This window comes from Pantoea sp. AN62, assembly GCF_050432985.1.
In the GTDB taxonomy this organism is placed as follows: domain Bacteria; phylum Pseudomonadota; class Gammaproteobacteria; order Enterobacterales; family Enterobacteriaceae; genus Pantoea; species Pantoea brenneri.
This window is the reverse complement of record NZ_JBNPYB010000006.1, coordinates 1-108,742: the sequence shown is the minus strand read 5'-3', so window position 1 is coordinate 108,742 and position 108,742 is coordinate 1. Positions and strand designations below refer to the sequence as shown.

The 108,742-nt window shown below is 55.7% G+C and carries 127 protein-coding genes and 1 pseudogene (1 of these 128 cut by a window edge); 88 read left to right on the top strand and 40 right to left on the bottom strand.

Going from position 1 to position 108,742, the window contains the following annotated elements:
• The 9 genes from mdcH to glpD all read right to left on the bottom strand — a co-directional run.
• Positions 1-152 carry the 5' portion of a malonate decarboxylase subunit epsilon gene (gene mdcH, locus FHW04_RS09020; RefSeq protein ID WP_046289365.1) on the bottom strand. The gene continues 751 nt to the left of window position 1, outside the view, so the window shows 152 of its 903 coding nt (coding positions 1-152); its start codon is at positions 150-152; the stop codon falls past the left edge of the window.
• The gene (locus tag FHW04_RS09015) at positions 149-769 is read right to left on the bottom strand and encodes a malonate decarboxylase holo-ACP synthase (protein ID WP_089561843.1); all 621 of its coding nucleotides are present in this window, start codon (positions 767-769) and stop codon (positions 149-151) included. The genes mdcH and FHW04_RS09015 overlap by 4 nt, the downstream gene beginning before the upstream one ends.
• 1 nt (position 770) lies before the next feature.
• The gene (locus FHW04_RS09010) at positions 771-1,730 is read right to left on the bottom strand and encodes an AEC family transporter (protein WP_089561842.1); all 960 of its coding nucleotides are present in this window, start codon (positions 1,728-1,730) and stop codon (positions 771-773) included.
• A gap of 132 nt (positions 1,731-1,862) precedes the next feature.
• Positions 1,863-2,663 (bottom strand): biotin-independent malonate decarboxylase subunit gamma, encoded by an 801-nt coding sequence (gene mdcE, locus FHW04_RS09005; RefSeq protein WP_031375638.1) that lies wholly within the window; start codon positions 2,661-2,663, stop codon positions 1,863-1,865.
• Positions 2,663-3,496, bottom strand: coding sequence for a biotin-independent malonate decarboxylase subunit beta (locus FHW04_RS09000; RefSeq protein ID WP_089561841.1), 834 nt, complete (start codon positions 3,494-3,496; stop codon positions 2,663-2,665). The genes mdcE and FHW04_RS09000 overlap by 1 nt, the downstream gene beginning before the upstream one ends.
• Positions 3,489-3,788 carry a malonate decarboxylase acyl carrier protein gene (mdcC, locus tag FHW04_RS08995; protein ID WP_031375640.1) on the bottom strand — a complete coding sequence of 100 codons (300 nt, stop codon included), beginning with the start codon at positions 3,786-3,788 and terminating at the stop codon, positions 3,489-3,491. The genes FHW04_RS09000 and mdcC overlap by 8 nt, the downstream gene beginning before the upstream one ends.
• An 8-nt stretch (positions 3,789-3,796) precedes the next feature.
• Entirely contained in the window at positions 3,797-4,660 is an 864-nt protein-coding gene (locus FHW04_RS08990; protein ID WP_046289364.1) for a triphosphoribosyl-dephospho-CoA synthase, read from the bottom strand.
• On the bottom strand, positions 4,660-6,315 hold the full coding sequence (gene mdcA / locus FHW04_RS08985) for a malonate decarboxylase subunit alpha (RefSeq protein WP_031375641.1): 1,656 nt from the start codon (positions 6,313-6,315) through the stop codon (positions 4,660-4,662). The genes FHW04_RS08990 and mdcA overlap by 1 nt, the downstream gene beginning before the upstream one ends.
• Positions 6,316-6,746: 431 nt before the next feature.
• The gene (gene glpD / locus FHW04_RS08980) at positions 6,747-8,252 is read right to left on the bottom strand and encodes a glycerol-3-phosphate dehydrogenase (protein WP_031375642.1); all 1,506 of its coding nucleotides are present in this window, start codon (positions 8,250-8,252) and stop codon (positions 6,747-6,749) included.
• Between the two features lie 227 nt (positions 8,253-8,479).
• On the opposite strand from glpD, the gene glpE reads away from it, so the two are divergent.
• The 5 genes from glpE to malQ all read left to right on the top strand — a co-directional run bounded on the left by glpE (position 8,480) and on the right by malQ (position 15,098).
• Positions 8,480-8,806, top strand: coding sequence for a thiosulfate sulfurtransferase GlpE (glpE, locus tag FHW04_RS08975; protein ID WP_069729423.1), 327 nt, complete (start codon positions 8,480-8,482; stop codon positions 8,804-8,806).
• Positions 8,807-8,835: 29 nt separating this feature from the next.
• On the top strand, positions 8,836-9,657 hold the full coding sequence (gene glpG, locus FHW04_RS08970) for a rhomboid family intramembrane serine protease GlpG (protein WP_031375644.1): 822 nt from the start codon (positions 8,836-8,838) through the stop codon (positions 9,655-9,657).
• A gap of 41 nt (positions 9,658-9,698) precedes the next feature.
• Positions 9,699-10,457: a DeoR/GlpR family transcriptional regulator gene (locus FHW04_RS08965; RefSeq protein WP_031375645.1), complete on the top strand. Its 759-nt coding sequence runs from the start codon at positions 9,699-9,701 to the stop codon at positions 10,455-10,457.
• Positions 10,458-10,614: 157 nt separating this feature from the next.
• Positions 10,615-13,020: a maltodextrin phosphorylase gene (gene malP, locus FHW04_RS08960; RefSeq protein WP_089562400.1), complete on the top strand. Its 2,406-nt coding sequence runs from the start codon at positions 10,615-10,617 to the stop codon at positions 13,018-13,020.
• A gap of 8 nt (positions 13,021-13,028) precedes the next feature.
• Positions 13,029-15,098, top strand: coding sequence for a 4-alpha-glucanotransferase (malQ, locus tag FHW04_RS08955; RefSeq protein WP_089562399.1), 2,070 nt, complete (start codon positions 13,029-13,031; stop codon positions 15,096-15,098).
• Positions 15,099-15,136: 38 nt separating this feature from the next.
• Here the strand turns inward: malQ and nfuA are convergent, their stop codons facing one another.
• Together nfuA and gntX are read right to left on the bottom strand one after the other, a co-directional pair.
• A complete protein-coding gene (nfuA, locus tag FHW04_RS08950) occupies positions 15,137-15,712 on the bottom strand; it encodes a Fe-S biogenesis protein NfuA (RefSeq protein ID WP_031375648.1) in 576 nt (191 codons plus the stop codon).
• Positions 15,713-15,770: 58 nt separating this feature from the next.
• On the bottom strand, positions 15,771-16,451 hold the full coding sequence (gntX, locus tag FHW04_RS08945; RefSeq protein WP_031375649.1) for a DNA utilization protein GntX: 681 nt from the start codon (positions 16,449-16,451) through the stop codon (positions 15,771-15,773).
• Between the two features lie 34 nt (positions 16,452-16,485).
• Here gntX and bioH point away from each other — a divergent pair, with 34 nt between their 5' ends.
• Together bioH and FHW04_RS08935 are read left to right on the top strand one after the other, a co-directional pair.
• Positions 16,486-17,262: a pimeloyl-ACP methyl ester esterase BioH gene (gene bioH, locus FHW04_RS08940; protein WP_089562398.1), complete on the top strand. Its 777-nt coding sequence runs from the start codon at positions 16,486-16,488 to the stop codon at positions 17,260-17,262.
• 168 nt (positions 17,263-17,430) lie between these two features.
• Positions 17,431-17,700 (top strand): YdgH/BhsA/McbA-like domain containing protein, encoded by a 270-nt coding sequence (locus FHW04_RS08935; protein ID WP_031375651.1) that lies wholly within the window; start codon positions 17,431-17,433, stop codon positions 17,698-17,700.
• Here FHW04_RS08935 and FHW04_RS08930 read toward each other — a convergent pair whose 3' ends face one another.
• The 4 genes from FHW04_RS08930 to yjbE all read right to left on the bottom strand — a co-directional run bounded on the left by FHW04_RS08930 (position 17,701) and on the right by yjbE (position 22,848).
• The gene (locus FHW04_RS08930) at positions 17,701-19,386 is read right to left on the bottom strand and encodes a sugar phosphorylase (protein WP_069729419.1); all 1,686 of its coding nucleotides are present in this window, start codon (positions 19,384-19,386) and stop codon (positions 17,701-17,703) included.
• A gap of 127 nt (positions 19,387-19,513) precedes the next feature.
• On the bottom strand, positions 19,514-21,841 hold the full coding sequence (locus FHW04_RS08925) for a Tex family protein (RefSeq protein WP_069729418.1): 2,328 nt from the start codon (positions 21,839-21,841) through the stop codon (positions 19,514-19,516).
• A gap of 100 nt (positions 21,842-21,941) precedes the next feature.
• Entirely contained in the window at positions 21,942-22,418 is a 477-nt protein-coding gene (gene greB / locus FHW04_RS08920) for a transcription elongation factor GreB (RefSeq protein WP_031375653.1), read from the bottom strand.
• A gap of 187 nt (positions 22,419-22,605) precedes the next feature.
• Positions 22,606-22,848, bottom strand: a complete 243-nt coding sequence (yjbE, locus tag FHW04_RS08915) for an exopolysaccharide production protein YjbE (RefSeq protein ID WP_031375654.1) — start codon at positions 22,846-22,848, stop codon at positions 22,606-22,608.
• Between the two features lie 535 nt (positions 22,849-23,383).
• On the opposite strand from yjbE, the gene ompR reads away from it, so the two are divergent.
• Both ompR and envZ read left to right on the top strand, forming a co-directional pair.
• Positions 23,384-24,103, top strand: coding sequence for a two-component system response regulator OmpR (gene ompR / locus FHW04_RS08910; RefSeq protein ID WP_001157751.1), 720 nt, complete (start codon positions 23,384-23,386; stop codon positions 24,101-24,103).
• Positions 24,100-25,467: a two-component system sensor histidine kinase EnvZ gene (gene envZ, locus FHW04_RS08905; protein ID WP_031375655.1), complete on the top strand. Its 1,368-nt coding sequence runs from the start codon at positions 24,100-24,102 to the stop codon at positions 25,465-25,467. Before ompR ends, envZ begins: the two co-directional genes overlap by 4 nt.
• 37 nt (positions 25,468-25,504) lie before the next feature.
• Here envZ and pckA read toward each other — a convergent pair whose 3' ends face one another.
• The 5 genes from pckA to FHW04_RS08880 all read right to left on the bottom strand — a co-directional run bounded on the left by pckA (position 25,505) and on the right by FHW04_RS08880 (position 31,648).
• Entirely contained in the window at positions 25,505-27,124 is a 1,620-nt protein-coding gene (gene pckA, locus FHW04_RS08900; protein WP_069729417.1) for a phosphoenolpyruvate carboxykinase (ATP), read from the bottom strand.
• A 352-nt stretch (positions 27,125-27,476) separates the two neighbouring features.
• Positions 27,477-28,343: an Hsp33 family molecular chaperone HslO gene (gene hslO / locus FHW04_RS08895; RefSeq protein ID WP_031375657.1), complete on the bottom strand. Its 867-nt coding sequence runs from the start codon at positions 28,341-28,343 to the stop codon at positions 27,477-27,479.
• Between the two features lie 50 nt (positions 28,344-28,393).
• Positions 28,394-28,795 (bottom strand): ribosome-associated heat shock protein Hsp15, encoded by a 402-nt coding sequence (hslR, locus tag FHW04_RS08890; RefSeq protein WP_031375658.1) that lies wholly within the window; start codon positions 28,793-28,795, stop codon positions 28,394-28,396.
• A gap of 13 nt (positions 28,796-28,808) precedes the next feature.
• Positions 28,809-29,459: a GMP/IMP nucleotidase gene (gene yrfG / locus FHW04_RS08885; protein WP_089562397.1), complete on the bottom strand. Its 651-nt coding sequence runs from the start codon at positions 29,457-29,459 to the stop codon at positions 28,809-28,811.
• A gap of 53 nt (positions 29,460-29,512) precedes the next feature.
• Positions 29,513-31,648, bottom strand: coding sequence for an intracellular growth attenuator family protein (locus tag FHW04_RS08880; RefSeq protein ID WP_089562396.1), 2,136 nt, complete (start codon positions 31,646-31,648; stop codon positions 29,513-29,515).
• A gap of 390 nt (positions 31,649-32,038) precedes the next feature.
• On the opposite strand from FHW04_RS08880, the gene nudE reads away from it, so the two are divergent.
• Positions 32,039-32,605 (top strand): ADP compounds hydrolase NudE, encoded by a 567-nt coding sequence (nudE, locus tag FHW04_RS08875; RefSeq protein WP_031375661.1) that lies wholly within the window; start codon positions 32,039-32,041, stop codon positions 32,603-32,605.
• A 77-nt stretch (positions 32,606-32,682) separates the two neighbouring features.
• Here nudE and mrcA read toward each other — a convergent pair whose 3' ends face one another.
• Positions 32,683-35,226, bottom strand: coding sequence for a peptidoglycan glycosyltransferase/peptidoglycan DD-transpeptidase MrcA (gene mrcA, locus FHW04_RS08870; protein ID WP_031375662.1), 2,544 nt, complete (start codon positions 35,224-35,226; stop codon positions 32,683-32,685).
• Between the two features lie 117 nt (positions 35,227-35,343).
• Between mrcA and pilM the strand changes: the two genes are divergently transcribed.
• The 12 genes from pilM (at position 35,344) to trpS (ending at position 45,231) form a co-directional block, all read left to right on the top strand.
• Positions 35,344-36,150: a type IV pilus biogenesis protein PilM gene (pilM, locus tag FHW04_RS08865; protein ID WP_089562395.1), complete on the top strand. Its 807-nt coding sequence runs from the start codon at positions 35,344-35,346 to the stop codon at positions 36,148-36,150.
• On the top strand, positions 36,150-36,692 hold the full coding sequence (locus FHW04_RS08860; protein ID WP_089562394.1) for a PilN domain-containing protein: 543 nt from the start codon (positions 36,150-36,152) through the stop codon (positions 36,690-36,692). Before pilM ends, FHW04_RS08860 begins: the two co-directional genes overlap by 1 nt.
• Positions 36,685-37,179: a hypothetical protein gene (locus FHW04_RS08855; RefSeq protein WP_089562393.1), complete on the top strand. Its 495-nt coding sequence runs from the start codon at positions 36,685-36,687 to the stop codon at positions 37,177-37,179. Before FHW04_RS08860 ends, FHW04_RS08855 begins: the two co-directional genes overlap by 8 nt.
• Positions 37,169-37,552 (top strand): HofP DNA utilization family protein, encoded by a 384-nt coding sequence (locus FHW04_RS08850; protein ID WP_089562392.1) that lies wholly within the window; start codon positions 37,169-37,171, stop codon positions 37,550-37,552. Before FHW04_RS08855 ends, FHW04_RS08850 begins: the two co-directional genes overlap by 11 nt.
• Positions 37,491-38,762: a DNA uptake porin HofQ gene (gene hofQ / locus FHW04_RS08845; RefSeq protein WP_072051026.1), complete on the top strand. Its 1,272-nt coding sequence runs from the start codon at positions 37,491-37,493 to the stop codon at positions 38,760-38,762. Before FHW04_RS08850 ends, hofQ begins: the two co-directional genes overlap by 62 nt.
• Positions 38,763-39,125: 363 nt before the next feature.
• A complete protein-coding gene (aroK, locus tag FHW04_RS08840; protein WP_003852989.1) occupies positions 39,126-39,647 on the top strand; it encodes a shikimate kinase AroK in 522 nt (173 codons plus the stop codon).
• Between the two features lie 38 nt (positions 39,648-39,685).
• Complete coding sequence (gene aroB, locus FHW04_RS08835) at positions 39,686-40,774, top strand: 3-dehydroquinate synthase (RefSeq protein WP_089562391.1); 1,089 nt, start codon at positions 39,686-39,688, stop codon at positions 40,772-40,774.
• A gap of 72 nt (positions 40,775-40,846) precedes the next feature.
• Positions 40,847-41,887, top strand: coding sequence for an SPOR domain-containing protein (locus tag FHW04_RS08830; RefSeq protein ID WP_089562390.1), 1,041 nt, complete (start codon positions 40,847-40,849; stop codon positions 41,885-41,887).
• 95 nt (positions 41,888-41,982) lie between these two features.
• Positions 41,983-42,798 carry an adenine-specific DNA-methyltransferase gene (gene dam, locus FHW04_RS08825; protein ID WP_031376790.1) on the top strand — a complete coding sequence of 272 codons (816 nt, stop codon included), beginning with the start codon at positions 41,983-41,985 and terminating at the stop codon, positions 42,796-42,798.
• Positions 42,799-42,865: 67 nt separating this feature from the next.
• Positions 42,866-43,549, top strand: coding sequence for a ribulose-phosphate 3-epimerase (gene rpe / locus FHW04_RS08820; protein ID WP_031376791.1), 684 nt, complete (start codon positions 42,866-42,868; stop codon positions 43,547-43,549).
• Entirely contained in the window at positions 43,533-44,210 is a 678-nt protein-coding gene (locus tag FHW04_RS08815; protein ID WP_031376792.1) for a phosphoglycolate phosphatase, read from the top strand. Before rpe ends, FHW04_RS08815 begins: the two co-directional genes overlap by 17 nt.
• Before the next feature lie 16 nt (positions 44,211-44,226).
• Positions 44,227-45,231, top strand: coding sequence for a tryptophan--tRNA ligase (trpS, locus tag FHW04_RS08810; protein WP_031376793.1), 1,005 nt, complete (start codon positions 44,227-44,229; stop codon positions 45,229-45,231).
• Between the two features lie 65 nt (positions 45,232-45,296).
• Here trpS and cysG read toward each other — a convergent pair whose 3' ends face one another.
• Genes cysG through nirB form a run of 3 tightly spaced genes read right to left on the bottom strand, consistent with a single transcriptional unit; the run spans position 45,297 to position 49,573 of the window.
• Entirely contained in the window at positions 45,297-46,661 is a 1,365-nt protein-coding gene (gene cysG, locus FHW04_RS08805) for a siroheme synthase CysG (RefSeq protein WP_089562389.1), read from the bottom strand.
• A 48-nt stretch (positions 46,662-46,709) separates the two neighbouring features.
• A complete protein-coding gene (nirD, locus tag FHW04_RS08800; protein WP_031376795.1) occupies positions 46,710-47,036 on the bottom strand; it encodes a nitrite reductase small subunit NirD in 327 nt (108 codons plus the stop codon).
• On the bottom strand, positions 47,036-49,573 hold the full coding sequence (nirB, locus tag FHW04_RS08795; protein ID WP_089562401.1) for a nitrite reductase large subunit NirB: 2,538 nt from the start codon (positions 49,571-49,573) through the stop codon (positions 47,036-47,038). Before nirB ends, nirD begins: the two co-directional genes overlap by 1 nt.
• 220 nt (positions 49,574-49,793) lie before the next feature.
• Between nirB and FHW04_RS08790 the strand changes: the two genes are divergently transcribed.
• Positions 49,794-51,071, top strand: coding sequence for a cytosine deaminase (locus FHW04_RS08790; RefSeq protein WP_089562388.1), 1,278 nt, complete (start codon positions 49,794-49,796; stop codon positions 51,069-51,071).
• A 35-nt stretch (positions 51,072-51,106) separates the two neighbouring features.
• Here the strand turns inward: FHW04_RS08790 and tsgA are convergent, their stop codons facing one another.
• Positions 51,107-52,285 carry an MFS transporter TsgA gene (tsgA, locus tag FHW04_RS08785; protein WP_031376798.1) on the bottom strand — a complete coding sequence of 393 codons (1,179 nt, stop codon included), beginning with the start codon at positions 52,283-52,285 and terminating at the stop codon, positions 51,107-51,109.
• 260 nt (positions 52,286-52,545) lie between these two features.
• Here tsgA and ppiA point away from each other — a divergent pair, with 260 nt between their 5' ends.
• From ppiA to argD, 5 genes are all read left to right on the top strand, one after another.
• Positions 52,546-53,118 (top strand): peptidylprolyl isomerase A, encoded by a 573-nt coding sequence (ppiA, locus tag FHW04_RS08780; RefSeq protein WP_031376799.1) that lies wholly within the window; start codon positions 52,546-52,548, stop codon positions 53,116-53,118.
• Between the two features lie 98 nt (positions 53,119-53,216).
• Positions 53,217-53,387 carry a YhfG family protein gene (locus tag FHW04_RS08775; RefSeq protein WP_089562387.1) on the top strand — a complete coding sequence of 57 codons (171 nt, stop codon included), beginning with the start codon at positions 53,217-53,219 and terminating at the stop codon, positions 53,385-53,387.
• Positions 53,377-53,970, top strand: a complete 594-nt coding sequence (locus FHW04_RS08770; protein WP_031376800.1) for a putative adenosine monophosphate-protein transferase Fic — start codon at positions 53,377-53,379, stop codon at positions 53,968-53,970. Before FHW04_RS08775 ends, FHW04_RS08770 begins: the two co-directional genes overlap by 11 nt.
• A 41-nt stretch (positions 53,971-54,011) precedes the next feature.
• Complete coding sequence (locus tag FHW04_RS08765) at positions 54,012-54,587, top strand: aminodeoxychorismate/anthranilate synthase component II (protein ID WP_031376801.1); 576 nt, start codon at positions 54,012-54,014, stop codon at positions 54,585-54,587.
• Positions 54,588-54,668: 81 nt separating this feature from the next.
• Positions 54,669-55,889 carry a bifunctional acetylornithine/succinyldiaminopimelate transaminase gene (argD, locus tag FHW04_RS08760; protein ID WP_069729408.1) on the top strand — a complete coding sequence of 407 codons (1,221 nt, stop codon included), beginning with the start codon at positions 54,669-54,671 and terminating at the stop codon, positions 55,887-55,889.
• Between the two features lies 1 nt (position 55,890).
• Here the strand turns inward: argD and FHW04_RS08755 are convergent, their stop codons facing one another.
• The gene (locus FHW04_RS08755; protein ID WP_069729407.1) at positions 55,891-57,966 is read right to left on the bottom strand and encodes a YccS/YhfK family putative transporter; all 2,076 of its coding nucleotides are present in this window, start codon (positions 57,964-57,966) and stop codon (positions 55,891-55,893) included.
• A 57-nt stretch (positions 57,967-58,023) separates the two neighbouring features.
• The gene (gene crp / locus FHW04_RS08750; protein ID WP_000242758.1) at positions 58,024-58,656 is read right to left on the bottom strand and encodes a cAMP-activated global transcriptional regulator CRP; all 633 of its coding nucleotides are present in this window, start codon (positions 58,654-58,656) and stop codon (positions 58,024-58,026) included.
• A 302-nt stretch (positions 58,657-58,958) separates the two neighbouring features.
• On the opposite strand from crp, the gene FHW04_RS08745 reads away from it, so the two are divergent.
• The gene (locus FHW04_RS08745) at positions 58,959-59,363 is read left to right on the top strand and encodes an OsmC family protein (RefSeq protein ID WP_031376804.1); all 405 of its coding nucleotides are present in this window, start codon (positions 58,959-58,961) and stop codon (positions 59,361-59,363) included.
• 584 nt (positions 59,364-59,947) lie between these two features.
• Here FHW04_RS08745 and FHW04_RS08740 read toward each other — a convergent pair.
• The 3 genes from FHW04_RS08740 to FHW04_RS08730 all read right to left on the bottom strand — a co-directional run bounded on the left by FHW04_RS08740 (position 59,948) and on the right by FHW04_RS08730 (position 62,094).
• Positions 59,948-60,817 carry a phosphoribulokinase gene (locus FHW04_RS08740; protein ID WP_031376805.1) on the bottom strand — a complete coding sequence of 290 codons (870 nt, stop codon included), beginning with the start codon at positions 60,815-60,817 and terminating at the stop codon, positions 59,948-59,950.
• Between the two features lie 61 nt (positions 60,818-60,878).
• Positions 60,879-61,097, bottom strand: coding sequence for a YheU family protein (locus FHW04_RS08735; RefSeq protein WP_031376806.1), 219 nt, complete (start codon positions 61,095-61,097; stop codon positions 60,879-60,881).
• 4 nt (positions 61,098-61,101) lie between these two features.
• Entirely contained in the window at positions 61,102-62,094 is a 993-nt protein-coding gene (locus FHW04_RS08730) for a hydrolase (RefSeq protein WP_089562386.1), read from the bottom strand.
• Between the two features lie 84 nt (positions 62,095-62,178).
• Between FHW04_RS08730 and FHW04_RS08725 the strand changes: the two genes are divergently transcribed.
• Positions 62,179-62,781: a LysE family translocator gene (locus FHW04_RS08725; protein ID WP_031376808.1), complete on the top strand. Its 603-nt coding sequence runs from the start codon at positions 62,179-62,181 to the stop codon at positions 62,779-62,781.
• A gap of 1 nt (position 62,782) precedes the next feature.
• Here the strand turns inward: FHW04_RS08725 and FHW04_RS08720 are convergent.
• A pseudogene (locus tag FHW04_RS08720) lies at positions 62,783-63,762 on the bottom strand (LacI family DNA-binding transcriptional regulator).
• A 237-nt stretch (positions 63,763-63,999) separates the two neighbouring features.
• On the opposite strand from FHW04_RS08720, the gene tauA reads away from it, so the two are divergent.
• The 4 genes from tauA to tauD are packed head-to-tail and all read left to right on the top strand — an operon-like array spanning position 64,000 to position 67,417.
• Positions 64,000-64,980, top strand: a complete 981-nt coding sequence (gene tauA, locus FHW04_RS08715) for a taurine ABC transporter substrate-binding protein (RefSeq protein ID WP_089562385.1) — start codon at positions 64,000-64,002, stop codon at positions 64,978-64,980.
• Between the two features lie 9 nt (positions 64,981-64,989).
• Positions 64,990-65,757, top strand: coding sequence for a taurine ABC transporter ATP-binding subunit (gene tauB / locus FHW04_RS08710; RefSeq protein WP_031376811.1), 768 nt, complete (start codon positions 64,990-64,992; stop codon positions 65,755-65,757).
• Positions 65,754-66,581: a taurine ABC transporter permease TauC gene (gene tauC, locus FHW04_RS08705; RefSeq protein ID WP_089562384.1), complete on the top strand. Its 828-nt coding sequence runs from the start codon at positions 65,754-65,756 to the stop codon at positions 66,579-66,581. The genes tauB and tauC overlap by 4 nt, the downstream gene beginning before the upstream one ends.
• On the top strand, positions 66,578-67,417 hold the full coding sequence (gene tauD / locus FHW04_RS08700; protein ID WP_031376813.1) for a taurine dioxygenase: 840 nt from the start codon (positions 66,578-66,580) through the stop codon (positions 67,415-67,417). Before tauC ends, tauD begins: the two co-directional genes overlap by 4 nt.
• Positions 67,418-67,468: 51 nt before the next feature.
• Here tauD and FHW04_RS08695 read toward each other — a convergent pair whose 3' ends face one another.
• Positions 67,469-69,373: an ABC transporter ATP-binding protein gene (locus FHW04_RS08695; RefSeq protein WP_089562383.1), complete on the bottom strand. Its 1,905-nt coding sequence runs from the start codon at positions 69,371-69,373 to the stop codon at positions 67,469-67,471.
• A gap of 112 nt (positions 69,374-69,485) precedes the next feature.
• On the opposite strand from FHW04_RS08695, the gene kefG reads away from it, so the two are divergent.
• From kefG to slyD, 4 genes are all read left to right on the top strand, one after another.
• Positions 69,486-70,037 (top strand): glutathione-regulated potassium-efflux system ancillary protein KefG, encoded by a 552-nt coding sequence (gene kefG, locus FHW04_RS08690; RefSeq protein ID WP_031376815.1) that lies wholly within the window; start codon positions 69,486-69,488, stop codon positions 70,035-70,037.
• A complete protein-coding gene (gene kefB, locus FHW04_RS08685) occupies positions 70,038-71,843 on the top strand; it encodes a glutathione-regulated potassium-efflux system protein KefB (RefSeq protein WP_031376816.1) in 1,806 nt (601 codons plus the stop codon). It abuts the gene before it with no gap.
• A 23-nt stretch (positions 71,844-71,866) separates the two neighbouring features.
• The gene (locus tag FHW04_RS08680) at positions 71,867-72,061 is read left to right on the top strand and encodes a YheV family putative zinc ribbon protein (protein ID WP_010253033.1); all 195 of its coding nucleotides are present in this window, start codon (positions 71,867-71,869) and stop codon (positions 72,059-72,061) included.
• Between the two features lie 197 nt (positions 72,062-72,258).
• The gene (gene slyD / locus FHW04_RS08675; protein WP_031376817.1) at positions 72,259-72,819 is read left to right on the top strand and encodes a peptidylprolyl isomerase; all 561 of its coding nucleotides are present in this window, start codon (positions 72,259-72,261) and stop codon (positions 72,817-72,819) included.
• Between the two features lie 102 nt (positions 72,820-72,921).
• Here the strand turns inward: slyD and FHW04_RS08670 are convergent, their stop codons facing one another.
• Positions 72,922-73,140: a SlyX family protein gene (locus FHW04_RS08670; RefSeq protein WP_013359251.1), complete on the bottom strand. Its 219-nt coding sequence runs from the start codon at positions 73,138-73,140 to the stop codon at positions 72,922-72,924.
• Between the two features lie 268 nt (positions 73,141-73,408).
• On the opposite strand from FHW04_RS08670, the gene fkpA reads away from it, so the two are divergent.
• The 11 genes from fkpA (at position 73,409) to bfr (ending at position 81,670) form a co-directional block, all read left to right on the top strand.
• The gene (gene fkpA / locus FHW04_RS08665) at positions 73,409-74,245 is read left to right on the top strand and encodes an FKBP-type peptidyl-prolyl cis-trans isomerase (RefSeq protein ID WP_031376818.1); all 837 of its coding nucleotides are present in this window, start codon (positions 73,409-73,411) and stop codon (positions 74,243-74,245) included.
• Between the two features lie 165 nt (positions 74,246-74,410).
• Entirely contained in the window at positions 74,411-75,133 is a 723-nt protein-coding gene (locus tag FHW04_RS08660; RefSeq protein ID WP_031376819.1) for a helix-turn-helix transcriptional regulator, read from the top strand.
• The gene (gene tusD / locus FHW04_RS08655) at positions 75,133-75,519 is read left to right on the top strand and encodes a sulfurtransferase complex subunit TusD (RefSeq protein ID WP_031376820.1); all 387 of its coding nucleotides are present in this window, start codon (positions 75,133-75,135) and stop codon (positions 75,517-75,519) included. Before FHW04_RS08660 ends, tusD begins: the two co-directional genes overlap by 1 nt.
• A complete protein-coding gene (gene tusC / locus FHW04_RS08650; protein WP_089562382.1) occupies positions 75,519-75,878 on the top strand; it encodes a sulfurtransferase complex subunit TusC in 360 nt (119 codons plus the stop codon). Before tusD ends, tusC begins: the two co-directional genes overlap by 1 nt.
• Positions 75,879-75,887: 9 nt before the next feature.
• On the top strand, positions 75,888-76,175 hold the full coding sequence (tusB, locus tag FHW04_RS08645; protein ID WP_031376822.1) for a sulfurtransferase complex subunit TusB: 288 nt from the start codon (positions 75,888-75,890) through the stop codon (positions 76,173-76,175).
• Between the two features lie 124 nt (positions 76,176-76,299).
• Positions 76,300-76,674, top strand: coding sequence for a 30S ribosomal protein S12 (rpsL, locus tag FHW04_RS08640; protein WP_003852912.1), 375 nt, complete (start codon positions 76,300-76,302; stop codon positions 76,672-76,674).
• Positions 76,675-76,770: 96 nt separating this feature from the next.
• Positions 76,771-77,241, top strand: coding sequence for a 30S ribosomal protein S7 (rpsG, locus tag FHW04_RS08635; RefSeq protein WP_013510774.1), 471 nt, complete (start codon positions 76,771-76,773; stop codon positions 77,239-77,241).
• 90 nt (positions 77,242-77,331) lie between these two features.
• Positions 77,332-79,446 carry an elongation factor G gene (gene fusA / locus FHW04_RS08630; RefSeq protein ID WP_031376823.1) on the top strand — a complete coding sequence of 705 codons (2,115 nt, stop codon included), beginning with the start codon at positions 77,332-77,334 and terminating at the stop codon, positions 79,444-79,446.
• A gap of 68 nt (positions 79,447-79,514) precedes the next feature.
• Positions 79,515-80,699: an elongation factor Tu gene (gene tuf / locus FHW04_RS08625; protein ID WP_105099977.1), complete on the top strand. Its 1,185-nt coding sequence runs from the start codon at positions 79,515-79,517 to the stop codon at positions 80,697-80,699.
• A 174-nt stretch (positions 80,700-80,873) separates the two neighbouring features.
• Positions 80,874-81,068 (top strand): bacterioferritin-associated ferredoxin, encoded by a 195-nt coding sequence (bfd, locus tag FHW04_RS08620; protein ID WP_072051058.1) that lies wholly within the window; start codon positions 80,874-80,876, stop codon positions 81,066-81,068.
• A 128-nt stretch (positions 81,069-81,196) separates the two neighbouring features.
• Complete coding sequence (bfr, locus tag FHW04_RS08615) at positions 81,197-81,670, top strand: bacterioferritin (protein WP_031377826.1); 474 nt, start codon at positions 81,197-81,199, stop codon at positions 81,668-81,670.
• Here the strand turns inward: bfr and FHW04_RS08610 are convergent.
• On the bottom strand, positions 81,657-82,433 hold the full coding sequence (locus FHW04_RS08610; RefSeq protein ID WP_371601281.1) for a prepilin peptidase: 777 nt from the start codon (positions 82,431-82,433) through the stop codon (positions 81,657-81,659). The two genes, bfr and FHW04_RS08610, sit on opposite strands and share 14 nt — an antisense overlap.
• Before the next feature lie 401 nt (positions 82,434-82,834).
• Here FHW04_RS08610 and rpsJ point away from each other — a divergent pair, with 401 nt between their 5' ends.
• From rpsJ to FHW04_RS08445, 33 genes are all read left to right on the top strand, one after another.
• Entirely contained in the window at positions 82,835-83,146 is a 312-nt protein-coding gene (gene rpsJ, locus FHW04_RS08605; RefSeq protein ID WP_001181005.1) for a 30S ribosomal protein S10, read from the top strand.
• 32 nt (positions 83,147-83,178) lie between these two features.
• Entirely contained in the window at positions 83,179-83,808 is a 630-nt protein-coding gene (rplC, locus tag FHW04_RS08600) for a 50S ribosomal protein L3 (protein ID WP_003850712.1), read from the top strand.
• Positions 83,809-83,818: 10 nt separating this feature from the next.
• On the top strand, positions 83,819-84,424 hold the full coding sequence (gene rplD / locus FHW04_RS08595; RefSeq protein WP_003850711.1) for a 50S ribosomal protein L4: 606 nt from the start codon (positions 83,819-83,821) through the stop codon (positions 84,422-84,424).
• Entirely contained in the window at positions 84,421-84,723 is a 303-nt protein-coding gene (rplW, locus tag FHW04_RS08590) for a 50S ribosomal protein L23 (RefSeq protein ID WP_031377828.1), read from the top strand. Before rplD ends, rplW begins: the two co-directional genes overlap by 4 nt.
• 17 nt (positions 84,724-84,740) lie before the next feature.
• A complete protein-coding gene (gene rplB / locus FHW04_RS08585; RefSeq protein ID WP_031377829.1) occupies positions 84,741-85,562 on the top strand; it encodes a 50S ribosomal protein L2 in 822 nt (273 codons plus the stop codon).
• Between the two features lie 16 nt (positions 85,563-85,578).
• Complete coding sequence (gene rpsS, locus FHW04_RS08580) at positions 85,579-85,857, top strand: 30S ribosomal protein S19 (protein WP_001138115.1); 279 nt, start codon at positions 85,579-85,581, stop codon at positions 85,855-85,857.
• Between the two features lie 13 nt (positions 85,858-85,870).
• Complete coding sequence (rplV, locus tag FHW04_RS08575; RefSeq protein WP_046289651.1) at positions 85,871-86,203, top strand: 50S ribosomal protein L22; 333 nt, start codon at positions 85,871-85,873, stop codon at positions 86,201-86,203.
• 17 nt (positions 86,204-86,220) lie between these two features.
• Positions 86,221-86,919: a 30S ribosomal protein S3 gene (gene rpsC / locus FHW04_RS08570; protein ID WP_009087585.1), complete on the top strand. Its 699-nt coding sequence runs from the start codon at positions 86,221-86,223 to the stop codon at positions 86,917-86,919.
• 12 nt (positions 86,920-86,931) lie between these two features.
• Positions 86,932-87,342, top strand: coding sequence for a 50S ribosomal protein L16 (gene rplP, locus FHW04_RS08565; protein ID WP_008927134.1), 411 nt, complete (start codon positions 86,932-86,934; stop codon positions 87,340-87,342).
• A complete protein-coding gene (gene rpmC / locus FHW04_RS08560; protein WP_003850146.1) occupies positions 87,342-87,533 on the top strand; it encodes a 50S ribosomal protein L29 in 192 nt (63 codons plus the stop codon). The genes rplP and rpmC overlap by 1 nt, the downstream gene beginning before the upstream one ends.
• Complete coding sequence (gene rpsQ, locus FHW04_RS08555; RefSeq protein WP_003850147.1) at positions 87,533-87,787, top strand: 30S ribosomal protein S17; 255 nt, start codon at positions 87,533-87,535, stop codon at positions 87,785-87,787. The genes rpmC and rpsQ overlap by 1 nt, the downstream gene beginning before the upstream one ends.
• Before the next feature lie 403 nt (positions 87,788-88,190).
• Positions 88,191-88,364, top strand: a complete 174-nt coding sequence (locus FHW04_RS08550; protein WP_227021932.1) for a hypothetical protein — start codon at positions 88,191-88,193, stop codon at positions 88,362-88,364.
• A 405-nt stretch (positions 88,365-88,769) separates the two neighbouring features.
• Positions 88,770-89,153: an amidohydrolase family protein gene (locus tag FHW04_RS08545; protein ID WP_252867575.1), complete on the top strand. Its 384-nt coding sequence runs from the start codon at positions 88,770-88,772 to the stop codon at positions 89,151-89,153.
• Positions 89,154-89,477: 324 nt separating this feature from the next.
• Positions 89,478-89,849 carry a 50S ribosomal protein L14 gene (gene rplN, locus FHW04_RS08540; RefSeq protein ID WP_006120590.1) on the top strand — a complete coding sequence of 124 codons (372 nt, stop codon included), beginning with the start codon at positions 89,478-89,480 and terminating at the stop codon, positions 89,847-89,849.
• 10 nt (positions 89,850-89,859) lie between these two features.
• Positions 89,860-90,174, top strand: a complete 315-nt coding sequence (rplX, locus tag FHW04_RS08535; protein WP_003850150.1) for a 50S ribosomal protein L24 — start codon at positions 89,860-89,862, stop codon at positions 90,172-90,174.
• A 14-nt stretch (positions 90,175-90,188) separates the two neighbouring features.
• The gene (gene rplE / locus FHW04_RS08530; protein WP_031376676.1) at positions 90,189-90,728 is read left to right on the top strand and encodes a 50S ribosomal protein L5; all 540 of its coding nucleotides are present in this window, start codon (positions 90,189-90,191) and stop codon (positions 90,726-90,728) included.
• A gap of 14 nt (positions 90,729-90,742) precedes the next feature.
• Complete coding sequence (gene rpsN, locus FHW04_RS08525; protein ID WP_010618564.1) at positions 90,743-91,048, top strand: 30S ribosomal protein S14; 306 nt, start codon at positions 90,743-90,745, stop codon at positions 91,046-91,048.
• Positions 91,049-91,080: 32 nt separating this feature from the next.
• Positions 91,081-91,473 (top strand): 30S ribosomal protein S8, encoded by a 393-nt coding sequence (gene rpsH, locus FHW04_RS08520; protein ID WP_031376675.1) that lies wholly within the window; start codon positions 91,081-91,083, stop codon positions 91,471-91,473.
• Positions 91,474-91,485: 12 nt separating this feature from the next.
• The gene (gene rplF, locus FHW04_RS08515) at positions 91,486-92,019 is read left to right on the top strand and encodes a 50S ribosomal protein L6 (protein ID WP_003850161.1); all 534 of its coding nucleotides are present in this window, start codon (positions 91,486-91,488) and stop codon (positions 92,017-92,019) included.
• A gap of 9 nt (positions 92,020-92,028) precedes the next feature.
• Positions 92,029-92,382: a 50S ribosomal protein L18 gene (gene rplR, locus FHW04_RS08510; protein WP_031376674.1), complete on the top strand. Its 354-nt coding sequence runs from the start codon at positions 92,029-92,031 to the stop codon at positions 92,380-92,382.
• A gap of 14 nt (positions 92,383-92,396) precedes the next feature.
• On the top strand, positions 92,397-92,897 hold the full coding sequence (rpsE, locus tag FHW04_RS08505) for a 30S ribosomal protein S5 (protein WP_003850164.1): 501 nt from the start codon (positions 92,397-92,399) through the stop codon (positions 92,895-92,897).
• A 5-nt stretch (positions 92,898-92,902) separates the two neighbouring features.
• Positions 92,903-93,082, top strand: a complete 180-nt coding sequence (gene rpmD / locus FHW04_RS08500) for a 50S ribosomal protein L30 (RefSeq protein ID WP_031376672.1) — start codon at positions 92,903-92,905, stop codon at positions 93,080-93,082.
• Positions 93,083-93,085: 3 nt separating this feature from the next.
• On the top strand, positions 93,086-93,520 hold the full coding sequence (gene rplO, locus FHW04_RS08495) for a 50S ribosomal protein L15 (RefSeq protein ID WP_031376671.1): 435 nt from the start codon (positions 93,086-93,088) through the stop codon (positions 93,518-93,520).
• Between the two features lie 7 nt (positions 93,521-93,527).
• Positions 93,528-94,859, top strand: coding sequence for a preprotein translocase subunit SecY (secY, locus tag FHW04_RS08490; RefSeq protein WP_003850175.1), 1,332 nt, complete (start codon positions 93,528-93,530; stop codon positions 94,857-94,859).
• Positions 94,860-94,891: 32 nt separating this feature from the next.
• A complete protein-coding gene (gene rpmJ / locus FHW04_RS08485) occupies positions 94,892-95,008 on the top strand; it encodes a 50S ribosomal protein L36 (RefSeq protein WP_004160566.1) in 117 nt (38 codons plus the stop codon).
• A gap of 146 nt (positions 95,009-95,154) precedes the next feature.
• Complete coding sequence (rpsM, locus tag FHW04_RS08480) at positions 95,155-95,511, top strand: 30S ribosomal protein S13 (protein WP_003850176.1); 357 nt, start codon at positions 95,155-95,157, stop codon at positions 95,509-95,511.
• Between the two features lie 16 nt (positions 95,512-95,527).
• On the top strand, positions 95,528-95,917 hold the full coding sequence (gene rpsK / locus FHW04_RS08475; protein WP_004160563.1) for a 30S ribosomal protein S11: 390 nt from the start codon (positions 95,528-95,530) through the stop codon (positions 95,915-95,917).
• Between the two features lie 32 nt (positions 95,918-95,949).
• Positions 95,950-96,570 (top strand): 30S ribosomal protein S4, encoded by a 621-nt coding sequence (gene rpsD / locus FHW04_RS08470; protein ID WP_008927131.1) that lies wholly within the window; start codon positions 95,950-95,952, stop codon positions 96,568-96,570.
• Between the two features lie 25 nt (positions 96,571-96,595).
• Positions 96,596-97,585 (top strand): DNA-directed RNA polymerase subunit alpha, encoded by a 990-nt coding sequence (locus FHW04_RS08465; RefSeq protein WP_003850179.1) that lies wholly within the window; start codon positions 96,596-96,598, stop codon positions 97,583-97,585.
• Between the two features lie 40 nt (positions 97,586-97,625).
• A complete protein-coding gene (gene rplQ / locus FHW04_RS08460) occupies positions 97,626-98,012 on the top strand; it encodes a 50S ribosomal protein L17 (protein ID WP_009087575.1) in 387 nt (128 codons plus the stop codon).
• 97 nt (positions 98,013-98,109) lie between these two features.
• Entirely contained in the window at positions 98,110-98,481 is a 372-nt protein-coding gene (locus FHW04_RS08455) for a DUF1992 domain-containing protein (RefSeq protein ID WP_069729817.1), read from the top strand.
• The gene (zntR, locus tag FHW04_RS08450; protein ID WP_031376668.1) at positions 98,482-98,898 is read left to right on the top strand and encodes a Zn(2+)-responsive transcriptional regulator; all 417 of its coding nucleotides are present in this window, start codon (positions 98,482-98,484) and stop codon (positions 98,896-98,898) included.
• Positions 98,899-98,957: 59 nt separating this feature from the next.
• The gene (locus FHW04_RS08445) at positions 98,958-99,257 is read left to right on the top strand and encodes an alternative ribosome-rescue factor A (RefSeq protein ID WP_094106347.1); all 300 of its coding nucleotides are present in this window, start codon (positions 98,958-98,960) and stop codon (positions 99,255-99,257) included.
• Here the strand turns inward: FHW04_RS08445 and mscL are convergent.
• From mscL to def, 5 genes are all read right to left on the bottom strand, one after another.
• On the bottom strand, positions 99,193-99,603 hold the full coding sequence (gene mscL, locus FHW04_RS08440) for a large-conductance mechanosensitive channel protein MscL (protein ID WP_031376667.1): 411 nt from the start codon (positions 99,601-99,603) through the stop codon (positions 99,193-99,195). The two genes, FHW04_RS08445 and mscL, sit on opposite strands and share 65 nt — an antisense overlap.
• 121 nt (positions 99,604-99,724) lie before the next feature.
• Entirely contained in the window at positions 99,725-101,101 is a 1,377-nt protein-coding gene (gene trkA / locus FHW04_RS08435; RefSeq protein ID WP_031376666.1) for a Trk system potassium transporter TrkA, read from the bottom strand.
• Positions 101,102-101,119: 18 nt separating this feature from the next.
• Positions 101,120-102,421, bottom strand: coding sequence for a 16S rRNA (cytosine(967)-C(5))-methyltransferase RsmB (gene rsmB / locus FHW04_RS08430; protein ID WP_094106348.1), 1,302 nt, complete (start codon positions 102,419-102,421; stop codon positions 101,120-101,122).
• Positions 102,422-102,470: 49 nt separating this feature from the next.
• Complete coding sequence (gene fmt, locus FHW04_RS08425) at positions 102,471-103,415, bottom strand: methionyl-tRNA formyltransferase (RefSeq protein ID WP_089562547.1); 945 nt, start codon at positions 103,413-103,415, stop codon at positions 102,471-102,473.
• Between the two features lie 20 nt (positions 103,416-103,435).
• Complete coding sequence (gene def, locus FHW04_RS08420) at positions 103,436-103,948, bottom strand: peptide deformylase (RefSeq protein WP_031376664.1); 513 nt, start codon at positions 103,946-103,948, stop codon at positions 103,436-103,438.
• A gap of 115 nt (positions 103,949-104,063) precedes the next feature.
• Here def and dprA point away from each other — a divergent pair, with 115 nt between their 5' ends.
• From dprA to FHW04_RS08390, 6 genes are read left to right on the top strand one after another with little or no spacing between them, the layout of a single operon-like run.
• Positions 104,064-105,179, top strand: coding sequence for a DNA-protecting protein DprA (dprA, locus tag FHW04_RS08415; RefSeq protein ID WP_031376663.1), 1,116 nt, complete (start codon positions 104,064-104,066; stop codon positions 105,177-105,179).
• The gene (smg, locus tag FHW04_RS08410) at positions 105,151-105,624 is read left to right on the top strand and encodes a DUF494 family protein Smg (protein WP_089562546.1); all 474 of its coding nucleotides are present in this window, start codon (positions 105,151-105,153) and stop codon (positions 105,622-105,624) included. The genes dprA and smg overlap by 29 nt, the downstream gene beginning before the upstream one ends.
• A gap of 24 nt (positions 105,625-105,648) precedes the next feature.
• Entirely contained in the window at positions 105,649-106,194 is a 546-nt protein-coding gene (locus FHW04_RS08405) for a DNA topoisomerase family protein (RefSeq protein WP_089562545.1), read from the top strand.
• 6 nt (positions 106,195-106,200) lie between these two features.
• On the top strand, positions 106,201-106,773 hold the full coding sequence (gene tsaC, locus FHW04_RS08400) for an L-threonylcarbamoyladenylate synthase type 1 TsaC (RefSeq protein WP_046289655.1): 573 nt from the start codon (positions 106,201-106,203) through the stop codon (positions 106,771-106,773).
• Positions 106,774-106,776: 3 nt separating this feature from the next.
• Positions 106,777-107,595: a shikimate dehydrogenase gene (aroE, locus tag FHW04_RS08395; protein WP_089562544.1), complete on the top strand. Its 819-nt coding sequence runs from the start codon at positions 106,777-106,779 to the stop codon at positions 107,593-107,595.
• The gene (locus FHW04_RS08390; protein WP_089562543.1) at positions 107,592-107,849 is read left to right on the top strand and encodes a DUF1488 domain-containing protein; all 258 of its coding nucleotides are present in this window, start codon (positions 107,592-107,594) and stop codon (positions 107,847-107,849) included. Before aroE ends, FHW04_RS08390 begins: the two co-directional genes overlap by 4 nt.
• Here the strand turns inward: FHW04_RS08390 and FHW04_RS08385 are convergent.
• Complete coding sequence (locus FHW04_RS08385) at positions 107,816-108,370, bottom strand: gamma carbonic anhydrase family protein (protein ID WP_031377658.1); 555 nt, start codon at positions 108,368-108,370, stop codon at positions 107,816-107,818. The two genes, FHW04_RS08390 and FHW04_RS08385, sit on opposite strands and share 34 nt — an antisense overlap.
• Positions 108,371-108,742: the final 372 nt, after the last annotated feature.

Below are 108,742 nucleotides of genomic sequence, written 5' to 3'. Positions count from 1 at the left end.
GTATGACGCAGTGCGTCAGCGCTGTCGAGCAGGTCGGTCTCTTCACCAAGCACGGCGCGCGCGCTGTTTAACACCGCCTCACCGTCGGGAAGATGTTGCAACATACCGACCCGCTGGGTGCCCTGGCCGGGAAAAGTAAAAAGGATTTTCATGCGGGATCTCTGCTCCAGGGTGACGCGGTCAGTCTCGGACCGGTGGCGGTTTTCAACAGTACGCGGCCTTCACGCAGCCATTCGTTGAGGGCAAAAGCGCCGAGCGGCGTTTCCACCTGCGTATCGACGCGGCAGGGCAGCGTTTCAGTCTGGCTCTGCCACTGCTGCAGCTCGTCGCGTGCCAGCGGCTGCGGCGCACGAATCAGTAAGTCCAGATCGCTGGCGGCGTGCAGCGTCGGCCGCTGTGTCGCCAGAGCATAACCGGTGCTGCCGGTGACGCCCCAGTACCATGGCCAGACGCTGTCGCTGAGCGCGATCGCCGCCCTGACCGGCGGATAATCAACAAATGGCGACGCGAGCAGTTGGCTGCGATCAGCCAGCATTTCCGGTGTGACGACGCGTTCAATATCGGCCGAGTCTGTCCATCCGGCGGCGCGCTGTTCACGTTTTTCACCGCGCACGCCGACCGGAATCAGCCCCGATTGATTCACATCGCGCCGCACCACCACTGGAAAAGCGTGCTGCCAGTGCTGGCTGACCCAGGCGTCGCTGATGGCTAACAGCGCGCTGTCTGAGCGCAGCCAGAGGAGATCGTGGGGGCGCGGTGTGAACGTCATATTACATTCCGGAAGTCAGAGTAATGAACAGGGGTAACGATAAAATACACAGAATCGAACTTAACAGCAGCACGGCTTCAGCATCCGGCGACTGCACACCGAAGCGGTTACCAAACACCACGCCAAAGAAGCCGGCTGACAGCGCAATCATCAGAATCGCAGTAATCGCCACCGGACCACTCAGACCCAGCGCCAGCACCAGACCCCAGGCAATAAAGGGCTGAATCAGCAGTTTGGTAATCGTGCCGACACCAACCACGGCGTTGAGTTTCAGTTTACGCGCAGAGAGGATCACCCCGGTCAGGAACAGCGCGGCTGCGGTCGCCGCCAGGCCCAGCGGTTTAATCGCCGCCAGCACCAGATCCGGCATTTTAACGCCCAGCGCTGACAGCATCACACCAATCAACGGACCCATCACGATCGGTTTCTTTACTGAACGCCACATCAGGATCGGCAGCATGGTCAGCGTTGAACCGTGTGCGGTTCCCGCCGCAAAGGCTTTTTCGCGTTCCAGAATCAGCAGGCACAGCGGCGTCAGCAGGACTGAACCACAGGCAATGGATACCGCTACAGAGAGCGAAGTTGTTGGGTTTTCACCCAGAACGCTGGCAAGAATCGGCAGGCCGAGTGCAGCGTAGTTTGGCAGCGCAACGGTCAGCGTCAGCACTGCGGCATCCTGCGGCGACTTTTTGAAAATTTTAGTCGCGGCAAAATAGATACCCGCGTAGGTGATCCACATGGCACCGGTAAGCACCACGATTAACGGCCATTGCGCCACGATGCCTGGCCAGGGGGTTTGTACTGTCGCGCTGAACAGGGCAGCGGGCAGGGCAAAATCCATTACAAAAATATTAAGCAGTGAAACGTCTTTGTTGTTGACCATTCCAGCCTTACCGGCCCAGAAACCCAGCAGCATGATCACAAAGATTGGAGCAAGGGCATGAACAATTATATAAATCATAAATCACCTGTATTTTAAGAAGAATTCTTGGCTAACACGATGTTTATAATTCTAAAAGCGGCCCTTATTGCGGGGCGGTCATCCGCCCCGTCCAGGCCGTTTCCGGCAGGTTTTTTTGTTTTGTAGTCGGGTTTACCAGCTGGCGCGCATCCGCTCACGGACCAGCGAGGAGCTGCGGCGATTTTCAGCGCCCAGCCGGTTTTTCAGGCTCGGATCCTGACGGGCATCAGCGATAGCTTTCTGCAGGGCAATCTCAACCATCGCCAGATCGGCATCTGACGGTGCATCAGGATCGGCCACGGTCAGCAGGTCAGACAGCAGGCCCAGGGTGTGGAAGTTACTGACGTCATAGGCCATCGGTGGAATGGTGGCCGCCAGTTTTTCCAGCGCGTCGACGGTACGCAGCGTGATGCGCGCAGCGGACTCTTTGCCCATTGCATGCACCAGCACGCCCTGGTCGTTGAGCGCGATCAGCCGGTTCGCCTGATAGCCGTGCGCCAGAAATGCGCCGGACATCGCTTTACCGACAATCAGGCCAATCACCGGATGACCGGCCAGACGGGCTTTCGCGTAGGCACCGGCGGCACCGGCCAGCGCCTGGTGAATACCAAACGCCTCTTCACGGCGGCCATAAGCCTGACTCGGCACATCGATCACTGCCACAATCGGACGTTTCACCGCGCTGTTGCTGTCAGCGTCGATGGTTTCATTTACCACTTTCGCCAGCGTCCAGCCTTCCAGCAGGCCGACTTCACCTCTGGCGGCACGGGGATAGTGATTGTCTGCGTCAGGGACTACGGCGATAAAGCGGACGCTTTCGCCATTAAGTTCGCCGTCAGCGACCTGAACAGAGGGGCACAGCCCACTCAGGCGTTGCGCATCGGGTGCGAGTTTTGCCAGCCATGTTGCACCGCGGCTGTTGGTCTGGGTCATTATTTATCCTCCCGGGCGAAAAGCTGTTTAATCGTAGCGGTATCGGCCTGCTGACGGGTGTCGAAGTTGCTCAGACGTGGCAGGAAATCCGCATATTTATCACTGCGATGCTGCGCCGGTACGCCTTTGGCAATGAAGTCATTCATGGCAGTTTTAACCGCATTGACGCCATCGCTGACCAGCGCATCCACCAGGCCGCTGGCGTAGCGGATTTCGCCGCCGGTCATGCTCCAGATAAACGGACGGTCGCGAGAGCCATACTCTTCAATGCCCGCTTCCTGCTCGATAACCTGTGGTCCGTTAAGGCCGAGGCGTGCTTCGCGTGTCACGATCAGGTAGCTGCAGAGCGCGGCAGCGATAGACATGCCGCCAAAACAGCCGACGGTGCCGGCAATGATGCCGATAACCGGGGTATAACGACGCAGGTCGACAATCGCCGCATGGATGTCGGCAATCGCCGCCAGTCCCAGATTAGCCTCCTGCAAACGGACGCCGCCGGTTTCGAGGCACAGCACCGCCTGAGTCGGTATTCCGTTGCGATTGTCTTCAGCGGCCAGTTCGAGCGCCGCGGCCATTTTCGCGCCGGATACTTCGCCCATGCTGCCGCCCTGGAAGGTGCCTTCGATGGCAATCACCACCGCCGGCTGACCGTTCAGCGTACCGCGTGCCACCACCATGCCGTCATCGGACTGTGGCACCACACCCTGCGGTGCCAGCCACGGCGACATAATGCCTTCGAAGGGATCCAGCAGTTCGCGATAGCTGCCGTCGTCCAGCAGCGCACGCGCACGCTCACGGGCACGTAATTCAATAAAACTGGCATCGTTACGCATGGCTCACCTCTTCAAATACCTGTTCAATACGGATACGCGCGACGCCGGGCGTTGCGCCAAAGTCGTGAATAACCAGCTGTCCGGCAGGCAGGCCGCTGATTAAATTCAGGCGGTCAAACAGCGCCTTCCAGCGGGCGTCGCTGTTATCCAGTGAAGTGGTGATATCAATATTCAGCGTTTGCCCTTCGGTTGCGGTGTACAGGACTTCCATATCACCGGAACCAACGACCCCTGCCAGGGCTTTACCGCTGAGTGCGCGGTTAGCAGGGAAAGATAATGTGATGTGTTCCATAACGACCTCTAATTAAAAGAGTGGTTGGTGGCCGGACATACCCTGTCGACAAACAGCGTAGCGGCCAGCAAATCGGCGGCACCGCCTGGGGATGCGTTCAGTGCCAGCATGCGACGATCCAGACGGGCGAGGGCGGCCTGACCTTCAGCGGTACCGCAGCCACCGGCCAGCAGCACCGCGCGGGCACCGCGCTGCATGGTTTCCAGTCCGGTCATGCCGGCGCGTGACAGCACGCAGGTATCGCTGAGTGAGGTCATGATCGCCATCAGCGCATCCAGACGGGCTTCGCTTTCGCTGGCACCGGCTGCCCGGCTGCGCAATAACTGCGGCAGCGCCAGCTGCATCACGTGAGGAAAAGCCTGTTGCGCCTCCTCACGTGCGCCGGGTACCTGATAGCGGTGACTCGCTTTCAGCCCCTTGCTGAACACTTTCGGTGCCGCCCGATCGGGCAGGCTTGCCAGCATTGCGGCTGTCTGCGTCAGGCTGTCAGCCGTGGCGTGTCCGCCGTGCATTGCGGCCGCGCTGACCAGCAGACCCAGCGCCCAGATAGCACCACGATGGGTATTCACGCCGCCGGTGGCCGCCATCATCTGCCGCTCGCCCTCACGTCCCAGACGACCCACCGTTTCGCGCAGGGCGATGTCGGCTGGCCGCATCCAGCTCTGACGGGCCAGCGCCAGGAAGGTTGGCACCAGGCTTTCGGCGGAACGCTCCATCAGGGCCAGCGTCAGGTCCTGATGCGCCCCGTTTCCCCGACTGTCGACCAGACCTGGCTTGGGACTCAGCCGCGCTTCATCGGTCAGACAATCGCGCGCTGTGATCGCCAGCAGGCTGGCCTGCGCCTCGGGTTGAGTCTGCGACAGGAGTTTCATTACCAGCTCCGGAATTTTGCCGGTGGGTTATAAAGACCGCCCGACCATTCAACCAGGTCTGAGACACTGCTGGCGGCGAGCAGCGAGCGGGTCGCATCTGAACGACGGATGCCCATGTCTTCCGGATAGACGACTTTGCCGCTTTTACGCAGGGCTGCTACGCGTGCCGCATCAACGCCAAGACCGATATCGGTAATCCCGGCCACCGCAGCGACCATGGCGCGGCGCTCTTCAAGACTTTCTGCCCGATAGAGATAGGCAATACCTTCTTCGGTCAGCACGTGGGTAACGTCATCGCCATAAATCATCACCGGTGCCAGCGGCATGCCGGTCGATTTTGCGACCTCTACCGCATCCAGCGTTTCAACGAAGGTAGGTTTTGCACCGGCCTGGAAGGTTTCAACCATCTGAACCACCAGTTTTTTACCGCGCTGCATCGGATCTGGCTCGGTGATCATATTGAGCCAGGCGGGCGAAGCATGGCGGCGGCCGTGCGGATCGTGGCCCATGTTAGGCGCCCCGCCGAAGCCGGAAAGGCGACCGCGGGTCACGGTAGAGGAGTTCGCCAGCCCATCAACCTGTAAGGTTGCGCCGATAAACATATCAACCGCGTACTGGCCTGCCAGCTGACAGAAGGCGCGGTTAGAGCGCATAGAGCCGTCGCTGCCGGTGAAGAAGATATCGGGGCGGGCGCGAATGTACTCTTCCATGCCCAGCTCTCCGCCGAAGCAGTGCACGCTCTCAACCCAGCCGCTCTCAATCGCCGGGATCAGCGTCGGATGCGGGTTCAGCGTCCAGTGCTTACAGATTTTGCCTTTCAGGCCGAGTTGTTCACCGTAGGTTGGCAGCAGCAGTTCAATCGCGGCGGTGTTAAAACCAATGCCGTGGTTAAGCGACTGCACCTGGTGTTCAGCGTAGATCCCTTTGATCGCCATCATCGCCATCAGGATATGTTCCTGCTTGATCAGGCGTGGGTCGCGGGTAAACAGCGGTTCGATAAAGAAAGGTTTGTCCGCCACCACGATATAGTCGATCCAGGAACCGGGGATGTCGACGCGTGGCAGGTCGGTTTCGTCATCGACCAGTTCATTCACCTGAGCAATCACGATACCGTCACGAAACGCGGCAGCTTCTACCAGCGCCGGCGTATCTTCGGTGCTTGGGCCGGTATACAGATTGCCTTTACGGTCAGCTTTATAACCGGCAATCAGCGCGACGTTCGGGCTCAGATCAACGTAGAGGCGGGAATAGAGTTCGATATAGGTGTGAATCGCGCCTATTTCCAGTTGTCCATCTTCTAACAGCTGGGAAATACGCAGGCTTTGCGGGCCGGAAAAAGAAAAATCGAGTTTGCGGGCGATACCTTTCTCGAAAATATCAAGATGTTCGCTGCGGCCGACGCTCGGCATAATCATATGCAGGTCGTGGACTTTGGCTGGATTAACTTCCGCCAGGGTACGCGATAAAAAATCTGCCTGTTTCTGGTTATTACCTTCCAGCACGACCCGGTCACCGGGCGCAATCAATTTTTCAAATGCTTCAACAGCTCTTTCAGTAGGAATGACTTTGCCATCAACAGGGAAGGATGCCAGACGCCGCGCTTTCTCACTGCGGCGTGTGTTCCATTCCCGGGCAGGCGTTTGGCCTGTGTTCATTTCAACCTCCTGATTAAAATAACGGATATGTCGTTTTTGCTGAGAGAAGTCTGAACTTTCTGGTTGCATGGTTCAATTAAGCAAAACACGCGAACGTTAGATTTAAAGTAACGATGAGCACGGCGTGGCCGGGATAACCGAAACATGAAAGATTGAGTTTAGGCGGTAATTCAGAAATTAAATGAATAAATATTGATCGGGGTTAATATTGGCGTGAATCTGACAGGATTAATAAAAATTTAATAAAAAGGAGATCTTCTGCTAATGCGGCTTAATAGCGGTGACCGCATGACAGTTATATTACCGTTAAATGACCTCAGCACTGACATGACAATTCGCGACTGACGCTTACCGCGAAAGCCTGTTGCCGTAACCCGGTTGCGGCAGTTAAAAAAAGCAGGCCGGAGCCTGCTTTTTTCCGTGTTGCCTGATTATGACGCCAGTGACAGCGTGGGTTTGGCTTTCTGCGCCAGCCATTCTGCCACACGGGCCTGCTGCTCTTTGCTCAGCCACATGCCCTGCTTGGTACGGCGCCAGATGGCATCGTCAACTTCACGCACCCATTCATGCTGTACCAGGTAACGTAATTCGGCCTCGTAAAACTCATGACCAAAATTCTCACCCAGATCGTCCAGACTCTTCGCGCCGGCTAACAGCGTTTCGGTGTTGCTGCCGTAGGTACGGGCGAAGTGGCGCGCCATATTTTCGCTAATGAACGGATAACGGCGACGCAGGCTGGCGGCGTAATCTTCACGGGTACCGGAGATATTACCGCCCGGCAGCACGCAGTTCTTCGTCCAGGCCGGACCGGCATTCGGGTAGTACTTCGCCAGTTTCTCCAGCGCATGTTCCGCCAGCTTACGGTAGGTGGTCAGCTTGCCGCCGAACACCGACAGCAGCGGTGCCTGGCCGTTATCGTCACGCACATCCAGCGTGTAATCACGGGTAATCGCCTGCGGTGAATCGGATTCGTCATCACACAGCGGACGCACACCTGAGTATGACCAGACAATATCGTCCGTGGTCAGCTGCTTTTTAAAGTGGCCATTGAACACTTTCAGCAGGTAGTCGGTCTCGCTGTCGTCGATGTGAACGTTTTTCGGATCGCCTTTGTACTCCACGTCAGTGGTGCCGATGATGGAGAATTCATCCATCCACGGGATAACAAACACGATACGGTTATCTTCGTTCTGCAGAATGTAAGCCTGCTTCTCGGTATGCACGCGCGGCACCACGATGTGGCTGCCTTTGATCAGGCGAATGCCATACGGCGATTTTAACTTCAGGCTGTCGTCGAACAGCTGTTTAACCCACGGGCCTGCCGCGTTGACCAGGCCTTTAGCGCGCCAGGTGTAGGTTTTGCCGCTGTCGACATCTTCCGCTTCGACCATCCACAGGCCGCCTTCACGCCAGGCGCGGGTGACGCGGGTACGGGTACGCACTTCACCGCCACGCTTCACCACTTCCTGCGCATTCAGCACCACCATGCGGGCATCATCTACCCAGCAGTCGGAGTATTCGAATCCGCGCGTGATTTCTGGCTTCAGGGCCGAATCCGCGCCAAAACGCAAGCTCTTACTGCCTGGCAGACTGGTTCGTTTACCCAGATGGTCATACATAAACAGGCCGGTACGGATCATCCACGCCGGACGCAGATGCGGGCGGTGCGGCAGGCGGAAGCGCATCGGGAAAGCGATATGCGGGGCCATTTTCAGCAGCACTTCACGTTCGGCCAGCGCTTCACTCACCAGACGAAACTCGTAGTGCTCCAGGTAACGCAGGCCACCATGAATCAGTTTTGAACTGGCGGAGGAGGTCGCGCAAGCCAGGTCCCGCGCCTCCAGCATCAGCACCGACAGTCCGCGTCCTGCAGCATCTGCTGCAATGCCGGCACCGTTGATGCCGCCGCCGATCACGATCAGGTCTTTGGTTTCCACGTCATCTCCTCCGATGTTCGGAATAGTTCATTAATGTTCGTTTTCGAGCATAATCATAATCGCAAACCAACATTGATGCCAGCTTTTAACCAGGTAAAAACAATTTTGCGTGATATAGCTAACATTCTGCCGGGGAAAAAATTACAAAGCCGCAATGATTGTCAGGTTATAGGCGCTGATTCTCGGGTTACACTAGGCGCCATTGTGACGATGTTATGAGAGACACCATGGAAACGTTTGAATGTATTAATGTGCAGCAGGCGCAGGACCGTCTGGCGCAGGGTGCCCTGCTGGTCGATATCCGTGACCCACAAAGCTTTGCCCTCGGTCACGCCGCCGGCGCACTGCATCTGACCAACAGCAATCTCAGCGACTTTGTTGCCGGCGCGGACCATAGCCTGCCGGTGCTGGTGATGTGTTATCACGGCAACAGCAGTAAAGGCGCCGCACAATTTCTGCTGGGCCAGGGATTCAGCGCCGCCTATAGCATTGACGGCGGGTTTGACGCCTGGCGTGCCGCTTTTCCCCAGCAGGTTGCTCACGGCAGCGAATAAATTGCCGCTCGTCACATGGAGAGTTACTGATGCGCATTACCCAATTTAACCAACCGCGCATGGCGCAGGCGTTTGTTGACTACATGGCAACGCGCGGCGTCACGCTGCGTATTGAACGTGAAAGCCACTACGTCATCATGCTGGATGATGAAAGTCAGCTGGAGATGGTCGAAAACGAACTTCAGCAGTTCGTGCAGGATCCTAACCATCCGCGCTATCAGGCGGCGAGCTGGCACAGCGGCAAAACGGACAGCGGCTTACGCTATGAGCGCAGCAACATCTGGGCCAACATCCGCGAGCGTGCCGGTCCGCTGACCATGACGGTGATGCTGCTCTGCATTGCGGTGTTTATCCTGATGCAGATCGTCGGCGATCGCACCGTGATGTCCTGGCTGGCGTGGCCGGACACCGATCAGCATCTTGAGGTCTGGCGCTGGTTCAGCCATGCGCTGCTGCACTTTTCACTGCTGCACATCCTGTTCAACCTGATGTGGTGGTGGTATCTGGGCGGCGCGGTAGAGAAGCGGCTCGGCAGCGGCAAGCTGTTCGTGATTATGCTGATCTCCGCGCTGCTGAGCGGCTGGATGCAGGCCAAATTCAGCGGCATCTGGTTTGGCGGTCTGTCGGGCGTGGTGTATGCGCTGATGGGCTATTGCTGGCTGCGCGGTGAACGCGATCCCGACAGCGGCATTTATCTGGAACGTGGGTTGATCGGCTTCGCGCTGGTCTGGCTGGTGATTGGCTGGTTTGGCGCGTTTGGTCTGGCGATCGCCAACGCGGCGCACGTCGCCGGTCTGGTGGTCGGCTTAGCCATGGCGCTGGTCGATACGCGAAAAATCGCGCGCCGTTAGTCGCGGCATTTCAGGAATAAGCGAGAAAACAGGAGAGGAACGTGAAGCAGACGCAACGTCATGACGCGATTATCGATTTAGTCCGACGTCAGGGATATGTCAGTACTGAGGAGCTGGTGGATCATTTCGAGGTGAGCCCGCAGACCATTCGTCGCGACCTGAACGATCTGGCCGATCAAAATAAGATTCAGCGCCATCACGGCGGCGCGGCGCTTCCCTCCAGTTCTGAAAACACCGCCTGGCACGATCGTAAGATGATGTTGTCGGCGGAGAAAGCGCGGATTGCGCAGCGGGTGGCCAGCCAGATCCCGGATGGTGCCACGCTGTTTATTGATATCGGCACCACGCCAGAAGCGGTGGCGCATGCGCTGCTGAACCATAACGATCTGCGGGTGGTGACCAACAACCTGAACGTGGCGATGCTGCTGATGGGGAAACCCGATTTTCGGGTCATCATCGCCGGTGGCGAAGTGCGTACCCGTGACGGGGCGGTAATGGGAGAAGCCACGCTCGACTTCATCTCTCAGTTCCGCCTTGATTATGGCATTCTCGGCATCAGCGGAATCGATATGGATGGCTCACTGCTGGAGTTCGACTATCACGAAGTGCGTACCAAGCGCGCCATCATTGAAAACTCACGCTGCGTGATGCTGGTTGCGGACCACTCTAAATTTGGCCGTAACGCGATGGTTAACCTCGGCAACATGAACCTGCTGGATCATCTCTACACCGATAAAATGCCGCCAGCCAGCGTGATGAAGGTGATTGAGCAGCATGAGGTCCACCTCGAACTCTGCTGATTTCCGCCCTCGCCAGCTGCCCGGCTGGCGTTTTTGTTTGATTGCTGTCGCTTTTTTCCCCACTCCCGTCTTTACTTAACACGTCGCTGGCACCCTGTTGCCAGCCCGTGCGCTTGCTCGTTTTGCTTCACCTCATTGCGTAACAGAAGGGAGTGATATGCCGCAGCAAAAATTCAATAAAGCCCGTTTCAACGCCGCACTAACCCGTCAATGGCAACACTTAGGTCTCACCTCCGCACAACAGATGACCACGCACCAGTGGTGGCAGGCGATTAGCGCTGCGCTGGCGGAATTACTGGCTGCGCAACCGGCTCCCCGCGTCTCTGAGCGGCAGCGCCACGTCAATTATCTGTCGATGGAGTTTCTGATCGGTCGCCTGACCGGCAATAACCTGCTCAATCTTGGCTGGTATGACGACGTAAAAGCGCTGCTGGCTGAGCAGCAAATCGATCTAACTGAACTGCTGGAGCAGGAGGTTGATCCGGCGCTCGGCAACGGCGGGCTGGGTCGACTGGCGGCCTGCTACATGGACTCCATGGCCACCGTCGGTCAGTCGGCCACCGGCCACGGGCTCAACTATCAGTACGGCCTGTTTCGCCAGTCGTTCGATCAGGGACAGCAGATTGAAGCGCCGGATGACTGGCAGCGCGAACGCTATCCGTGGTTCCGCCACAATGCGGCACTGGATGTTGAGGTGGCGATGGGCGGCAGCGTGGAGAAACTGGAGCAGGGCGGCGTACGCTGGCAGCCCGATTTTTATCTGCGCGGCGAGGCGTGGGATCTGCCGGTTACCGGCTACCGCAATGGCACCACGCTGCCGCTGCGTTTGTGGCAGGCGACCAGCGCCCATCCTTTCGATCTGACCCGCTTTAACGACGGTCAGTTTTTGCAGGCGGAGCAGCCCGGCATTGATGCGGCAAAACTGACGAAGGTGCTGTATCCCAACGACAACCATCAGGCGGGCAAACGCCTGCGCCTGATGCAGCAATATTTCCAGTGCGCCTGTGCGGTGGCCAATATTCTGCGCCGTCACCATCTGGCGGGGCGCAGCATTCATAGTCTGCCCGATTTCGAAGTGATTCAGCTTAATGATACCCATCCGACCATCGCCATCCCGGAAATGCTGCGGCGGTTGCTGGACGAGCATCAACTGAGCTGGGATCAGGCCTGGCATATCACCAGCCGGTTATTCGCCTACACCAACCACACGCTGATGCCCGAAGCCCTGGAGCGCTGGGATGAAAAACTGATGCGCAGCCTGCTACCGCGTCACATGCTGATCATCAAAGAGATCAATCAGCGCCTGAAAAAGCAGGTGAAGCAGCGCTGGCCGGATGATAAAGCGCTATGGCACAAGCTGGCGGTGGTGGCGGACGGTGAGGTGCGCATGGCGAACCTTTGCGTGGTCAGCGGTTTCGCGGTAAACGGCGTGGCGGCGTTGCATTCCAGCCTGGTGGTGACCGATCTGTTTCCGGAGTATTACCAGCTGTGGCCGCAGAAATTCCATAACGTCACCAACGGCATTACGCCGCGCCGCTGGTTAAAACAGTGTAACCCGGCGCTGGCGTCCCTGATTGATGACACGCTGAAGGTGGAGTGGGTCAATAACCTTGATGCGCTCAAAGGGCTGGAAGCCTATGTCGACGATCCTGCGTTTTGTCAGCGTTACCGCAGCATCAAGCAGCAGAATAAAGCGCGGCTGACCGACTACATCGCACGGCACACCGGCATTATCGTCAACCCGGATGCGATGTTCGACGTGCAGATCAAGCGGTTACATGAGTACAAACGCCAGCATCTCAGCCTGCTACATATCCTGCACTGCTATCAGACCCTGCTTGATAACCCGGACGATGCCCGCTTTATTCCGCGCGTCTTCCTGTTTGGCGCCAAGGCGGCTCCCGGCTATCACCTCGCGAAAAATATTATTTACGCTATCAATAAAGTGGCGGAAGTGGTCAACAACGACCCGCGGGTCGGCGACAAGCTCAAAGTGGTGTTCATTCCCGACTACCGGATCACCGTGGCGGAGATGATGATCCCGGCCGCGGACTTATCTGAGCAGATTTCCACCGCCGGTTATGAAGCGTCCGGCACCGGCAATATGAAGCTGGCGCTGAACGGCGCGCTGACCATCGGCACGCTGGACGGGGCTAATGTCGAAATCGCTGAACAGGTCGGCGAGGAGAATATCTTTATCTTCGGTCATCGCGTTGATGAGGTGAAAGCGCTGAAAGCCGCCGGGTATAACCCGAAAAAAGTGCGCAAGCAGAACAAGGGGCTCGACGCGCTACTCAAATCACTGGAGAAGGGCAAATTCAGCGGCGGGGACAAACAGGCGTTTGACCTGATGCTGGCGAGCCTGACCAAAAACGGCGACCCGTGGCTGGTACTGGCAGATTTTCAGGCCTACATCGAGGCACAGCAACGCGTGGAAGCGCTGTGGCGCGATCCGCTAAGCTGGACCCGCGCCGCCATCCTCAACACCGCGCGAACCGGCATATTCAGCTCGGATCGCGCGATTGGTGATTATCAGCAACGTATCTGGCAGGCAGCACGCTAAGGAGCAGCATGAAACAGAACTCACTTGATCAGGCCGCCCGTGCGGCCGGTATTTCACTGGATTACATTAACGTTAACGGCGAGAAAGAGGCGATCAGCGACGACACCAAACGCGCGTTGCTGGCGGTGATGGGCGATCCTCATGATGCAAAGAAGTCACCCTTACCGCCGGTCGCGGTCTTCAGCGGCAGCGGTAAACGTCAGCTCACGCCGCAGGGCAGCGGTGTTTATCACTGGCAGCTCCAGACCGAGAAGGGCAAGCAGCTCAGCGGTGAACTGACGGCCGGCGAATCCTTTACGTTGCCAGGTCCGCTGGCGCAGGGCTATCACCAGCTGACGCTGAGTAAGGGAAAAAAGCAGTGGCAGACCCGCATCATTGTCACGCCGCGCCGCTGCTATCTGCCGCCGGCGCTGGAAGCGGGCGAGAAGCGCTGGGGCGCACTGGTACAGCTCTATACGGTTCGTTCGGCGCAGAACTGGGGCATCGGTGACTTCGGCGATCTGCAGACGCTGCTGGAGCAGCTGGCGGCCCGCGGCGGCGATTTCGTCGGGCTTAATCCGCTGCATGCGCTCTATCCGGCCAGCGCCGATTTTGCCAGCCCCTACAGTCCGTCGTCGCGTCGCTGGCTGAATATTATCTATATCGACGTGGGTCAGGTGGTCGACTTCCAGCAGAGCCCGGCGGCGCAGAAGTGGTGGAAAAGCGCTAAAACGCAGCGGGCGCTGAGCAAAGCGCGTGAGGCGGAGCTGGTCGATTATGAAGCGGTGATGGCGCTTAAGCTGGCCGCGCTGCGCCTCGCCTGGGCACACTTCCAGGCGCGGGATGCAGAGAGCGAAGATAAACAGTCGTGGGCTGCCTTTGTCCGTGAGGGCGGAGACAGCCTGCGCTATCAGGCGGCCTATGATGGCATACAGCTTGAGCGGCGGGCGGGCAATGCGCAGCACTGGGGCTGGCCCGCGTGGCCGCAAGGCTGGCGTAACAGCCAGTTGCCGGAGGTGCAGCACTGGTGCGAGCAGCACCAAGAGGAAATTGCCTTCTGGCAGTGGTTGCAGTGGCTGGCACAGCAGCAGTTCTCCCGCTGCTGGTCGCGCAGCCAGGCGCTGGGGATGAGCGTGGGTCTTTATCGCGATCTGGCGGTCGGCGTGGCGGAAGGCAGTGCTGAAACCTGGCACGATCCGGAGCTGTATCGTCTGCAGGCGTCGATTGGCGCGCCGCCCGATCGCCTCGGTCCGCTGGGTCAGTACTGGGGCCTGCCGCCGATGGATCCGCACGTGATGCAGGCGCGAGGTTATCAGCCGTTTATCGACATGCTGCGCGCCAATATGCGCGATTGCGGCGCGTTACGAATCGACCATGTGATGTCGCTGCTGCGCCTCTGGTGGGTGCCGGCCGGGGAAACGGCCGATAAAGGTGCCTACGTGGCCTATCCGGTTGATGATCTGCTCGGCATTCTGGCGCTGGAGAGCCACCGGCTGCGCTGCATGGTGATCGGGGAGGATCTTGGCACCGTACCGAAAGAGATCGTCAGCCTGCTGCGTAAAAGCGGGGTGTTTTCATGGAAGGTGCTGTGGTTCGAGCAGGAGAAAAACGGCAGCTATCGCGCTCCCGCAGCCTACCCGCGCCAGTCAATAGCCAGCGCCAGTACCCATGATTTGCCAACGCTGACCGGGTTCTGGGAGCAGGGCGATCTGTCTCTGGGCGAGAAGATTGGCCTCTATCCGGGTGATGCGGTTAAGGCGCTGCATCAGCAGCGGGCAGAACAGAAGCAGGCGCTGCTTGATGCGCTGCATCAGGCGGGAGCGCTACCGGCCCGCAGTCCGAAAAAAGCCGATAAGCTGGCGATGACGCCGACGCTGAACCGGGCGATACATCGCTTCCTGGCCGATACCGACAGCGCCCTGCTGGGCCTGCAGCCGGAGGACTGGCTCGGGATGACTACGCCGGTAAATGTGCCGGGCACGGTTGAGCAATACCCCAACTGGCGGCGGAAACTGAGTAAAACTCTGGAAGAGATGTTTGCTGACGAGGAAGTGAATAAGCTGCTTAACTCGGTCAGCCAGCAGCGTAAGCCTGGCTGAACAGATCAGCGCGACAGCCGGGCTGTCGCGCGTGATCATCAATAGAACGAGTGCTCACCGCGCTGGTGCTCGGTGATATCGCGTACGCCTTTCAGTTCCGGGAAGGCGGCCAGCAGCTCTTTCTCGATGCCATCTTTCAGGGTGACGTCGATCATTGAACAGCCATTACAGCCGCCGCCGAACTGCAGAATGGCGTAACCGTCATCGGTGATCTCCATCAGCGACACGCGACCGCCGTGGCCAGCCAGCTGTGGGTTGATCTGCGCCTGCAGCAGATACTCAACGCGCTCTACCATCGGCGCATCGTCAGAGACCTTACGCATTTTGGCGTTAGGCGCTTTCAGCGTCAGCTGCGAACCGAGGTTATCGGTGACGAAATCGATTTCAGCGTCTTCCAGATAGGGCGCGCTCAGTTCGTCAACGTAGGCGGAGAGCTTTTCGAACTTCAGCTCGGTATCCGTCGCTTCAACCGCATCGGGTGGGCAGTAAGAGACACCGCATTCGGCAGTTGGCGTACCCGGGTTAATCACGAATACGCGAATCTGGGTGCCATCTTCTTGTTTGGATAGCAGTTTGGAAAAATGCTCTTGGGCAGAATCAGTAATTCGGATCATGTCGATTGCTCAATAGTTGACTAATTTAGTTGGTTATAATACGCCCATCAATGACGCTCTACAAGGTACGGCACAGGCACCAGATCTGCACGCTGGCCGCTCCCTGCGCCAGTAACAGGCGACTGATTTCTTCTACCGTGCTGCCGGTGGTGACCACGTCATCCAGCAGGGCGATATGGCGTCCGTGCACCGCCATTTCAAGGCGGAAGGCACCGCGAAGGTTTCTGCGGCGCTGGCGGGCGTTCAACTGATGCTGTAACGCCCCCTGTCGCTGACGATGTAATCCCATCCCCCGCTCGCAACCCAGCCAGTGCGCCAGCGGCGCGGCCAGCAGATCGGTTTGATTGTAGCCGCGCTGCCAGCATCGTCGCGGGTGCAGCGGGACCGACAGTAGCAGGTCAGGGCGTGGCAGGTTGCCACGTCGGTAGCTATCCTGCCAGCTTAGCAAAAGCAGCCGCGCCAGCATCACCCTGAGTGCGGTAACGCGAGAAAATTTGAGCTGATTAACCCAGCGACTGAACGGCGGACGGTAGCTGTTTACGCAGATCAGCGCCTGCCACGGCGGCGGCTTCAGCAGACAGCGTCCGCAGGGCAGCCGCAGGTTACCGGCTGGCAATCCGCAGCGCGGGCAGAGCCGCGGCAGGGCGGGCAGCTGACGTAAACAGAGGCTGCACAGGCCGTGTTGCGCGATTCGCAACGGCAACCGGCATAGCCAACACAGGGCAGGCATTGATAGCATAGCGACCTCCTTATCACTTTCGGGATAGTAACTGATGACGTCGCTTTACTGGCACTCCTGTGGAACAGGGAATGTGGATCTTGTGCTACTGCACGGATGGGGACTGAATGCGGAAGTCTGGCAAAGCATTATTCCGCGGCTCAGCCCGCACTATCGCCTGCATCTGATCGATCTGCCTGGCTATGGCCGCAGCCAGGCGTTTGGCGCGCTGACGCTGGACGAAATGGCGCAGCAGTTACTGCCGATGCTGCCTCCGCAGGCGATCGTCGCAGGCTGGTCGCTGGGCGGTCTGGTGGCAACCCAGCTGGCGCTGACCGCGCCGCAACGGCTGCGTGCGCTGATTACCGTGGCATCCTCTCCCTGTTTTACCGCCAATGCAGAGTGGCCAGGTATTAAACCCGACACGCTGCAAAATTTTCAGCAGCTGCTCAGCAATGATTTTCAGCGCACGGTCGAGCGCTTTCTGGCGCTGCAAACCCTGGGAACAGAGACCGCCCGGGCCGATGCGCGCCGCCTGAAAGAGGTGGTGCTGTCGCAGCCAATGCCGTCGGTGGCGGTGCTGGATAGCGGACTGGATATTTTGCGGCAGGTCGATCTGCGCAGCGCGTTGCCGCAGATATCGCTGCCGTTCCTGCGGCTGTACGGCGCACTGGATGGTTTAGTGCCGCGCAGCATTGCTGCCCGCCTTGATCAGACGCTGCCCGCTTCGCCTTCGCGGGTGATAGACAAAGCCGCCCACGCGCCTTTTATTTCCCATCCGGAGGCGTTTTGTCAGCAGATTATGAATTTCATCAACGATTTGCCGACATAATTGCGCCGGTGACTGGCAAATTTTCCGGTAGCGGCAATACTTCTCTTCGTGAGCAAGGCCGCTGCATTTTTATGTGATTAGTCACGGAGGACTATGCCGTTCCATATAGCCTTACGCGTTTCGCGGCTGCTTACATCTCACAATGGACCATGAATGAGGGTAAACATAATGAAGGTTTTTAAATGGGTTGTGGCTTCAATGATGATGGGCGCGATTTCATTTTCTGCGATGGCGGCGAAAGAGGTCACCAAAGAAGAAGTTAAGAAGATGAACCTGCAGAAGATTGGTACGGTCAATACCACGGCGGAAACCACCTCGCCAATGGATGCGAAAAAAGTGCTGTCGCAGCTTGCTGATGAGAAAGGGGGCAAATATTACCTGGTCATCGCGGGCCGTGAGCACGGTAAATTCAGCGCCACGGCTGACGTCTATAAATAATTAGCGTAACCACATAAACTGCCAGGCATCCAGCCTCACCGGCTGGGTGCCATCAACCTTCCTGCCACTCACCACATCCTGCAAGGTATGCGCCACCGGCAACCGGGTCTCAACCGGACGCCCGCCGAGATTAAACACGCACAGCAGTCCGTCACCGCTTTCTGGCTGATGCCGCCGCATCACCAGCAGCGCATTTTCGCTGTCGTAGAGCGTCATCGGGTTATCGGGATGAAACGCCGGCTGACGACGACGCAGCTGAATCAGCTTACCCAGATGGGTATAGATTTGCTGGCGCAGCCAGTCACCTCCTGCCAGCGCTGCCTCAATCTCTTTTAAAGGGTACTTCTGACGATTAATTGCCCGGTTATGTCCTGCCGCCCGCACGCCATCATAGTGGTTGCGTGAGCCGAGAATGCTCTGGATGTAGATAGCCGGCACGCCGGGGAAGGCCAGCAAAATGGCATGCGCCAGTAAAAATCGCTGCAGGCGGGTCGCGTCATCATCGGTTTCGCGGTTTAACGCATCCAGGTAGGTGACGTTGATTTCATACGGGCTGGTGCTGCCGTCCGGGTTGTTTTTATAGGAGACCAGCGCGCCCTCCAGCGCCAGATCGCGCACCAGCGCCACAATCTCCACCTCGCTCAGAATGCCGCGCGCCGGATTCAGCCCGATACCGTCGTGCGACGCCAGGAAGTTGAAGAAGGTGGTGTCATTACTGCTGAGATCGAGGCTGCTGGCCCACTGCCGCAGTGCGCGCGCCGAGCCGGTGTGGATGCCGTGCAGCACCAGCGGTGGCAGTGAAAACTGGTAGACCATCTGCGCCTCATCATGGCCGTTGCCCAGATAGCTGATGTTGTCCTGATGCGGCACATTGGTCTCGGTGATAATCACCGTGCCCGGCGCGACAATATCGGCGATGGCGCGGAACAGTTTCACCAGCTGATGGGTCTTTTCCAGATGAATGCAGCGGGTGCCGGGCGTTTTCCACATGTAGCCCACCGCATCCAGCCGCACATAATCCGCCCCGCGCTTCAGGTAGTCGAGCAGTACGTTGACCATGCGCAGCAGCACCATCGGATTGGCGAAGTTGAGGTCAATCTGATCGGCGCTAAAAGTGGTCCAGATAAAGCGGGTCTCGCCATCGGCCATCTGAAACGGCGTCAGCAGCGGTGAAGTGCGCGGGCGGGTTACCGCGCTGAGATCGGTGGCGGGCGGCATGCTGATAAAGAAGTCATCCCAGCCCGGGTCCTGCGCCAGAAAGTGTCTGAACCACGCGCTGTGCGACGACATATGGTTACAGACAAAATCAAACATCAGCCGGGTTTCCTGATGCAGCCGCGCCACATCCTGCCAGTCGCCACACAGCGGATCGACCTGATGATAATCAATCACCGAGAAGCCATCGTCAGACGACCAGGGGAAGAACGGCAGCAGGTGCACCAGCGGGAAAATAGATTGCAGGTGCTGCTGATAGAAACGGGAAAAGGTGCTGAGCGTCGGCTTATCGGCTTCGCGAAACTGATCGGCGTAGCTGATCAGCACCACGTCCTGCTCATCCCAGTGCGCTTTACGCGGCAGCTTGATGACATCGCGCGCTTGCGCAATATCCGCCAGCAGCTGAGTACGCATTGCCGCGGGAAAAGTGCCAGCATAAATCTTATCGATTAGATCGGTGATCGTTTCCATCGTGAGTTGGGTGCCACAGCAGGTGTTGTTTTTATGACAGGCGTCTTTCTAGCGTAGCGCTATGGCAGGGATTTTCCACTGAGGGAGTGAGATTGAAAGGGGGGCAAGCTGCGCCCCCCTGAAAAAGCTAGCGTTTCTTACCGAATGCGGCGGCCAGCGCATCGCCCATCGCGCTGTTACCGGCTGGCTGGCTGGCCGGACGAGGACGTCCTTTGCCACCGGCGGGCCGTTTGTCGTCGCGCGGCGCGGCGTTTTTCGCTCCACCACGGGCGTTGCCTTCACCGGGCTGCTCATCCAGACGCATCGTCAGGGCAATTCGCTTGCGCGGCAGGTCGACTTCCATCACCTTCACTTTGACGATATCGCCCGCCTTCACCACCTGGTGAGGATCGTCGACGAAGCGGTCGGAGAGTGACGAGATGTGTACCAGACCATCCTGATGCACTCCGATATCGACGAATGCGCCGAAGTTGGTGACGTTGGTTACCGCACCTTCCAGAATCATGCCCGGCGTCAGGTCATTCAGCGTTTCGACGCCTTCAGCAAACTGCGCGGTTTTGAATTCAGGACGCGGGTCGCGGCCCGGCTTCTCCAGCTCTTTCATGATGTCAGTTACGGTCGGTAAACCGAAACGCTCATCGGTGAAATCGTGGGCGCGCAGATTACGCAGGCTACCAGGGTTGCCCATCAGGTCGCTCAGCGCCTGTTCGGTGGCGGCCAGAATCCGCTCCACCACCGGATAGGCTTCCGGGTGGACGGTCGAGGCATCAAGCGGGTTGTCGCCATGATTGATGCGCAGGAAGCCGGCACACTGTTCAAAGGCTTTCGGGCCCAGACGGCTGACTTTCAGCAGCTGCTGGCGATTCTGGAACCGGCCGTTCTCATCACGCCAGCCGACAATATTCTGCGCCATCATTCGCGTCAGACCGGCAACGCGGGTCAGCAGGGGCACCGACGCGGTATTCAGATCCACACCGACGGCGTTCACACAGTCTTCCACCACCGCATCCAGTTTCTTCGCCAGCTGACTCTGACTGACGTCATGCTGGTACTGGCCGACACCGATCGATTTCGGGTCGATCTTCACCAGCTCCGCCAGCGGATCCTGCAGACGCCGCGCAATGGAGACTGCGCCGCGCAGCGAAACATCAAGATCCGGGAACTCCAGCGCCGCCAGTTCAGACGCCGAGTACACCGAGGCGCCGGCTTCGCTGACAATCACTTTCTGCGCCGTGACCTGCGGGAACTGCTGTTGCAGATCGAGGAAGAAACGCTCGGTTTCGCGCGACGCGGTACCGTTGCCAATCGCCACCAGCTCAACCTGATGTTTGATGCAGAGCGCGGCCACGGCAGCGGCCGCTTTCGCCGTCTGGCCGGTGTGTGGATAAACGGTATCGGTCGCCACCAGTTTGCCGGTCGCATCCACTACCGCCACTTTGACACCGGTACGCAGACCCGGATCGAGGCCCATGGTGGCGCGCATGCCAGCCGGTGCCGCCATCAGCAGATCGTGCAGGTTGCGGGCGAAAACGTTGATCGCTTCATCTTCAGCACGCTCGCGTACCGTGCCCATCAGCTCGGTTTCCAGATGCAGCATCACCTTGATGCGCCAGGTCCAGCTCACCACCGCTTTACGCCAGCTGTCCGCCGGGGCGTTATTCAGACGCAGGTTAAGGTGCTCGGCAATCAGCGTTTCGCCATGGCTTTCACGTGGTGCTTCATCGAACTGCGGATCGGCGTTGAGCGACAGCTGCAGTACGCCTTCATTACGGCCACGCAGCATCGCCAGCGCACGGTGTGACGGCACGCTGCTCAGCGCTTCATGGTGATCAAAATAGTCGCGGAACTTGGCACCCGCTTCTTCTTTACCTTCCACCACGCGCGAAACCAGATGGGCATTCTTCCACAGGTAGTTACGCACTTTCGCCAGCAGGGCGGCGTCTTCGGCGAAACGCTCCATCAGGATATAGCGGGCGCCATCCAGCGCGGCGCGCACGTCAGCCACGCCTTTATCGGCGTCGACGTAGCGTTCAGCCAGCTGTTCAGGCGAGTGGGACGGATCCTGCCATAAGGTGTCGGCCAGCGGTTCCAGACCGGCTTCAATCGCGATCTGACCACGGGTGCGGCGTTTCGGTTTATAGGGCAGGTAGAGATCTTCAAGCTCGGTCTTGCTGAGGGTGGTATTGATGGCGCGAGCAAGGTCGTCGGTGAGTTTACCTTGCTCGTCAATCGACTTCAGAATCGACTGACGGCGCTCTTCAAGTTCACGCAGATAGCTGAGGCGGGTTTCCAGCTGGCGCAGTTGGGTATCATCCAGCCCACCGGTGACCTCTTTACGATAACGTGCGATAAACGGCACGGTATTCCCTTCATCTAACAGGCGAACGGCGGCATCAACTTGCTCTGCCCGCGCCTGTAGCTCACTGGCAATTATCTGGCTCAGAACTTTCATCATCAGGACTGTCTTGCTTTCCGGGTTGAGAAATAGCGGACAGTTATACGGATTGATGGTTGAAATTGCCAGAGATGCGGCCGGCTTTCAGCGATATTCTGAATCACCCTTCCTGATAGCGGATTTCATTGACATACCACAGCGCCGGACCGGCTGGCGTCTCGACGGTAGCGGCATCACCAACCTCTTTTTTCAGCAACGCGCGTGCCATCGGCGAGTCAATGGAGATGTAATCTTTGCGGCCGAAAATCTCATCATAACCCACAATGCGAAAGCGCTTAACGTCACCGTCATCGTTTTCAATTTCGACCCAGGCACCAAAGAACACTTTGCCATCCTGCTGCGGCGAATAGTCTACGATGCGCAACTGTTCCAGACTTTTGGTCAGGTAACGTACGCGACGATCAATTTCACGCAGGCGCTTTTTGTTGTACTGATAATCGGCGTTTTCACTGCGATCGCCGAGGCTGGCAGCCCAGGTGACTTTTTTGGTCACTTCCGGTCGCTCTTCACGCCACAGGTAGTCGAGTTCTGCTTTCAGCTTATCGAAGCCTTCGCGGGTAATCAGTCGGGTTTTCATGCTGCATTGGCCAGAAAGAATCAAAGAGCGTCAGTGTAAGGCAAAGGGGGCGTGGCAAAAAAGAGTCGGGGAACGGGTTTTTAAAGTCTAAAAACCCACGTTGACTTCCCCGGCGGCGAAAAGGGTGGCTGCAAAAACGTGTTCTGAAGCCGATAGTGACTGAAGCCAATAAAGCAGAGGGTAAAAATTATTTTCCGGCGTGGGTCGCCGTGGTCGTCGAGGTGCTGCCGTGTCCGTCACCGCCGCCACCGGCGGTAGCCAGTGCGACACCGAGCAGGGCGGCAACCGCGCCGACGCCGATGGCATTAGAGTTCCCTTGTGCAGTGGTGGTCGCCTGAGCGCCCGCCGCTTCACCTGTAGCGATAGCTGCGTAAGTTGGGCTGACGCTGCCAAATGCCAGCGCGCTCAGCAGTAAAATTGTTTTTTTCATTGTGTTATCCCCGTTGAGACGTCAATTGATGCCAGAGCAGTCTGGTTGAAATTTTCCGGGGCGAAAAGTTGGCTTTACTGATTGATTTAATGAACTTTATTTTTAACTGGCCTTGCTAAAGGCGTCGGTCAAAATAATCCGAGAGAAGTCTGGCGGGAATAAACGGTTTGCTGGAATTTTATGCTGCGAAAGCGGCAATGCTGTAGATTATCTAGAGCTAATCAACAATGATGGCTGATGTTTAAGTCAAATTCTCTGTTAACCTGCTGAATTTGCTGGCTGAATAAAAACTGGCGCGTTTCTGACGCCAGCGATGAAGAGAAATCAGAGCGATATTTCGGAATTGCCGTAATTCTGTTATTCAGGCTGAAAAGCGGTTATATCCCGGTGCTGATGCGGTTAAATTAAATATAAGCTGCTGTTTAATATGCTTTGTAACAATTTCGGCTAGAATATAAACCATTAATGACTGTCACTATAAGGCATCTTTTTTTAACAATGTTGGCTCAGGCAATAGCGCCTTTGGGAGTTGAAAATGCAAGAGAACTACAAAATTCTGGTCGTCGATGATGATATGCGTCTGCGTGCACTGCTTGAACGCTATCTCACCGAGCAGGGCTTTCAGGTGCGCAGTGTTGCTAACGCCGAGCAGATGGACCGTTTGTTAACCCGTGAATCTTTTCATCTGATGGTGCTCGACCTGATGTTACCTGGCGAAGATGGCCTGTCGATCTGTCGCCGTCTGCGCAGCCAGAGCAACCCGATGCCAATCATTATGGTGACCGCCAAGGGCGAAGAAGTGGATCGCATCGTCGGGCTGGAAATCGGCGCGGATGACTACATCCCGAAACCGTTTAACCCGCGTGAACTGCTGGCCCGTATCCGGGCGGTGCTGCGTCGTCAGGCCAATGAACTGCCGGGCGCGCCTTCACAGGAAGAGGCGGTCATCGCCTTTGGTAAGTTCAAGCTCAACCTCGGTACCCGTGAGATGTTCCGCGAAGATGAGCCAATGCCACTCACCAGCGGCGAGTTCGCGGTGCTGAAAGCGCTGGTCAGCCATCCACGTGAGCCGCTGTCGCGCGATAAGCTGATGAACCTGGCACGTGGCCGCGAATACAGCGCCATGGAACGCTCGATCGACGTACAGATCTCCCGCCTGCGTCGTATGGTGGAAGAGGACCCGGCGCATCCGCGTTATATCCAGACCGTCTGGGGCCTGGGCTACGTCTTTGTACCGGACGGCAGTAAAGCATGAGGCGACTGCGCTTCTCGCCACGCAGTTCGTTTGCCCGCACCTTGCTGTTGATCGTTACCCTGCTGTTTGTCAGCCTGGTAACGACCTACCTGGTGGTGCTGAACTTCGCCATTCTTCCCAGTCTGCAACAGTTCAATAAGGTGCTGGCCTACGAAGTGCGTATGCTGATGACCGACCGGTTGCAGCTGGAAGATGGCACGCAGCTGGAAGTGCCACCGGCGTTTCGCCGGGAAATCTACCGCGAACTGGGGATCTCGCTCTATACCAATGCAGCAGCAGAAGAGAGCGGATTGCGATGGGCGCAGCACTATGAATTCCTGAGCGAGCAGATGGGCCAGCAGCTTGGCGGTCCTACCGACGTGCGGGTTGAGGTTAATAAGAACTCCCCGGTAGTGTGGCTGAAAACCTGGTTGTCACCTGACATCTGGGTGCGGGTGCCGCTGACCGAAATCCATCAGGGCGATTTTTCGCCGCTGTTCCGCTACACCCTGGCGATTATGCTGCTGGCGATCGGCGGCGCCTGGCTGTTTATTCGCATTCAGAACCGACCGCTGGTCGATCTGGAGCATGCCGCCTTGCAGGTCGGACGCGGCATTATTCCGCCGCCGCTGCGCGAATATGGTGCCTCGGAGGTGCGTTCGGTCACCCGTGCCTTTAACCAGATGGCGGCAGGCGTGAAGCAACTGGCCGACGATCGCACCCTGCTGATGGCGGGCGTCAGCCATGATTTGCGTACTCCGCTGACCCGCATCCGTCTCGCCACCGAGATGATGAGCGAGCAGGATGGCTATCTGGCAGAGTCGATTAATAAAGATATCGAAGAGTGCAACGCCATCATCGAGCAGTTCATCGACTATCTGCGTACCGGTCAGGAGATGCAGACCGAGCGCGCCGATCTCAACAGCGTGCTGGGCGAGGTGGTGGCCGCTGAGAGCGGATATGAACGTGAGATTGAAAATGCGGTGATGCCGGAAGAGCTGATGCTGGATATCAATCCGCTGTCGATCAAACGCGCGCTGGCGAATCTGGTGGTTAACGCGGCGCGGTACGGTAATGGCTGGATCAAGGTCAGTAGCGGACGGGAACTGCATCGCGCCTGGTTTCAGGTGGAAGATGATGGTCCGGGCATCAAGCCGGATCAGCTGGCGCATCTGTTCCAGCCGTTTGTGCGCGGTGATAGCGCCCGCAGCACCAGCGGTACCGGGCTGGGGCTGGCGATTGTGCAGCGTATTATCGATGCGCATCAGGGATCGCTGGAGATTGGTGAGAGTGAACGCGGCGGGTTACGGATCCGTGCCTGGCTGCCGTTAGTTGAAACTCTGGCGCTGAGCCACAACAACAGCAGCAACAGCGTTTCAGGCTAAAAAAACCGGCGCGGGCAGGGTGCCGCGCCGGTTTTTTTTAGCGTTGCGGACCGGCTTTGACCAGCGCCGCACCGGCTTCGTTATCGGTATATTTGGCGAAGTTATCAATAAACCGCTGCGCCAGACCCTCGGCTGCTGCGGTCCACTGCTCCTCGCTTTCCCAGCTGCGACGCGGATCGAGCGTATCGGCATTCAGCTCACCCAGACTCACCGGCATCTGCAGATTAAAAATCGGCAGCGTTTCTGTCGGTGCATCATCCAGTTCACCGGCCAGAATCGCGTTGATGATGGCGCGGGTGTTCTTCAGAGAGATACGTTTGCCGCTGCCGTTCCAGCCGGTGTTAACCAGATAAGCCTGCGCCCCGGCCGCTTCCATCCGCTTCACCAGCACTTCGGCGTACTGCGTCGGATGCAGCGTCAGGAACGCCGCGCCGAAGCAGGCAGAGAAGGTCGGCGTCGGCTCAGTCACACCGCGCTCGGTACCGGCCAGCTTGGCGGTAAAGCCCGACAGGAAATGATACTGAGTCTGCTCAGGGGTCAGGCGGGAGACCGGTGGCAGCACGCCAAAGGCATCGGCGGTCAGGAAGATCACCTTCTTCGCGTGGCCCGCTTTGGAGACCGGCCGCACGATGTTGTCGATATGGTCGATCGGGTAAGAGACGCGGGTATTTTCGGTTTTACTGCCGTCGGCGTAATCGACGCTGCCATCTTCGCGCACCACCACATTCTCCAGCAGCGCATTGCGGCGAATCGCATGGTAGATCTCCGGCTCGGCCTGCTCAGAGAGGTTGATGGTTTTGGCGTAGCAGCCACCCTCGAAGTTAAACACCCCGTCGTCATCCCAGCCGTGCTCATCATCGCCAATCAGCTGACGCTGTGGATCGGTGGAGAGCGTGGTTTTGCCGGTGCCGGACAGGCCAAAGAACACCGCAACGTCGCCCGCTTTGCCGACGTTGGCGGAACAGTGCATAGAAGCAATGCCTTTCAGCGGCAGCAGGTAGTTCATCACCGCGAACAGCCCTTTTTTCATCTCGCCGCCGTACCAGGTTCCGCCGATCAACTGCATCCGCTCGGTCAGGTTGAAGGCAACGAAATTCTCTGAATGCAGCCCCTGCGCCTGCCAGTCCGGGTTGGTGCATTTCGCGCCGTTCATCACCACGAAGTCGGGGGTAAAGCTGGCCAGCTCCGCCTCATCCGGCTGGATAAACATGTTTTTCACGAAGTGCGCCTGCCAGGCCACCTCGGTGACGAAGCGTACGCTCAGGCGGGAGTCGGCATTGGCCCCGCAGAAGGCATCCACCACAAACAGGCGCTTGCCGGAAAGCTGCCGGGTAACGCACGCTTTCAGCGCGTTCCAGGTCTCCTGCGACAGCGGCTGATTATCGTTTTTGCCGGTGCCCTGATCGTTCCACCACAGGGTATCGCGCGTGGTGTCGTCACGCACAATGTACTTATCCTTTGGCGATCGCCCGGTAAAAATCCCGGTATCCACGGCAATCGCGCCGCTCTGCGTCAGGGTGCCACGTGCAAAACCATCGAGGTCCGGGCGTGTCTCTTCCTGAAACAGCGTGTCGTAATCAGGGTTGTAGACCACTTCCGTGGTATCCACGATGCCCAAAGCGGCAAGGTCTTGCGAGGTCAGGCCGTTAACGCGCATTTTACTGCTCCTTAAATCGGTGTCTGTTCTGCAAAGCAGAGATAGGTTGGGATCGTGCCGCCCGGCACCCTTCATTGAGGGTTAACAGCCCGTCGCCAGCTTGCCGCATCCGAAAAGCAGGCCGGTTCAGGCATCTGCCTCTGGATTATGGGCGGCTGCACGATCGCGCGCAGTTTACTCCTCTGCGTTTCGGGAAAAAGTCTGGTGATCTAAAAATGCGACTCAGGGCGCGTTAAGACTATGTTTCGAACGTTTTGAAGATGTTATGAAAGTAAAAAAAGATAATTTCTCAAGAAAATTATGGGGATAGGCGGAGCGGGGCGGGAAAGGGCGGCTAAAGCCGCCCGATAAATCAGTGCAGACGGTCGTTGTTTTCCAGCGAATGGCTACGGATGCCGGCAATATCGACAGCATCAAACACGTAGTTTGAGCCGCAGTAATCACAGTGCATGTCGATTTTGCCATCTTCCGCGATGATCTCATCGACCTCTTCCTGCGGCAGCGTTTTCAGGACTTCGCCACAGCGCTCACGCGAGCAGGTGCATTTGTAGATCACCGGCTGCGGATCGTAGAGGGTCGCTTCTTCCTGATGGTAGAGACGCCACAGTACCTCATTGGCCGGCAGATCGATCAGCTCGTCGGTTTTGATGGTTTCGGTCAGCGTTGCCAGATGGTCGAACGCTTCTTTCTCCGTCTCCTGCGCTGGCATAACCTGCAGCAGGATACCGGCTGCGCCTTTCTCGCTGGTGCGGATAAACAGCCGCGTCGGCAGCTGCTCTGAGCGCATGAAGTAATCTTCCAGGCATTCGGCCAGCGTCTCGCCTTCCAGCCCGACCACGCCCTGATAGCGTTCACCTTTCTCCGGAGAGATGGTGATCACCAGATAGCCGTTGCCGACCATGCTTTTCAGCGTGCTGTCGGCCGGAATGTCGCCTTTAATCCGCGCCACGCCGCGCAGCTCCTGATTGTTGTTGCCGTTAATTACCGCCAGCGACAACGGACCGTCACCCTGCAGCTGCACGGTGATTTCGCCGTCAAACTTCAGCGTGGCGGTCAGCAGGCTGGTTGCCACCAGCATCTCACCCAGCAGGGTATTCACCGCGGCCGGATAGTCGTGGTTCTTCACGGTTTCGCGCCAGGTGTTAGAGACGTTCACCAGCTCGCCACGTACCGCGGCATTTTCAAACAGATAACGGTGCAGTTGATCCTGGACTGACATATTTTTTTCTCTCGTTGGGGCGGGGCGGTGACGCGTCAGTTAAGACGGCGCTACTCATCGCCCGATAATTTAAACTTCATCAAATCGCGACGCTCTTTCTTATCAGGTCGCCGATCGGGATGTGGCATCGTCAGGGCATTCATCTTGCGCGCCTGCGCCACTTTCTCGCGTTTTTCGATGCTGGCATCCGTTTCCCGATAGAGCTGCTGGGCTTCACTGGCCGGGCGGCGTTGATTACTGATTTCCACCACCACCACCGTCCGTTCATCGTTGCCCTGGCGGAGTGTCAGCTCTGCATTCAGCTCCACCAGCTTGCCGGGTTTGCTGCGCTGACCGTTGTAATGCACCTTGCCGCCTTCAATCATCTCGCGCGCCAGCGCACGGGTTTTATAAAAGCGGGCTGCCCACAGCCACTTATCGAGGCGCACGCCTTCGCTGCTTTTCTCTTTCATTGCTGCTCCTGACTCAGATCAGCGTCTGGTAATCGCTCACCGCGACGTGACGCTCGAAGATTTGCTCAGGACGGCCCGAATCGGGATTACTTACGCCTAAGCACCAGCCGATGCCGGCTAACTTCGCCGCATCCAGAATCACTTCGCTGTCATCGATAAACAGCGTACGCCGTGCGCAATAGCCGGTGTGCTGTTGTACCGCCTGCCATAAACGTTGGTCTTCTTTCGGATACCCAAAGGTATGGGTAGAAAGTAATAAATCAAGGTGTGGCGCTAAACCTGTCTGCGCCAGTTTGACGTCCAGATTGTAAGGATGCGCATTGGTGAGCAGAATGGTGCGCTTGCCTGCGCGTCGCAGTGCCTGCAGAAACGGCAGCGTATCGGCACGAAGCGCCACGCGGCTGCGCAGTTCCCAGGTCATGGTGCGGATATCCAGCGCCAGTGCCTGCGCCCAGTAATCCAGACAATACCAGTTTAGCGTATGAGCTACGGCCTGATACTTTTCCGCGATGATCTGTTCCGCCTCATCCGGCGTGATGCCGCGTTGCTGGCTGAGGATGGCAGGCACATGCTCCAGCCAGAAGTGACGGTCAAACGACAAATCCAGCAGCGTGCCGTCCATATCCAGCAGTACGGTATCAATCTCAGACCAGTCGACGATCATGGTGTCTCACCCTGTAAAAAACCGGGCGACAGGGTAGCACAGAAGGGCAGGGCTCAGAATAACGAGCGCACACCCTGCAAAGTGCCGAGGTTATGGTTGAAGCACTTGTCGTAATAGTGCTGGATATCGGTCATCCGCTGACGATTACGGTGCATGCGGCGCAGCGCCAGCAGACCGTTGATCACTGCGCAGGTAACCAGCACCAGCAGCAGCAGGGCGGTGCCGAGATAACGCCACTGCGCCATCGCATCCGGCTCATTATGCAGCGCGATGTGGCGGGTGCCGTTGGCATCGGTCGACAGGCTGGTGATAATGCCGCTGGCGCTGAACGGCGTGTGCAGCAGCATAGTGGACATACGCTGCAGCTCGCGCCACTGAGACGGCGGATCGAGGTCAAACAGGGAAACGCTCGGCTGAGGCTGATTCACCAGCTGGCGACCCTCATCGCTGACAATCAGGAAACCGCCTGGCGGTGGGCTGTTAAGGTTTTCCGCCGCGCGCCGGGTTTCACGAAAGAAGAAGGTCGAGGTGGCGGTATTCACCAGGTTTTCCAGCGCCTCGGCACTGACCGGACGCAGCAGCACATTCATACCGTTCAGCTGACCCGAGTCGGCCCGGCGCACCAGCGCTTCCCAGTCTTTCGCGTTGCCTAAATTGACCAGTGCGTTCTTTAACCGCACGCAATCCTGCGGCTGATTACACAAATCCTGCGTCTTCATCACCAGATCGGAGAAGTCATCCAGCAGGATCATGCCGGATTTCTGAATCGCGGAGGCCAGCTGCGGGTTCAGTTTCGGATCGGTGTTGGTTTCCGGGTGCAGCTGCCGTGTCGTGGTCTCCAGCAGGGCGGCGGCCTTGTCGATGATGTCCGACTGCGGCTGCGGCAGAGGCGTCGCGTTATTCCAGTAGACCGCCGAGCAGTCGAACGGCATAAAGGCGTAATTACGGTTGCTCTGATAATTGTCAGGCACCGAACACATGCCGGTGCCGGTGACCTTGAGGCTATCACCGATATTCAGCGGCACGCTGCTGAGCTTATCAACGCTGCTCACTTCCAGACTGTCGGTGCCTTTAGCCCAGGCCAGGCTGAGTTTGATCGGCATGCTGAGCGGGATCCAGGTCACCAGCAGGGCCAGCACCGCCAGCGAACCACAGGCCAGCACCACGTTTTTACGCCAGCGCTGGATGGGAAAGTTTTTCACTTCATCCTGCAGCGAAAGGAACCGGCCCTGACGCACCACCTGACGGTTCAGGTAGATTTCCACATCGGTAACCTGACCGAGATCGTGCGCCACATAAGGTTGCCAGTGCGGCGGATAGGCGAGGTCGATAATCCCCAGCGTGATGTTGCTCTGTTCCTGATTAGACTCGCTGAACAGGCCCCAGCGCTTCGGCGCGCCGCGCAGACAGTGAATATCACGCAGGCCGCGTTCACCAGGAACCCGATAGAGCAGCCACAGGCTGGCGGCGATCATCGCTGCGCCAGCCAGCACCAGCCAGATCATCAGGGTGGCCGGCACCAGCAGGCTGAAGAAGAATAACAACAGGGCGAGCGAGATAATGACCGCTTCACGGGTGCCATCCGGACGCGACAGACGATACTCTTCCGGCGTCTCTTTACGCACCTTAAGCAGCTCAACGCTCTCGGTTTCCGCTTTGCGGATCGACGCATTGGTTGAGACCGGACGCATCAGCGTCGGCAGGGTTTGTTGATCAACAGCGTAATCGACCAGCGAATGACCGTTTAGGGAGATTACCAGCGGGATCGATTGGGTTCGGATCAGTTCAACGTAGTTTTCATCGGTGATGTACTGCTCCCACAGCGGCGGCAGATGAACTTCGACTTCATCGAGGTAGTAGCGCCATTTATGGGGATCGTCGGTCGACAGGCCGTAGCGGGTAATCGCACGGGTGACCGGATAGACGTTATTACTTTGTGCGGTCAGGGTCAGACGTTCAGGCGCGGCGCGTTTGCCCGTTGTAACGGTAGTGCGCGGCTGCTTTTCCAGCGCAGCGACATACTTATCGACCGCCTTACGCTCCTGATCAGACAGTTTGCGGCAGGGCGGACTGATAAATGGCAGTGGTTTCGCCAACGGCGGACGATGCCGCATAGCGTACCAAAACCCAATGCCTGCCAGAATTGAACAGGTTAGCACTATGGCCAATATCGTAAAGATTGTGCTCATACTCTGCTCAACTCAGCCAAAATGCTGTCTTCACTTTAAACTTACGCTCCCGGATACGCCCATTATTTAAGACAAATTATGGGGGGTTAAACAACTCTGACGAGTCAAGCATACAAAAAAATAGTACTGAAAATCATTAAATTAGCATTTGTTAAACCCTGCCTTGCCCGAATGGTAACCGTCTCAGACTGAATTAAATATCGGTATTATCTGAAACTGATCGGGGTGTATTGACTAATGCAAATTTTTTCATACTGATAACCACAAGGGGGTAGTGGCTAACCGTAAACGGCGTAACGACAACCTCATGGTCTGACTGTCGCACAATTGTCTGCGGTTAGGTATGCTAATTCGTTCCTGAGAGCCGGCGCAGTAAAGTTTGAGGCTGATATGAAAAACCCGTTAAAAAAACCTGACATCCTCAATGTAACAGCCGTGGCGCGTTCACGATTGTTTACCATCGAAGCGGTCGATCTGGCCTTTAGCAATGGTGCGCGGCGCGTTTATGAGCGGATGAAACCCTCAGAACGTGAGGCGGTCATGATTGTGCCGATCATTGATGACCATCTTATTCTGATTCAGGAATATGCCGTGGGGCTGGAAAGCTATGAACTGGGCTTTCCCAAAGGGCTGATCGATGCCGGTGAGTCAGTTAATCAGGCTGCCGACCGCGAACTTAAAGAAGAAGTGGGCTTTGGCGCAGGTCAGCTGACCCCGCTGGGCAAGCTGACGATGGCACCCTCCTACTTTTCCAGCAAAATGAACATCGTGATTGCTGAAGGGCTGTATGCCGAAAAGCTGGAAGGGGATGAACCAGAACCGCTGATCGTGCATCGCTGGCCGCTGAGCGACATGTTGTCACTGTTACAGGAGCCTGATTTCCGTGAGGCGCGTAACGTCAGTGCACTGTTTATGGCGCGCGAATGGCTGGTGAAGCAGGGGCGTCTGGGTTACTGAGTCAGACCTACTGAGTAAAAACGTTCTGCATAAAAAAAGGCCGACATCTGTCGGCCTTTTGTGATCTGCGTTGCACATCAGAACAGTTCGTGGCTCTGGCCATTATCCATAATGGTGGTGCCGACATCATGTACCGAATATTCGGTTGGCTGAGTCCCTTCGATGAAGTATTCCTGACGGGTGTTGCCACCGCCGTTCGCCAGCTTGCCGGTACTGCGATCGATGGTCACCGTGACAATGCCTTCTGGCGGCGTTAACGGCTGCACCGGCACGCCATCCAGCGCACTCTTCATAAATTCATCCCATGCTGGCTGCGCGCTCTTCGCACCGCCTTCATAGCCTGAAATCTGATCGGGGATCGCGCCTGACAGCGTGCTGCGGCCCAGATTGCGGCGGGCATCGTCAAAGCCAATCCACACTGAGGTCACCACGCCCGGACCGTAACCGGAGAACCAGGCATCTTTCGAGCTGTTGGTGGTACCGGTTTTACCGCCGATGTCATTACGCTTGAGATCACGACCGGCGCGCCAGCCGGTACCCATCCAGCCTGGCTCGCCGAAGATATTCGAGTTCAGCGCGCTCTTGATCAGGAAGGTCAGCGGCGTGTTGATCACGTGCGGCGCATAGTTGCCCTGCTCAGGCGGGGTGGGCACCTGCTCCAGTTCGGGCTGTGGCACCGCCTGATTCTGGTTTTTATCGGATGCCGCCACGTTTTCAACGCTCTCTTCGTTCAGTGCCAGCGCTTTTTTGGTATCGCCGTAGATCACCGGCAGATTGCACTGCGGACAGGCAATTTTCGGTTTCTCTTCAAACACTACGCCGCCCTGTTCATTCTCGATGCGGGTGATGAAGTAAGGGTCGACCAGGAATCCGCCGTTAGCCATCACTGAGTAGCCGCGAACCACCTGTAACGGCGTAAACGAGGCCGCACCCAGCGCCAGCGACTCGGTATGCACGATGTTTTGCGCCGGGAAGCCGAAACGCTGCAGATACTCTGCGGCATAATCGACGCCCATTGCCCGCATCGCACGTACCATCACCACGTTCTTCGACTGGCCTAAGCCCTGACGCAGACGAATCGGGCCATCATAGGTTGGCGGGGAGTTTTTCGGCCGCCAGTCAGCACCGGCACCGGCATCCCAGCGTGAAATCGGCACGTCATTAAGAATCGAAGCCAGCGTCAGGCCACGATCCATCGCGGCGGTATACAGGAAAGGTTTGATGTTCGAACCCACCTGACGCAGCGCCTGAGTCGCACGGTTAAACATGCTCTGGTTGAAATCGAACCCGCCGACCAGCGCACGCACTGCGCCGTCGTTCGGATCGAGTGAGACCAGTGCGGAGTTCACATCCGGAACCTGACCCAGCCACCATGCATCGTCGACCTTGCGCACCCAGATCTGCTGGCCGGGCTGTAATACCTGGCTGACGCTTTTCGGCGTTGGGCCCTGCACGGTGTCAGACTTATAAGGACGGGCCCAGCGAACGCCCGCTAAGGTCAGCGAGACATTGCTGCCATCTTTCATCATCACGGTCGCCTCATCGCTCCGTGCTTCGGTGACGACCGCCGGCTGAAGCGGGCCGTAGACCGGCAGCGTCTTCAGAGCTTTCTCGATCCGCGCCTGATCCCACGCCGGTTCGCCAACTTTCCATAGCACGCTGGTCGGGCCGCGATAGCCATGACGCATGTCGTAAGCCATCACGTTATTGCGCACCGAGGTCTGCGCCGCCTGCTGCAGGCGACGGGTCACCGTGGTGTAAACCTTGTAACCGTCGGTATAGGCATTTTCACCGTACCGTTTCACCATCTCCTGACGCACCATCTCGCTGAGATAAGGGGCGGAGAAGGCGATTTCCGGACCATGATACTTCGCCACCAGTGGCGTATTACGCGCCTCGTCGTACTGCTGCTGGGTGATGTAATGCTGATCCAGCATGCGCGCCAGCACCACGTTGCGACGTGATAAGGCGCGGCTGTGCGAGTAAAGCGGGTTGAACGTCGAAGGCGCTTTCGGCAGACCGGCAATCATCGCCATTTCACTCAGCGACAGCTGATCGACCGGCTTACCAAAATAGACCTGCGAGGCAGCACCGACGCCGTAGGCGCGATAGCCGAGGTAAATTTTATTGAGGTAGAGCTCAAGAATTTCATCTTTATTCAGCAGCTGCTCAATACGAATCGCCAGAAACGCTTCCTTTATTTTACGCATCAGCGTGCGTTCCGGACTCAGGAAGAAGTTACGCGCTAACTGTTGAGTAATGGTACTGGCGCCCTGTGAGGCGTGGCCCGACACCAGCGCAATGCTGGCGGCACGGAAGATGCCGACCGGATCGACGCCATGATGCTCATAAAAACGGCTATCTTCAGTCGCAATAAACGCTTTCACCATCTCAGGCGGGACTTGCTGCAGCTTTAAAGGAATACGGCGCATTTCACCGTACTGCGCGATCAAATCGCCCTCAGCGCTGTAAACCTGCATCGGCGTTTGCAGACGCACATCTTTCAGCGTGTTCACATCGGGCAACTGTGGCTCTATGTATTTGTACAAACCATAAATCGAGCCTGCTCCCAACAACATGCAACACACTGCAAGGATCAATAAATACTTTACGAACTTCACCTGGAATTTCCCATCTGTTGTCGTTTGAGCAGTTTATAAACAACCGCGCGGTAGTATAAAGGCAAGCCAGACGCTTTGATATGTCCATTTTCCCCGGACGATAAGGAGATCGCGCGCATGGCTTTTCATACCTGGCAAATTGGGCTGGATATTCAGAATAGGCAGATTTGTGCCCTGGCCCTCCAGCCTCAACGTGATGGCTGGCAGCTACGCCACTGGTGGCAGCAGCGGCTGCCGCAAGATACGTTAAGAAACGGCGTGCTGCAATCTTCGCCTGAATTACTGGCGGCCTTAACCGCCTGGCGACAGCGCCTGCCACGGCGCTATTCGCTGCGCGTCGGTTTGCCGGTTCAGCTGGTATTACAGCGCCAGCTACCGCTCCCGGCACAGCCGCTGCACGAGCCGGCTCTGGGGCACTATGTGCAGGCGGCGGCACGGCGTCTTTTCCCGCTGGAGCCCACTGCGCTGGCGCTGGATTACCGACAGGATGCTGCGGGCGGACAGCTCTGTGTTACCGCCGCCCGGCTGGAGGTGATCGACCAGTGGGCAGCACCGCTGCTGCAGGCTGGATTAACGCCACAGGTGTTTGAACTGACCACTGAGGCGCTGAAACGGCTGGCTCAACAGGCCCGCTTACGCGCCGGCAGCGTGCTGGTGTTGCAGCAGGATGAGCGCTGGTTGTGGAGCGATGGGCAAACCGCTGCGGATGCGGGCGACGCGGCTTCGGTTGAGGCGTTGCAACAGCAGGCATTTCCGCAGGCCTCGCAGATACTGGCCTGTGCCTCGCAGTCCGTCACCTGGCCTGCAGTCGTGACACCGTTCTCACCCTTCGATCTGTTCCAGTATAAGCAGCCGCCGTTGCCCGCCAATCCGGGTGCATTCGCGCTGGCGGCCGGTCTGGCGCTGCGGATTAAGGATTGCTGATGGTGGCGGTCAATCTGCTGCCCTGGCGGCAGCGACGCGATTTGCAGCAGCAACGGCAAAGCCTGACGGTGCTGCTGCTGGTCGCCGTCAGTCTGATGCTGGTGGTGATTCTGCCGTTGTGGCGGATAAAGGCACTGCAGCAGCGGGCTGCAGTGGAAACCGCCACGGTGCAGCTGGCGCTGGACGATTTACTTGCGCGTTTAGCCCGGCAACAAGCGCTGATGGAACAGCTCGCGTTACAGCAAGCGCTGCGCCATAAACAGCAACAACAGGCGATGCAGCGGGCAGCCTGGCAGCAGTTCTGGCTGGATTTACCCGTGTTGCTGCCCGGGACCGCCTGGCTGAAGCGGCTGGAGAAACGCGACAGCCAGTTCACGCTGGAAGGCCAGGCGCAGGATATGCAGGCGATACGGCAATTTCGTCAACGGCTGGCGGCGCTGCCGCTGTTCAACCGGATAGCGCAGGGCCGCGTTCAGCGTCAGCCTGGCGGGGGATATCATTTTACTCTGCGGGCACAGCTTCAGGCGGTTGGCGATGAGTGAGTGGTGGACGGGCTGGTGGCAGCTAAAGGCAATGGCACGCTACGGCGCGCTGGCAGCTGCGGCCGCCGGTTTACTGATGCTGAGCTGGCTGGTGTGGCTGCGGCCGGAACTCAGGGCGCTGACAGCTGAACAGCAGCGCCTGAAGCCGCTGACCACGACGCTGCAGCTGCGCCAGCAGCAATGGCGTCAGAATCCGCCGAATGCGCTGCTGCAGGCTCAGTTGATATCACCCGCAGTGCGTTCTGCATCAGGAGCCTCAGGACAGGCGATAGAAATCCTCCTCACTTCACGACGCGACCAGCTGGAGCAGTGGCAGCCCGATACCCAGCCACGCACTCTGACGCTGCATCTGCAATGGCAGGAATTCCAGCCGCTGTTTACTGAACTTTTTCAGGCAGCGGCCCCGTTTCCGGCGCATTTCCTGCTGCTGGCACAGCCAGAGCATCTGGTGGCACAACTCTGGCTGGAGCCTGACGATGCGCCGTAGCCTGCTGATTCTGGTGCTGTGCTGCAGCAGCGCGCTGGCCCGCGATCCGTTTCAGCCGCTTGCCGGGGCCGCCTGCCTGCCAGCGGCAGAACCGCTGACCGGCTGGCGTCTGCAGGGGATCGTTGGTCGCGGATCACGTTTTCACGGCTGGCTGCTGACGCCGCAGGGGCAGGTGAGGACGATACGGGCCGGGCAACCTTTTGCACTGACGCCGTGGCAGCTCATTGCCATTGACCGGCGCAGCCTGACCTTAGCCATCAAAAACAGCTGCAGTGCACAACGTCATTCATTTTATTTAAAAGGAAGCCCGCATGAGAACTCTTCTGACGTTATTGCTGGCAGTCAGTTGCCTGTCGCCGGCCCGCGCCGCTGACGATCAGCGTCTCAGCCTGGCATTTGATAATGCGCCGGTTGAGCGCATTTTGCAGGCCCTGGCAGACTACCAGCAGATCAACCTGATTATTGCACCCGAGGTTGAGGGATCGTTGTCGCTGCGGCTGGATGATCTGCCGTGGCAGCAGGCACTGGATCTGGTGGCCCGGATGGCAAAGCTGACGCTGGTTGAGCACGAAAATGTACTGCTGGTCTATCCGGAAAGCTGGCAGCAGGCGCAACGGCAAGCTCGGGATGAACAGCAGAAAGAGCGGTTGCAACAGATGCCGCTGCAACAGCGCGCGGTGCTGCTGCATTATGCCAGCGCCAGCGAGGTACACCGCAGCCTGCTGAGTGAGCGCCAGTCACTGATGACCGCGCGCGGCAGCGTCACGGTCGATAAACGCACCAACACGCTGTTACTGCGTGATACGGCGGCGGCGTTGCAGCAAACGGAGCGCTGGCTAAAGGCGCTGGATCTGCCGCTGGAGCAGATTGAACTGGCGGCGCATATCGTGACCATCAGTGAAGAGCATTTACAGGAACTCGGCGTGAACTGGGGATTACAGGCTGGCGACGCGGCGGTCACGAATGTGCTTCATCATCCGCGGCTGGCGATTCCACTGGCGCTAAGTTCGCCCGGCGTGAGTGTCGGGATGGCGCTGGCGCGTATCGGCGGCCAGCTGCTGGATCTGGAGTTAAGCGCGCTGGAACAGGAGAACCAGATCGAAATTATCGCCAGTCCGCGTCTATTTACCTCGCATCAGCAAACGGCCTCGATTAAGCAGGGCACGGAAATTCCGTATGAAGTGTCGGCGGGCAACAGCGGCGCCACCAGTATTGAATTTAAAGAAGCAGTACTGGGCATGGAAGTCACGCCCAGCATTTCCGGCAATGGCCGTATCCAGCTCAACATTCACATCAGCCAGAACATGCCTGGCCGCAGCATCCGGACCGGCGATAGCGAGGTGCTCTCGATTGATAAACAGGAGATTGAAACTCAGGTCACGGTCAGGGATGGGCAGACGCTGGCGCTGGGCGGTATATTTCAGCAGCAGCGAACCCGGGGCGAAAATCGGGTGCCGTTACTGGGCAACCTGCCGCTGATCGGCGGGCTGTTTCGTCAGCAATCTGAGCAGCGTAAAAAACGGGAGCTGGTGATCTTCATCACGCCGCGATTGGTCAGGGAAGCAGCGCTTACGGCTGGATAAAACGGAAAATGCGTCCCAGAGGGCCATCCGAATTGACGCAGGGCAGGAATTAGCTTACAAGGTTTAGCGATTTTCAATACGGTGTAACCGTCTATGTTGGGTAAATCCCAGCAAACAGATCAGAAAATTCCTCTGTGAGCAGCGTTGTAAAGACGCAGCGCTGGCGCGTTACAGTTTCGCGAACCACAGGCCAATTCAGAAATGGATCAGCTGCAGGCAATATAATCGGTTGCCAAACAGCCTTGAGTGTTGAGATAATTTTTCGTCTGACTCTTGCTAACGCTCATGAGGTCTCAGTTCCTGTCCCGCCAGCAAATGCTGAACGCGGGGTATCATTAACGAATTCTTAGTAATACCGACAAAATGGCAGAGAAACGCAATATCTTTCTGGTTGGGCCGATGGGTGCCGGCAAAAGCACTATTGGTCGTCAGTTGGCTCAGCAACTCAACATGGAGTTCTTCGATTCCGATCAGGAAATTGAGCGACGCACCGGAGCGGATGTGGGCTGGGTTTTTGACGTCGAAGGCGAAGCTGGCTTTCGCGATCGCGAAGAAAAAATCATTAACGAACTGACTGAAAAGCAAGGCATCGTCCTGGCAACAGGCGGTGGCTCCGTCAAATCCCGGGAAACGCGTAATCGTCTCTCCGCCCGCGGCGTCGTGGTTTATCTTGAGACCACCATCGAAAAGCAACTGGCGCGCACTCAACGTGACAAAAAACGTCCGTTGCTGCAGGTGGATTCACCGCCGCGTGAAGTGCTTGAAGCGCTGGCTGGCGAACGTAACCCGCTTTACGAAGAGATCGCCGATGTGACTATTCGCACAGATGATCAAAGTGCGAAAGTGGTGGCGAACCAGATTATCCACATGTTGGAAAAAAGTTGATCCAACGTTCGAAGGCTCTTTAACAGGTATCGAGCATCATGGAGAAGATCACCGTCTCACTGGGGGAACGCAGTTACCCCATCACTATCGCCGCCGGACTGTTTAACGATCCGGCTTCTTTTTGGCCGCTGACCGCGGGCGAAAACGCCATGGTGGTGACTAACCAGACGCTGGCTCCGCTTTATCTCGACAAACTGTCAGCGCTACTGACGGCGGCGGGTGTGAAAGTGGATCAGGTGATTTTACCCGACGGCGAGCAGTACAAAACGCTGGCCGTGATGGATCAGGTCTTTACCGCTTTACTGAAAAAACCGCACGGTCGTGATACGACGCTGATCGCCCTGGGCGGTGGCGTTATTGGCGATCTTACCGGTTTTGCTGCGGCCAGTTATCAGCGTGGCGTGCGCTTTATTCAGGTGCCGACCACCTTACTGTCGCAGGTTGACTCTTCGGTTGGCGGCAAAACAGCCGTAAACCATCCGCTCGGCAAAAATATGATTGGCGCGTTTTATCAGCCCGCCTCGGTGGTGATTGATACCGCGTGTCTGCACTCGCTGCCGGCACGTGAACTGGCGTCCGGTCTGGCCGAAGTAATTAAGTACGGCATCATTCTTGATGGTGCGTTTTTCCAGTGGCTGGAGCAGAATCTTGACGCCTTGCTGGCGCTGGATGAACAGGCGCTGGCTTATTGCATTCGTCGCTGTTGTGAACTGAAAGCGGACGTGGTGGCTGCCGATGAACGGGAAACCGGACAGCGCGCACTGCTCAATCTGGGCCATACCTTTGGTCATGCCATTGAAGCGCAGATGGGCTACGGCAACTGGCTGCACGGTGAAGCAATTGCTGCAGGCATGGTGATGGCCGCGCGTACCGCTGAACGTCTGGGCCAGTTCAGCCCGCAACAGACTGAACGTATCATCACGCTGCTGCAGCGTGCCGGTTTACCGGTGCACGGTCCGCAGGAGATGAGCGCAGAGATGTACTTGCCTCATATGATGCGCGACAAGAAAGTACTGGCGGGTGAATTACGGCTGGTGCTTCCGTTGTCAATTGGCCGCTCTGAAGTGCGTGGCGGCGTGGCGCATGATATGGTGCTGGCTGCAATTAACGATTGCCAGAAATCTTGATATTAAGCAGTTAAGTGGTGACGCGGCGCGCCGGGTGCGCAGTGCGGAATGCCGCTTTACGGAGGAGGCATAATGGATGAGTTCAAACCGGAAGACGAGTTAAAACCTGACGCCAGTGACCGTCGTCCCTCGCGCCCACGTAAGGCGTCTACCGCAGCAAAAATACCGGTTTCACGCCAGCGCATCATGATGGGTGTGGGGATTCTGGTGCTGTTGTTACTGGTGCTGGGCATTGGTTCGGCGCTGAATGGCCCGGATGATAAGAAGCCCGCGACCGGCAGCAATGCGCCCGCCACTGGCGGTGGATCGAACAGCGAGAAAAATATTGATCTGACCGGCTCCTCTTCAATGTCGGGTGGGCAGACCTCTCCGACGGCGACCGAAAATAGCGCGCCGGCCAGTGGTGATGCGGCCAGCAACCCGCAGCGCGATGTCTCGATGCCGCCGGTGGCCTCAACGCCAACCCAGGCAGCCCCGGTTGATACGCCAGCCAATCAGCAGCGCGTCACTTTACCTGGCGATCTCAACAGCGCACTGACGAATCAGCAGCAGCAGGTCGACAGTGCCGCGACCGGCGCGCAAAATGGTAGCTCGCTGCCAACTGCGCCGGCCACCGTCAGTGGCAATGCCGGAACCGCAGCCAACCCGGTCACCGCCCCGGTCAGCCGTCAGACGCCGAACAAAGCGACGTCGCCGACGCGCCCTGCGCACGACGCCGGCCGCAAGACTGCCTCGAAGCCTGCGACTACCAGTGACAGCCGGACGCATACGACGCCAGCCCGCACGCCTACCGGCAATACCGCGGCCAGCAGTTCGGCCGCAGCCAGCAGCAGTTCAGCCAGCAAATCACTGCCAGGCGGCAGCTATACGCTGCAACTGAGCGGCGCGTCCAAAGCGGAAAGTCTGAATGCCTGGGCGAAAAAACAGAATCTGAGTGCGTATCACGTCTACAAAACCACCCGCAACGGTCAGTCGTGGTACGTGCTGGTGAGTGGATCATACGCAACACCGGCAGATGCCAAACGCGCTGTGGCATCGCTGCCAGCGGAAGTCCGGGCACAGAATCCGTGGGTTAAACCGGTTAGCCAGGTTAAGAAAGAAGCCAGTCAATAATTGATGTGGGGCCAGCGTTACTGGCCCCGTTTTAAGCGCAGATCTGCTGTCGGTCCAGCCACAGCCTCACAATAAGATGTAATAACCACGACAGCATGAAAAAAAATCGCGCTTTCCTGAAATGGGCAGGGGGAAAATTTCCCTTAGTAGAAGAGATCCATCGCTACCTGCCGCAAGGCGACTGTTTGATCGAGCCGTTTGTTGGTGCGGGATCGGTGTTTCTCAATACCGATTTTGATCGCTACCATCTTGCCGATATCAACAGCGATCTGATCAATCTCTACAACATTGTCAAAACGCGCACGGCGGATTTTATTCGTGACGCGCAGCTGCTGTTTACCCCGGAAGGTAACAACGAAGCCTGCTATTACCTGCGTCGTACCGAATTTAATCTCAGCACCGACGCCTACCAGCGCGCGCTGCTTTTCCTCTATCTGAATCGTCACTGTTACAACGGTTTATGCCGCTATAACCTGCGTGGCGAATTCAACGTGCCGTTTGGCCGCTATCGCAAACCCTACTTTCCGGAAGCAGAACTGTTATGGTTTGCCGAGCGCGCGCAAAAAGCGACGTTTGTCTGTGAATCGTACGATGTTACCCTGAACAATGCCGGTAAAGGCTCCGTGGTATATTGTGATCCGCCCTATGCGCCGCTGTCGGCGACGGCGAACTTCACGGCTTATCACACCAACAGTTTTAGCCTGCGCGAGCAGCAGCATCTGGCGACGTTAGCGGCACAGCTGGCCTCGTCAGAACACCGGATTCCGGTACTGATTTCTAACCACGACACTGCACTGACGCGTTTGTGGTATCAGGATGCAGTGTTACATGTGGTCAAAGCCCGGCGTTCCATTAGCCGAAGCATAGCCGGTCGCACTAAGGTCGACGAACTGCTGGCGCTCTATAGCTAGTCTGTTTCGTCCGCGACCAACGCATTACGCCAGCCTCAGGGCTGGCGCACAACAGTGGGAGAATCGGATGAAACAATATTTGCTGGCCCCTTCAATCCTTTCGGCGGACTTTGCTCGCCTGGGCGAAGATACCGCGAAAGCGCTGGAGGCCGGAGGCGACGTAGTTCACTTCGACGTGATGGATAACCACTATGTTCCCAACCTGACCATGGGACCGATGGTACTGAAAGCGTTGCGCGACTATGGCATCACCGCGCCGATCGATGTCCATCTGATGGTCAAACCGGTGGATGCGTTGATCCCCGAGTTCGCCCGTGCAGGCGCGACCTACATCACCTTTCATCCCGAAGCCAGCGAGCACGTTGATCGCACCCTGCAGCTGATTAAAGAACATGGCTGCAAAGCTGGGCTGGTATTCAATCCGGCAACCCCGCTGAGCTACCTCGATTACGTCATGGATAAGCTGGATATTATTCTGCTGATGTCGGTTAATCCGGGCTTTGGCGGCCAGTCGTTTATCCCTGGTACGCTGGATAAGCTGCGTGAAGCGCGCAAGCGTATCGATCAGAGCGGTTACAATATTCGTCTCGAAGTGGATGGTGGCGTGAAGATTGATAACATCGGTCAGATCGCGGCTGCTGGCGCCGACATGTTTGTCGCCGGTTCTGCCATCTTCGGTCACCCGGATTACAAAAAAGTGATCGACGAGATGCGTAACGAACTGGAGAAAGCCAATGGCTCATTTCACTGATATCCGGGCGCTGGCGTTTGACCTCGACGGCACGCTAGTCGATAGCGCGCCGGGTCTCGCTGAGGCGATCGATCGGACGCTGAAAGATCTCAGCCTGCCGGTCGCCGGCCTTGAGCGCGTCTCAACCTGGATTGGTAACGGAGCGGACATCATGATGTCGCGCGCCCTGACTTTTGCGCTGGGCCGTGAGCCGCAGCCGGACGAGCAGCACGATGCGCGTGCGCTGTTCGACAAACACTATGCTGACACGGTTGATGCGGGCAGCACGCTGTTCCCGCAGGTGAAGCAGACGCTGGCTGCGCTGCAGGCCACCGGTTTACCGCTGGCGATTGTCACCAATAAGCCGACGCCCTTTGTCGCGCCACTGCTTCAATCGCTTGGCATTGCAGAGGCTTTTTCGTTGATTATCGGCGGTGACGATGTGCCGGTGAAGAAACCGCATCCTGCCGCGATCTTTCTGGTGCTGGGGACCTTTGGTGTCCTGCCCGATCAGCTGCTGTTTGTCGGCGATTCGCGTAACGATATTCAGGCTGCCCAGGCGGCTGGCGTGCCCAATGTTGGCATGACCTATGGCTACAACTATGGCGAATCGATTGCCAGTAGCCAGCCCAACGTCACACTCGACTCTTTTGACCAACTTTTGCCCGCTCTCGGGCTGTAATTATCAGGACTTAAGCATGAGCAAACCCATTGTTTTCAGCGGCGCACAGCCGTCCGGCGAACTGACCATTGGCAACTATATGGGTGCGCTGCGTCAGTGGGTGCAGATGCAGGATGATTTCCACTGCATTTACTGCATCGTCGATCTGCACGCCATTACCGTTCGACAGGATCCCGTCGCGTTGCGTAAAGCCACGCTGGATACGCTGGCACTCTATCTCGCCTGCGGTATCGATCCGCAAAAGAGCACCATCTTTGTTCAGTCGCATGTGCCAGAGCACACCCAACTGAGCTGGATCCTTAACTGCTACGCCTATTTCGGTGAACTCAGCCGTATGACGCAGTTCAAGGATAAGTCGGCGCGTTACGAAGAGAACATCAATGCCGGCCTGTTCGATTATCCGGTGCTGATGGCGGCTGATATTCTGCTCTATCAGACCCATCAGGTCCCGGTTGGTGAAGATCAGAAACAGCATCTGGAGCTGAGCCGCGATATCGCCCATCGCTTCAATGCGCTGTATGGCGACGTTTTCAAAGTGCCAGAGCCGTTTATTCCGAAGTCAGGCGCGCGCGTCATGTCGCTGCTGGAACCGACGAAGAAAATGTCCAAGTCGGATGAAAACCGTAATAACGTGATCGGCCTGCTGGAAGATCCGAAATCGGTCGTGAAGAAAATCAAGCGCGCGGTAACCGACTCCGAAGAGCCGCCAGTGGTGCGCTACGACGTGAAAGAGAAAGCGGGCGTCTCTAACCTGCTGGATATTTTGTCGGGTGTGACCGGAAAAAGCATCGTTGAGCTGGAGCAGGAGTTCGAAGGCAAGATGTATGGCCACCTGAAAGGGGCGGTAGCGGATTCGGTCTCAGGCATGCTGTCCGAGCTGCAGGAACGCTACCATCGTTTCCGTAACGACGACGCGTTGCTGGAGCAGGTGATGCGTGACGGTGCGGCGAAAGCCCGTGCCCAGGCGCAGGAAACCCTGAAGAAAGTCTACGAAGCAGTCGGCTTTGTCGCCATGCCGTAACGGCATTGCCAACAGCACAGACGGCGGACTTATAGCCCGCCGTTTTCTTATGCGTTGCTCAACCGTTAAAACCAGCGCAGCTTATCGCGCAGGCTGACCACGCTGCCGATGATCATCAGGCTCGGGCTGCTGACCTGTTGCGCCAGCGCTGCCAGTTCGGTCAGGGTGCCGGTGACCACGCGCTGACGGGGGCTGGTACCGTTTTCTACCAGCGCGACCGGCATATCGCTGCGCATACCGTGCTGCAGCAGCTGATGCTGAATCTCTGCGGCCTGCGTCAGCCCCATATAAAACACCAGCGTTTGCTGCTCCGCCGCCAGCGTCTGCCAGCAGAGCGTTCCCTCTTTCTGCAGATGCCCGGTGACCAGCCTGACGCTTTGTGCATGATCGCGGTGGGTCAGGGGAATGCCGCTGTACGCCGCACAGCCTGAGGCCGCCGTGATGCCGGGCACCACGCTGAACGGGATCTGGTGCTGCGCCAGCATCTCCAGCTCTTCGCCACCGCGGCCAAAGATAAACGGATCGCCGCCTTTCAGCCGCACCACCCGTTTACCGCGCTGCGCCTGCTCCAGCAACAGCTGGTTGATCGCCTCCTGCGGGACGCAGTGGTGACCGGCGCGCTTGCCGACAAAGATACGCTCGGCATCGCGTCGCACCAGGTTAAGCACCTGTTCAGAGACCAGCCGGTCATACACCACGATATCTGCCTGCTGGATCTGTTGCAGCCCTTTCAGCGTCAGCAAACCGGCATCACCGGGACCGGCACCCACCAGCGTCACTTCACCCTGCGTCGGCAAATCCGCCGCAAACAGCGCCTCAGTTAACTGCTGAGCACGTTCGCCATCGCCGTTTGCCAGGGTTTGCGCCAGCCGCTCACTGCTAAAAAAACGCTCCCAGAAGTGTCGGCGTACGGCAATCGATGCAAACTGCTGCTTTACCCGCGCCCGTAAGCTGCCTGCCCGCTGCGCCAGTTGGCCCAGATGTTGCGGCAACATTGCTTCCAGTTTCTCCCGCAGTAAGCGGGCCAGCACCGGCGCACGGCCACCCGATGAGACCGCCACCATCAGCGGCGAACGGTCAATGATGGAGGGCATGATGGCGCTGGCCTGTTGCGGCGCATCGACCAGGTTGCAGAAAATTCGCTGACGTTCGGCCACCGCTGCCACCTGCTGATTGACCGCATCATCGTTGGTAGCGGCTACTACCAGCCAGCAATCGGTCAGCCAGTGCGGATCAAACTCGCCGGGCAACAGGGTCACGGCTTGCTGCTGCGCCCATTGCCGGAAGGCGGGCGAGAAGTCGCGTGCGCCAACCCACAGATCGGCCCCGGCCTCCAGCAGCAGGCGGGCTTTGCGCTCAGCCACTTCGCCCGCGCCAACCAGCAGGCAACGTTTGCCCTGCAGCCGACAAAACAGCGGGAAATAGTCCATAAGCGGTCCTCAAAAAAAAGCCCGCCAGCGGCGGGCAGTAGACGGGAATCAGAGACAGACTTCGACCTGGCCCGCATTCACCCGCACCGGATACGCTGCCACTGAGCGCGTTTCATCTTCCATGCAATAGCCATCGCAAAGACGAAAGTGCTGTTTTTTCAGCGGGCTGGCGACCCATAACGTTGACTGATGCTCGGCGATAATGCCGCGCGATAACACGCTGGCCTCGGCAAACGGGTCGATATTGCTGATGGCATACAGTTGCTCATCGTTCCGTGGACGAAAGATAGCAATCTGCTGACCTTTCACCAGTGCGCAAACACCGGTGGCGGGCAGGATTTGTGTCAGCTGACACACTGCATTCCACTGGCTCATTATTCAGTCTCCTCAATCAGGGTGACGGCGATGCGTTCTTCAGGGCGCGCCGGACGATGCTGATCGCGTTCGGCCACCACCTGTATCGCCGGATCGCGCTGCGATGAGTTAATAAAGTGAGCGAAGTGCGTCAGGTTGCTGTTCTCTTCGAGCGTAGCTTTCCACTCGCAGTGGACGCTGGCACGCAGCCGCTTCATTTCCTGCTCGAGATGGCTGTTGAGGCCCAGCTTATCGTCAACGATCACTTTACGCAGATAGTCGATACCGCCTTCCAGACTCTCCAGCCACGTTGAGGTACGCTGCAGGCGATCGGCGGTGCGGATATAGAACATCATGAAGCGGTCGAGATAGGTCATCAGCGTCTGCTGATCGAGATCCGCTGCCAGCAGATCACCATGGCGCGGTTTCATGCCGCCGTTGCCGCAGACGTAGAGATTCCAGCCTTTTTCGGTGGCGATGATGCCGACATCTTTAGCCTGGGCTTCCGAACACTCACGGGTACAGCCGGAGACGCCAAACTTCATTTTATGCGGGGTGCGAATGCCTTTGTAGCGATTCTCCAGCATCACGCCAAAGCCGAGGCTGTCGCCCACGCCATAGCGGCACCAGGTGCTGCCAATACAGGTTTTTGCCATGCGCAGCGCTTTGGCGTAGGCCTGGCCGCTCTCAAAGCCCGCAGCAATCAGCTCAGACCAGATGGCGGGCAAATCCTCTTTGCGGGCACCGAACATGCCGATGCGCTGTGAGCCGGTAATTTTGGTGTAGAGCTGGTAGCGTTCGGCAATATCGCCCACCGCTTTCAATCCCTGCGGCGAGATTTCACCGCCCGGCGAACGCGGGATCACCGAATAGGTACCGTCTTTCTGGATATTGCCGAGATAGAGATCGTTGCTGTCCTGTAGCGGGGCATGTTGTGGCTTGAGCACATACTCATTCCAGCACGAAGCGAGCAGGGAACCGACCGTCGGTTTACACACTTCACAGCCGTAGCCCTGACCATATTTCGCCAGCAAATCGTCAAACGTCTTGATCTCTTCGACCTGAATCAGGTGATACAGCTCCTGACGCGAATAAGCGAAGTGTTCGCAAAGATGGTTATTGACCTCAATTCCCTGACGGCTCAGTTCGCTGTTCAGTACCTGAGTAATCAATGGAATACAGCCGCCGCAGCCGGTGCCGGCGCGGGTGGCGCTTTTCAGCGCCGCTACCGTGTGGCAGCCAGCCTGTACCGCGTTAATGATGTCGCCTTTGCTGACGTCAAAGCAGGAACAAATTTGCGCGCTGTCGGGCAGCGAGTCGACCCCGATGGCCGGTTTTTCGCCGCTGCCGGCCGGTAAAATCAGCGCTTCCGGATTGGCGGGCAGCGGTATCGCATTCAGCACCAGCTGCAGCAGGTTGCCGTAGTCGCTGGTATCGCCCACCAGCACTGCGCCGAGCAGGGTTTGCTGATCTTCGCTGAGAATTAAACGTTTGTAGATCGATTTACTCTCATCCAGCCACACCACGCTGCGTGCGCCTGGCGTGGTGCCACGCGCATCACCAATGCCGCCCACATCGACACCCAGCAATTTCAGTTTGGCGCTCATGTCGGCACCGGTGAAGGCGTTGGGGCGGCCCAGCAGGGTATCGCTGGCGACCTGCGCCATTTTGTAGCCTGGTGCTACCAGTCCGTAGACCCGGTTCTGCCAGGCGGCGCATTCACCGATGGCGTAGATGTCGCTATCGCTGGTCAGGCACTGATCATTAATGGCGATGCCACCGCGCGGCCCCAGTGCTAATCCACACTGTTTTGCCAGCTTGTCCTGCGGCCGGATACCGGTCGAGAAGACGATGAAATCGACCTCCAGCTCGCTGCCATCGGCAAATTGCAGCGTTTTACCGCCGTTTTCATGATGGTGGATCTGTTGGGTATTTTTACCGGTATGTACCCGCACGCCCATCTGCTCGATTTTACGGCGTAACTGCTCGCCGCCTTGCCGATCGAGCTGTTCAGCCATCAGCACCGGCGCGAATTCAATCACATGGGTTTCGACGCCGAGATTTTTCAGCGCGCCCGCCGCTTCCAGTCCCAGCAGTCCACCGCCGATTACCGCACCGCGTTTGCTGCGGCGCGAGCAGGCTTCGATAGCGTTAAGATCTTCGATGGTGCGGTAGACAAAGCAGTCGCTGCCTTCTGCGCCGTTAATCGGCGGGATCCACGGATAAGATCCGGTGGCGAACACCAGCGTGTCGTAATGCACCGCGCGGCCGGTATTGGAGTGAATCAGCTTCTCGTCGCGGTTGATGGTAATGGCGCGTTCACCCAGCAGCAGGTTGACCTGATGCCGCTCATAATACCCGTCGCGAACCAGAGATAGCTCTTCGGCTGTGTGGTGAGAGAAGTAAGCGGAAAGGTGGACACGATCGTAGGCGACACGCGGCTCTTCACAAAAGACGGTTAGCGAAAACTGGTCAGGTTCAGCCTTCTCAAGTAATTCTTCTATAAAACGGTGCCCGACCATGCCGTTACCGATAATGACGACATTGTGCTTGCTCATTTTTGCCTCAAATTTACGATATCTGCGGCTACAATAGCGCGCCATTTCTGGCGCTCATTGATATACATCAACCGCTCCTTCATATACCTATTTAGAGGTAGGTGGTTGATTTGAATTAACTTTATCCGGCAAGCCTGTAAAGGGGTTAAGGGCGTTGTCCGCGACGCGGTGAATCGTGCTAGTTTTAACCGCAGACGGTTAACCGGAAAAGGAGCGGCTAATGGCTTCACTTAAGTGGATTAATAACGTGCGTTTACCCTGGCGAGAGGGCTTATGGCAGATTGAAATTGCCGACGGTCACATTGCCCGTATCACTCCCCAGCCGCAGCAGGCGACGCCGGTGGAGGCATCGCTGGACGGTGAGGGCGGCCTCGCCAGTGCGCCGTTCATTGAACCGCATATTCATCTTGATACCACCCAGACTGCCGGTGAACCGACCTGGAATCAGTCCGGTACGCTATTTGAAGGCATTGAGCGCTGGGCTGAGCGCAAGGCGCTGCTCAGTCATCAGGACGTGAAGCAGCGGGCATTACAGACGCTGAAATGGCAGATCGCCAACGGCATTCAGTTTGTCCGTACCCATGTCGACGTCTCCGACCCCAGCCTGACCGCGTTAAAAGCGATGCTGGAGCTGAAAGAAGAGGTGGCACCGTGGATAACCCTGCAGATTGTCGCTTTTCCGCAGGAGGGCATTCTCTCTTATCCCAATGGTGAAGCGTTGCTGGAAGAAGCATTGCGGCTCGGCGCAGATGTCGTCGGGGCGATTCCGCATTACGAATTCACCCGCGAATATGGCGTTGAGTCACTGCACAAAACTTTTGCGCTGGCCAACCGCTACGACAAGCTGATTGATGTGCACTGCGATGAAATTGACGATGAGCAGTCGCGCTTTGTCGAAACCGTGGCGGCGCTGGCGCATCGTGACGGTAACGGCGCGCGGGTCACCGCCAGCCACACTACCGCTATGCACTCTTATAACGGTGCCTACACCTCGCGGCTGTTCCGTCTGTTAAAACTGTCAGGCATTAATTTTGTCGCTAATCCGCTGGTTAACATTCATCTGCAGGGCCGTTTCGACCACTATCCTAAGCGGCGCGGCATTACGCGGGTGAAAGAGATGCTGGAGGCGGAGATTAACGTCTGCTTCGGGCACGATGATGTGTTTGATCCCTGGTATCCGCTGGGCACCGCGAACATGCTGCAGGTGCTGCATATGGGATTGCACGTCTGCCAGTTGATGGGTTACGAACAGATTGATGCCGGCTTAGATCTGATTACCCATAACAGTGCCAGAACTCTGCAGCTTTCCGGCTACGGTATTCAGAGCGGCCACGAGGCCAGCCTGATCATTCTGCCTGCCGAGAGCGGCTTTGATGCGGTAAGAAGACAGGTTCCGGTGCGCTATTCACTGCGTCGCGGTGAAGTGATTGCGGCAACCAGACCGGCTGAGAGTGAGATTTACTGGCGGGAGCAGGAGCGCGTCGACTTCCGGCGCTGACAAGCAGGGCGGCGAAGGATCGCCGCCCGGCGAGATTAATGGGTGACGTGACCGTGCGAACGATGTTTGGTCACCAGTCCCAGCAGGACACACATGACAAACACCACCGCATACAGACCGTTAGCGGTGACCAGCGCGGTGTGCACGCCGCTCTTCTCGACGATAGGCGCGGTAACCACAAAGGTCAGCATGGTGCCGACGGTGCCGCAGGTCAGAATGAAGTTCACCAGTTTTGGTGAAGCTACTTTGGTTTGCAGCGAGCCGAGCGTGATGATGGTGGTGTAAATCGCGCTGGAGCTAAAGCCCAGAACCATGATGATCCACTTCAGCATGCCGGCATCCTGGCTGCTGACGAACCAGTACATCAGCAGCGTCGCCAGGCCAGCCAGCACCATCAGGATACGTTGCAGATCGAAGAAGCGCAGCAGGAAGCTGAACGCCCACATTCCGACCATATAGGCGGTCCAGAAGCTGCCAACCAGCTGTCCGGCATTATCGATATTCATGCCCATCACTTTGGTGGCGTATTCCGGTACCCACGAGATAAAACCGAGCTGACCGAGGATGTAGCACAGGGCGGCAACCGCGAGCAGCAGCACGCCAACGCCCCATTTTTCCTTTTCAACTGTCGGGCTGTTTTCCGGCTTGCGCAGTACCGGGAACTCGACAAACAGCGTCATGATGAAAATCGCCACATAGATGAAGCCGATGCAGACATAAACCCAGTACCATGGCAGTTGACGTGCCAGCAGGATACCTGCCAGCACCGGGAACAGCGTGCCCGCCATGCTGAAGAAGGAGTCGGTAAACAGCAGACGTGATCCGCGCTGGCGACCTTCATACATGTGGGTAATCAGGAACGTCCCGATCGACATGGTAATGCCGCTGACCACACCCAGCACGAACATGCAGAGCGAGAAGATGCTGAGATCGCGGCTGGTCATTAAGCCAATGATCGCCAGCACCATCAGGACGAAACCGAAAATCAGCTGGCGCTTGAGTGGCACGATCACCATCAGCCAGGCATTGAGGAAAACGGCGGCCAGGATCCCGCTGTTCAGGAAGGTGAAGGTGTTACTCATGCTGGAGATGGGGATCTGGAAATCTTTCGCGATATCGCCCATTACCATGCCGGTAACGATTACCAATGCGCCGGTAAGCGCATACGAAAAGAAGCTTATCCAGGTAAGGCCGATACGATTACGGTTTGTCATGTTCTGAACCTGTTAGGAAACCGGTGGCAAAAAGTGTCAGAAAGTGTAAACGGAACTGTGATCTTAATAAACAACCAGTGAAACTGGAGATCTACATTTCATGTGTTGTGTGATTTTAATCACGCATTTGCCGGGTTTTATCGATTGCTCGCGCTTTTTAAGCCGCAGCGTAAATATAGGTAAAACGCTGGCTCTTGTATTACATGCTCTTTACAATCAATCACGTTTTTGAGCTAGCTCTCCAAGGTAAGGAATCTTTCATGTTTAAACGTACTTTAACAGCGGCAATTACCCTGTTAGCGCTCTCATCTGTTTCTGCCTCGGCCCTGGCCGCAAAAGGCGATACCCATGTTCTGCTCACCACCTCCGCCGGCAATATCGAACTCGAACTGAATGACCAAAAAGCGCCGGTCTCGGTGAAAAACTTTGTTGATTACGTCAACAGTGGCTTCTACAACAACACCATTTTTCATCGCGTGATCCCAGGCTTTATGGTGCAGGGCGGCGGCTTTACCACCGACATGCAGCAGAAGCAGACCAATGCGCCGATCAAAAATGAGGCGGATAACGGCCTGCGTAACCTGCGCGGCACCATCTCAATGGCCCGTACCGCCGATAAAGACAGCGCCACCAGCCAGTTCTTCCTCAACGTGGCCGATAACGCCTTCCTCGACCATGGCCAGCGTGATTTTGGCTATGCGGTATTCGGTAAGATTGTGAAAGGTCAGGATGTGGCTGAAAAAATTTCTCAGGTACCGACCAAAGATGTCGGTCCTTACCAGAATGTCCCGTCTAAACCGGTAGTTATCCTCTCCGCTAAAGTTCTGCCTTAATGCTTCATGCCGCCATCTGTCGATGGCGGCGCTTTCCCGCATCCGGCAAAGCCAGAAAATGCTCTTATACTTAGGGCAAAACCTGAGCAGGAGGCGGCATGGCGAACAAACTTACCGAGAAACAAAAGGCCACATTGTGGCAACAGCGGCGCAGCGCCAGCTATCAGGCTAGCTGTCGGCTGGAAGGCTTCAGCCACAATGAACCCGCGGTAAAAGGCGACGAGGCGGCGGCACGTCTGGCTTCGCTGAGGAGGCAATATGGTCTCTAATATCGCGGTCAGCCAGGATCCCTACCTGTGGCACAACGACAACGTGCTGAAGAATCTGCTCGATATTCATGACGCGGCACAGCTGCGTAAAGCAGAGCTGAGCTTCAGTGCTGCCCGCCTGGCGACGCTGGAGTTAGGGCCGCGTAATGCCGGCTTGCCGTGGCTGCAGCTGATCCACCGTACGCTGTTCCAGGATGTTTACAGCTGGGCCGGTGAGTTGCGTACCATCGATATCTGGCGCGATGAGACGCCGTTCTGCCATTTCGAATATATCGAAAAAGAGGGGAATGCCCTGATGGCGGCGCTGGAAGAGGAAAATGGCCTCGCCGACCTGCCGCGTGACGCCTTTGTACAGCGTATTGCCCACTACTACTGCGAAATCAACGTGCTGCATCCTTTCCGTGAAGGAAATGGCCGCGCGCAACGCATCTTTTTCGAGCAGCTGGCGCTGCATGCCGGTTATCTGCTGGCGTGGGAGGCGATCGATGCCGAAAGCTGGCGAGTGGCGAATCAGGCAGGCGTTGCAGGCGACCTGCAGCTGCTGGAGCAGGTTTTTGCGAAAGTGGTGAGCGAGCCGGCGTAACCGCGTAGAATAGCGGCGCTGGTAACCACTCTGGATTAGTCATGCTGCTGCTGATCGACAACTACGACTCCTTTAGCTGGAATCTCTATCAATATTTCTGCGAGCTGGGCGCGCAGGTTCGGGTGGTGCGCAACGATGCCATCACCCTGCAGCAGATGGATGCGCTGCCGCTGACCCATCTGGTGATTTCCCCGGGACCCTGTACCCCCAACGAATCCGGCATTTCACTGGCGGCGATTCGCCATTTTGCCGGACGCCTGCCGGTGCTGGGCGTTTGCCTCGGACATCAGGCGATTGCGCAGGCCTGGGGCGGCGAGGTCGTGCGCGCCCGTCAGGTGATGCACGGTAAAACCTCGCTGATTCAGCACAGCAACAGCGGCGTGTTCCGCCAGTTGAATAATCCCCTCACCGTTACCCGTTACCATTCATTGATCGTAAAACGCGATACGCTGCCTGACGTCTTTGAGGTCACCGCCTGGAGCCTGCGTGACGGACAGCCCGACGAGATCATGGGCATCCGCCATAAAACCCTGGCACTGGAAGGGGTGCAATTCCATCCTGAAAGCATTCTCAGCGAGCAGGGACACCAGCTGCTGCGCAATTTCCTGTCGCAATAGTTTGCCTTTGAGTGATTTTTTATGCATATTTTGTGATTATTATTTCACAGCGGTACAACAATCATTCAAATGGGGTCACTAATGGCAGCCGAAAAAATTGCGGTCACACGGGAAACGTTCGATAACGTTATTTTGCCTGTTTATGCACCAGCGCAGTTCGTGCCGGTCAAAGGCAAGGGCAGCCGCGTCTGGGATCAGCAGGGCAAAGAATATATCGACTTTTCGGGCGGCATCGCCGTGACTGCGCTCGGCCATTGCCATCCTGCGCTGGTGGAAACGCTGAAAAGCCAGGGCGAAACGCTGTGGCATACCAGTAACGTCTTCACCAACGAACCGGCGCTGCGTCTCGCCAGCAAGTTAATCAATGCCACCTTTGCCGAGCGGGTGTTTTTCGCCAACTCCGGTGCAGAAGCGAATGAGGCGGCGTTCAAGCTGGCACGCTATTACGCCTGCAAACGTCACAGCCCGTTCAAAAGTAAGATCATCGCCTTCCACAATGCTTTCCACGGCCGGACGCTGTTTACCGTGACGGTCGGCGGACAGCCAAAATATTCCGATGGCTTTGGCCCTAAACCTGCCGATATCGTCCACGTGCCGTTCAACGATCTGGCTGCGGTTAAGGCGGTTATCGACGATCACACCTGCGCTATCGTGGTCGAACCGATTCAGGGTGAGGGCGGCGTGGTGCCCGCAACCGAAGAGTTTATGCACGGGCTGCGTGAACTGTGCGATCAATACCAGGCACTGCTGGTGCTGGATGAAGTGCAGAGCGGTATGGGACGCAGCGGCAAGCTGTTTGCTTATGAGCACTATGGCGTGCAGCCCGATATTCTGACCTCGGCCAAAGCGCTGGGTGGCGGTTTCCCGGTCAGCGCCATGCTGACTACCCATGAGATCGCCTCCACCATGGCCCCTGGCGTGCACGGCACCACCTACGGCGGCAATCCGCTGGCCTGCGCCATTGCCGAGACCGCGCTGGATATCATCAATACCCCGGCAGTGCTGGAAGGCGTTGGCGTCCGGCGTCAGCAGTTTGTCAGCGCGCTGCAGGCGATTGATGCGAAGTACGATCTGTTCAGTGATATTCGCGGCAAAGGCCTGCTGATTGGCGCGGCGCTGAAGCCTCAGCATGCCGGCAAGGCGCGCGATATCCTCAATGCGGCAGCCGCTGAAGGGGTAATGGTGCTGGTGGCCGGCACGGACGTGATGCGTTTTGCACCTTCGCTGATCATCGAACCCGCCGACATCGAAGAGGGTATGCGCCGCTTCGCCACCGCCGTCGGCAAGGTGATTACCGGCTGATTTAGTTTTTGCGTAACCGTCTGCTCAGCCAGCGGCCATGTTGCGGTCGCTGGCTCCACGCCAGAGATGAAATGGTGTGCATCACGCTCAGATGATCCAGAATGCGGCGTACATGCTGTTCCACCACCGTGACCGGCCCTTCATTAATGTTTTCCAGCTCATCCAGCAGGTTAACCTGCGAACTGGCACCATCATATTCCAGTCGCTGCTGACAACGTTGCAGCGCAATTTCGCAGGACTGCAGATAACGCTCAGCTAACGTGGCGGTCAGCATGGTGTGTTCACGCGCCAGAATCGTCATTGCATTGATGTGCTCAACAATAAACTGGCTGTGGGTGACCCACAGACGCATATCCTTGAGGTACTGAGCGTTAAAAGCCGGTTCCTGCATCGCCTGGTTCAGGGAGTTAAACAGCGCATTGTGAGCCTGATTGACCCGTACCCGCTGATACGCCAGTTTCTCCGGTGACTGTTCCGCCCCCAGCAGCAGCCGTAGCGCATCCTGATAGGTTTCCAGCGCGTCATGGGCGTTTTGCCGCAATAAGCCACTCTGCCACTGCGGCCACAGCCACAACATTCCGCCAAAGGCGATCAGGCACCCCATCAGCGTATCCATCAGGCGCGGCAGCAGGAACTGCGCCCCATTCAGCGACAGCAACTGCAGCGAGTAAACCGCCGTCACCGTAAAGCCGATCATCGACCAGCCGTAAAACTGGCGGGTAAACCGGTAGCTGATAAAGGTGATCACCAGCATGATCAGCAGCACCAGCGACTCCGGCACCGCCAGGCGTAAGGTAGCAGCCGCAATCACCAGGCCGGCAAAGGTGCCCAGCGCCCGGTGCTGGATGCGAACGCGGGTGGCGCTGTAGCCGTTCTGGCTGACGAACATAATGGTCATCAGAATCCAGTACGGTTTAGGGATGTTGAAAAACAGCGCCAGTGCGCTGCCCAGCATCAGCATCACCGCAAAGCGCCCGGCAGTGCGCAGTGCCGACGAACGCCAGGACAGATAGCTGCGCAGCGCCGGCAGAAGCGGCAGACGGCGCTGACGATCGGCCATCAGGTCACGTTGATAGAGCGGTTTTTGGGTGCGCAGCACCCGCGCAATCCGATTGAAGTGGTAGAGACAGAAATTTCCCACCGGATTGTCAGGATGCTGGCGGGCGATTTTTTCCAGCGCGCTGAGCTGCTTCTCCATGCCAAAACGATCCGGCAACTGGTGATAGAGAATGTTATCCGCCAGCACCCGTAAGCGGGCCGAAATAGTCTGGGCGTTCCAGCGGATCACCGCTTCGGCATGGCTCTGCTCCACCAGTTTCTGCACCTCTTCCGGCTGATGCAGGCTGACCGAGATGTGCTCCTGCAGGTCCAGCGCCACCTGAAAGGCGCGGGTCAGCCGCTTATGGCTATGATCCCGGCTGGCGGAAAGCATGTGCATCTGCTGGTAACAGGTGGTGATCATATCGACCACTTTTTGCTGACGCGCCAGCAGCGGCGGCAGAGCCTTTTCCGGATCGGTCAGCTGAGTCAGCAGGGTATATTTGGCGTCGCAATAGTTGGCCAGCTCACGGTAGATCAGGCTCAGGCTTTCACGCATCGGCTGCTCTTTCCACAGCCAGAACCAGAACCAGTTAAACAGCCCATACCATAGCGTGCCGCCGATATAGAGCAGCGGCGGCACATAGATCGGCATACGGCCAATCAGGCTCAGCGTGAAGATGGCGGCGATCAGGGTGCCGGGCAGCAGACGGCCGTGCAGCGGGCTGATTTCGCCGGTGACCCCCAGCAGCAACGGCAAGGCGAACAGAATCAGCGGCAGCGGAATGGCGTGCTGCGTCAGCCACTGAATCAGAAAGCTGCCGAGCGCAAACAGGCTGCCGCCGACAATCAGGCGTTTGAAGAAGCGTTTATGCGGGGTATCCAGACCGGCGATATTGCAACAGGCGGGAACTAACGAGAACAGCAGACCTTTTTGCAGGTCGCCAGCCAGCCAGCCCAGCGCCACTGGCAGACAGAGCACCAGGGTTTGCCGCAAGGCGTAGTTGACTTCAGGATGGTAAATAATTCGACGCCACATCGGCCCAACACAAACAATAACGGCGCGATGTTGCCATCACGCCGTGGGTGACAGGAATTAGCGGGTGCCGTAAACGACGATGGTTTTGCCGTGTGCAGAGATCAGGTTCTGATCTTCCAGCATCTTCAAAATACGGCCCACGGTTTCACGTGAACAACCAACGATTTGGCCAATTTCCTGACGAGTAATTTTAATTTGCATGCCGTCGGGATGCGTCATGGCGTCTGGCTGCTTCGCCAGGTTAAGCAGGGTCTGAGCAATGCGTCCGGTCACGTCGAGGAAAGCGAGGTTACCCACTTTTTCTGACGTAACCTGCAGGCGACGCGCCATCTGCGACGACAGTCGCATCAGGATATCCGGGTTAACCTGGATCAGCTGACGGAATTTCTTGTAAGAAATCTCCGCCACTTCGCACGCGGTTTTGGCACGTACCCAGGCGCTGCGCTCCTGACCTTCTTCGAACAGGCCAAGCTCGCCAATGAAATCGCCCTGATTCAGGTAAGAAAGAATCATCTCTTTGCCTTCTTCATCTTTGATCAGAACCGCAACGGAACCTTTCACGATGTAGTAAAGCGTTTCAGCTTTTTCACCTTGGTGAATCAGCGTACTTTTGGATGGATACTTGTGAATATGGCAATGGGACAGGAACCATTCGAGTGTAGGGTCTGTTTGCGGTTTGCCGAGAACCATTCGCTATTATCCTCTGTTGTAATCGTGCCCAAAATACAGGGGGCAGTTTCCCTGTCAGGCGATGAAAGCTTCAAGCGTTTCCCTTACAGGAAATTATTCGGGCTGCATTCGGCGCAGTGCGCATCATTCTTCCCGGCTTCGCCATCGGGTGACGAAAAATATTTTCAGCACTGTTTGTAGCACAGCTTTTGCCGACTGTCTTCTGTTGTCTCGCTTCAGCTAACGGCGGATTTCTCTGGATTGCTGTTTACCAGGCGAAAGCGTACTCTGACGGCAAAACCGCATATTCTGGAGCGAAAATCATGCAGGCAAGAGTGAAATGGGTAGAAGGGCTGACATTCCTCGGTGAGTCGTCATCCGGACATCAGGTATTAATGGATGGCAATTCGGGTGATAAAGCGCCCAGCCCAATGGAGATGGTGCTGATGGCGGCGGGCGGATGCAGCGCCATCGACGTCGTTTCAATTCTGCAAAAAGGTCGCAACGATGTGGCTGATTGTGAAGTAAAACTGACCTCAGAACGTCGTGAAGAGGCGCCGCGAATCTTTACGCACATCAACCTGCACTTTATCGTGAGCGGCAAAGCGCTACAGGATAAGGCGGTCTCACGCGCGGTGGATCTTTCTGCTGAAAAATATTGCTCGGTCGCCATCATGCTGGGTAAAGGGGTTACCATCACCCACAGCTATGAAGTGATCGAACTGTAGTAGCCGCAAGGGTCATTGCAGACCTGCTAACTTCACTTCCAGTATCTGATGCAGGTTGCTTTAAGACTGTGCCTGGGCAGGGAATCCGTTTTGATACTGTGCCTGCGCAGGGAACCGGGTCAGATCGGAAAGTCGCTTAAGCCAATCCCTGGCCGCTCGGCCCGCGCGATTACGCACCTCATCCCTGAGGCGCGCCCGTAGCCGGGCCAACGCTTTGCGTTGTTCAAAAACGCTCCCGGCGTTTATATCCGGGCGGCGGGACGCTTTCCTCTTCTGACCCGGTTCCCAGCGTGTTGAACTTATCTATTGCTGCCAGATTCTTTCTGCCCAGGGTTTGTCTGTAGCGACCTTCCTGAAACCGGATGCGGTTGTCGAACGTGAAGCGAAGGGAGCATATGCCTGTAGCAAAGCATCGCGGGCCAGGGATGGCCCGTGCTGAGCCTGCCAGGGATAGCGGTTTTGCGTCTTTGCGAAAGGTGTATGCTCCCTGAAGCCTGCCCAGGGGTAAGTCTTTAGCCGCAGGAAAGCCAGTTTTACTCTCTTTGTTAAAGACATCTGCTCTCAGAGCGGTTTTTGCTGGCCTCTTATTCTATCCGCTTGCCTTCCACCAGCCGCTTCACCAGCGGACCCATGATCAGCTCCATCGCCAGCCCCATTTTTCCGCCCGGTACCACCAGCGTATTGATATGCGAGATGAACGATCCCTGCAGCATCGCCAGCAGATAAGGGAAGTCGATATCGTCCAGCGCCTGGAAATGGATCACCACGAAGCTCTCATCCAGTGACGGAATAGCGCGGGCGGCAAACGGATTTGAGGTATCGACCGTCGGCACTCGCTGGAAGTTAAGATGGGTGCGCGAGAACTGCGGCGTAATGAAGTTGATGTAATCCTCCATTGAGCGCACCACCGAATCCATTACCGCTTCACGCGAATGGCCGCGTTCGCTGGTGTCACGCACCAGCTTCTGAATCCACTCGAGGTTAACAATTGGCACCACGCCCACCAGCAGGTCGACATGCTCCGCTACGTTATGCTGGGCGGTCACCACGCCACCGTGCAGTCCTTCGTAAAACAAAATATCGGTGTTTTGCGGCAGCGGCTGCCACGGCGTAAAGGTGCCCGGCACCTGATTCCACGGTACCGCTTCGTCATAGGTGTGCAGGTATTTACGCGACTGGCCCTGGCCGTTGAGCCCATACTGCCTGAAGCTCTGCTCCAGCAGGCCAAAGTCATTGGCTTCCGGACCGAAATAGCTGACATGACGGCCCAAATCGCGCGCCTTGCGGATTGCCATATCCATTTCAGGCCGGGTGAAACGGTGGAAACTGTCGCCTTCCAGTTCGGCAGCGTGAAGATCGAGCTGCTGAAAGATTTTACGGAACGCGAGACTGGTAGTGGTGGTCCCCGCGCCGCTGGAACCGGTGACGGCGATTATCGGATGGCGTGCTGACATAAAAAAGCTCCCTGTGAAGTCGGGCCATGCGCATTGTTAGCATGAATTGCCGCCGGCTGCATCAGCCGCGAAATTCTTTGCGCGGCATAATATTGACCGATTCATGCAGTTCCGACCACACCAGCACCACTTCGCCGGTTTCCAGCTGACGGCGCACGTCAGCCACTTTTTCGCTCAGGCTGCGTTCCTGCTCGCCGTAGTCGGTGCCTTCACGCAGTACGAAAGTTTCAATCAGGTTTTCAAGCGTCTCAGGTGAGACCTGTTGCCAGGGAATAATCACAACGTTAGGTATCCAGAAAAGGGGCAATCCACTGGGGTATGCGCTGTTCAAGCCACATTTCGGGCTGGCGCAACGTCCCGCCGACAAAGCCAACGTGACCGCCGTGCGGCGTCAGTTGATAAGTAATAGTGGCAGATAATTGGCTGCTGTGCGGGATCACCTCATCACTCATGAACGGGTCATCTTTGGCATGAATGATCAGCAGCGGCTTATCGACCTGTTTCAGCCAGGGCAGGGCGCTGGCGCGCTGATAATAGTCAGCCGCATCGCTGAAACCGTGGGCGCGGGCGGTGATCGCGTCATCGAAGTCGCGTAGCCGGCGTAGCGCTTTAAGCTGCGTCAGATTCACCGGCAACGTTTCCGGCCAGGCGTACAGTTTGCGCCGGGCGTTCTTCTTCAGCTGCGCCAGTAAATAGTATTGGTAAAAGCGCGAGAAGCCGCGCTCCAGTTTGACGCTGCACGGCTCCAGCAGCAGCGGCGCGGAGACGATGACGCCCGCGTCAACCGGCGCATCGGATCCCTGCTGACCCAGCAGGCAGCCCAGCATGTTACCGCCGAGCGAAAAACCCACCGCCACGGTCGGTACCCGACCCCAGCGGGTTTGCAGCCAGTGCAGAAAATAGCGTGCATCTTCGGTTTCACCGGAATGATAGATACGGTTCAGCCGGTTAGGTTCGCCGCTGCATCCGCGGAAGTGCATCACCACCGCCAGCCAGCCGCGTGCGCGGCAAATTCCCATCAGCCCGTGGATATAGGGGCTGTGGAAACTGCCTTCCAGTCCGTGAAACAGCACCACCCGGGGTTTGTGCTGTGCCAGATGCGGATCTTCACTCCAGGCGAGATCGACAAAATCGCCATCGGGCAGATCGAGACGCTGCCAGTGAGGATCGAGCTTGATCTGCCGCCGTAGCAGGCGTGGCAGTACCGTTTGCAGATGCGCATTGCGCATGCCGGCTAACGGCGTAAATTGATCCGTGTCGGGTGCGATTAATTTCATCGGGTAAAAGCTTGTCTGTTACATATCGCGCTGTTAGCTTCGATAGGTTTTTTGCTTGCTGGGGGTGAGGAGCACCCGATTGCTATGGAACTGAGTCTTTTCTTGTCGATGTTAGGATTCCTTTGGGTCGCCGCGATCACGCCAGGCCCTAATAATATGTTACTTACTGCGGGCGGCGCCAATTTTGGCTTCCTGCGGACCATTCCTCTGATGATTGGCATCATGATCGGCATGCAGGTCATGCTGCTGATGGTGGCGTTTGGCGTCGGCGGACTGATCCTGCTCTATCCCTCACTGCATCTGGTGCTGAAAATCGCCGGTAGCCTCTACCTGCTGTGGCTGGCATGGAAAATTGCCACCGCCAGCTACGAAAAACTGGAAACCGATCAGGTGCCGGAGTCGCCCATGCCGTTCTGGCAGGGCGGATTACTGCAGCTGATCAATCCCAAAGCCTGGCTGATGGCGCTGGGCGCGGTCGCCAGCTTTAGCCTGGCTGGCGATGCCTATCGTCAATCGGTGATGGCGATCAGTCTCGGCATGTTTATCGTCAATCTGGTGTCCGGCCTGATCTGGATGGGATTCGGCGCAATGATTGGCCGCATTTTACGCAGCCGCCGCGCCTGGAAAATCTTTAATCTCGCCATGGGATTGCTGACGGCAGCCTGCGTGCTGTTGATCTGGCACTGAGTTAACTGGAGGCGCGTTCAACGCGCTTCCAGGGCAGGACTTCACGGATTACCGGCGCGTGCGGCTGACGGATTTTCTGCAACAACAGCTGCACGCTTCGCGCCCCGAGCTGATACATCGGTTGTTCGATGGTGGTCAGCGGCGGGTTAAGGCTGCCGGTAAATGGAATGCCGTCAAAACCCACTACCGCCAGATCTTCCGGCACGCGCAGCCCCGCTTGCAGCGCGGCATGAATCACCCCCACAGCCAGCACATCCGACACGGCAAAAATCGCATCCGGCGGTTGCGGCATCGCCAGTAATTGTTGTAGTGCCTGGCTGCCCGCTTCCGTGGAGATATCGCTGGCGTAGGCGACCCCTGACCACTGCAGTCCCAGCGCGTTTATCGCCTGCTGGTAGCCCTGTTCACGATGGTGCGAATAGAGGTAGCGCATATCCCCGTTAACCAGCCCGATGCGTTTGCGGCCTTTGCCGGCAAGGTAGTGGACGGTATCGCGTGCCGCGTCGAGATGATCGATGGTGACGGAAGAGGCCGGGATAGCCGGATCGAACTCCGAGCACTGGACCCACGGCGCGCCTGCAATGATGTGCTGCAAATCCTGCAGTCCCGACGCCGCATCCATGGTGATCACGCCATCCACTACTTTGCCGGTCAGCAGCGTGAGATAGGCGGCTTCACGCTGTAACTGCGAGGCGGAGTGGCAGAGCAGGATGTGATAACCGTGCAGCTCGGCTTCCGCCTCAATCCCCTGTACCACCCGCGAGCAGAAGGGATTGGTGATGTCCGAAATCAACACCAGCAGCATGTGGCTTTGCGCCGTGCGCAGTTGTCGGGCTAATAAGTTGGGCTGGTAGTCACAGGCGGCGATAGCCGACAGCACTTTCTCACGCGTATCGGGTTTGACGCCGGATGGGCGTTGAGAACCCGCGACACCGTGGCTTTAGAGACGCCAGCCAGCTGAGCGACTTTCTCAATCGACATCGAACACAAAGACCTTTTACAAGCAAGAAACGGGAACGCATATCAATAGCACAGGCCGAATGTGAGCGCCTGACATTTTTTTATGCTGGCGCTGTTTTCAGCATTTGCGATTTTTAGCTTAGTTTTGCAGATAGTGATCTAAGAACTTATTTCTATTAGGGATAATTTTTAATTCCTTGGTGAAATTATTGCCGCCAGAGACACTGCTTCCATCATAAAAAGGGTGGGGTAGCAATCATGGCAGTTACAGCACGTTTAACGTTTTTAGCCGCAGCGCTGGCGCTGCTGGCCTTCCGGGCGGACGCGGTCAATGTCACCGTGGCGTATCAGACTTCTGCCGAACCGGCCAAGGTGGCGCAGGCGGACAACAGTTTCGCCAAAGAGAGTGGTGCCAGCGTTGACTGGCGTAAGTTTGACAGCGGTGCCGGTGTGCTGCGCGCGCTGGCGTCGGGCGACGTACAAATCGGCAATATCGGCTCCAGTCCGTTAGCGGTCGCTGCGGCGCAGAAGCTGCCCATCGAAGCCTTTTTGCTGGCTTCTCAGCTCGGTAACTCTGAAGCCTTAGTGGTGAAGAAGAACATCACAACACCGCAGGATCTGATCGGTAAACGCATCGCCGTGCCGTTCATCTCTACGACCCATTACAGCCTGCTGGCGGCGCTGAAACACTGGGGCATCAAGCCGTCACAGGTGCAGCTGGTCAATCTGCAGCCGCCCGCGATTATCGCTGCCTGGCAGCGTGGCGACATTGATGGTGCCTACGTCTGGGCACCTGCAGTCAATGAGCTGGAGAAAAACGGCAAGGTGTTAACCGACTCTGCGCAGGTGGGAAGCTGGGGATCGCCCACTCTCGACGTCTGGGTGGTGCGCAAAGACTTCGCCCGGCAGCATCCGGAGATCGTCACCGCCTTTGCCCGCAGCGCGCTGGCCGCGCAGCAATCCTATCTCGACAATCCTGATAGCTGGCTGAAGCAGCCTGATAATCTCAGCAAGCTGTCACGGCTGAGCGGCGTACCGGAAGCGCAGGTGCCCGGCCTGGTAAAAGGCAACACCTACCTGACGGCGCAACAGCAGATTGAACAGCTGGGCAAGCCGGTGAACAAGGCGATTGTCGACACGGCCCAGTTTCTGAAAGCGCAGGGCAGAGTGCCGCAGGCGGATAACGATTACAGCAGTTACGTGACCTCCCGCTTTGTCGCGCCGTTAGCCAAACCTTAAGGAGTCCTCATGCTACGCATCGCTCATCTGAATGCGCGTTATGCCGGGCAACCGGTGTTGCAGGATATTAATCTGCAGATCGATCGCCGTGAACTGCTGGTGGTGCTGGGGCCGTCAGGCTGCGGTAAGACCACGCTGCTCAACCTGGTAGCCGGTTTTTTGCCGGTGGAATCGGGCAGCATCACGCTGGATAACCAGCCGGTCACCGGACCGGGGGCTGACCGCGGAGTGGTGTTTCAGCATGAAGGCTTACTGCCGTGGCGCAACGTGCTGGATAACGTCGCCTTCGGTTTGCAACTGGCTGGCATGGCGCGTCAGGAGCGTGAAGCCATTGCGCGCCGGCTGATCAGGCAGGTCGGCCTGGAAGGCGCGGAAAAGCGGGCAATCTGGCAGTTATCAGGCGGTCAGCGGCAGCGGGTTGGCATTGCGCGCGCGCTGGCGACCGATCCGCGCCTGCTGCTGCTGGATGAGCCGTTTGGCGCGCTTGATGCCTTTACCCGCGAACAGATGCAGACCTTGTTGCTGACGCTGTGGCGCGACAGCGGCAAACAGATCCTGCTGATTACCCACGATATTGAAGAGGCGATTTTTCTCGCCAGCGAACTGATCCTGCTGTCGCCGGGACCCGGACGCATTGTCGAGCGGCTGCGGCCCGATTTTGGTCAGCGCTTTGCCGATGGGGAGCCGTGCCGCAGCATCAAATCCGATCCGCAGTTTATTGCTCAGCGCGAATATGTGCTGAGCCGGGTGTTTGAGCAACGGGAGGCGTTCGCATGAGTGCGTTAATCAACGACAAAACCTTGCCGGTGCGACGCCGACTGCGCTGGCCTTTTTCTACCCGCTTTTCATTAAGCGTACTGAGCGTATTACTGCTGTTACTGGTGTGGTGGGGCGTGACCGCGCTGGGGTTAATCGCGCCGCTGTTTTTACTGCCGCCGCAGCAGGTATTCAGCAAACTGCTGCTGATTGCCAGCCCACAAGGGTTTATGGACGCCACGCTGTGGCAGCATCTGACAGCCAGCCTGACCCGCATGTTGATCGCGCTGTTTGCCGCCGCCGCTATCGGAATTCCGGTCGGGATTCTGATGGGCCTGAGCCCGGTGGCGCGTGGATTGCTTGACCCGCTGATCGAACTTTATCGTCCAATCCCACCGCTGGCCTACCTGCCTTTGATGGTGATCTGGTTCGGCATTGGTGAGACCTCGAAAATCCTGCTGATTTATCTGGCCATTTTTGCGCCGGTCACCCTCTCTACCTTAGCCGGGGTGCGTAATGCGCAACAGGTACGCATCCGGGCGGCACAGTCGCTGGGCGCTTCCCGCTGGCAGCTGCTGCGCTGGGTCATTCTGCCTGGCGCGCTGCCCGAAATTCTGACCGGACTGCGCATCGGTCTGGGGGTCGGTTGGTCAACGCTGGTGGCGGCTGAACTGATCGCCGCCACCCGGGGGCTCGGTTTTATGGTGCAGTCCGCCGGGGAGTTTCTTGCCACCGATGTGGTGCTGGCGGGCATCGCGGTCATCGCCTTAATTGCGTTTAGTTTAGAACTCGGCTTACGGGCCCTGCAGCGCCGTCTGACGCCGTGGAATGGAGAACAATCATGAATGAACGTCTGAATTTTCAACCGCTTGGTCCGTATATTGGCGCCCAGGTTTCCAACCTTGATGTTTCACGGCCGCTCAGTGATGCGCAGTTTGAACAGCTCTACCATGGCCTGCTGCGTCATCAGGTACTGTTTCTGCGTGACCAGGTGATTACGCCGGAGCAGCACCGGGCGCTGGCGATCCGCTTCGGCGATCTGCATATTCACCCGGTCTATCCGCACGCCGACGGGGTTGAAGAGATCATCGTGCTGGACACGCATCAGGACAATCCACCGGATAACGATAACTGGCATACCGACGTGACGTTTATCGAAACGCCACCGGCGATTGCGTTGCTGGCGTCAAAAGTTCTGCCGGAGGCGGGAGGGGACACGCTCTGGACCAGCGGCATTGCTGCTTATGAGGCGCTCTCGGCACCGTTTAAAGCCCTGCTGGCCGGCCTGACCGCCGAGCACGATTTCAAAAAGTCTTTCCAGGAATATAAGTACCGCAAAACGGAAGAGGAGCATCAGCGCTGGCAGCAGGCGGTGGCGAAGCATCCGCCGGTGCAGCATCCGGTAATCCGTACACATCCGGTCAGCGGCAAAAAAGCGCTGTTTGTGAACGAAGGCTTTACCACGCGGATTGTTGATCTGAGCGAGAAAGAGAGTGAGACGCTGCTGAGCTTCCTGTTCAGCCACGTCACTAAGCCGGAATTCCAGGTGCGCTGGCGCTGGCAGCCGAACGATTTGGCTATCTGGGATAACCGGGTTACCCAGCATTATGCTAATGCCGATTACTATCCGGCGCGGCGGATAATGCAGCGGGCAACGGTGCTGGGGGATAAGCCGTTTTAAGACGCAGAGTCAGCGGCGCTCTCCCCCGGTTAAAGGGAGAACGCCAGCCGTTTAACTGGCCATCATCTGCTCTAATTTTTCCTGCGCGTCCAGCCAGGCCATCTCGACCTCTTCCAGCGCCGACTTACTCTCGGCCTGACGCTGCAGGGCGGCCGTCAGATCCGCCTTACGGCTTTGCTCATAAATCGTGCTGTCGGCCAGCTGGTTTTCCGCTTCGGCCAGCTGGCTTTGCCAGCGGGTCATCTGCTTTTCCAGCTTCTCAATCTCTTTGCGTAGCGGTTGCGTTTGCGCGCGTAGCTCTGCGTCCCGGCGCTTCTGATCTTTACGGGCCTGGGCGCTGTTGCCGTTATCCAGCTTCGGCGGCGCATCCTGTTGCGCCTGCTGTTTCTGCAGATCGCTCAGCCACTGCTGATAATCTTCGAGGTCGCCCTCAAACACGTCCACTTTGCCGTCATGCACCAGATAGAGATCGTCGGTGGTAGCGCGCAGCAGGTGGCGATCGTGCGATACCACCACCAGCGCGCCTTCGAAATCGATCAACGCTTCGGTCAGCGCCTGTCGCATATCCAGATCGAGGTGGTTAGTCGGTTCATCAAGCAGCAGCAGGTTAGGACGCTGCCAGACGATCAATGCCAGCACCAGTCGCGCCTTCTCCCCGCCCGAGAAGCGTTCGGTGATTTCGCTGACTTTGTCACCCTGAAAACCAAATCCGCCAAGGTAGTCACGCAGCTGCTGCTCCAGCACGTTTGGTGCGATGCGCGCCAGATGCTGCACCGGCGACTCATCAGCCCGTAAATACTCCAGCTGATGCTGTGCGAAGTAGCCCAGCTTGATCCCTTTTGCCAGACCAATCTTGCCTTCCATCGCCTCAAGCTCGCCAGCCAGCAGCTTGATCAGGGTCGATTTACCGGCGCCGTTACGGCCGAGCAAACCGATGCGTGAGCCGGGCACCAGGTTGAGTTTGATCGCGTCGAGGATAATACGATCGCCATAACCCGCCGTGACTTTTTCCATCTTCAGCAACGGATTCGGCAGGTTTTCTGGCGCGCGGAAGCTGAAGCTGAACGGGTTATCGACGTGGGCAGGCGCAATCATCTCCATGCGTTCCAGCATTTTGATGCGGCTCTGTGCCTGCTTGGCTTTGGAGGCTTTAGCACGGAAGCGGTCGATATAACTCTGTAGGTGCGCCACTTTCTCCTGCTGGCTCTCATACAGTGACTGCTGCTGTGCCAGTTTGGCGACGCGCTGCCGCTCAAACGAGGTGTAGTTGCCGGTATATTCGTACATCGCCTGCTGTTCGATGTGCACAATCTTGTCGACCACCGGATCGAGGAAGTCGCGGTCATGGGAGATCAGGATTAGCGTGCCTTCGTAGCTTTTCAGCCAGCGCTCCAGCCAGATCACCGCATCGAGATCGAGGTGGTTGGTTGGTTCATCAAGCAGCAGCAGATCGGAACGGCAGATCAGCGCCTGCGCCAGGTTAAGACGCATGCGCCAGCCGCCGGAAAAGTCGCTGACCGGCCGTTGCAACTGCTCCTGACTGAAGCCCAGGCCGTGCAGCAGGCTGGCGGCGCGCGCATGGATGCTCCATGCCTGTACCGCATCGAGCTTGCCGTGCAGCAGGGCAATGGCATTGCCGTCGTCGCGCTGGTTGGCGTCTGCCAGTTCCGCCTCAAGCTGGCGATACTCACGGTCACCGTCAATCACGTACTCCAGGGCCGGTTTACCCAGCGCCGGCGTCTCCTGATTGACCCAGGCCAGCGCCCAGTTGGACGGAAACGTGACGGAGCCGGCGTCGCTGGTGATCTCACCTTTTAACAGCGACAGCAGCGTGGATTTACCACAGCCGTTTTTACCCACCAGACCGACCTTCTGGCCAGGATTGATGGTGGCGGTGGCGTTATCGAGCAGAACGCGGATGCCGCGGCGAATTTGTAAGGAAGAGAAGACAATCATGTAAGCGCCGTATCGTCAGAATATGTTAATTTACAGGCAACATAATGAGATTTTGCTGCGTCGTGCATGGTAGCGGAAAACCGCACCAATGACGACGCTTTGGAGGGAAAGGATGTCGCAGCCACCCAAGGTTTTGCTGCTTTATGCTCATCCGGAATCGCAGGATTCGATTGCGAATCGGATTTTACTGCAGTCGGCTCAGGCGCTGGAGCATGTCACGGTGCACGATCTGTACGCCGCCTATCCGGATTTTTTTATCGACATTCATCATGAACAACAGCTGCTGCGCGAACACGAGGTGATCATTTTCCAGCATCCGCTCTATACCTACAGCTGCCCGGCGCTGCTGAAAGAGTGGCTGGATCGGGTGCTGTCGCGCGGGTTTGCTAACGGTGTGGATGGCAATGCGCTGGAAGGTAAGTACTGGCGCAGCGTGATCACCACCGGCGAGCCGGAAAGCGCCTTTAAACACCATGGTCTTAATCGCTATTCGATGAACGATATTATGCGGCCGTTCGAACTGACGGCGCAGATGTGCCGAATGCACTGGATGCCGCCAATGATTGTCTATTGGGCGCGTCGTCAGAATCCCGATTTAATGAAAAATTATGCCCGCGCCTATGGCGACTGGCTGGCAGCACCGCTGCCGAATGGAGGGGTGTAGATGGAAGGACAAACGCTGCTGACCGCGGGGGTGATCTATCTGGTGGCGGCGGTACTGATCGTACCGGTGGCGGCTCGCCTCGGTATCGGTGCAGTTCTGGGCTATCTGGTGGCGGGTATTGCCATTGGTCCGTGGGGATTAGGCTTTATCAGCGACGTCGATGAGATCCTGCACTTCTCTGAACTGGGTGTGGTGTTTCTGATGTTTATCATCGGGCTGGAGCTGAACCCGGCCAAGCTTTGGGCACTGCGGCGTTCGATCTTTGGCGTCGGGGCCGCGCAGGTGATCTTCTCTGCCGCGATTCTGGGCGGCCTATTGTGGCTGACCCACTTTAGCTGGCAGGCGGCGGTTATCGGCGGGATTGGCCTGGCGATGTCCTCCACCGCCATGGCGTTGCAGCTGATGATGGATAAGGGCATGAACCGCAGCGAAGCGGGGCAGTTGGGCTTTTCGGTGTTGCTGTTTCAGGATATCGCGGTCATCCCGGCGCTGGCGCTGATTCCGCTGCTGGCGGGCACCGATAGCGGGCATGTCGACTGGATGAAGGTCGGCATGAAGGTGCTGGCCTTTGCCGGCATGCTGGTGGGTGGACGTTACCTGTTGCGGCCGATCTTCCGTTATATCGCGGCTTCCGGGGTGCGCGAAGTGTTTACCGCCGCCTCGCTGTTGCTGGTGCTGGGCTCGGCGCTATTTATGGATGCGCTCGGCCTGTCGATGGCGCTCGGTACTTTTATTGCCGGCATTCTGTTGGCGGAAAGTGAATATCGCCATGAGCTGGAAGTCGCCATCGACCCGTTTAAAGGGCTACTGCTTGGGCTGTTCTTTATTTCGGTCGGCATGGCGCTTAACCTCGGGGTGCTCTATACCCATATTATTACCATCCTGCTGGGCGTGCTGACGCTGGTGGTGGTCAAAACGCTGGTGCTGTACGTGCTGGCGCGGATTTACGGTTTGCGCAGTTCAGAACGGCAGCAGTTTGCTGGCGTGCTGAGCCAGGGCGGTGAATTTGCCTTTGTGCTGTTTTCCGCCGCTGCCTCTGCGAAGCTGTTCTCTGGCGATCAGCTGCCGATGCTGCTGGTGACGGTAACGCTGTCGATGATGACCACGCCATTACTGATGCAGGGCGTCGATCGCCTGCTGGCGCGCCGTTTCAACGAGCCGGACGACGAGGCGGAAAAACCGTTCGTCGAAGACGATCAGCCGCAGGTGATTGTGGTCGGCTTTGGTCGCTTTGGGCAGGTGGTGGGTCGTTTACTGATGGCAAACCATAGCCGCATTACCGTGCTGGAACGCGATATCAGCGTGGTCAGCCTGATGCGGAAATATGGCTATAAGGTTTACTATGGCGACGCCACTGAACTGGAACTGTTACGCGCAGCCGGGGCCGCCAGCGCGCAGTCGATCGTTATTACCTGTAACGAACCTGAAGATGCAATGACGATCGTGCATTTATGTCAGCAGCATTTTCCCCATCTGCAGATTCTGGCGCGTGCCCGTGGTCGTGTCGAAGCGCACGAGTTATTGCAGGCCGGCGTGACCCAGTTCTCGCGTGAAACCTTCTCCAGTGCGCTGGAGCTGGGCCGTAAAACGCTGATGTCGCTGGGGATGCATCCCCATCAGGCGCATCGCGCTCAGCAGCATTTCCGTCGGCTGGATATGCGCATGCTGCGTGAACTGATGCCGAATCTCACCGATTCCGCCCAGGTGTCACGGGTACGTGAAGCGCGGCGTGAACTGGAGGATATCTTCCAGCGCGAAATGCAGCAGGAGAAGCGGCAGCTTGATGGCTGGGACGATGATGAATAACGTGATTAAACAGGCGGGATATCATGCGTAAACGTTTTATTGCCGGTGCGACCTGTCCGCACTGTCAGGAAAAAGACACGCTGGCGATGTGGCGTGAAAACAATGTCGATGTGGTGGAGTGCGTTAAGTGCGGCCACCAGATGCGTGAGGCCGATAAGCAGGCCCGCGATCAGGTTCGCACCAATGAGCAGGTTATCGGGATTTTCCATCCCGAGTAGCGGAATGGCTCAGCTTTTTTTAAGCTTAAACTTACAGCGGGATTGAATTCCGTTACAATTGGCGCCATTAACGCTGTGGTCGCAAGAGAAAGGTTATGTCCTCTTGCACTCAGCAACGAACCTTTCTGGTTGGTGTTATTGCACGCAAGAATAGACCAATGAGACGGGATCTCAGCTCTCAACGGTTAGGAGATATCATGAAAGTAGCAAAAGACCTGGTGGTAAGCCTGGCCTATCAGGTACGTACAGAAGACGGCGTGTTAGTTGACGAGTCACCGGTGAGTGCACCGTTGGACTATCTGCACGGTCATGGTTCCCTGATTTCTGGTCTGGAAAATGCGCTGGAAAACCACGTAGCAGGCGACAAGTTTGACGTGCATATTCCGGCAAACGACGCGTACGGTCAGTACGATGACAACCTGGTACAGCGTGTGCCGAAAGACGTTTTCATGGGCGTTGACGAACTTCAGGTTGGCATGCGCTTCCTGGCAGAAACCGATCAGGGTCCGGTACCGGTAGAAATTACCGAAGTGGAAGACGATCACGTCGTGGTTGATGGTAACCACATGCTGGCGGGTCAGAACCTGAACTTTAACGTCGAAGTGGTCGCGATTCGTGAAGCCACACCGGAAGAACTGGCCCATGGTCACGTTCACGGTGCAGATGGCCATCATCACGACCACGACCATGATCACGGTCATGACCACGATCACGGTCAGGGCGGTTGCGGTACTGGCGGTTGCGGCTGCAGCCACTAAGACCGATTATCCGTATCAGGGCCACCTTCGGGTGGCCCTTTCTTTTGGCGGCCATCCGCGTACCGGTATTGCCGGTTCAGGCTGATCCGGCCAGACGGCAGATCAGTAGTGCGGCGGCGGCGTCTCTTCAGACTGTGACGCGACCATCGACGGCGCGTTGGCTTTGAGTTTGTCGGTCAGAATACGCATCTGCTCACGCATCTTATTCATCTCCAGTTCGTGCTGCACCACCGCGCTGTTTAACTGCTCAATGGTCATCTCCTGGAAGGCCAGTTTACTCTCTAACGTCTCCAGACGCTGTTCCCACTCAGATTGTTGCATGACCTGTTCCTCTGTTAAGGTGCGACTCGGACGTGATTCTACGGGCTGGACGCGAAGAATCACCTGATTTTTAAACTATCTGCGGCGTTTCGCTTGAAAAAGCGCAGCGCGGCATCATCTCTGATGAAACTTCCTGATGCAAAAAAGGTCGGAGGTTAACCGGGTAATTACATTGTGGCAGTGTTCGCCACTGCCACGTAAAGTTATAGTGTGGACTCTGAAGTCCGCAATGATTCCCGAGGTTAGACGCTTCGGTTTTGGAGAATGGATGAAATCACTGTTTAAAGTCACATTGTTAGCTACCACTATGGCCGTCGCGCTGAATGCACCGCTGACAATGGCGGCAGAAACCGCGGCTGCACCGGCAACGGCTGCGGCACCACAGTCTGCTCCTCAGGCACCGAAAAATGCTGCCTTCAAAGATGAAGACCAGCAGTCTGCCTACGCACTGGGCGCCTCACTGGGTCGCTACATGGACAACTCCCTGAAGGAGCAGGAAAAACTGGGCATCAAGCTGGATAAGCAACAGCTGATCGCGGGTGTTCAGGATGCCTTTGGTGGCAAGAGTAAGCTCTCTGATGAAGAGATCGAGCAGACGCTGCAGGCTTTTGAAGGCCGCGTGAAAGGCGCAGCCTCCGCGAAAATGGAAAAAGATGCGAAAGAGAACGCCGAAAAGGGTGATGCTTACGCAACCAAATTCGCGAAAGAGAGCGGCGTGAAGAAAACTGAAAGCGGCCTGCTGTATAAAGTCGAGAAAGAAGGCACCGGCGCAGCCCCGACTGATAGCGACACGGTGGTCGTGAACTACAAAGGGACGCTGATCGACGGTACTGAGTTCGATAACTCCTATACCCGTGGTGAGCCGCTTTCCTTCCGTCTGGATGGTGTGATTCCGGGCTGGACTGAAGGTCTGAAGCACGTGAAGAAAGGCGGTAAGATTAAGCTGGTGATCCCACCACAGCTGGCTTACGGCAAAAATGGCGTTCCGGGTATTCCGGCTAACTCCACGCTGGTATTTGATGTCGAACTGCTTGATATCAAACCGGCCCCTAAAGCAGACGAAAAAGCGCAGGCACCTGCGGCTGACGCGAAAAAAGCACAGTAATCTGCTCACCGCCGCCTTCGGGCGGCGGTTTCATTTCTGCTTCATTACAAACCACTGGCATAAGCCGACGACATTTGCCAGACTAGCGCCTGCCTAATTATCCCAATATTGAGTCTGCCCATAAGCCGCTGTGACAGGCTCCAGCCATTCAGGGTGATCTCTTCAATGTCTAATCCATTCAATCCCGGTGAACTGAGCGACTTCGATCTGCTGGAGCAACGCCCGTTCGAACAAACAGATTACGATATTCTGAAATCATACGAGGCTGTCGTCGATGGACTGGCGATGCTGATCGGTTCGCATTGCGAAATCGTCCTGCACTCGCTGGAAGATCTTAAATGTTCGGCAGTGCGTATCGCAAACGGTGAGCACACCGGCCGTAAAGTGGGATCGCCTATCACCGATCTGGCGTTACGGATGCTGCATGACATGCACGGCGCCGACAGTAACGTCTCTCGCGCCTACTTTACCCGCGCCAAAAGCGGGGTGCTGATGAAATCCGTCACCATCGCCATCCGTAACCGGCAGCAGCGGGTGATTGGTCTGCTTTGCATCAACATGAACCTGGATGTGCCGTTCTCGCAGATTATGTCGACCTTCCTGCCGCCGGAGATGCAGCAGGTGGATTCCAGCGTCAACTTTGCCAGCTCTGTCGACGATCTGGTGATGCAGACGCTTGAATTTACCATCGAGGAAGTCAGCGCCGATCGCAACGTTTCGAACAACGCCAAAAACCGGCAGATCGTCCTGAACCTGTATGAGAAGGGGATCTTCGATATTAAAGATGCAATCAACCAGGTTGCCGAGCGTCTCAATATTTCGAAGCACACGGTTTATCTCTACATTCGCCAGTTTAAAAACGGCGATTTTCAGGGACAGGATCGGTAATGCGTTACACCTTACTGGTTACCGGTCCGGCGTACGGCACGCAGCAGGCGACCAGCGCGCTACTGTTTGCCCGGGCGCTGGTAGCGGCCGGTCATCAGCTGGAGAGCGTCTTCTTCTATCGTGAAGGGGTGCTGAATGCCAATCAGCTTACCGCGCCGGCCAGTGATGAATATGATCTGGTACGGGCATGGCAGGCGCTGAATCAACAGCAGGGTGTGGCGCTTAATATCTGCGTTGCGGCGGCGTTGCGCCGTGGCGTGACCGATCAACAGGAAGCGGCACGCCTGCAGCTGCCCGGCAGTAATCTCCAGCCAGGGTTTACCCTGAGCGGTCTGGGTGCGCTGGCCGAAGCGGCGCTAAGCTGCGAACGACTGGTGCAGTTCTGATGAATCGAGTGGCTTTTGTATTTACCCACGCACCGCACGGCAGCAGTGCCGGACGTGAAGGGCTGGATGCCGCCCTGGCGACTGGCGCACTGAGTGACGACATCGGGCTGTTCTTTATTGGCGATGGTGTACTGCAGCTCAATACACAGCAACAGCCCGAGGCGATAGAGAGCCGCCACTATGCGCCGACCTTTGGCGTGCTGGCGCTGTACGACATTGAGCACTGCTATCTCTGTCAGGAATCGCTCACCACGCGTGGAATGCAGGTTGACGCCGCCCGGGTGATGGATGTTACGCTATTGTCCGCGGTGGAACTGCGCCAGACGCTGGCCGGTTATGACCGCATTCTTACCTTTTAAGGGCTCTTCATGCTGCATACTCTCCTGCACTCACCGGCTTACAGCGATCTTGAGACTCTGCTGTTAATGGTGGATGCGGATGACGACATACTGTTACTGCAGGATGGTGTGATCGCCGCCTTAGCCGGTAGTCGGGCACTGCAACAGCTTTCAGGCTGTGCGGCTGCACTGTGGGTACTGGACGAAGATGTGCGTGCTCGCGGCCTGGCTGGACAAATTTCGACCAGTGTGCGTCCGGTGGACTATACTGGTTTCGTCGCGCTGACGGTAAAGCATCCGCAACAAATGACCTGGTAATCGTCTAAAACCTGGTTATTTCTTGACACCCTTTTGACGCAGCCCTAAAATTCTGCCTCCTCGTAATTCTACGAGGCGATTTATTACGTGTTTACGAAGCAAAAGCAAATCCAGGAGCTATTTAATGGCAACAGTTAACCAGCTGGTTCGCAAACCACGCGTCCGCAAAGTTGCAAAGAGCAACGTGCCGGCGCTGGAAGCTTGCCCGCAAAAACGTGGCGTTTGTACTCGTGTGTACACCACCACTCCTAAAAAACCAAACTCAGCACTGCGTAAAGTTTGCCGTGTGCGTTTGACTAACGGTTTTGAAGTTACCTCCTACATCGGCGGTGAAGGTCATAACCTGCAGGAACACTCCGTGATCCTGATCCGTGGCGGTCGTGTAAAAGACCTGCCAGGTGTGCGTTACCACACCGTTCGTGGCGCGCTTGACTGCTCAGGTGTTAAAGACCGTAAGCAGGCTCGCTCCAAGTACGGCGTGAAGAAGCCAAAGGCTTAATGGTTCTCCGTTAAGTAAGGCCAAACGTTTTAAATTAAATGTCAAAATAAACTCGTAGAGTTTTGGACAATCCTGAATTAACAACGGAGTATTTCCATGCCACGTCGTCGCGTCATTGGTCAGCGTAAAATTCTGCCAGATCCTAAGTTCGGATCAGAGCTGCTGGCCAAATTTGTAAATATCCTGATGGTAGATGGTAAAAAATCTACTGCTGAATCAATCGTTTATACCGCGCTTGAGACCCTGGCTCAGCGTTCAGGTAAAAACGAACTGGAAGCCTTTGAAGTAGCCCTGGAAAACGTACGTCCGACTGTCGAAGTTAAGTCACGTCGCGTTGGTGGTTCTACCTATCAGGTACCAGTAGAAGTCCGTCCGGTTCGTCGTAATGCTCTTGCAATGCGTTGGATCGTAGAAGCTGCTCGTAAACGCGGTGATAAATCAATGGCTCTTCGCCTGGCGAACGAACTTTCTGATGCTGCAGAGAACAAAGGTACTGCAGTTAAGAAACGTGAAGACGTTCACCGCATGGCAGAAGCCAACAAGGCGTTCGCACACTACCGTTGGTAATCACCACGTAGATGTTAAACCAGCGGGCGCTCAATCAGCCAACCCGCTGGGGTCGACTTACCTTGAACGCCCGAGAATCAGAGGAATCAAATGGCTCGTAAAACACCCATTGCTCGCTACCGTAATATCGGTATCAGTGCGCACATCGACGCCGGTAAGACTACCACTACCGAACGCGTTCTGTTCTACACCGGTGTAAACCACAAAATCGGTGAAGTACATGACGGCGCAGCAACCATGGACTGGATGGAGCAGGAACAGGAACGTGGTATTACCATCACTTCCGCTGCGACCACCTGTTACTGGTCTGGTATGGCCAAGCAGTTTGAACCACACCACATCAACATCATCGACACCCCAGGACACGTTGACTTCACCATCGAAGTTGAACGTTCTATGCGTGTGCTTGATGGCGCGGTAATGGTTTACTGTGCAGTTGGTGGCGTTCAGCCACAGTCTGAGACCGTATGGCGTCAGGCTAACAAATATAAAGTTCCACGCATTGCGTTCGTTAACAAAATGGACCGCATGGGTGCTAACTTCCTGAAAGTTGTTAACCAGATGGAAGTTCGTCTGGGCGCAACTCCAGTTCCTCTGCAGCTGGCTATCGGCGCAGAAGAGAAATTCACTGGTGTTGTTGACCTGGTGAAAATGAAAGCAATCAACTGGAACGACGCAGACCAGGGTGTAACCTTCGACTACGAAGATATTCCAGCTGATATGCAGGAACTGGCTGAAGAATGGCATGCGAAGCTGGTTGAAGCCGCTGCTGAAGGCTCTGATGAGCTGATGGAAAAATTCTTCGGTGGTGAAGAACTGACTGAAGAAGAGATCAAAACATCTCTGCGTAAGCGTGTTCTGAACAACGAAATTATCCTGGTAACCTGTGGTTCTGCATTTAAGAACAAAGGTGTTCAGGCGATGCTGGATGCAGTTGTTGAATATCTGCCAGCACCGACTGACGTTACCGCGATCAACGGTATGCTGGACGACGGTAAAGACACGCCGGCTGTTCGTCACTCTGATGACAACGAGCCGTTTGCTGCACTGGCGTTCAAAATCGCTACCGACCCGTTCGTGGGTAACTTAACCTTCTTCCGCGTTTACTCTGGTGTTGTTAACACGGGTGACACCGTGTTCAACCCGGTTAAGTCAAACCGTGAGCGTCTGGGCCGTATCGTTCAGATGCACGCTAACAAGCGTGAAGAGATTAAAGAAGTTCGTGCGGGTGATATCGCAGCTGCGATCGGCCTGAAAGATGTGACCACTGGTGACACCCTGTGTGACCCAGATAACGTCATCATCCTTGAACGCATGGAGTTCCCGGAGCCGGTAATCTCTATCGCCGTTGAGCCAAAAACCAAAGCTGACCAGGAAAAAATGGGTCTGGCTCTGGGCCGTCTGGCAAAAGAAGACCCATCATTCCGCGTATGGACTGATGAAGAATCTAACCAGACCATCATCGCCGGTATGGGTGAACTGCACCTCGACATCATCGTTGACCGTATGAAGCGTGAGTTCAACGTTGAAGCAAACGTGGGTAAACCACAGGTTGCTTACCGTGAAGCGATTCGCACCAAAGTTACCGATGTTGAAGGTAAACATGCCAAGCAGTCTGGTGGTCGTGGTCAGTATGGTCATGTTGTTATCGACATGTACCCACTGGAGCCAGGTTCGAACCCGAAAGGCTACGAATTTGTCAACGACATCAAAGGTGGTGTGATTCCTGGTGAATACATCCCTGCGGTTGACAAAGGTATCCAGGAGCAGCTGAAATCAGGCCCTCTGGCTGGTTACCCGGTTGTGGATCTGGGCGTGCGTCTGCACTTCGGTTCTTACCACGATGTCGACTCCTCAGAACTGGCGTTTAAACTGGCCGCGTCTCTTGCCTTCAAACAAGGCTTTAAACAAGCGACACCTGTTCTGCTTGAACCTATCATGAAGGTTGAAGTTGAAACGCCAGAAGAGAACACGGGTGATGTCATCGGTGACCTTAGCCGTCGTCGTGGTATGCTCAAAGGGCAGGAATCTAACGCTACTGGCGTTCAGATTCACGCTGAAGTTCCGTTGTCTGAGATGTTCGGATACGCAACTCAGCTGCGTTCTCTGACCAAAGGTCGTGCTTCTTACTCCATGGAGTTCCTGAAGTATGACGATGCGCCGAACAACGTAGCGCAGGCCGTTATTGAAGCTCGTAGCAAATAAGCTACGGTTTAAATTTGAACTGATGCCTTCACCGAGACGGTGAAGGCACAACGTAAGGAATTATCGCCATGGCGAAAGAGCAATTTCAGCGTAACAAACTGCACGTAAACGTGGGCACCATCGGTCACGTCGACCACGGTAAAACCACCCTGACTGCAGCTATCACCACCGTACTGTCTAAAACTTACGGCGGCCAGGCGCGTGCATTCGATCAGATCGATAACGCACCAGAAGAGAAAGCACGTGGTATCACCATCAACACTTCACACGTTGAGTATGAAACCCCGACTCGTCACTATGCACACGTTGACTGCCCAGGCCACGCCGACTATGTGAAAAACATGATCACCGGTGCTGCGCAGATGGACGGCGCGATCCTGGTTGTTGCTGCGACTGATGGCCCAATGCCACAGACCCGTGAGCACATCCTGCTGGGTCGTCAGGTTGGCGTTCCTTACATCATCGTGTTCCTGAACAAGTGCGACATGGTTGATGATGAAGAGCTGCTGGAACTGGTTGAGATGGAAGTTCGTGACCTGCTGTCAGCATATGACTTCCCAGGCGACGACACTCCAATCGTTCGTGGTTCTGCTCTGAAAGCGCTGGAAGGCGAAGCTGAGTGGGAAGCGAAAATCATCGAACTGGCTGAGCACCTGGATAACTACATTCCAGAGCCACAGCGTGCGATCGACATGCCGTTCCTGCTGCCAATCGAAGACGTATTCTCAATCTCTGGCCGTGGTACTGTTGTTACCGGTCGTGTTGAGCGCGGCATCGTTAAAGTCGGCGACGAAGTTGAAATCGTGGGTATCAAAGATACTGCGAAATCAACCTGTACCGGTGTTGAGATGTTCCGTAAGCTGCTGGACCAGGGTCAGGCAGGCGAAAACTGTGGTGTTCTGCTGCGCGGTATCAAGCGTGAAGACATCCAGCGTGGTCAGGTTCTGGCTAAGCCAGGCAGCATCAAGCCACACACCCAGTTCGAGTCAGAAGTTTACGTTCTGTCTAAAGACGAAGGCGGCCGTCATACTCCGTTCTTCAAAGGCTACCGTCCTCAGTTCTACTTCCGTACTACTGACGTAACGGGCTCAGTTGAGCTGCCAGAAGGCGTTGAGATGGTAATGCCAGGCGACAACATCAAAATGGTTGTTACCCTGATCCACCCAATCGCAATGGACGAAGGTCTGCGCTTCGCAATCCGCGAAGGCGGCCGTACCGTTGGCGCGGGTGTTGTTGCTAAAGTTATCGCTTAATTGTGATACCTGCTGTGGTCGTGCAAACGGCCACTGCAACAGAGTAAAAAGAGCACTTCGGTGCTCTTTTTTTTTGCCGGTCGGAAAAGGGGATATCCCTACAAAGGCTGGGTTTGAAATAAAAACGATTCGCATTTACACTATGTGCAGAAAATGTACCAGAGTGATGAGTCAATGTACGTCTGCCTGTGTAATGCCATAAGTGATAAAACCCTTCGTGAAGTCGTTCGCCGCTATCAGCCCCGATCTATCCAGCAGCTTCGGCAGTTTGTCCCGGTTGGAAAGCAGTGTGGTAAGTGTATTCGTGCCGCGCGTGAAATCATGGATTCAGAGATGCAACATGCCCCGCTGTATAAAGAGATAGCCTGAGCATAAAGCACATGACTGAGCGTCACGCACTCTGTGCTGCGTGCTAATAACCACATTATTTGTCGCGTTTTTTTGACTTCTTTTTAACCGCATCTACGCTCTAATAAACCGGACGCGGAGGGTTAACAATGAAGGGCGATATAAAAGTTATCAGTCATCTCAATAAACTGCTTGGAAATGAGCTGGTTGCCGTCAACCAGTATTTTTTGCATGCGCGCATGTTCAAAAACTGGGGGCTGATCCGCCTCAACGATGTCGAATACCATGAATCAATCGATGAGATGAAGCATGCCGACAAGTACATTGAACGCATTTTGTTTCTGGAGGGTATTCCCAATCTGCAGGATTTAGGCCGGCTGCGCATTGGTGAAGATGTCGAAGAGATGCTGGGTTCCGATCTCAACCTGGAGCTGGAAGGCGCAAAAGATTTGCGTGAGGCGATTGCCTACGCAGACAAAGTCCATGACTACGTCAGTCGGGACATGATGATTGAAATCCTGGCGGATGAAGAGCATCACATCGACTGGATTGAAACCGAACTTGAGCTTATCCGCAAAATGGGCATTCAGAATTACCTGCAGGCGCAGATCAAAGAAGAGTAAACCGCGTCTGCAACACCATCATCATCCAGCCCGCAATGGCCAGGAATGGGCCAAACGGCAGCGGGCTGTTACCTCGCTCTGTTGGCCCTCGCCACCGCCCGACCAGTACCGTCCCTAACGCCAGAGAGGTTGCCCCTACTGCAATCCAGGGAAGTGCCTGCCAGCCACAACAGGTTCCCAGCGCCGCAAACAGCTTCATGTCGCCATATCCCAGCCCATCAATGCCCCGGGCTAGCCGATACCCCCATCCCAGCAGCCATAGCGTGCTGTAGCCCGCCAGGCCACCGATGACTGCGGCCGTTGCCGATCCTGTGGTCAGTGCATGGGTTAAGCCGAGCCAGAGCAGCATATAGTTGAGCGGGTCCGGAAGACAGAAATGCCGGCGGTCAATCGCGGCCAGCACGAGCAGCAGACACGAGCTGGCAATAATGAACAGGCTGTCGGTTATCTGCTCAAAGGTATTAAACGCCAGCAGGCACAGCAGCGCTACCAGTGTTTCGACAACCAGGCTGTGCGGACTAAAGGGGTGGCGGCAGACGCGACATTTACCGCGTAAGGCTGGCCAGCTAATCAGCGGTAAACGATCGCGCCATAACAAGGGGCGCTGACAGTGCTCACATTGCGAGCCGGGGACGCAGAGTGAATGGAACCACTCGGCGGACGAATCAGTCGGAGAGAAGCGCTGACAGACCAGAGCGATAAAACTACCCAGAGCGCTGGCGACAATAAAAATGACAACATCGATCATGAAGTAATGCGGCACGGTCAGGGCTCCTGATTCAGCAACGGGTCTGAGCTGACTCTGCCCATAACCAGATTGCCTGTCATGATAGAAATGCCTGGGCCGGAAAGCAGCGCACAGCAAAAGTGGCCGACCCGACCGCAGGATAGCAGGGCAGTGCGAGGCAGATCTGAAAAGCACAGACGACAAACCCGGTTAAAACGACAACACGGGTTGCTTCCTGAGCAGATTTACGTATAATGCGCGGGCCTGCAGATATTGCAGGCGCGATTCGAGCAGAATCGCAGACGGCAGAATTTTAGGCCGCCTGACAATACTCCCAATTGGGGAGTTATATGCTGAACGATTACACTCTCCCATCAATCGTAATGGGCTCGAGTAGTAATTTTTTTCGTCTATAAAAAGTTTGGAGCTCTGGTCTCATGCAGAACCAAAGAATCCGTATCCGTCTTAAAGCGTTTGATCATCGTCTGATCGATCAATCAACCGCGGAAATCGTTGAGACCGCCAAGCGCACTGGTGCGCAGGTTCGTGGTCCGATCCCGCTGCCAACCCGCAAAGAGCGCTTTACCGTTCTGATCTCTCCGCACGTTAACAAAGATGCGCGTGATCAGTACGAAATCCGCACTCACAAGCGTCTGGTAGACATCGTTGAGCCAACTGAAAAAACCGTTGATGCTCTGATGCGTCTGGATCTGGCTGCCGGTGTTGACGTGCAGATCAGCCTGGGTTAATCAGGTCATCGAGCGATTGAGAGGTTGAAACAATGATTGGTTTAGTCGGTAAAAAAGTGGGCATGACCCGCATCTTCACTGAAGATGGCGTTTCTATCCCCGTCACCGTAATCGAAGTTGAAGCGAACCGCGTTACTCAGGTCAAAGGCCTGGAAAACGATGGTTACCAAGCAATTCAGGTTACCACCGGTGCTAAAAAAGCAAACCGTGTGACCAAACCTGAAGCTGGTCATTTTGCTAAAGCTGGCGTTGAAGCTGGCCGTGGCCTGTGGGAATTCCGCACCGCTGAAGGTGAAGAATACTCTGTAGGTCAGAGCATCAGCGTTGAGATTTTCGCTGAAGTTAAAAAAGTTGACGTAACCGGTACCTCTAAAGGTAAAGGTTTCGCCGGTACCGTTAAGCGCTGGAACTTCCGTACCCAGGACGCGACTCACGGTAACTCCTTGTCTCACCGCGTTCCGGGTTCAATCGGTCAGAACCAGACTCCGGGCAAAGTGTTCAAAGGCAAGAAAATGGCAGGTCAGCTGGGTAATGAGCGCGTAACCGTTCAGAGTCTGGACGTAGTACGTGTTGACGCTGAGCGCAACCTGCTGCTGGTTAAAGGTGCTGTCCCGGGTGCAACCGGTAGCGACCTGATCGTTAAACCAGCTGTGAAGGCGTAAGGGGATAGCAATGGAATTAGTATTGAAAGACGCGCAGAGCGCGCTGACTGTTTCCGAAACTACCTTCGGTCGTGATTTCAACGAAGCGCTGGTTCACCAGGTTGTTGTTGCTTACGCATCTGGCGCCCGCCAGGGTACTCGTGCGCAGAAAACGCGTGCAGAAGTAACCGGTTCAGGCAAAAAGCCATGGCGTCAAAAAGGCACCGGCCGTGCGCGTGCAGGTTCTGTAAAGAGCCCAATCTGGCGTTCAGGTGGCGTGACCTTTGCTGCGAAGCCGCAGGACCACAGTCAAAAAGTTAACAAAAAGATGTACCGCGGCGCGCTGAAAAGCATCCTGTCCGAACTGGTACGTCAAGATCGTCTGATCGTTGTCGAATCATTCGCTGTAGAAGCACCGAAAACCAAGCTGCTGGTACAGAAACTGAAAGACATGGCGCTGGAAGACGTGCTGATCATCACTGGCGAACTGGATGAGAATCTGTTCCTGGCTGCGCGTAACCTGTACAAGGTTGACGTGCGTGATGCATCAGGTATCGACCCAGTTAGCCTGATCGCCTTCGACAAAGTCGTTATGACTGCTGATGCAGTTAAGCAAGTTGAGGAGATGCTGGCATGATCCGTGAAGAACGTCTGCTGAAAGTACTGCGCGCACCGCACGTATCTGAAAAGGCATCTAGCGCGATGGAAAAAACCAATACCATCGTACTCAAAGTAGCTAATGACGCGACCAAAGCAGAGATCGTTGCTGCTGTTGAGAAACTGTTCGAAGTAGAAGTGAAAGACGTAAACACCCTAGTAGTTAAGGGTAAAGTTAAGCGTCACGGACAGCGTATCGGTCGTCGTAGCGACTGGAAAAAAGCTTACGTCACCCTGAAGGAAGGCCAGAATCTGGACTTCGTCGGCGGCGCTGAGTAAGTCGGAGGAGAAAGACAATGGCAGTTGTTAAATGTAAACCGACATCTCCGGGTCGTCGCCACGTCGTAAAAGTGGTGAACCCAGAGCTGCACAAGGGCAAGCCGTTTGCTCCATTGCTGGAAAAAAACAGCAAATCCGGTGGCCGCAACAACAACGGTCGCATCACTACCCGTCACATCGGTGGTGGTCATAAGCAGGCTTACCGTCTGGTTGATTTCAAACGCAACAAAGATGGTATCCCGGCAGTTGTTGAACGTCTTGAGTACGATCCGAACCGCTCTGCGAACATCGCACTGGTTCTGTACAAAGACGGCGAGCGCCGTTATATCCTGGCCCCTAAAGGCCTGAAAGCCGGCGACCAGATCCAATCTGGCGTTGATGCTGCGATCAAAGCAGGTAACACTCTGCCGATGCGTAACATCCCGGTGGGTTCTACCGTGCATAACGTAGAAATGAAACCAGGCAAAGGCGGTCAGATTGCTCGCTCAGCCGGTGCTTACGTGCAGATCGTTGCGCGTGAAGGTTCTTACGTTACCCTGCGTCTGCGTTCTGGTGAAATGCGTAAAGTCGAATCTGACTGCCGCGCAACACTGGGCGAAGTCGGCAACGCTGAGCATATGCTGCGCGTTCTGGGTAAAGCTGGTGCAGCCCGTTGGCGTGGTGTTCGTCCGACCGTTCGTGGTACCGCGATGAACCCAGTTGATCACCCGCACGGTGGTGGTGAAGGTCGTAACTTTGGTAAGCACCCGGTAACTCCGTGGGGCGTTCAGACCAAAGGTAAGAAGACCCGTAGCAACAAGCGTACTGATAAATTTATCGTACGTCGCCGTAGCAAATAATATTAGAGGATAAGCCATGCCACGTTCTCTCAAGAAAGGTCCTTTTATTGACCTGCACTTGCTGAAGAAGGTAGAGAAAGCGGTGGAAAGCGGTGACAAGAAGCCTTTGCGCACTTGGTCCCGTCGTTCAACGATCTTTCCTAACATGATCGGTTTGACCATCGCTGTCCATAATGGTCGTCAGCACGTTCCTGTCTTTGTTTCCGACGAAATGGTTGGTCACAAACTGGGTGAATTCGCGCCGACACGTACTTATCGCGGTCACGCGGCTGATAAAAAAGCCAAGAAGAAATAAGTAGGAGGAAGAGATGGAAACTATTGCTCAACATCGCCATGCTCGTTCTTCTGCTCAGAAGGTACGCCTGGTGGCGGACCTGATTCGCGGTAAGAAAGTGTCGCAGGCTCTGGATATTTTAACCTACACCAACAAGAAAGCGGCTGTACTGGTTAAGAAAGTCCTGGAATCTGCCATTGCTAACGCCGAACACAACGATGGCGCTGATATCGACGATCTGAAAATCACGAAAATTTTCGTAGATGAAGGTCCGACCATGAAACGCATTATGCCGCGTGCCAAAGGTCGTGCAGATCGCATCCTGAAGCGCACCAGCCACATTACTGTGGTTGTGTCCGATCGCTGAGACTCTGGAGACTAGCAATGGGTCAGAAAGTACATCCTAATGGTATTCGCCTGGGTATTGTAAAACCATGGAACTCTACCTGGTTTGCGAACACCAAAGAATTCGCTGACAACCTGGACAGCGACTTTAAAGTACGTCAGTTCCTGACAAAAGAACTGGCTAAAGCGTCTGTATCTCGTATCGTTATCGAGCGTCCAGCGAAGAGCATCCGTGTGACTATTCACACTGCTCGTCCGGGCATCGTGATCGGTAAGAAAGGTGAAGACGTAGAAAAACTGCGCACGGTCGTCGCGAACATCGCTGGCGTTCCTGCACAGATTAATATCGCTGAAGTCCGTAAGCCGGAACTGGACGCGAAACTGGTAGCTGACAGCATCACTTCACAGCTGGAGCGTCGTGTGATGTTCCGTCGTGCTATGAAGCGTGCGGTTCAGAACGCCATGCGTCTGGGCGCGAAGGGGATTAAAGTTGAAGTTAGCGGCCGTCTGGGCGGCGCCGAGATCGCACGTACCGAATGGTATCGTGAAGGTCGCGTGCCGTTGCACACTCTGCGTGCTGACATTGACTACAACACCTCTGAAGCCCACACCACTTATGGTGTAATCGGCGTTAAGGTATGGATCTTCAAAGGTGAGATCCTGGGTGGTATGGCTGCTGTTGAACAACCGGAACCGGCTGCTCAACCTAAAAAGCAGCAGCGTAAAGGCCGTAAGTAAGGAGAGTCGCTGATGTTACAACCAAAGCGTACGAAATTCCGTAAAGTGCACAAAGGCCGTAACCGCGGTCTGGCTGCGGGTACGGATGTCAGCTTCGGTACTTTCGGTCTGAAAGCTGTTGGCCGTGGTCGTCTGACTGCTCGTCAGATCGAAGCAGCACGTCGTGCTATGACCCGTGCAGTTAAGCGTCAAGGTAAGATCTGGATCCGAGTATTCCCGGACAAACCGATCACCGAGAAGCCGCTGGAAGTGCGTATGGGTAAAGGTAAGGGTAACGTGGAGTATTGGGTTGCCCTGATCCAGCCTGGTAAAGTCCTGTATGAAATGGACGGCGTACCAGAAGAGCTGGCCCGTGAAGCATTCAAGCTGGCAGCAGCAAAACTGCCTATCAAAACCACCTTTGTAACTAAGACGGTGATGTAATGAAAGCAACAGAGCTGCGTGAAAAAAGCGTTGAAGAGCTGAACACTGAGCTGCTTAATCTGCTGCGTGAGCAATTTAACCTGCGCATGCAGGCAGCATCTGGCCAACTGCAGCAGACCCATCTGCTGAAGCAAGTGCGCCGTGATGTTGCACGCGTTAAGACTTTACTGACTGAGAAGGCGGGTTCGTAATGACCGATAAAATCCGTACTCTGCAGGGTCGTGTAGTAAGTGACAAAATGCAGAAATCTGCAGTTGTTGCTATCGAACGTTTCGTGAAACACCCGATCTACGGCAAATTCATCAAACGTACGACTAAGCTGCACATCCATGACGAGAACAATGAATGTGGAATTGGCGACGTGGTAGAAATCCGCGAATGCCGTCCACTGTCCAAGACTAAATCCTGGACCCTGGTTCGCGTAATTGAGAAAGCTGTTCTGTAATAAGAATGGTTTTTTCTGAGAAAACCCTCTGCTTCGGCAGGGGGTTTTTTTTTGCCTGTGGAGCGGATAGCGATCCTTAAATCAACGGCACATCCTCGATGAGGATCAGCTGTGCGGTGGACTGGCTGTGGCGTTTGGTCAGGGTGGTTTAACAACTGCGGGCTGTAAAAGGCGGGTTACATGTGGCTAGCGCACAAGTCGTGAAGAGAAGCCAAAACCTCGCCCGGCACCGTCGCTGCAAGCTGCGCTGCTGACGATTGGCCTGCCGCTATCAACAACTGCCCCTCAGGGGTAACCCGCCGGTGATAGCATGCAAAGAACGCCGTTATGTGTACCACTCCGTGGTGTAAACGGTGCGCTGTTCTACTGACTGATGCAACGTTATCCGCTGTGGCAGGATCCGATGCCAGACAGGTTACACATCTCAACCCAGATATCGATAGAAGAGTTGATGCTAACGGGCTGTACCACCACCAGCGATCATCGGTATCACGATCCCAACGACTACCAGCTTGATGAACGCATTGAGGCGGCCACCGTAAAGGGAATAATTTCCATGCCAGTGGCGGCAGTGTGAGTGTGGGGCAGCCGCGCGGTGGCCTGACGCCCGACAGTCTGGTGGAGGATGAGGCGACGATGTTAACCGCTACCTAACGGGGATTAGCGCGTTATCGCGACGCCTGTCATGGGATAATGCGGTGGTGGCGCCATGTTCGCCAGTTTCTGTCAGTCGTGAGTTGATAAAGCTGTCTGCACCGCTGGCCGTCAGTACGGTGTCTCGGTGCATATTCATCTGGCGGAAAATGGTAACGATATCCGTTATTGCCGAGAGAAATTCAATATGATGCCGGCACAGTACCTGGAGGTCCTCGGCTGGGTAGATCCTGACGTCTGGCATGCACACCACGTTAAGCTGGCTCCCTAAGGCATTGAGCTGTTCGCCGATAGCGGGACGAGTAGCGCGCATTGTCCCTGCGCCAGCATGCTGCCTGACTCGGGTATCGCCCCGTTGCGCCATATGTGCGACGCCGTTGTCCCCGTCGGGTTTGGCGTCGAGGACTCTGCCTCTAATGTCAGCGCAGACATGACATCAGAAGCGCGCCAGGCGATGCTGCTGCAACGGCTGGGGTTGGGTCCCGATGCGCTGACGGCGCGTCAGGTGCCTGAACTGGCAATGCTGAGAGGCGGGAAAGTGCTTAAACGTGATGATGAGGCAATAATTGCTCCCGGCATGATGGCCGAACTGGCGGTTTTTGACCTGGGCCGGGTAGGGCTGGACGGGGCAGGGCACGATCGGTTTCGCCGCAGATGTTCTCTGATTCGGGGCCGGCGGCATACAACAGCATCAACAGCTCAGGGTACGTAACGGTCAACTGAGCGGAATTAAACTGCCAGCACCGCCGCGCCAGCATAACCAACTGGCCACTAAACGGGTGAAAGGGGCCAATCGGACACTTTATTACAGAAGCGACGAAAAATAAGGCAGATTACATTTGCTACTGTTCGCACTATTCCCTAGAATACGCCCTCCCTGTCATCAGGGAAAATCAGCGGCTCGATTGAGAGCCGTTTATTTTTTCTACCCATCTGTGAGAACCGGTGTTACAATGCCGCGCCCTCAATTATGGGGCTTTCTAACGACCTGAGGTTTAGGTCCCGAAGTAGTAGTTGACATTAGCGGAGCACTAAAATGATCCAAGAACAGACTATGCTGAACGTCGCCGACAACTCCGGTGCACGTCGCGTAATGTGTATCAAGGTTCTGGGTGGCTCGCACCGTCGCTACGCAGGCGTCGGTGACATCATCAAAGTTACCATCAAGGAAGCAATTCCTCGTGGTAAAGTCAAAAAAGGTGATGTCCTGAAGGCGGTAGTGGTGCGCACCAGGAAGGGTGTTCGTCGCCCGGACGGTTCTGTCATTCGCTTCGATGGTAATGCATGCGTTATTTTAAACAATAACAGTGAGCAGCCTATCGGTACGCGTATTTTTGGGCCGGTAACTCGTGAACTTCGTACTGAAAAGTTCATGAAAATTATCTCTCTGGCACCAGAAGTACTCTAAGGAGCGAACAATGGCAGCTAAAATCCGTCGTAACGACGAAGTTATCGTGTTAACCGGTAAAGATAAAGGTAAGCGCGGTAAAGTTAAGAATGTCCTGTCTTCTGGTAAGGTCATCGTTGAAGGTATCAACCTGGTGAAGAAACATCAGAAGCCGGTTCCGGCTCTGAACCAACCAGGTGGCATCGTTGAAAAAGAAGCTGCAATTCAGGTTTCTAACGTTGCACTGTTCAATGCGGCAACTGGTAAGGCTGACCGTGTAGGCTTTAGATTCGAAGACGGCAAAAAAGTCCGTTTCTTCAAGTCTAACAGCGAAACTATCAAGTAATTTGGAGTAGTACGATGGCGAAACTGCATGATTACTACAAAGACGAAGTAGTCCAGAAACTCATGACAGAGTTTGGCTACAATTCTGTCATGCAAGTCCCTCGGGTCGAGAAGATCACCCTGAACATGGGTGTTGGTGAAGCGATCGCTGACAAGAAACTGCTGGATAACGCAGCAGCTGACCTGGCAGCAATCTCCGGTCAAAAACCGCTGGTCACCAAAGCACGCAAATCAGTTGCAGGCTTCAAAATCCGTCAGGGCTATCCGATCGGCTGTAAAGTAACTCTGCGTGGCGAACGCATGTGGGAGTTCTTTGAGCGTCTGATCACCATTGCTGTTCCACGTATCCGTGACTTCCGTGGCTTGTCCGCTAAGTCATTCGATGGTCGTGGCAACTACAGCATGGGTGTACGTGAGCAGATCATCTTCCCAGAAATCGACTACGACAAAGTCGATCGCGTTCGTGGTTTGGATATTACCATTACCACTACTGCGAAATCTGATGATGAAGGCCGTGCTCTGCTGGCTGCCTTTGACTTCCCGTTCCGTAAGTAAGGTAGGGTTACTTAATGGCTAAGCAATCTATGAAAGCACGCGAAGTTAAGCGTGTGAAATTAGCAGACAAATTCTTCGCAAAACGCGCTGAACTGAAAGCGATCATTTCTGATGTGAACGCTTCCGACGAAGATCGTTGGAATGCCGTTCTGAAGCTGCAGAGTCTGCCGCGTGATTCCAGCCCTTCACGTCAGCGTAACCGCTGCCGTCAAACAGGTCGTCCGCACGGTTTCCTGCGGAAGTTTGGGTTGAGCCGTATCAAGGTCCGCGAAGCCGCCATGCGCGGTGAAATCCCGGGCCTGAAGAAGGCTAGCTGGTAATTGTCACCAATTGAATCACGGGAGTAACACAGATGAGCATGCAAGATCCGATCGCGGATATGCTGACCCGTATCCGTAACGGTCAGGCCGCGAACAAAGTTGCGGTCACCATGCCTTCCTCCAAGCTGAAATTGGCAATTGCCAACGTTCTGAAGGAAGAAGGATATATTGAAGATTTCAAAATCGAAGGCGACACCAAGCTGGAACTGGAACTGACTCTTAAGTATTTCCAGGGCAAAGCGGTTGTGGAAAGCATTCAGCGAGTAAGCCGTCCTGGTCTGCGCATCTATAAGAAAAAAGATGAGCTGCCAAAGGTAATGGCTGGTATGGGCATCGCTGTAGTTTCTACATCTAAAGGTGTCATGACTGATCGTGCAGCGCGCCAGGCAGGTCTTGGTGGCGAAATTATCTGCTACGTAGCGTAATCGGAGGATACTATGTCTCGTGTTGCTAAAGCACCTGTCGTTGTTCCTGCCGGCGTAGAGGTAAAACTCAACGGTCAGGTAATTTCGATTAAAGGTAAAAACGGCGAGCTGACTCGTACTATCAATGATGCTGTTGAAGTTAAGCATGCTGACAACGCTCTGACTTTCGCTCCGCGCGAAGGTTTCGTTGACGGCTGGGCGCAGGCGGGTACTTCTCGCGCGCTGCTGAACGCAATGGTTATCGGTGTTACCGAAGGCTTCACTAAGAAGCTGCAGCTGGTTGGTGTAGGTTATCGTGCAGCCGTTAAAGGCGACGTGGTAAACCTGTCTCTGGGCTTTTCTCATCCAGTCGATCACCAGCTGCCCGCGGGTATCACTGCAGAGTGTCCGACTCAGACTGAAATCGTGCTGAAAGGCGCTGATAAACAGCTGATCGGCCAGGTTGCAGCTGACTTGCGCGCCTACCGTCGTCCTGAGCCTTATAAAGGCAAGGGTGTCCGTTACGCCGACGAAGTCGTGCGTACCAAAGAGGCTAAGAAGAAGTAAGGTAACACTATGGATAAGAAATCTGCTCGTATCCGTCGTGCGACCCGTGCACGTCGCAAGCTCAAAGAGCTGGGTGCTACTCGCCTGGTGGTACATCGTACCCCGCGTCATATTTACGCACAGGTAATCGCCCCGAACGGTTCCGAAGTTCTGGTCGCTGCTTCTACAGTAGAAAAAGCTATCACTGAACAACTGAAGTATACCGGTAATAAAGAAGCCGCAGCTGCAGTAGGTAAAGTTATTGCAGAACGCGCAATCGAAAAAGGCATCACTGGTGTTTCTTTCGACCGTTCCGGTTTCCAATATCATGGTCGCGTCCAGGCACTGGCAGATGCTGCCCGTGAAGCTGGCCTTCAGTTCTAAGGTAGAGGTCTAAGATGGCACACATCGAGAAACAAGCTGGCGAACTGCAGGAAAAACTGATCGCGGTAAACCGTGTATCTAAAACTGTTAAAGGTGGTCGTATTTTCTCCTTCACAGCACTGACTGTGGTAGGCGATGGTAACGGTCGCGTTGGTTTTGGTTACGGTAAAGCGCGTGAAGTTCCAGCAGCGATCCAGAAAGCGATGGAGAAAGCCCGTCGCAACATGGTTAACGTCGCGCTGACCAACGGCACCCTGCAGCACCCAGTAAAAGGTGCACACACGGGTTCCCGCGTGTTCATGCAGCCGGCTTCTGAAGGTACCGGTATTATTGCCGGTGGTGCAATGCGCGCCGTCCTGGAAGTCGCTGGAGTTCATAACGTTCTGGCAAAAGCCTATGGTTCCACCAACCCGATTAACGTGGTTCGTGCAACTATCGACGGCCTGGGCAATATGAAATCTCCGGAAATGGTCGCTGCTAAGCGTGGTAAATCCGTTGAAGAAATTCTGGGGTAATCACGATGGCTAAGACTATTAAAATCACTCAAACCCGCAGTGCTATTGGCCGTTTGCCTAAGCATAAAGCCACTCTGGTTGGCCTGGGTCTGCGTCGTATTGGCCACACCGTTGAGCGTGAAGATACGCCTGCAGTACGCGGTATGGTTAACGCGGTTTCCTATATGGTTAAAGTGGAGGAGTAAGAGATGCGTCTAAATACTCTGTCTCCGGCCGAAGGGTCTAAGCACGCGAGCAAGCGTCTGGGTCGTGGTATCGGTTCTGGTCTCGGTAAAACCGGTGGTCGTGGTCACAAAGGTCAGAACTCACGTTCTGGCGGTGGCGTACGTCGCGGTTTCGAGGGCGGTCAGATGCCTCTGTATCGTCGTCTGCCGAAATTCGGTTTCACCTCTCGCAAATCAATGATCACCACAGAGATTCGTCTGTCTGATCTGGCGAAAGTTGAAGGCGGTATCGTAGACCTGAATACGCTGAAAGCGGCCAACATTATCGGTGTCCAGATTGAATTCGTTAAAGTAATTCTTTCTGGTGAAGTTTCTGCACCGGTAACGGTTCGCGGCCTGCGTGTCACCAAAGGTGCTCGTGCTGCAATCGAAGCTGCTGGCGGTAAAATTGAGGAATAAGTAGCAGATGGCTAAACAACCGGGGTTAGATTTTCAAAGCGCCAAAGGCGGCTTTGGTGAACTGAAACGCAGACTGCTGTTTGTAATCGGTGCACTGATTGTCTTCCGTATTGGCTCTTTCATTCCGATCCCTGGTATTGATGCCACTGTACTTGCCAAACTGCTTGAACAACAGCGTGGCACCATCATTGAAATGTTTAACATGTTCTCTGGTGGTGCTCTCAGCCGTGCTTCTATTTTCGCACTGGGTATCATGCCGTATATTTCGGCATCGATTATCATCCAGTTATTAACGGTGGTTCATCCAGCGTTAGCGGAAATTAAGAAAGAAGGGGAGGCTGGCCGTCGTAAGATTAGCCAGTACACCCGATACGGTACGTTGGTATTGGCCATATTCCAGTCGATCGGTATTGCTACCGGTCTGCCGAATATGCCAGGAATGCAGGGCCTGGTGATGAATCCAGGCTTTGCTTTCTACTTTACCGCTGTTGTCAGTCTGGTCTCAGGGACAATGTTCCTGATGTGGCTGGGCGAACAGATTACTGAACGCGGTATCGGTAACGGTATTTCGATCATTATCTTCGCAGGTATTGTTGCGGGTCTCCCGCCGGCCATTGGCCATACCATCGAGCAAGCGCGGCAAGGTGACCTGCACTTCCTTCTGTTGCTGTTGGTTGCAGTACTCGTATTCGCCGTGACCTTCTTTGTTATTTTCGTTGAACGTGGTCAACGCCGCATTGTGGTGAACTATGCAAAACGTCAGCAAGGTCGTCGTGTCTACGCTGCACAGAGCACACATTTACCGTTGAAAGTGAACATGGCGGGCGTAATCCCGGCTATTTTTGCTTCCAGCATTATTCTGTTCCCGGCAACGATTGCATCGTGGTTCGGGGGCGGTACCGGTTGGAACTGGCTGACAACAATTTCGCTGTATTTGCAGCCAGGACAGCCGCTTTATGTGCTACTCTATGCGACTGCAATCATCTTCTTCTGTTTCTTCTATACGGCGTTGGTTTTCAACCCACGTGAAACAGCAGATAACCTGAAGAAGTCTGGTGCATTCGTACCGGGAATTCGTCCGGGAGAGCAAACGGCGAAGTACATCGATAAAGTTATGACGCGGTTAACCTTAATTGGTGCGCTGTACATCACTTTTATCTGCCTTATCCCGGAGTTCATGCGTGATGCGATGAAGGTTCCCTTCTACTTTGGCGGTACTTCACTGCTCATCGTAGTGGTCGTCATCATGGACTTTATGGCTCAAGTGCAAACTCTGATGATGTCAAGTCAGTACGAGTCGGCATTGAAGAAAGCTAACCTGAAGGGCTACGGCCGTTAATTCAGGTGGTTGAGAAGTTACGGAGAGTAAAAATGAAAGTTCGTGCTTCCGTCAAGAAATTATGTCGTAACTGCAAAATCATTCGTCGCGACGGTGTCGTCCGTGTGATCTGCAGCGCCGAGCCAAAGCATAAACAGCGCCAAGGCTGATTTTGTCACATATTTTTCTTGCAAAGTCGGGTTGAGCTGGCTAGATTAGCCAGCCAATCTTTTGTATGTCAGTGCGTTTCCATTTGAGTATCCTGAAAACGGGCTTTTCAGCATGGGACGTGCTTATTTAATTATAGGAGTGCATAGTGGCCCGTATAGCAGGCATTAACATTCCTGATCAAAAACATACCGTTATCGCATTAACTTCGATCTTCGGTATCGGTAAAACTCGTTCTAAAGCCATCTGCGCTTCAACGGGTATTGCTGAAAATGTTAAGATCAGTGAGCTGTCTGAAGAACAAATTGATCAGCTGCGTGATGCAGTTGCGAAATTCGTTGTAGAAGGTGATCTGCGCCGTGAAATCACCCTGAGCATCAAGCGTCTTATGGACCTTGGTTGCTACCGTGGTTTGCGCCATCGTCGTGGTCTTCCGGTTCGCGGTCAGCGTACTAAGACCAACGCACGTACCCGTAAGGGTCCGCGTAAACCGATCAAGAAATAATCGGGGTGAGTAAATAATGGCAAAGGCACCAGTTCGTGCACGTAAGCGTGTAAGAAAACAAGTCTCAGATGGCGTGGCTCATGTCCATGCTTCTTTTAACAACACCATCGTTACTATTACTGATCGTCAGGGTAACGCACTGGGTTGGGCAACCGCCGGTGGTTCCGGTTTCCGCGGTTCACGTAAATCCACTCCGTTTGCTGCTCAGGTCGCTGCAGAGCGCTGTGCAGAAGCGGTAAAAGATTACGGTATTAAGAACCTGGAAGTTATGGTTAAGGGTCCGGGTCCGGGTCGCGAATCAACAATTCGTGCACTGAACGCCGCTGGTTTCCGCATCACTAATATTACTGATGTGACTCCGATCCCTCATAACGGTTGTCGTCCGCCGAAAAAACGTCGCGTATAACGCCCGTTTTTTAGGATAGTTGGAGAAAGAAAATGGCAAGATATTTGGGTCCTAAGCTCAAGCTGAGCCGTCGTGAGGGCACTGACTTATTCCTTAAGTCTGGCGTTCGCGCGATTGATTCCAAGTGTAAGATCGAACAAGCGCCTGGTCAGCATGGTGCGCGTAAACCGCGTCTGTCTGATTACGGCGGTCAGTTACGTGAGAAGCAGAAAGTTCGTCGTATCTACGGCGTGCTCGAGCGTCAGTTCCGTAACTACTATAAAGAAGCAGCACGTCTGAAAGGCAACACCGGTGAAAACCTGTTGGCTCTGCTGGAAGGCCGTCTGGACAACGTAGTTTATCGTATGGGCTTTGGTGCCACTCGTGCGGAAGCACGTCAGCTGGTGAGCCATAAGTCTGTTCTGGTAAATGGCCGCGTTGTTAACATCGCTTCTTATCAGGTATCTCCGAATGATGTCGTTAGCATCCGTGAGAAAGCCAAAAAGCAATCTCGCGTGAAGGCCGCTCTGGAGCTGGCTGAGCAGCGTGAAAAGCCAACCTGGCTGGAAGTTGATGCGACTAAGATGGAAGGTGTGTTCAAGCGTATTCCTGAGCGTACTGATCTGTCTGCGGACATTAACGAACACCTGATCGTCGAGCTTTACTCTAAGTAAAGCTTAGTACCAAAGAGAGGACACAATGCAGGGTTCTGTGACAGAGTTTCTAAAACCGCGCCTGGTAGATATCGAGCAAGTGAGTTCGACGCACGCCAAGGTGACCCTTGAGCCTTTAGAGCGTGGCTTTGGCCATACTCTTGGTAACGCACTGCGCCGTATTCTGCTTTCTTCCATGCCGGGTTGCGCGGTGACCGAGGTTGAAATTGATGGTGTACTACATGAGTACAGCACCAAAGAGGGCGTACAGGAAGATATCCTGGAAATCCTGCTCAACCTGAAAGGGCTGGCGGTAAGAGTTCAGGGTAAAGATGAAGTCATTCTGACCCTGAATAAATCTGGCATTGGCCCTGTGACTGCAGCCGACATTACCCATGATGGTGATGTCGAAATCGTCAAGCCTCAGCACGTGATCTGCCATCTGACCGATGAGAACGCCGCTATCAGCATGCGTATCAAAGTTCAGCGTGGTCGTGGTTATGTGCCGGCTTCTGCCCGAATTCATTCGGAAGAAGATGAGCGCCCAATCGGCCGCCTGTTGGTTGACGCTTGCTACAGCCCTGTAGACCGTATTGCCTACAATGTTGAAGCAGCGCGCGTCGAACAGCGCACCGACCTGGATAAGCTGGTCATCGAAATGGAAACCAACGGTACAATCGATCCTGAAGAGGCGATTCGTCGTGCGGCAACCATTCTGGCAGAACAACTTGAAGCTTTCGTTGACTTACGTGATGTACGTCAGCCGGAAGTTAAAGAAGAGAAACCAGAATTCGATCCGATCCTGCTGCGCCCTGTTGACGATCTGGAATTGACTGTCCGCTCTGCTAACTGCCTTAAGGCAGAAGCTATCCACTACATCGGTGATCTGGTACAGCGTACCGAGGTTGAGCTGCTTAAAACGCCTAACCTGGGTAAAAAATCTCTTACTGAGATTAAAGATGTGCTCGCCTCACGTGGACTTTCTCTGGGCATGCGCCTTGAGAACTGGCCGCCGGCAAGCATTGCTGATGAATAACCCGATCACAGGTTAAGGTTTCACTGAGAAGGATAAGGTCATGCGCCATCGTAAGAGTGGTCGTCAACTGAACCGCAACAGCAGCCATCGTCAGGCTATGTTCCGTAACATGGCTGGCTCTCTGGTTCGTCATGAGATCATCAAGACGACTCTGCCGAAAGCCAAAGAGTTGCGCCGCGTAGTTGAGCCGCTGATTACTCTTGCCAAGACCGACAACGTAGCTAATCGTCGTCTGGCATTCGCCCGCACTCGTGATAACGAGATCGTGGCAAAACTGTTTAATGAGCTTGGCCCGCGTTTCGCGAGCCGTGCCGGTGGTTACACTCGCATTCTGAAGTGTGGCTTCCGCGCTGGTGACAACGCTCCGATGGCATACATCGAGCTGGTTGATCGTCCAGAAGCTCAAGCAGAAGCAGCTGCAGAGTAATCTGTAGTAAAGTAAAAAACCCGCTTCGGCGGGTTTTTTATTGCCCAAAATTTACTACCTTTAGGGCTGAGTAATTCGCTGAGCTGAGGAGTTTACGATGTGGCTGGTTGATCAACTTGCAGAACAACACATTAAAGCCGCGCTGGAAAAGGGCGAGCTGAGTCAACTGCCTGGTGAAGGCAAGCCGCTTCAGCTTGATGATGACAGTCATGTACCACCTGAACTTCGCGCCGGCTATCGGCTGCTAAAGAACGCCGGTTTCCTGCCGCCCGAACTTGAACTGCGTCGTGAAGCGATCGAAGTTAACGATCTGCTACGTCAGCTCGATCCCGCCGATCCGCGTTATCAGGATCAGTGTCGCCGCCTTAACGTTCTTGAGCTCAGGCTTCAGCAAGCCGGCATGCGCACCGATTTTCTGCATGGCGACTATGCCGCCGCTCTTCAGCAACGTTTCAATCAGGAGAAGTAGATGTTCAGGATTGGTCAGTTGGCAAAACTCGCCGACGTCACGCCAGATACCATCCGTTTCTATGAGAAACAGCAGATGATGGATCATGACGGACGTACCGAAGGAGGTTTTCGTTTATACAGTGAAAGCGATCTGCAACGCCTGAAGTTTATCCGCTACGGTCGTAAACTCGGTTTCAGCCTTGAAGCTATCCGGGAGTTGCTTTCAATCCGCGTCGATCCGGCACATCACACCTGCCAGGAGTCGAAGTCGATTGTTGAAAAACGCCTCAATGAGGTCGCGCAGATGATTGCTGAGCTGGAAACCATGCAGCGATCGCTCCAGCATCTGTCGGATGCCTGCTGTGGTGACAGTCACAGTAGCGTTTCGTGCTCAATTCTTGAAGCCCTCGAACGAGGTGAGAGTCTGAGCAGTTAGAGATATTGTTTTTTTCAGCCAAAGGAATAAAGTATCTCGCGATTCCAACAGGAGGAACCATGAGTAAATATCAGCATACCAAAGGGCAGATTCGCGACAATGCGATTGAAGCACTGTTACATGACCCACTATTCCGGCAGCGCATTGAACAGAAGCAAAAAGGGAAGGGGAGTTTTAAGCGCAAAGATAAACATGTTAAGGGACAGATCTGGGAGGCCAGTGATAAGACAGCATCTTATCACTGGCCTTCTGCTTTCAGAGCGAAAAAAAACCGCCCGGCAGGCGGCTTATTTTTTAAACCCGGGTATTTTGCTGCTTCAGCAAATCACGAATTTCTGTCAGCAGGACTTCTTCATTAGAGGGCTTGGCAGCCGGCTTCTCGACTTCTTTTTTAGTATAGAGACGGTTCATCAGTTTGATCGCCATGAAAATGGCAAAAGCGATGATTACGAAGTCGAAGATGGTCTGCAGAAACACACCGTACTGCATCACAACGGCAGGCGTGTCACCGACCGCAGGCTTAAGCACCCAGCTAAACGATTTGAAGTCGACACCACCAATCAGCAGACCCAACGGCGGCATAATAATGTTGGCGACTAATGATGACACGATCTTGCCAAACGCGGCGCCGATGATCACACCCACCGCCAGATCCACCACGTTACCGCGCATTGCGAAATCACGAAACTCTTTGAATAAACTCATACTTATCTCCTTGCCCTGGCCAATGCCCTAAAGTCTAACAAACCCTGCTGTTTTTGCCATCATCCCATGGAATTATGCGGCAGTTTCCCGCTGGGTTAATTCATCAATGATTACGCTGCCGTTACAGGAAAAACGGACTCGGCTGGAACAGACGCTCCACATCTGAAACAAACTTCTTGTCGGTCAGGAACATGATGACATGATCGCCTTGCTCAATGCGCAGGTTGTCGTTGGCAATCATCACATCATCGCCGCGTACTACGGCACCAATGATGGTGCCAGGCGGCAATTTGATGTCATCAATTGAGCGGCCGACCACGCGTGAGGTGGTTTCGTCACCGTGTGCAATCGCCTCGATCGCTTCGGCGATGCCCCGTCGTAGTGAAGAGACGCCAACGATATCAGCTTTACGCACGTGGCCCAGCAAGGCTGAAATAGTGGCCTGCTGTGGCGAAATCGCAATATCGATCACGCTGCCCTGCACCAGGTCGACATAGGCGCGGCGCTGAATCAGCACCATCACTTTTTTGGCCCCCATCTTTTTCGCCAGCATGGCGGACATGATGTTGGCCTCATCGTCATTAGTGACGGCAATGAACAGATCAACCTGCTCAACATGTTCTTCAGCCAGCAGCTCCTGATCTGACGCATCACCATAAAAGACGATGGTGTCCTGCAGATGCTCCGCCAGTTCTGCGGCGCGCTGTGGATTACGTTCAATCAGCTTAACGCTGTAATTTTTCTCCAGCCGCTGCGCCAGACCAAAACCAATATTGCCGCCGCCCACCAGCATGATGCGTTTGTACGGCTTCTCCAGTCGCTGCATTTCACTCATCACCGCTCGAATATTCTGGCTGGCGGCGATGAAAAACACTTCGTCGCCCGCTTCAACAATGGTGGAGCCTTGCGGACGAATAGGCCGATCCTGACGAAAAATGGCGGCTACACGCGTATCGATGTGCGGCATGTGCTCACGCATAATTGAGAGCGGATTACCAACCAGCGGCCCGCCATAATAGGCTTTGACCACCGCCAGGCTGACTTTGCCTTCAGCAAAATTCACGACCTGTAACGCACCAGGATACTGGATCAGACGGTAAATATTATCGATCACTAACTGTTCGGGTGAAATCAAATGATCGATAGGGACCGCCTCAGGAATAAACAGTTTATCCGCATCGCGCAGATAGTCTGCGGCGCGGATCCGGGCGATACGGTTAGGCGTATTGAAAAGTGAGTAGGCGATCTGGCAGGCGATCATGTTGGTTTCATCGGAATTGGTCACGGCGACCAGCATGTCGGCATCTTCCGCGCCCGCCTCACGCAATATCCGCGGATGCGAACCATGACCCTGCACCACGCGCAGGTCGAACTTATCCTGCAGATGACGTAAGCGCGATGCGTCGGTATCGACCACGGTGATATCGTTGTTTTCACCGACCAGGTTTTCTGCCAGCGTCCCGCCGACCTGTCCTGCACCCAGAATGATTATTTTCATCGCTCATCAACGCTCATTTCAATTAGCATCCGTTTTTTTTAACAGCTTAGCGTAGAAGAAACCATCTCCGCCTTCAGACTCAGGAAAGACCTGCCAGCCACTGGCCGGCGCATCCTGCAGCGGTTGTGCTTCAGCATCGGACTGACGCTGCAAAAAGGCTTCAATTTGCTGATGATTCTCTTCCGGCAGGATCGAACAGGTGGCGTATAGCAGGGTGCCGCCAGGTTTGAGAAGTGGCCAGACCGCATCCAGAATTTCGCTTTGCAGCTTCGCCAGTTCAGCGATGTCGCGATCGCGACGCAGCCACTTAATATCCGGGTGACGACGAATGACGCCGGTTGCCGAGCAGGGCGCATCCAGCAGAATACGATCAAACTGGCGTTCGCCGCACCACTGTTGTGGGGTGCGTCCATCGCCCTGCTTCACTTCAGCTTTCATACCCAGACGCTGAAGATTTTCATTCACGCGTTTAAGGCGCTGCGCATCCACATCGACTGCCAGTACCTGAGCCTTGGGAGCCACTTCCAGAATGTGGGTTGTTTTGCCGCCAGGCGCAGCGCACAGATCAAGAATCTGCTCGCCATCCTGCGGCTCCAGCAGTAACGCGCAACGCTGGGCTGATAAATCCTGAACGGTCACCCAGCCCTGGTCGAAGCCGGGTAACTGGCTGACCGGCGCGGGTGATTCAAGACGCAGCGCATCCGGTGCATCTGCGGCGGGATGCGCATGTTTACCGCTGTCGGTCAGCATTGCCAGCCATCCGTCACGGTGGTGATGCTGACGGTTGACGCGCAACCACATCGGCGGACGAAGGTTGTTTGCTTCTACGATCTGCTGCCACTGTTCCGGCCAGGCATGCTGTAACCGCTTTAACAGCCAGCCCGGATGAAGATAACGTTGCGGACCATCCTGAATACTGGCAAGCAACTCTTCTCTCTGACGCTGATACTGACGCAAAACACCGTTCAGCAATCCTTTCAGGCTGGTACGTTTCAGAACCTCAGCACCGGCAACCGTTTCAGCCAGCGCCGCGTGAGCAGGAACGCGGGTATATTCCAGCTGATAGAGGCCGACCATTATCAGATAGTGCAAAACACGCTGTTTACCGGTAAGCGGACGTTCCATCAGCTTACCGATTAAGGCTTCAAGCTGTGGCAGCGTACGTAGCACGCCAAAGCAAATCTCCTGCACTAAGGCGCTGTCTTTGTCGGAGAGTTTTTTCTGCGCCGCCGGTAGCGCCGTATTAAGCGATTCGCCTTTATCGACAACGCGTTCAATGAGCTGAGCGCAGAGGCTACGCAGGTTGGTTGATTTATTCATAGGGTTTTGTCATCAAACAAAAAGCCCGGTGCATGACCGGGCCAGAGAGTCAGTCCAGAAGGGTTCCAGCTTCAAACCATTCCCGGCGCGAGTTGAGAAGATCCTGAGCCGACATCGGTTTTTTACCGGCGGGCTGTAACTGCAACAGATTAAGCACACCCTGAGCGGTAGCCACCTGGATGCCATGCTTATCAGCTCGGATGATTTCACCGGGCTGATGATCGCTGTGGGGCAATACGCTGGCCTGCCAGACTTTAACCGGCTGGTCATCAACCGTGAAGAAGCTCATCGGCCAGGGGTTAAATGCCCGGATACAGCGTTCGAGCTGTTCGGCCGGCAGCGTCCAGTCCAGACGTGCCTCTTCTTTACTCAGCTTCTCAGCGTAATTAGCGAGTGAATCATCCTGCTTTTCGGGCACAGCCTGCTGGCTGGCGAGTAAGCTCAGCGTATCAAGCAAGCCCTGCGGTCCGAGTTGCGCCAGCTTGTCGTACAGTGTCGCGCTGGTATCCTGAGCGGTGATCGGGCAGATCAGTTTATGCAGCATATCACCGGTATCTAAGCCCACATCCATCTGCATGATGGTGATACCGGTTTCGCTGTCACCAGCCCAGAGCGCACGCTGAATCGGCGCTGCGCCACGCCAGCGCGGCAGCAGGGAACCATGCACATTGATACAGCCGAGACGCGGCATATCGAGCACCGCTTTCGGTAAAATCAGCCCGTATGCCACTACAACCATCACATCGGCCTGTAAATCGGCGACCAGCTGTTGGTTCTCTTCAGGTCGCAATGACCGGGGTTGATAAACCGGAATATCATGTGCCAGCGCCAGCGTTTTAACCGGGCCGGGCGTTAACTTGTTACCGCGACCTGCGGGACGGTCGGGCTGCGTGAATACGCCAACTACCTGATGCTCAGAAGCAAGCAGCGCGTCAAGATGACGCGCTGCAAAGTCAGGTGTGCCAGCAAAGATAATTTTTAGCGGGGCAGACACGTTTATCCCTTCTTAGATGCTCAGGAAGCCTGCGCGTTCTGGCGCGCCAGCTTCTCTAACTTTGTTTTGATTCGCTGGCGTTTTAATGGCGACAGATAATCAATAAACAGTTTGCCCTCCAGATGATCGATCTCATGCTGGATGCAAATGGCCAGCAGATCGTTGGCTTCCAGTTCAAAACTGTTGCCGTCACGATCCAGCGCACGAACTTTTACCCGTTCCGCACGCGGCACAAAGGCACGCTGTTCAGGGATAGAGAGACAACCCTCTTCGATACCGGTTTCGCCGCTTTTTTCCAGCAGTTCAGGGTTGATCAATACCAAACGCTCTTCACGACTTTCAGAAACATCGATAACGATGATGCGCTGATGGATGTCCACCTGAGTAGCGGCCAGACCGATACCTTCTTCGGCGTACATGGTCTCGAACATATCATCAACGATACGCTGAACGTCTGCGTTAACTTCTTTGACGGGCGCAGCGATTTTGCGAAGGCGCTCGTCAGGGAAATGTAATACCTGCAAAACTGACATAAATATCCAGATCTGTATTCGGTTAAGAAAAGATTACTACCTCATATTGTAGACTTTTTGAGGGCTGATTGACAGCATTCTGCGGCAGGAAGCAAGCGGGATCAGGGAGCCAGAGATGGACAAAATAGCACGCTACGTACGGCTGGCAGCAGTCAGCGGAATGACCGGCAGACGCTGGGTTGAGATGGCCCATCAACTGGACGCTGCGGGTGACGATCTGATGCTGGCCGGACTGGATGACGCGCAACGCCAGCAGTACCAAGCGCTGCCCGAAAAGCAGGTAGATGAGATCCGACACTGGCTGGCAAACAGTCACCATCACCATCTGCTCACCGCTCTGGATGCCGGTTATCCTGCCCGGTTAATGGAAACCGCACGCTTTCCGCCGTTGCTGTATGTCCAGGGTGATCCTGTGGTACTGAATAATCCTCAGCTTGCCGTGGTGGGCAGTCGTAATGGGTCGCACTATGGTCGTTACTGGTGCGACTGGTTTGCCCAGCAGCTGGCGCTGAGTGGTCTTACCATTACCAGCGGCCTGGCTCGCGGTATTGACGGTGTGGCACATCAGGCGGCCCTTAACGTTGGTGGCAAAACGATGGCGGTGTTAGGCAGTGGTCTTCAGCACCTCTATCCGAAGAGTCACCTGCGGCTGGCCGGCGAGATTGTTGAGCAGGGCGGCGCGCTTATCTCAGAGTTTCCGCTGACCACCATTCCCCATCCACACAATTTTCCGCGCCGTAATCGTATCATTAGCGGTTTAAGCCTCGGCGTGCTGGTGGTTGAAGCGTCGCTGAAGAGCGGCTCACTGGTTACCGCCCGTTATGCACTGGAACAGAACCGCAATGTCTACGCACTGCCGGGCGCATTGGGCAATCCGTTGAGTGAGGGGGTTAACTGGCTGATTCAGCAGGGTGCGCTGCTGGTGGCTCATCCGAATAACATCCTGGAAGATCTGGCGAGCGCGCTGAACTGGTTGCCTGTTACACAATCAGACCAAATTTATTCTGATGTCAGTGACGTTGCTCCATTGCCATTTGCTGATGTGTTGGCTAACGTAGGTGATGATGTTACACCTGTTGACGTTGTCGCTGAACGTGCCGGCCAACCTGTGCCAGTTATCTCAGCTCAGTTGCTGGAACTGGAGTTAGCAGGATGGATCGCAGCTGTACCCGGCGGCTATGTCCGATTGAGGAGGGCATGCCATGTTCGACGTACTCATGTACTTGTTTGAGACATATATCCACAACGAAGCAGAAATGGGTGTTGATCAGGACAGATTGACAGATGACTTGACGGATGCCGGGTTTCATCGTGAAGATATTTACAGCGCGTTGAACTGGTTAGAAAGGTTGGCCGACTATCAGGAAGGGCTGGTTGCGCCAATTTTGCTGGCAAATGATCCGCTCTCTATGCGCATCTATACCGATGAAGAGAGCAACCGTTTAGATGCTGAAAGCCGTGGTTTCCTGCTTTTCCTGGAACAAATTCAGGTGCTGAGTCTGGAAACGCGCGAAATGGTCATCGAACGCGTCATGGCGCTTGAGACCCCTGAGTTTGACTTAGAGGATCTCAAATGGGTGGTGCTGATGGTGTTGTTTAACGTCCCTGGATGTGAAAATGCTTATCAGCAAATGGAAGAACTGCTATTCGACGTCAATGAAGGTATGCTCCATTAAATTTCCTTTCATGCATTCATCGTTATGAGTAAAGCTGCACTCTTCACCGTGCGTAAACAGGATCCCTGCCCCGCTTGCGGGGCAGAACTGGTTATACGCTCCGGTAAACACGGCCCTTTTTTGGGCTGCGCGAACTACCCTGCATGTGACTATATCCGGCCCCTGAAGAGTCAGGCGGACGGACACGTAGTCAAAGTGCTGGAAGGTCATGCCTGTCCGGACTGCGGTGCGGATAAAGTATTGCGGCAGGGGCGCTTTGGCATGTTTATCGGCTGCAGCCACTACCCGGAATGCGGTTACACCGAAACCATCGATAAACCGGATGAAACCACGCTGGCGTGCCCGCAATGCCAGCAAGGTAAGCTGGTCCAGCGACGTTCACGCTACGGCAAAACTTTTCATTCCTGCGATCGCTATCCGGCTTGCCAGTTTGCGGTGAACCTGACGCCCGTGGCTGGCGCCTGCCCCTATTGCCAGTTTCCGCTATTAGTAGAAAAGAAGACGGCGCAGGGCGTTAAACGCTTTTGTGCCAGTAAGAGTTGTGGCAAAGCCATCGCTGAAGAGAACTGAGACATTATGGATAATCAACATCTCGCCGGCTCACTTGAGCATTGTGTAGGTCAACTAAACCGCCAGGCCGTTATCGCCTATCCGACTGAAGCGGTGTTTGGGCTGGGCTGCGATCCAGACAGCGAGTCTGCCGTTATGGCATTGCTGGCGCTGAAACAGCGTCCGGTCGAAAAAGGGCTGATCCTGATTGCTGCTGATTATTCGCAGCTCGAACCCTATATCTCCGATCGCGAACTTTCGGTGATTCAGCGTGAACGGATGTTCGCCTGCTGGCCGGGCCCGGTGACCTTTGTGGTGCCGGTTCCACCGCAGACGCCACGCTGGTTAACCGGGCAATTTGATTCTCTGGCTATTCGCGTCAGCGATCATCCCGATGTGCAGGCGCTTTGCCGCGCGTTTGGTAAACCGCTGGTTTCAACCAGTGCCAATCTTTCAGGCCAGCCTCCGTGCCGCACGGTCGAAGAGGTTAAGCGCCAGTTTGGGGATGATTTTCCGGTCTTATCGGGTAAAACCGGTGGACGGCAGAATCCCTCAGAAATCCGCGATGTCATCAGCGGCGAACTCATACGTCAGGGCTAACTCATGGACCAATTCGCCGTTTTCGGTAATCCCATCAACCACAGCAAATCACCGTTAATTCATCGGGCTTTTGCCGAACAGACGGGGATAGAGCACCGTTATGGGCGGATCTGCGCGCCACTGGAGGGATTTCCGCAGGCGCTGACTGCATTTTTTGAACAGGGAGGGCAAGGCGCGAATGTCACTCTCCCTTTCAAGCAGCAGGCGTGGGAGCTTGCCGATCAGCTCAGCGATCGTGCTGCCCGTTCGGGTGCAGTGAATACCGTGAAGAAACTCAGTAACGGTCAGATCTTTGGTGATAATACCGATGGCATTGGCTTACTGAGCGATCTTCAGCGGCTGGCGATGATCAAACCCGGTGATAATGTATTGCTGGTGGGGGCAGGCGGGGCAGCCCGCGGCGTGATCCTGCCGCTACTGTCAGCCGGGGTCACGATTACCATCGTCAACCGTACCGCTGCCCGGGCCGAAGAGCTGGCAGAGCTGTTCCGGCAAAGCGGCGCAATTGCTACATGTGGCTTTGAGCAGCTGGCAGGCAAAACCTTTGATCTGGTGATCAATGCAACGTCGAGCGGCGTAGACGGCAAAACGCCGCCTCTGCCTGTGACACTTATTCATTCTGAACTGCGCTGTTATGACATGTTCTACCAACGCGGGCTGACGCCTTTCCTGCAGTGGTGCCAGACGCAGGGTGCACGCCATCTGGCGGATGGATTAGGTATGCTGGTGGGCCAGGCGGCGCATGCCTTTCATCTATGGCATGGCGTGATGCCAGAAATTACCCCGGTGATTGCGCAGTTGAAGCAGGCCATGCAGTCATGAATCAGGCAATCCAGTTTCCCGATGATGAGCATTATGACGCAGCACAACAGGCCATCTATTTTCCGGTGCTGGTTAACGGCATGCGGCTGACCTGTGCCATCGGCCTTGAGGCATTAAGATCCCGCTTTGGTGAGGGAGAAGCGATGGCGCTGTTTCAGCACCATCGCTGGGATTTGGAAGAGGAAGCCGAAGCGGCTATCCGTCAGGACGAGGTCGATACTCAGGGCTGGGTCTGGTTGTCTGCGCCAAGGTAATCATTTTTCCAGCTGACATAGTTGCTGGCCGAGTAGCGTAACCCTTCTTTTTCCTGCTCATTGAGCGGACGGACTTGCCTGACCGGACTGCCGAGATATAGATAGCCGCTCTCCAGTCGTTTACCCGGCGGCACCAGACTTCCGGCACCAATCATCACCTCTTCTTCTACTATTACACCATCCAGCAGGATTGACCCCATGCCGATCAGTACACGATCGCCAATGGTGCAGCCGTGCAGCATCGCTTTATGTCCTACCGTGACTTCCTGGCCAATAATAAGCGGAAAGCCTTGCGGGTTGGACGCCGACTTATGGGTAACGTGCAGTACGCTGCCATCCTGAATATTGCTACGGGCACCAATGCGAACCTGGTTCACGTCGCCGCGAATCGCGACCAGCGGCCAGATACTGACATCATCTTCCATAATGACGTCACCGACGACGACACTACTTGGATCGACCATAACGCGCTGGCCGGTTTGCGGGAAGAGATGTTTATACGGGCGAAGGGGGGAAGTCATCATGTTCTCCTTTATGCTGAATTCATTGCAGCCTGATGCGATTTCAGGCAGCTGACAAGCCTATTCTGGCTTGGATCGCTGGCGATCTCACCAATCTGGATCATTTATAACCACTCAGAAAAAAGATCCAAAAAAAGGGTTGTGCTATGAAGCGGGATCCCTATAATGCGCCTCCATCGACACGGAACAACGGCTTACCGGCCGCCGGGTTGAGAGGCACAGGAGACTGCGCCGCCGGAGAAAAATTTCTGAAAAAGAAGTTGACTCTGAGGGAGGGAAGCGTAATATACGCCACCTCGCGACAGACGGTTAACCCGCTGCTCGCACTGCTCTTTAACAATTTATCAGACAATCTGTGTGGGCACTCGCAGG

Excerpts from the sequence above, each read along its gene's own strand:
- FHW04_RS09015 (WP_089561843.1), bottom strand. The coding sequence starts at position 769 with ATGACGTTCACACCGCGCCCCCACGATCTCCTCTGGCTGCGCTCAGAC.
- FHW04_RS09010 (WP_089561842.1), bottom strand. The coding sequence starts at position 1,730 with ATGATTTATATAATTGTTCATGCCCTTGCTCCAATCTTTGTGATCATG.
- mdcE (WP_031375638.1), bottom strand. The coding sequence starts at position 2,663 with ATGACCCAGACCAACAGCCGCGGTGCAACATGGCTGGCAAAACTCGCA.
- FHW04_RS09000 (WP_089561841.1), bottom strand. The coding sequence starts at position 3,496 with ATGCGTAACGATGCCAGTTTTATTGAATTACGTGCCCGTGAGCGTGCG.
- mdcC (WP_031375640.1), bottom strand. The coding sequence starts at position 3,788 with ATGGAACACATCACATTATCTTTCCCTGCTAACCGCGCACTCAGCGGT.
- FHW04_RS08990 (WP_046289364.1), bottom strand. The coding sequence starts at position 4,660 with ATGAAACTCCTGTCGCAGACTCAACCCGAGGCGCAGGCCAGCCTGCTG.
- mdcA (WP_031375641.1), bottom strand. The coding sequence starts at position 6,315 with ATGAACACAGGCCAAACGCCTGCCCGGGAATGGAACACACGCCGCAGT.
- glpE (WP_069729423.1), top strand. The coding sequence starts at position 8,480 with ATGGAAACGTTTGAATGTATTAATGTGCAGCAGGCGCAGGACCGTCTG.
- glpG (WP_031375644.1), top strand. The coding sequence starts at position 8,836 with ATGCGCATTACCCAATTTAACCAACCGCGCATGGCGCAGGCGTTTGTT.
- malP (WP_089562400.1), top strand. The coding sequence starts at position 10,615 with ATGCCGCAGCAAAAATTCAATAAAGCCCGTTTCAACGCCGCACTAACC.
- malQ (WP_089562399.1), top strand. The coding sequence starts at position 13,029 with ATGAAACAGAACTCACTTGATCAGGCCGCCCGTGCGGCCGGTATTTCA.
- nfuA (WP_031375648.1), bottom strand. The coding sequence starts at position 15,712 with ATGATCCGAATTACTGATTCTGCCCAAGAGCATTTTTCCAAACTGCTA.
- gntX (WP_031375649.1), bottom strand. The coding sequence starts at position 16,451 with ATGCTATCAATGCCTGCCCTGTGTTGGCTATGCCGGTTGCCGTTGCGA.
- bioH (WP_089562398.1), top strand. The coding sequence starts at position 16,486 with ATGACGTCGCTTTACTGGCACTCCTGTGGAACAGGGAATGTGGATCTT.
- FHW04_RS08935 (WP_031375651.1), top strand. The coding sequence starts at position 17,431 with ATGAAGGTTTTTAAATGGGTTGTGGCTTCAATGATGATGGGCGCGATT.
- FHW04_RS08930 (WP_069729419.1), bottom strand. The coding sequence starts at position 19,386 with ATGGAAACGATCACCGATCTAATCGATAAGATTTATGCTGGCACTTTT.
- FHW04_RS08925 (WP_069729418.1), bottom strand. The coding sequence starts at position 21,841 with ATGATGAAAGTTCTGAGCCAGATAATTGCCAGTGAGCTACAGGCGCGG.
- greB (WP_031375653.1), bottom strand. The coding sequence starts at position 22,418 with ATGAAAACCCGACTGATTACCCGCGAAGGCTTCGATAAGCTGAAAGCA.
- yjbE (WP_031375654.1), bottom strand. The coding sequence starts at position 22,848 with ATGAAAAAAACAATTTTACTGCTGAGCGCGCTGGCATTTGGCAGCGTC.
- ompR (WP_001157751.1), top strand. The coding sequence starts at position 23,384 with ATGCAAGAGAACTACAAAATTCTGGTCGTCGATGATGATATGCGTCTG.
- envZ (WP_031375655.1), top strand. The coding sequence starts at position 24,100 with ATGAGGCGACTGCGCTTCTCGCCACGCAGTTCGTTTGCCCGCACCTTG.
- pckA (WP_069729417.1), bottom strand. The coding sequence starts at position 27,124 with ATGCGCGTTAACGGCCTGACCTCGCAAGACCTTGCCGCTTTGGGCATC.
- hslO (WP_031375657.1), bottom strand. The coding sequence starts at position 28,343 with ATGTCAGTCCAGGATCAACTGCACCGTTATCTGTTTGAAAATGCCGCG.
- hslR (WP_031375658.1), bottom strand. The coding sequence starts at position 28,795 with ATGAAAGAGAAAAGCAGCGAAGGCGTGCGCCTCGATAAGTGGCTGTGG.
- yrfG (WP_089562397.1), bottom strand. The coding sequence starts at position 29,459 with ATGATCGTCGACTGGTCTGAGATTGATACCGTACTGCTGGATATGGAC.
- FHW04_RS08880 (WP_089562396.1), bottom strand. The coding sequence starts at position 31,648 with ATGAGCACAATCTTTACGATATTGGCCATAGTGCTAACCTGTTCAATT.
- nudE (WP_031375661.1), top strand. The coding sequence starts at position 32,039 with ATGAAAAACCCGTTAAAAAAACCTGACATCCTCAATGTAACAGCCGTG.
- pilM (WP_089562395.1), top strand. The coding sequence starts at position 35,344 with ATGGCTTTTCATACCTGGCAAATTGGGCTGGATATTCAGAATAGGCAG.
- FHW04_RS08860 (WP_089562394.1), top strand. The coding sequence starts at position 36,150 with ATGGTGGCGGTCAATCTGCTGCCCTGGCGGCAGCGACGCGATTTGCAG.
- FHW04_RS08855 (WP_089562393.1), top strand. The coding sequence starts at position 36,685 with ATGAGTGAGTGGTGGACGGGCTGGTGGCAGCTAAAGGCAATGGCACGC.
- FHW04_RS08850 (WP_089562392.1), top strand. The coding sequence starts at position 37,169 with ATGCGCCGTAGCCTGCTGATTCTGGTGCTGTGCTGCAGCAGCGCGCTG.
- hofQ (WP_072051026.1), top strand. The coding sequence starts at position 37,491 with ATGAGAACTCTTCTGACGTTATTGCTGGCAGTCAGTTGCCTGTCGCCG.
- aroK (WP_003852989.1), top strand. The coding sequence starts at position 39,126 with ATGGCAGAGAAACGCAATATCTTTCTGGTTGGGCCGATGGGTGCCGGC.
- aroB (WP_089562391.1), top strand. The coding sequence starts at position 39,686 with ATGGAGAAGATCACCGTCTCACTGGGGGAACGCAGTTACCCCATCACT.
- FHW04_RS08830 (WP_089562390.1), top strand. The coding sequence starts at position 40,847 with ATGGATGAGTTCAAACCGGAAGACGAGTTAAAACCTGACGCCAGTGAC.
- dam (WP_031376790.1), top strand. The coding sequence starts at position 41,983 with ATGAAAAAAAATCGCGCTTTCCTGAAATGGGCAGGGGGAAAATTTCCC.
- rpe (WP_031376791.1), top strand. The coding sequence starts at position 42,866 with ATGAAACAATATTTGCTGGCCCCTTCAATCCTTTCGGCGGACTTTGCT.
- FHW04_RS08815 (WP_031376792.1), top strand. The coding sequence starts at position 43,533 with ATGGCTCATTTCACTGATATCCGGGCGCTGGCGTTTGACCTCGACGGC.
- trpS (WP_031376793.1), top strand. The coding sequence starts at position 44,227 with ATGAGCAAACCCATTGTTTTCAGCGGCGCACAGCCGTCCGGCGAACTG.
- cysG (WP_089562389.1), bottom strand. The coding sequence starts at position 46,661 with ATGGACTATTTCCCGCTGTTTTGTCGGCTGCAGGGCAAACGTTGCCTG.
- nirD (WP_031376795.1), bottom strand. The coding sequence starts at position 47,036 with ATGAGCCAGTGGAATGCAGTGTGTCAGCTGACACAAATCCTGCCCGCC.
- nirB (WP_089562401.1), bottom strand. The coding sequence starts at position 49,573 with ATGAGCAAGCACAATGTCGTCATTATCGGTAACGGCATGGTCGGGCAC.
- FHW04_RS08790 (WP_089562388.1), top strand. The coding sequence starts at position 49,794 with ATGGCTTCACTTAAGTGGATTAATAACGTGCGTTTACCCTGGCGAGAG.
- tsgA (WP_031376798.1), bottom strand. The coding sequence starts at position 52,285 with ATGACAAACCGTAATCGTATCGGCCTTACCTGGATAAGCTTCTTTTCG.
- ppiA (WP_031376799.1), top strand. The coding sequence starts at position 52,546 with ATGTTTAAACGTACTTTAACAGCGGCAATTACCCTGTTAGCGCTCTCA.
- FHW04_RS08775 (WP_089562387.1), top strand. The coding sequence starts at position 53,217 with ATGGCGAACAAACTTACCGAGAAACAAAAGGCCACATTGTGGCAACAG.
- FHW04_RS08770 (WP_031376800.1), top strand. The coding sequence starts at position 53,377 with ATGGTCTCTAATATCGCGGTCAGCCAGGATCCCTACCTGTGGCACAAC.
- FHW04_RS08765 (WP_031376801.1), top strand. The coding sequence starts at position 54,012 with ATGCTGCTGCTGATCGACAACTACGACTCCTTTAGCTGGAATCTCTAT.
- argD (WP_069729408.1), top strand. The coding sequence starts at position 54,669 with ATGGCAGCCGAAAAAATTGCGGTCACACGGGAAACGTTCGATAACGTT.
- FHW04_RS08755 (WP_069729407.1), bottom strand. The coding sequence starts at position 57,966 with ATGTGGCGTCGAATTATTTACCATCCTGAAGTCAACTACGCCTTGCGG.
- crp (WP_000242758.1), bottom strand. The coding sequence starts at position 58,656 with ATGGTTCTCGGCAAACCGCAAACAGACCCTACACTCGAATGGTTCCTG.
- FHW04_RS08745 (WP_031376804.1), top strand. The coding sequence starts at position 58,959 with ATGCAGGCAAGAGTGAAATGGGTAGAAGGGCTGACATTCCTCGGTGAG.
- FHW04_RS08740 (WP_031376805.1), bottom strand. The coding sequence starts at position 60,817 with ATGTCAGCACGCCATCCGATAATCGCCGTCACCGGTTCCAGCGGCGCG.
- FHW04_RS08730 (WP_089562386.1), bottom strand. The coding sequence starts at position 62,094 with ATGAAATTAATCGCACCCGACACGGATCAATTTACGCCGTTAGCCGGC.
- FHW04_RS08725 (WP_031376808.1), top strand. The coding sequence starts at position 62,179 with ATGGAACTGAGTCTTTTCTTGTCGATGTTAGGATTCCTTTGGGTCGCC.
- tauA (WP_089562385.1), top strand. The coding sequence starts at position 64,000 with ATGGCAGTTACAGCACGTTTAACGTTTTTAGCCGCAGCGCTGGCGCTG.
- tauB (WP_031376811.1), top strand. The coding sequence starts at position 64,990 with ATGCTACGCATCGCTCATCTGAATGCGCGTTATGCCGGGCAACCGGTG.
- tauC (WP_089562384.1), top strand. The coding sequence starts at position 65,754 with ATGAGTGCGTTAATCAACGACAAAACCTTGCCGGTGCGACGCCGACTG.
- tauD (WP_031376813.1), top strand. The coding sequence starts at position 66,578 with ATGAATGAACGTCTGAATTTTCAACCGCTTGGTCCGTATATTGGCGCC.
- FHW04_RS08695 (WP_089562383.1), bottom strand. The coding sequence starts at position 69,373 with ATGATTGTCTTCTCTTCCTTACAAATTCGCCGCGGCATCCGCGTTCTG.
- kefG (WP_031376815.1), top strand. The coding sequence starts at position 69,486 with ATGTCGCAGCCACCCAAGGTTTTGCTGCTTTATGCTCATCCGGAATCG.
- kefB (WP_031376816.1), top strand. The coding sequence starts at position 70,038 with ATGGAAGGACAAACGCTGCTGACCGCGGGGGTGATCTATCTGGTGGCG.
- FHW04_RS08680 (WP_010253033.1), top strand. The coding sequence starts at position 71,867 with ATGCGTAAACGTTTTATTGCCGGTGCGACCTGTCCGCACTGTCAGGAA.
- slyD (WP_031376817.1), top strand. The coding sequence starts at position 72,259 with ATGAAAGTAGCAAAAGACCTGGTGGTAAGCCTGGCCTATCAGGTACGT.
- FHW04_RS08670 (WP_013359251.1), bottom strand. The coding sequence starts at position 73,140 with ATGCAACAATCTGAGTGGGAACAGCGTCTGGAGACGTTAGAGAGTAAA.
- fkpA (WP_031376818.1), top strand. The coding sequence starts at position 73,409 with ATGAAATCACTGTTTAAAGTCACATTGTTAGCTACCACTATGGCCGTC.
- FHW04_RS08660 (WP_031376819.1), top strand. The coding sequence starts at position 74,411 with ATGTCTAATCCATTCAATCCCGGTGAACTGAGCGACTTCGATCTGCTG.
- tusD (WP_031376820.1), top strand. The coding sequence starts at position 75,133 with ATGCGTTACACCTTACTGGTTACCGGTCCGGCGTACGGCACGCAGCAG.
- tusC (WP_089562382.1), top strand. The coding sequence starts at position 75,519 with ATGAATCGAGTGGCTTTTGTATTTACCCACGCACCGCACGGCAGCAGT.
- tusB (WP_031376822.1), top strand. The coding sequence starts at position 75,888 with ATGCTGCATACTCTCCTGCACTCACCGGCTTACAGCGATCTTGAGACT.
- rpsL (WP_003852912.1), top strand. The coding sequence starts at position 76,300 with ATGGCAACAGTTAACCAGCTGGTTCGCAAACCACGCGTCCGCAAAGTT.
- rpsG (WP_013510774.1), top strand. The coding sequence starts at position 76,771 with ATGCCACGTCGTCGCGTCATTGGTCAGCGTAAAATTCTGCCAGATCCT.
- fusA (WP_031376823.1), top strand. The coding sequence starts at position 77,332 with ATGGCTCGTAAAACACCCATTGCTCGCTACCGTAATATCGGTATCAGT.
- tuf (WP_105099977.1), top strand. The coding sequence starts at position 79,515 with ATGGCGAAAGAGCAATTTCAGCGTAACAAACTGCACGTAAACGTGGGC.
- bfd (WP_072051058.1), top strand. The coding sequence starts at position 80,874 with ATGTACGTCTGCCTGTGTAATGCCATAAGTGATAAAACCCTTCGTGAA.
- bfr (WP_031377826.1), top strand. The coding sequence starts at position 81,197 with ATGAAGGGCGATATAAAAGTTATCAGTCATCTCAATAAACTGCTTGGA.
- rpsJ (WP_001181005.1), top strand. The coding sequence starts at position 82,835 with ATGCAGAACCAAAGAATCCGTATCCGTCTTAAAGCGTTTGATCATCGT.
- rplC (WP_003850712.1), top strand. The coding sequence starts at position 83,179 with ATGATTGGTTTAGTCGGTAAAAAAGTGGGCATGACCCGCATCTTCACT.
- rplD (WP_003850711.1), top strand. The coding sequence starts at position 83,819 with ATGGAATTAGTATTGAAAGACGCGCAGAGCGCGCTGACTGTTTCCGAA.
- rplW (WP_031377828.1), top strand. The coding sequence starts at position 84,421 with ATGATCCGTGAAGAACGTCTGCTGAAAGTACTGCGCGCACCGCACGTA.
- rplB (WP_031377829.1), top strand. The coding sequence starts at position 84,741 with ATGGCAGTTGTTAAATGTAAACCGACATCTCCGGGTCGTCGCCACGTC.
- rpsS (WP_001138115.1), top strand. The coding sequence starts at position 85,579 with ATGCCACGTTCTCTCAAGAAAGGTCCTTTTATTGACCTGCACTTGCTG.
- rplV (WP_046289651.1), top strand. The coding sequence starts at position 85,871 with ATGGAAACTATTGCTCAACATCGCCATGCTCGTTCTTCTGCTCAGAAG.
- rpsC (WP_009087585.1), top strand. The coding sequence starts at position 86,221 with ATGGGTCAGAAAGTACATCCTAATGGTATTCGCCTGGGTATTGTAAAA.
- rplP (WP_008927134.1), top strand. The coding sequence starts at position 86,932 with ATGTTACAACCAAAGCGTACGAAATTCCGTAAAGTGCACAAAGGCCGT.
- rpmC (WP_003850146.1), top strand. The coding sequence starts at position 87,342 with ATGAAAGCAACAGAGCTGCGTGAAAAAAGCGTTGAAGAGCTGAACACT.
- rpsQ (WP_003850147.1), top strand. The coding sequence starts at position 87,533 with ATGACCGATAAAATCCGTACTCTGCAGGGTCGTGTAGTAAGTGACAAA.
- FHW04_RS08550 (WP_227021932.1), top strand. The coding sequence starts at position 88,191 with ATGCCAGACAGGTTACACATCTCAACCCAGATATCGATAGAAGAGTTG.
- FHW04_RS08545 (WP_252867575.1), top strand. The coding sequence starts at position 88,770 with ATGCTGCCTGACTCGGGTATCGCCCCGTTGCGCCATATGTGCGACGCC.
- rplN (WP_006120590.1), top strand. The coding sequence starts at position 89,478 with ATGATCCAAGAACAGACTATGCTGAACGTCGCCGACAACTCCGGTGCA.
- rplX (WP_003850150.1), top strand. The coding sequence starts at position 89,860 with ATGGCAGCTAAAATCCGTCGTAACGACGAAGTTATCGTGTTAACCGGT.
- rplE (WP_031376676.1), top strand. The coding sequence starts at position 90,189 with ATGGCGAAACTGCATGATTACTACAAAGACGAAGTAGTCCAGAAACTC.
- rpsN (WP_010618564.1), top strand. The coding sequence starts at position 90,743 with ATGGCTAAGCAATCTATGAAAGCACGCGAAGTTAAGCGTGTGAAATTA.
- rpsH (WP_031376675.1), top strand. The coding sequence starts at position 91,081 with ATGAGCATGCAAGATCCGATCGCGGATATGCTGACCCGTATCCGTAAC.
- rplF (WP_003850161.1), top strand. The coding sequence starts at position 91,486 with ATGTCTCGTGTTGCTAAAGCACCTGTCGTTGTTCCTGCCGGCGTAGAG.
- rplR (WP_031376674.1), top strand. The coding sequence starts at position 92,029 with ATGGATAAGAAATCTGCTCGTATCCGTCGTGCGACCCGTGCACGTCGC.
- rpsE (WP_003850164.1), top strand. The coding sequence starts at position 92,397 with ATGGCACACATCGAGAAACAAGCTGGCGAACTGCAGGAAAAACTGATC.
- rpmD (WP_031376672.1), top strand. The coding sequence starts at position 92,903 with ATGGCTAAGACTATTAAAATCACTCAAACCCGCAGTGCTATTGGCCGT.
- rplO (WP_031376671.1), top strand. The coding sequence starts at position 93,086 with ATGCGTCTAAATACTCTGTCTCCGGCCGAAGGGTCTAAGCACGCGAGC.
- secY (WP_003850175.1), top strand. The coding sequence starts at position 93,528 with ATGGCTAAACAACCGGGGTTAGATTTTCAAAGCGCCAAAGGCGGCTTT.
- rpmJ (WP_004160566.1), top strand. The coding sequence starts at position 94,892 with ATGAAAGTTCGTGCTTCCGTCAAGAAATTATGTCGTAACTGCAAAATC.
- rpsK (WP_004160563.1), top strand. The coding sequence starts at position 95,528 with ATGGCAAAGGCACCAGTTCGTGCACGTAAGCGTGTAAGAAAACAAGTC.
- rpsD (WP_008927131.1), top strand. The coding sequence starts at position 95,950 with ATGGCAAGATATTTGGGTCCTAAGCTCAAGCTGAGCCGTCGTGAGGGC.
- FHW04_RS08465 (WP_003850179.1), top strand. The coding sequence starts at position 96,596 with ATGCAGGGTTCTGTGACAGAGTTTCTAAAACCGCGCCTGGTAGATATC.
- rplQ (WP_009087575.1), top strand. The coding sequence starts at position 97,626 with ATGCGCCATCGTAAGAGTGGTCGTCAACTGAACCGCAACAGCAGCCAT.
- FHW04_RS08455 (WP_069729817.1), top strand. The coding sequence starts at position 98,110 with ATGTGGCTGGTTGATCAACTTGCAGAACAACACATTAAAGCCGCGCTG.
- zntR (WP_031376668.1), top strand. The coding sequence starts at position 98,482 with ATGTTCAGGATTGGTCAGTTGGCAAAACTCGCCGACGTCACGCCAGAT.
- FHW04_RS08445 (WP_094106347.1), top strand. The coding sequence starts at position 98,958 with ATGAGTAAATATCAGCATACCAAAGGGCAGATTCGCGACAATGCGATT.
- mscL (WP_031376667.1), bottom strand. The coding sequence starts at position 99,603 with ATGAGTTTATTCAAAGAGTTTCGTGATTTCGCAATGCGCGGTAACGTG.
- trkA (WP_031376666.1), bottom strand. The coding sequence starts at position 101,101 with ATGAAAATAATCATTCTGGGTGCAGGACAGGTCGGCGGGACGCTGGCA.
- rsmB (WP_094106348.1), bottom strand. The coding sequence starts at position 102,421 with ATGAATAAATCAACCAACCTGCGTAGCCTCTGCGCTCAGCTCATTGAA.
- def (WP_031376664.1), bottom strand. The coding sequence starts at position 103,948 with ATGTCAGTTTTGCAGGTATTACATTTCCCTGACGAGCGCCTTCGCAAA.
- dprA (WP_031376663.1), top strand. The coding sequence starts at position 104,064 with ATGGACAAAATAGCACGCTACGTACGGCTGGCAGCAGTCAGCGGAATG.
- smg (WP_089562546.1), top strand. The coding sequence starts at position 105,151 with ATGTTCGACGTACTCATGTACTTGTTTGAGACATATATCCACAACGAA.
- FHW04_RS08405 (WP_089562545.1), top strand. The coding sequence starts at position 105,649 with ATGAGTAAAGCTGCACTCTTCACCGTGCGTAAACAGGATCCCTGCCCC.
- tsaC (WP_046289655.1), top strand. The coding sequence starts at position 106,201 with ATGGATAATCAACATCTCGCCGGCTCACTTGAGCATTGTGTAGGTCAA.
- aroE (WP_089562544.1), top strand. The coding sequence starts at position 106,777 with ATGGACCAATTCGCCGTTTTCGGTAATCCCATCAACCACAGCAAATCA.
- FHW04_RS08390 (WP_089562543.1), top strand. The coding sequence starts at position 107,592 with ATGAATCAGGCAATCCAGTTTCCCGATGATGAGCATTATGACGCAGCA.
- FHW04_RS08385 (WP_031377658.1), bottom strand. The coding sequence starts at position 108,370 with ATGACTTCCCCCCTTCGCCCGTATAAACATCTCTTCCCGCAAACCGGC.